An 82,655-nucleotide genomic window follows, 5' to 3' on the forward strand; every position below is an offset into this window, starting at 1 on the left:
CAAGGACGTCCCAATCGGCGCCGTCGCCCTTGCGTCCAGACATGACGTGCACGCTGCCGGCGCCGATGTCCCGGCCATAGGCGAAGGCCTGGGCAATGGCCGCACGCGCCTCCTTCTCCCGACCGGCCAGTGCACTCAATCCGTTCTCTCCGGAGGAGACGTCGCCCCGGATGGTGTTCAGGGCGAGAACCGGCAGGCCCGTGCGGTCGAGCGCGGCGCGCACGTCCCGTGCGGGCGTGTCATAGGGCCAGTGCAGCTCGACGGCGGAGAAGCCCAGCTCCGCGGCCGCCAGGATGCGCTCGGGCAGGGGCCGGTCCGTGAAAAGGAAACCCAGGTTGGCGGAAATCTTCATGTCAATACTGAACGTCGAAATGGGTGACGAGATCGGCAACCTGCTCTTTGGAGAGCGTTTTGGGGGACTTGCCGAAGGTGAGAAGCATCAGGCGCGCCGTTTCCTCGAACTCTTCCATGGCATTGACGGCGTCATCCAGCGTCTTGCCGGCGACCACGGGGCCATGGTGGGCGAGCAGGAAGGCGCTACGCGTGCCCGCGTGCTCGCGAACCGCGTCGGCCATCGCCGGATCCCCCGGCCGGAAATAGGGGAGCATGGCGACCCGGCCGAGCCGCATGACCGAATAGGCCGTCAGCGGGGGAAAGACGCAGTCCGGGTCTACTCCGGGCAGGATGGAAACGCCCACGGAATGTGTCGAGTGGAGGTGAACGACCGCGCCCGAAAGCTCTCCGCGCGTTTCATAGATGGCCGCATGCAGCGGCAGTTCCTTGGTGGGCCTGTCGCCGGAAACGTATCGTCCCGCTGCATCGAGCAGGGTCAGCCGTGCGGGGTCCAGCGTGCCCAGCGACGAGCCTGTCGGGGTGACGAGGAAACCTCCATCGGAGAGACGCAGCGAAATATTGCCTGAGCTGCCGCTGGTCAGGCCGCGCGCGAAGATCGAAGCGGCGAACCGGCAAATGGCGTCCCGCGATGCGGTTTGCTCGCTCACGCGCCTTCTCCCCTCAAAGCGGCGGCAGCCTTGGCAAAAAAGTCGATGTCGCCAAAGTTCCCTGATTTGAGCGCCAGCGCCCGCTCTTCGCCAAGAACCTTGACGACGGGCACGCCGGGCGCGATCTCCGGACCGATTTCAAAGCCCCTGATGCCAAGTTCCGTGACTATGGCCCCGCTGGTTTCGCCGCCCGCCGTGATCAGTCGCGTCACGCCCCGTTCGACCAGGGCCCTTGCGGTTCCGGCAAGGAGGTTCTCGAAGGCGGCGGCGATGCGCTCGCCGCCATGCTGCCGTTGGAGCGCGCGGACGGTGTCGGGATCGGCCGACGAATAGATCAGGGGGACGCGGTCGGTGTCCCGCGCCTGTTCGAGGGCCCAGTCCGCCAGGCCCTCGGCGGTGACGTCTCCCGCCAGCACCTCATCCGCCCCGAGATGCCTGGCCGGGTGCTGCGCCATGTGGGCGTCGATCTGTTCGCGGGTGCGCACAGAGCAGGACCCGGCGAGCGCCACGACCGTCCTGTTGGCCCAGCCGAGGTCCAGCGCCGATGCTTTCTGCCCCGACAGCGGAAAATTCTGCGCCAGCCCCATGCCGAGACCCGACGCGCCGCTGATCAGGATTTCGCCCCTGGCCGCCTGCGCCAGGGTCATCAGGTCGGCGTCGTCGAGCGTGTCGACGACGATGTGCCGGACCTCGTCCCGGGTGAGGCGATCAAACGCCGCCCGAACCGGTTCGACGCCGTCCCGGATGGTCCGGATCCCCACATGGCCGACCTTGCGGGCGGTCTGGCGGGAGAGCCAGCGGCGGATGTCCGGGTCCGTCATCGGGGTGAGCGGGTGGTTCTGCATGCCCGATTCGCTCAGCAGCCGGTCATTCACGAACAGGTGCCCTTGGTAGACGGTGCGTCCGGTGGCCGGGAATGCCGGGCACACCAGCGCCCGCGGCGCGTGCAATGCATCCATCATCGCGTCGAGCACCGGCCCGATATTGCCCTGCGGCGTGGAATCGAAGGTCGAGCAATACTTGAAATAGAACTGGCTGCACCCCTGGAGACGCAGCCATTCGAGCGCCTCCAGGCTTGCCGCGACCGCCTCTTGGACCGGCAGGGTGCGGGTCTTGAGAGCGACGACCGCCGCCTCCACGCCCGGCTGCGCGTCATGGCGGGGAACGCCGTTGTACTGGACGGTGTTGAACCCGGCCTTGGTCAAGGTGTTCGCAAGATCGCTGGAACCGGTAAAATCGTCTCCGATGCAGCCTAGGTACATGTCATGAAGCCCCTGGTCGTTGCCGGCAATCCTGGATGCGCGATCCCTGTTGTCGACCGCTAGAACAGCCGGATGTCAAGCTCGAACGGCCGGGTCCACGCGATCTGTATTGTCGAGGCCGCCGGATGGCGATGGTTGATGATCGCGTTCTCGTCCGGGCTTTCCGGCAGGGCCACGATCGCCGACGGCACGAAAAGCACCGCGGCGTCCTGGCCGGAGAGCCATGTATCGCCGATCTGCTGCGTTTCGGCTTCGCGACGACGCCAGTCGCCTGGGAGATCGGAGAGGGTCAGCCGCGCGACCGGCACGCCGTCCGGGACGTCGTAGGCAACCATGTCGAGCGCAGGCAGCAGCGTCGGGTCCTCGACATGCACCAGTTTCTCGAGGACGCAGAGCGAAGGCGAGGTGGAGACGTAGGTCGTCGCGTGGCCGGCCGTGTTCCACCGTCCGTCGAACCTCAGACCGTAACCGCCGTCGAAAACGCTTGCGAACTCATGGCCCGAAAGCCGCCAGAGCCGCATCAAGCGGCAGCGCCCCAGGCGATCTTGCCGAGGATCGTCTCGATGACGCGCGCGCCGGCTTCGGTCTGCGCGACGTTGAGCGGCATCTCGCCCCCGAGTTCCGCAAGCTGCTTGCGCAGCCACCGATTGGCCTTGCCGGGGTCGGCAAAGGTCTCTTCGGCAAGCGACTGGATGCGGGCAAGGCGCACGACGCGGTCGGATTCCTCCACCGTCAGCGGCTGGTTTCTTTCGGCGCGATGACGCCTGGTACGCTGCGGGATGACGAAGCGTTCGATTTCCTGCTCGCTGAGCCCCGCCAGGGACAGTCCCTTCAGCGACGCCAGCGGCAACCGCCGCTGCACCGCCATGGCGAGATCGGCCTGGGAGCGCACGTCCACGCCGAGAACCGGTGTCCCGCCCAGCTTGCGAACGACGTTTTCGATTACTGCGGTGGACGTGGCCATCTTCGATCTCCGGCAATCTGCCTATCATATTTAAGGCAAGTTGCCGCATATGCAAGAGTGCATCACGGCAACCTTGATAGCAGAGTGTCTTCGCCGCGCGGTTTGCGGGGCTTAGCCCGATCGGCGGCGTCGTCATAAGGTCGCGAGAAACGAACGGGTTCACGCCTTTCTCAGCCTGACCCGTCAGGCTGGCCGATCGCCTCTCATCACGACCCGAAAGCCGATGTTGCTGGTGCTGGTGCGGCGGTCGTTTCCCGTCCGGGCTGCGCAGCGATAGCGGTCGCAATAGCTCGCATGGCAGAGGTGCGAGCCGCCGCGCATCGACCTTTCGCCGCCGTCGTCGTGGAGCGGGTCGAGGGCAGGGGTCGTGCGATGATAGTCGGACGAGAACGTGTCCGCACACCACTGCCAGACATTGCCGACCGCGTTGTGAAGGCCAAATCCATTGGGCCTGTAGGCTGAGGCCGGTGCGGTCCCGATATGGCCGTCCTCGGCGGAATTCTGCGTCGGGAATCGTCCCTGCCAGATGTTGCAGCGATGTTCGCCAGCCGGCGTGAGTTCGTCGCCCCAGGGATAGAGCGCGCCCTCCAGACCGCCGCGCGCGGCATATTCCCATTGCGCCTCGCTCGGCAGCGATACGCCCGCCCAGCGGCAATAGGCTTGGGCGTCGTCCCAGCTCACATGGACGACCGGATGCCCGCCGCGGCCGCCGAGCGACGATTGCGGCCCCTCGGGCCTGCTCCAGCAAGCGCCTTCGACGGGATACCACCAGGGCGTCTCGCGCGGCACCTGCCGCACCTTGCGCTTCTCGAGCGGTGACAGGAGCATGTGGAAAACGCTCGACCAGCCTTCGCGTTCGGCCTGCGTGAGGTAGCCGGTGTCGGCGACGAAGGCGGCGAACTGGTCGTTGGTGACGGTCAGCGCGGCGATGGCGAAGGGCGACACCGTGACCCTGCGCTGCGGGCCTTCGCCGTCGTCGGCAAAACGGCCCGCCTCACTGTTACCCATCAGGAAGGCGCCGCCGTCCAGGCGACGCCAGTCGAATGCGGGCGCCGACCCGCTACGGCCAAGGGGAGCGGCCGAAGCCGGTCCCTCGCGCCGATCGTGCGTCGGCGTGCAGCATCCCTTGGTCATCGCGCTCACGCGCGGATCAAGCCTCTTCCTTCTCCCAGAAGGCGGTGCCCTGCTGGCTCGCCAGATAGGCCAGGATCGTCTCGCGGTCGATGACGCCGCAGCGATCGGCCCATGCCTGGTAGAGCGCCTTCAGTTCCTCGACCCGGTCCGGATTGCCGGCGGCCAGATCGTTCATCTCGGTCCGGTCGGCCTCCATGTCGTAGAGCTCCCATGGCCCGGGATACTTGCGCACGAGCTTCCAATTGCCGACGCGTACGGCGGCATTGCCCTCATGCTCCCAGAACAGCGGGCCGCGCTCGACGCCGTCGCCTTCGAAAGAGGGTACGAGGCTCGAGCCTTCGCAGGGCTGGATCGCGTTGCCCTTGTATTCTGCCGGATAGGCCGCGCCGGTGACGTCGAGAACGGTCGCCATCAGGTCCGGCAGTTGCCCCGGCGTGTGGCGCAGGCCGCCTTCCTCGATGCCCTGCGGCCAGTGGATGATCAGCGGCGTCGAGATGCCGCCTTCGTGGATCCAGTGCTTGTAGAGCCGGAACGGCGTGTTGGAGAGGTTGGCCCAGGCCGTCTCGTAGCTCTGGTACGTGTCCTCGGCGCCGGGCATGATCGAGCGATCGTTGCCGAAGCGGACAGGACGTCCGTCGCGCGTCTTCTCCTGCGCGATCATCAGATTGTCGACGAGTTCGCGCACGGGCACGCCTTCGGGGATATCCTCCGCGCAGGCGCCGTTGTCGGAGAGGAACACGATCATCGTGTTGTCCATCTGGCCGGTCTCCTCGAGCGCGTCGAGAATGCGGCCGATGCCCTGGTCCATCCTGTCGATCTGGGCGGCATAGACCTCCATGCAGCGCAGGAGCCATTCCTTCTCCTTGGCGTCGCGCCACGCCGGCTGGGTAGGGTCGCGGTCGGTCAGCATCCAGGAGGCGTCGATGATCCCGGCGCGCACCAGCCGTGCAAGCCGCTCCTCGCGCAAATTATCCCAACCCGCATCGAACCGGCCCTTGTAGCGCGCGATGTCCTCGTCATGCGCATGAAGCGGCCAGTGCGGCGCGGTGTAGGCGACATATTGGAAGAAGGGACGGTCGGCGTGGTCGCGCGCATGGTCGCGGATGAAGTCGGCGGCCTGATCGCTGATCGCGTCGGTGTAGAAGAATTCCGGATCGTTCACCGCCTCGTGCTCGACATTCTCGTTGCCGCGGGTGAGCGTGTTGGGGTGATAGAAGCTGCCGGCGCCGATGATGGTGCCATAGAATTCGTCGAAGCCGCGCTGCAGCGGCCAGGCGGGCGAGGGCTCGGTCAGGCTCTTGGCGACGTGCCACTTCCCACTGAGATAGGTCCGGTACCCGGCCTCGCGCAGAACTTCGGCCATGGTCACGCAGTTTGTGCCGAGATCGCCGGTGTAGCCTTCCGGCCCGGTGTCGTAGGTCAGGATGCCGATGCCGGTCTGGTGCGGGTGGAGGCCGGTCAGCAGCGAAGCGCGCGACGGGCTGCAGCGGGCCGTGTTGTAGAACTGCGAATAGCGCAGGCCGGCAAAGGCGAGGCGGTCGAGATTGGGCGTCTCGACCTCGCCGCCATAGCAGCCGATGTCGGAGAAGCCCATGTCGTCGTTGAGGATGATGACGACATTGGGCCGGACGCCCTTTTGGTCGGCAGTGCTCATTGCAGATACTCCGGATTGGACGTTCAGTTGCCCGCGCGGCGGGCGAGCTTGATGGCGAAGCGGAAATACTCGGGGACGTAGACGGAGCGCAGCAATTCAAGCGCTCGCCCGCTGGTCGACACGGTGAGGCGCTCCATCGACAGGAGTGCGCGTCCCGGCTCTATACCGAGCAGCCGGGCCGTCGCCTCGTCGGCGACGACGGCGCCGATCGTCTGGTCAGCTTCGTGGATGGTCAGGCCAAGGTCGTCCTCGAAGACGCGGTACATCATGATCGATTCCAGATCGCGATGCTCGAGTTCGAGGCCGATGTCCGGCGGGTAGAAGGCGTGCTCGATGGCGACGGGGATGTCGTCGGCGGTGCGCAGGCGGTGAAGGTGCCAGACGGCGCGCTCGGCAAGCTTCTCGCTCACCTCCGCGTCCTGCCGGTTGATCATGCCCTTGTCGAGAATGCGCGCCCCGGCCGCATAGCCGGCCTCGCGCATCGTCTCGCTGAAGCCCATCAGCCGTCCGACCCAGTTCTCGACTGCCGCCGAGCGAAGGAAGGTGCCGCGTCCGCGCTCGCGCGAAAACATTCCCTCGTCGACCAGCGGCTTCAGCGCCGTGCGGATGGTGACGCGGCTGACGCCGAAATGCGCGCCGAGCTCGGCTTCGGTCATAAGGCGGCCTTCCGGATCGACAAGCGAGCCGGCGAGCGCATCGCGCCGGATCGCATCGCGGATCTGGATGTGCAGCGGCACCTTGCTCGACGCATCGATGCGCGGCGTTTCCGGTGAAAGAGCCTGCCGGCTCATGCGTCGATCCTCTTGCGCGTTCCGGCATCGAAGAGATGCACGTCCTGCGGCGCCACCGTGATCGCGACCTTGTCGCCTTCGACGAAGGGCCGACCGTCGGAAATTCGCGCGCGGATCGGCGCATCGTCAAGCCTCAGCTCAAGGATCGCCGTGTCGCCGAGATTCTCGACGAATTCGACCGTCGCCGCGCGGCCCGATGCGCCGACATGGACGGCTCCCGGGCGAACGCCCACGACAACATCGCGCGCGGCCATCCAGCCGGGGGCGGCGACGAGCGGCTGTCCCGCCACGACGACCTGCCCGTCCTCGACGCGGCCGGGAAGCAGGTTCATCGGCGGGCTGCCGATGAAGGCGGCGACGTCGACGCTGTTGGGGCGGGCGAAGACATCGGCCGGCCGCCCGATCTGCTGGATCTCGCCCTCCATGAAGACCGCCATGCGGTCAGCGAGCGTCATCGCTTCTTCCTGGTCGTGGGTGACGTAGACGGCCGTGACGCCGAGGTCGCGCTGCAGCCGCTTCAGTTCGGCCCGCGTCTCCAGACGCAGCTTGGCGTCGAGGTTCGACAGCGGCTCGTCGAGCAGGAACAGCTTGGATCGGCGCACGATGGCGCGCGCCAGCGCGCAGCGCTGCTGCTGGCCGCCCGAAAGCTGTCCGGGACGGCGATCAAGCAGTTGGTCGATGCGAACCTTGCGCGCCGCCTCGCGGACCAGCGGCTCGATCTCGGCCCTGGACTTCTTCTCCATCTCGAGCGGGAAGGCGATGTTCTGGGCGACCGTCATGTGCGGGTAGAGCGCGTAGGACTGGAACACCATCGCCACGTCGCGCTCACGCGCGTCCTGTGCGGTCACGTCCTGGTCGTCGAGCAGCACGCGGCCGCGCGTCGGCATGTCGAGACCGGCAAGGATGCGCAGTGTCGTGCTCTTGCCCGAGCCCGATGGGCCCAGAAGCGCGAAGAATTCGCCCGGCTCGATCTCGAAGTCGACGCCCTTCAGCGCGGCGAAGGTGCCGTGCATCTTGACCACGTCCTCGAAGCGGACTTTTCCCTGGCCACTCATCGGCGCCCTCCACCCTTGACTGCGCCTACGGTGAGGCCCTTGACGATATGCTTTTGTGCGATGATGCCGAGGATGACGACCGGCAGCATGGCGAGGACGGAGACCGCCGCAAGCTGTGTCCAGAGGGTCTGCTCGACAGAGACGAAGTTGAACATCGCGATCGTGACCGGGCGCACGGTATTGCCCGAAAGCACGACTGCGAAAAGGAACTCGTTCCAGGCATTCAGGAAGACGAAGACGACGGTGACGGCGATGCCGCCCTGGACCTGCGGAAGGATGATCCTGCGCAATGTCGTCAGGCGGCTCGCGCCGTCGACGGCAGCGGCCTCCTCCATCTCGAACGGGATGTCCTCGAAATAGGAGACCATCAGCCAGATCGCGAAGGGCAGCGAGAACGACAGGTAGATCAGGATGATGCCCTGATAGGTGTCCATCCAGCCGATGTTCCGCAGGATCAGGAAGTAGGGGATGATGATGCCGACGGGCGGCAGCATCTGGGTCGCCAGCACGTAGAAGCCGGCCCATCGGCTTCCCGGCACGCGCAGCCGCGCCAGCGCATAGGCGGCGGGGATGGCGATCAGCATGGTCAAGACCGTCGTTCCGGCCGAGATGACGAAGCTGCTCCACAGGTTGGGCAGGATCGATTGCGGCCCGAAGATCACGTCGCGATAGGCCGCGAACGTCGGCTCGAAGAAGAACTTCGGAGGATAGGCCAGCACGTCTCGTTCGTTCTTCAGCGAGTTGAGAACCGACCACAGGATGGGGAAGGCCCAGGCAATCACGAAGAGGCCGGTGACGACCAGGAGGCCGATGGCGCGAAGATGCTTCGTCTTCACTTCGCCCTCCGGATCAGGAACAGGACAGCCGAGATCAGTATGGTGACGATCAGGAGCGCGACGGCGAGCGCCGAGCCGTAGCCCATCGACAGCTCCGTGAACGACTTGCGGTAGGCGTAAAGATTGAGGATCTCGGTGGCCGTGCCCGGGCCGCCGCCCGTCACCGTGAAGATGGCGGCAAACGCCGTCAGCGCCACCATGGTGCGCATGATGACGACCATGACGATCGCCGGGCGCAGAAGCGGAAGCGTGATGCGCCAGAACCTCTGCCAGGGGCCGGCGCGATCGATGCGCGCTGCTTCGTAGATGTCGTCGGGCAACGAGGCGAGGCTTGCCAGCAGCACCATGAAGGCGAACGGCGTCCATTGCCAGGTGTGGATGACGATGACCGAAACCAGGGCCAGGAAAGGATCGCCGAGCCAGTTCTGGCTGCCGAGACCGGCCGAAATCGACAGATAGTCGATGACGCCGAATTCGGGCGTCAGCATGAAGCTGCGCCAGACCATGCCGACGACGGCCGGCGAAAGGACGACGGGAAGGATGGCGATGAAGCGGAACAGGCCCTGGCCGCGCTTCATGTTCATGACGAGCAGCGCGAGCGCGAGGCCAAGTGCGACCTGCGCGATGACGGTGGTCACAGTATAGATCATGCTGACCGACAGCGTCTGCCAGAAGCGCGGATCGGCGAGGAGCTGAGTGTAATTCTCGAAGCCGACGAACCCGTCCATGAACGGCATGGCGAGGTCCATGCGGAACGTGCTCGTCCAGATCAGGTAAAGCAGCGGAAAGGTGGTCGTTGCGCCGAGCGCGACGAAGGCCGGCGCGAGCAGGGCGACCGCGAAGCGCCGCTCGCGTTTCGCCATGACGTCGACATGGCCGGTGGCGGGCGGGGAAAACGCCGCCCCGGATTGGGCGGCGTCGGAATAGGCGAGCGTCATCGGGTCAGCGCATCATCGGAGCGATGCGCGCCTGCGCATCGTCGAGCGCGGCCTTGACCGTCGCCTGCCCGGCAAGCGCTGCCTGGATCGCGGTGGCGAGCGTGTCGCCGATCGCGGGCCATTGCGGGGCGCGCGGACGCCAGTTGACGTCGGTGTCGTTCTCGAGCGAGGCGAGCGTCGCCTCGACGAAATTGTCGCCGAAGGCGCTGACGGTCTTCACATATTCCGGATCGCGCCACAGCGAGAGCCGGTTGACGCCCGAACGCTTGGCCGGGCCGTCGAAGCGGTAGGACGTGCGCGCCTGCGTCTCTGCCGACGCCGCCCACTGGATGAAGAGCCAGGTTGCGGTCTTGGCTTCGTCGCTGAGCTTCGCGTTGATCGGCATACCCCAGTTCCAGATCGACGAAACCCGCTTGCCCGACGGGCCCTCCGGCCAGCGCTCGTAGGCGATCTTGCCGACGACGGTAGATTTCTCCGGATTGTTGATGACCGAGGCCGAGGAATGGGCGTCGACATAGGTCGCGATGGTGCCCTGCGAGAAGGCGTCGGCGATGTCCGGCCAGTTCCAGTTCTGGGCCGCCGCCGGCGCGTAGCTGCGCATGGTGTCGACATACCAGGTCAGCGCCTGCTCGGCTTCCGGGCCATTGACCACGAGCTTGCCGTCCTGGAACCACTCGCCGCCGAAGGCGCGGAAGAGCGAGGAGTAGATGTAGACGTTCTGGCCGGCGCCAGCGACGCCGCGCAGCGCCGCGCCCCAGACGCGGTTGTTCGGATCGTGCAGCGCGGCCGCATTGGAGGCGAACTCGTCCAGCGTGGCGGCCGGCTTCAGGCCCTTCGCCTCGTAGAGGTCCTTGCGCATGACCTGCAGCGTGACCTCGCCGTCGTAGGGCAGGCCGAGCAGCGAGCCGTCGACCGAGTTCGCCTCGCGCCAGGCGGGGACGACGTCGTCGAGCGCGAACCATTTCGCATCGGTCTTCGCCGGGTCTTCGACGAAGCGATCGAGCGCCTCGACCCACCCGTTTGAGTGATACAAATTATAATACATTGGGTCGGCGGCGTGGGTCGCATAGGTGCCGGTGCCTGACGTGAAGTCGAGGACGCACTTCTGGCGGATCTGCGCCGGCGGAATCTTCTCGTAGCGCACGGAGATACCCGTCAGCGCCTCGAATTGCGGGGTGATGGCGGCCAGATTGTCGAAATAGGCGGCCGGAATGACGGCGACCGTGATCTGCTGGCCGGATGCCTGCTTCCAATCGATATTCGCCGATTGGTATGGCGCCAGATCGGCAGCCTGCGCGCCGGCGCGGCGGATGTAGGCCGGCATGGCAAGCGCGGTCGCGCCTGCAGCGGCGCCGGCGAGAAAGCGCCGACGATCAGTGATGAAGTTCATGATTTCCCTCCCGAGCGCAGCAGCCTCTCGCTGCAATTTCGATCGGTAATTGGAATGTAGTAACAAGTCAACATTGTCATACCTTGCAGTTGAGGTTCTGCGCAGCCGCCCGGAGCGGCCGTGGCGTTACTGCTGTCACGAGCAGGTCACCGTTTCCGGGACACCGCCTCTCCGGGACAAAGGCGCAGGGCTTCATGGCGGTGGAAAGATGGCCCTCCAGGCCGGTTTCGGCCCAGGCTCGCCTGACGATTGGCGCGGACCCGACCGGTGAAAAATCCGATCGGGACGCCTGCACACAATTTGGTGAATTGAACTTCTGTTGCACTGCACCTATAATAAACAACCGGTTGGAAATTAATGAACAGAACAGGTGCGAAGACATGGCCCGTCCGAGGGTGATCGAGCAGAGCGACATTCTCGACGCGGCAGAGCGCGTGGTCATCCGCGATGGCGCAGCGCAGTTGACGCTCGATGCCGTCGCGGCGGAGGCCGGCATCAGCAAGGCCAGCGTCATCTACGACTACAAATCCAAGAAGCAGCTCGTCAACGCGGCCATCAAACGGCGCCTGGATGCGGAAGCGCAGCGGATAGCGGCAAGCACGGCCAGCCTGGGCTCGGCGCCAAGCGCGGCCATCAATGGCCTCATTGCGGCGGCCGCCGAGCCGATCCGCGACGAGGTGAGGGCCGTCGCCGTAAACCTGGTCGCTGCCCTGGCCGAGGATGCCGAGGCGCGCGGCTACGTAGAGGATGTTTACGTCCGGATGATCGCATCGGTCACGGAGACGGCGGCAAACCCGCGCGGCGCCATACTCGCGTTCCTGGCTCTGGAGGGGCTCAAGAGACTTGAACTGCACAACCTTCATTCCTGGTCGGATGAACAGCGCGCGGACATACTGCGTGACATCCGATGGCTGGTCGACGCGGAACACCTCCATTCGCGTTCGGCCAGCGAGCCGGCCGACGGCTGACCGCCCGTCGCCGGCTCCATCTTCTCAGCGCAACAGAGCAAGTGCCGTCCCGGCAAATCGTCAACTCTCCTGGAATCTCCCATGTCCATTTCTTCATTGCCGCTGAAGCTGGCGGCAGCGATCGGCCTTCTTGTCCTCGTTTCCGGTTGCACCGACGCCGAGAGCGCATCAGAGACGCCTGCAGCCGCGCCGCCGCCACCGGCGGTGAGCGTGATCGAGGTGGTCCCCGAAACCCTTCCCATCCTGAACGAGCTGCCGGGCCGAATTGCCCCCACCCGCATCGCCGAGGTGCGCTCGCGCGTATCTGGCATCGTGCTGGAGCGCGTGTTCGAGCAGGGCAGCGTGGTGAAGGAAGGCGACGTTCTCTATCGCATCGATCCGGCGCTGTTCCAGGCGCAGGTGGCGAGCGCTGAGGCGACGCTCCAGCGGGCAAAGGCCGTCCAGCTCCAGGCGCGGCAGCAGGCCGACCGCCAGAGCGAACTGCGCCAGCGCAACGTTTCCAGCGGCCAGCAACATGACAACGCGGTCGCAGCGCTCGCGCAGGCGGATGCCGACGTGGCGATTGCGACGGCCGGCCTCGCGACGGCGCAGCTCAATCTGGACTATGCCGAGATCAAGGCCCCCATCACCGGCCGCATCGGCCGCGCCATGGTCACCGAGGGCGCCCTGGTCAGCGCCAATGGTCCCGAAAGCCTCGCCACCATCCAGCAGATCGATCCGGTGTATGCCGACTTCACCCAGTCGGCGAACGAGATTCTGCGGCTTCGGCGCGCGTTCGACAACGGCGCACTGTCGAACGCCGAGGCCGAGGCCGCCCGGGTGACGCTGCGTCTGGACGACGGCAGCGAGTATGCGCACCCCGGCAAGTTGCTGTTCCTCGAGGCGGCCGTCGACGCCACCACCGGCCAGGTGACGCTTCGCGGCGAGTTCCCCAATCCCGAGGGTGACCTGCTGCCCGGGATGTACGTTCGCGTGCTCATCGAGCAGGGCGTCCAGCAGAACGCCATCGCGGTGCCGCAGCAGGCGATCCAGCGCGATGCAGGCGGGCGATCGCAGGTCTATGTGGTGACCGACAGCGATGCGGCCGAACTCCGCACGGTCCAGCTCGGACGCGTGGTCGGCGATCGCTGGATCGTGGAGAAAGGCCTCGAGCAAGGCGACAAGGTCATCGTCGAAGGCTTCCAGAAGGTCAGGCCGGGTGGTGCGGTCTCCGCCCAGTCGTGGAAGGCCGAGGCTGGCCCGACGGCGGCTGGCGGCGCCGGCTCGGTCGCGCCCGGCAGCAAGCCCACGGCCGGATAAGGATAACCTAGATGCCCCAGTTCTTCATCGACCGGCCCATTTTCGCGTGGGTCGTGGCGATCTTCATCATGCTCGCCGGCGTCATCGCCATTCCGTTCCTGCCGATTGCGCAATATCCCAACGTCGCGCCGCCGCAGGTTTCCATCAACGCGACCTATGCCGGCGCGTCCCCTGAAGACATCTATCAGAGCGTCACCCGACCTATCGAGGAAGAGCTGAACGGCGTCGCCGGGCTGCTCTATTTCGAGTCGACGTCCGATTCCTCCGGCATGGCCAGCATCACGGCGACCTTTGCCCCGGGAACCGACAGCGGCCAGGCTTCGATCGACGTGCAGAACGCGGTCCGCCGCGTCGAGCCACGCTTGCCGCAGGTCGTCAAGCAGGTCGGCATCCGGGTCGAGGAAGCCGGCACCGGCTTCCTGATGATGGTGGCGCTTACCTCGACGGACGGCTCGCTCGATGTCGTCGGCCTCGGCGACTACCTGAACCGCAACGTGCTCAGCGAAATCCGGCGCATCGACGGTGTCGGCCGCGCACAGCTGTTCGCAACGCCTCGCGCCATGCGGATCTGGGTCGATCCCGACAAGATGGTTGGCCTCAATCTCACGTCGGACGACATCACCAACGCGATCCGGTCGCAGAACGCGCAGGTTGCAGCCGGCCGCATCGGGGCGGATCCCAACCCGATCACCCAGCAGATCTCCGCCACCGTACTGGTGAAGGGGCAGCTTACCTCCGCCGAGGAATTCGGATCGATCGTGCTGCGCGCCAATCCGGACGGCTCGTCGGTTCGATTGTCGGACGTGGCGCGCATCGAGGTCGGCGCGGAAAACTACAACTTTTCCACCAGGCTGAACGGCAAGCCGAGCGCGGCGATTGCCGTGCAGCTGTCGCCCACCGGCAACGCGCTGGCGACATCCGAAGCTGTCCGGGCGCAGATGGAAGAGCTGTCGCGCTTCTTCCCCGAAGGACTGGAATACGCCATCCCTTACGACACCTCGCCATTCGTGAAGGTGTCGATCGAAAAGGTCATCCATACGCTTCTTGAAGCCATGGTGCTCGTTTTCGCGGTGATGTTCCTGTTCCTGCAGAACTTCCGTTACACCGTCATCCCGACGCTGGTCGTCCCGGTGGCGCTGCTCGGCACCTGCGCCGTCATGCTGGCCACCGGCTTCTCGATCAACGTCCTGACGATGTTTGCGATGGTGCTGGCGATCGGCATCCTGGTCGACGACGCCATCGTCGTGGTCGAGAACGTCGAGCGCATCATGGCCGAAGAAGGCCTGTCGCCGAGGGAGGCGACGCGCAAGGCGATGACGCAGATCTCCGGCGCGATCGTCGGCATCACGCTGGTTCTGACCGCAGTCTTCGTGCCGATGGCGTTCTTCCCCGGGGCCGTCGGCGTCATCTACCGGCAGTTCAGCCTGACCATGGTCGTGTCGATCATGTTCTCCGGATTCCTTGCACTGTCGCTGACGCCAGCGCTCTGCGCCAGCTTCCTGAAGCCGATCGGCAAGGGACACCACAAGAAGAAGGGATTCTTCGGCTGGTTCAATCGCGGCTTCGACCGGGCGACGCAGAACTATACGTCGAGTGTCGGCTGGATCGTCAGGCGGACGGGCCGTTTCATGGTCATCTACCTTGCGCTGCTGGTCGGTCTGGGTTGGTCCTTCATGCAGCTCCCCACCTCCTTCCTGCCCAACGAAGACCAGGGCTTCCTGATCGTCGACATCCAGGGACCGCCGGAATCGAGCAGCAACCGCACGCGCGCCATCGCCGAGAATGTCGAGACGATCTTCATGGGCGAGGAAGCGGTCGACCGCATGATCGTCATCAACGGGTTCAGCTTCTCGGGCGCGGGCCAGAACGCCGGCCTGGCCTTCGTCACGCTCGACGATTGGAGCGAACGCGACGACGAGAACTCTGCCGCAGCCATCGCCGGCCGGGCCAACCGCGCCCTGTTCCAGATGAAGGATGCGATTTCGTTCGCGCTCTCGCCGCCGCCGATCCAGGGCCTGGGCACGTCCAACGGTTTTAGTTTCCGTCTCCAGGACCGGTCGGGCCGTGGACAGGCAGCCCTTGCCGCCGCGCGTGACGAGCTCATGGCGGCTGCGGCAAAGAGCTCGGTCGTCGCCGGCCTGCGCGTCGAAGGCATGCCCGACGCCGCCCAGGTGAATCTCCTGATCGACCGCGAGAAGGCGGACACCTTCGGCGTCACCTTCGCCGACATCAATTCGACCATCTCGGCCAATCTGGGCTCAGCCTACGTCAACGACTTCCCGAACGCGGGAAGGATGCAGCGCGTGACCGTGCAGTCCGATGCTGACCGTCGCATGCAGACAGAGGATCTCTTGAACCTCAATGTGCGCAACGCCCATGGCGGCATGGTCCCGTTGTCCTCCTTCGCCAGCGTCGAGTGGCAGAAGGGCGCCGCGCAGGTCGTCGGCTACAACGGCTATCCGGCCGTGCGCATCAGCGGCCAGTCGGCGCCCGGCCACTCGTCGGGAGCCGCGATCGAGGAGATGGAGCGCCTGGCGAATGAACTGCCGCCCGGTTTCGGCTACGAGTGGACGGGCCAGTCGCTCCAGGAAATCCAGTCCGGCTCGCAAGCGCCGGCCTTGATCGTGCTCAGCATCCTGTTCGTCTTCCTGCTGCTCGCGGCGCTCTACGAGAGCTGGTCGATCCCGGTGTCGGTAATCCTCGTCGTGCCGCTGGGCGTGCTGGGCTCGGTGCTCGCCGTGATGCTCATGGGCATGTCGAACGACGTCTATTTCAAGGTAGGGCTCATCGCCATCATCGGCTTGTCGGCCAAGAACGCGATCCTGATCATCGAGTTCGCCAAGGACCTGCGCAAGGAGGGGATGTCCCTGCTCGATGCCACCGTCGAGGCAGCCAAGCTCCGCTTCCGTCCGATCATCATGACGTCGCTTGCCTTCAGCCTGGGTGTCGTGCCGCTGGCGATCGCCACCGGCGCGAGCGCCGCCAGCCAGAACGCAATCGGCACCGGCGTGCTGGGCGGGATGATCTCGGCAACCGTGCTCGCGGTATTCTTCGTGCCGGTCTTCTTCGTCTTCATCATGAAGATGTTCAGGCGTGGAAAGACCGAGACGCCCGCCGGTGCGGAAACGTCCGGGGCGGTGCAGGCGCCGGCGGAATGATGGATCCCGGCCTGCCGGGTGTCGGACGGACCTCGTCCGCCCGCCGCACCGACATGAAGGAGCGCCTATTCGACGCGGCCATCTGCGTTGCGCTGGAAAATGGCTTCGGCAAGGTCACGCTGGATGCCGTTGCCCGGCAGGCCGGCGTCAGCAAGGGCGGGCTGCTACACCACTTCGCGACCAAGAAGGACCTGATCCGGGCGATGCTGGAGCACTATGCCGACAGCGCTCCCGACCGGCACGCGTTTGGCATCGAGGTCGATCCCCTCGCCGTCGCCGCACTTGTTGCGGCGGCGGAGGACATTCTTCTGCTCGAGACGATCAGTGCAACGTTCCAACTTCGCCGGTCCGACCTGGCAGGCGCAGGGCAGCGGACGACGCAGCTTGCCTTGGCGAGCCGCTTTGCCAGCCGGCTCAGCCTGCGCGAACTTTGAGCGCAGGCTGACCGGCCTGTCGTTCACGGCAGGCGAGGGCCGGCGTGACCGCCGCCTGAACGATCACCCGCCACGGGCGGGTAGGATCAAACCTGACCGTGAAGATGCGCCGCGCCGCCTGTCGTTGACCGTCCACGCCGGCTCGCTGCGCAGAAGCGCGGCCATCTTGCGCCAGCCTTAGCGGCCCCGAGAACGGGGCGATGTCGGGGTCGTCCCGGTCCGCCTCGAAGGGTTGCAATGAGCCCCAGATCGGCGCGCCTCGATTTTTGTCTCAATGCTGCTGACGCCAGCCAACGGGCTTCTTGCCAAAGCGCGTCTTCTATGCTTTATGCCGTTAGCCAAACAATCGTTCGTTTTTATATGACCCATATGGCGGCCCGGAAATCCACGCAGAACTGCTCCGCCGAGGTGGCGGCATGGCGGGTGGAGTCGGCATGAAAAAGCCTGCTGGTGAAGATGCGGCTTCGCTTGCCCGCGGCAAGGACAAGGTCACGCGCCGCTCGCACAATCGCTTGCCGCAGCTGCTCGATCAGGCCGCCCAGGTGTTTGCCAAGAACGGATATGCGGGCGCATCTGTCCGCGATATCGTGCGCCCCATCGGCATGCTGCCGGGCTCGCTCTATTACCATTTCCAGACCAAGGAAGAGCTGCTGGCGGCCGTCTACCGCGTCGGTGTTCAGCGCATTTCGGCCAATGTGGACGCCGCCATCGCGGCTGCCGACGATCCTTGGAGTCGTCTCGAGGCGGCCTGCGTGGCGCATCTGTCCGCGGTGCTCGATCGCACGGATTATTCCAGCGTCGTCATCCGCATACGACCCAGCGACGCGCCGGCTGCCGAAGAGGAGCTGTCGGCGCTGCGAAATGCCTACGAGGCGCGGTTTGGCGAGCTCGTCGCGGAGCTTCCGCTCGATGCGTCGGTCAATCGCCGCGACCTGCGCTTGCTTCTGATGGGCGCCCTGAACTGGAGCCAGACCTGGTACCGCGAGGGCGGTGAACTGAAGCCCGAGGAAATCGCGCGCCGGTTTGTGGGTCTGCTCAAACTCGAGTCTGCAAACAAAATGGGTGGCTTATGACCGCAAAGGATTTTCGCCCTAGGGTGCTGGTGACAAAGATCGGGCTGGACGGCCATGATCGCGGCAGCCGCATCGTCGCAGCCGCCTGTCGGGATGCCGGCATGGAGGTCGTGTACACGCCGCCGTGGCAAAGCATCCCGGCCGTGGTCAAGCTGGCGCTGGAGGAGGACGTCGACGTCATCGGCATCTCCTCCCTGGCGACCGATCATCTGATCGTGCCCAAGCTCATGGCGGCGCTGCATGAGGCCGGCCTGAACCGGGTGCGCGTGGTGGTTGGCGGGATCGTGCCCGACAACGAGCAGGCGCAGCTCATCGAAAGCGGCGTGCGCCAGATATTCCACCCCGGCACGACGCTCGACGACATCACCACGCAGATTTCCACCTATGCGACCGAGGCGCGGCTGGCTGCCGCCGAGACAGGAGTTTGACATGAACAAATCCCTATCCCCCTCGATCGAGCAGGATGCTGTCGAACTGACGCCGCAGCTTGCCTGGGAACAGGAGTACCGGGAGTCCATGGGCGAAGAGCGCCCGGTCGAGAACGTCTCGGGCATTCCCATCAAGCCGCTCTACGGCCCGCAGGACTGGCAGCGCTACGGCGACCACAATCCGCTCAGCTATCCCGGCCAGGCCGACTATACGCGCGGCATCTACGCCACCATGCACCGCGGCCGGACCTGGACTCAGCGCCAGCTGATCGGCCTTGGCACGCCGGCCGACTACAATGCGCGCCTGCGCTCGCTGATGGACGATGGCGCAACCGCTGTCTCGCTCATTCCCTGCAACTCGGTTTTCCGCGGCTACGACATGGATACGGTCGATGCCGAACTGCTGGGGACGTGCGGCGTCGTCGCCAACAATGTCGACCACATGGAGCGCAGCCTCGAGGGTGTCGATGTCGGCAAGATCTCCTGTGCGATGAACGATCCTTCGCCGTTCACCTTGCTGGCGTTCCTGCTGATCGCGGCGGAGCGGCGCGGCACCGACTGGCGGACCATCACCGGCACCTCGAACCAGAGCGACTACATTTCCCACTTCGTCGCAAACCACATGTTCTACCGGCTGTCGCTGCCGGGCGCGCGCCGCGTCCTGCTCGACCACATCGCCTATTGCAAGCAGTTCGTGCCGCGCTGGAACCCGATGTCGGTGGTCGGCCAGCACATGCAGCAGGCCGGCGCCACGCCAGCCGAAGCGATGGCCTTCACCCTGTCGACCGCTATCCAGAACGCCGAGGATTGCATTGCTCGGGGTATGCAGCCGGATGATTTCCTGCCGCGCTTCACCTTCTTCTTCGACATATCGCTCAATTTCTTCGAGGAGATCGCCAAGTTCCGCGCGGGGCGACGCATCTGGTCGCGCATCACCAAGGATCGGTTGGGCGCCAAGGATCCCCGCTCGCGCCGGTTCAAGTTCCACGGGCAGACCTCCGGCGTCGACCTGACGCGGCAGCAGCCCCTCAACAACATCTCGCGTGTCACCGTACAGGCGATGGCGGGCATCTTCGGCGGCCTGCAGTCGCTGCATACAGATGCCTATGACGAGGCGCTCGCCTGCCCGAGCGAGTTCGGCGCCCGCATCGCGGTGGCGACGCAGAATATCCTGCGTGAGGAATCGCACCTGACCGACGTGATCGATCCGCTCGGCGGATCCTTCTATGTCGAGGCGCTCACCGACCAGATGGAAGAGAAGATCCTGTCCATCATGAAAATCGTCGACGACGCCGGCGGCATGTACAAGGCCGTCGAGAGCGGGCTGGTGCAGCGCATGCTGGGCGCCTCCGCGCAGCGCTTCCAGAACCGGGTCGATTCCGGCGAGCAGATCGTGGTCGGCGTCAACGCCTACAAGGTGGATGAAGACGCCAGCGCCCACACCATCGTCGAGCGCCCCGATCCCGCTGCCATGCAGGCGCATATGGATGGCTTTACGGCATGGAAGCGCGAGCGTTCCGCCGTCGAGGTGGACAAGGCGCTCGATCACCTGACCCGTACGGCAGAAGACCCGTCCGGCAACCTGTTCGGGGCCATCGTCGATGGCGCGCGGGCCAACCTGACCCATGGCGAGATCTGCGAGCGCCTGCGCCGCGATCTCGGCTTCGGCCAGCCGCTGACGATCGTCTGATGGAGGTCCTGGATTTGAGCGGAGCAGGCCTGGTCGCAGCTGTGCTCGATGGCGATCGTCGCGCCATCGCACGCATGCTGACGGTGTTCGATGATGCCGGCCCCGGCAGCGCAGAGGCAGCCAGCAAGCTGGCTGCCCATGCCGGGCGCGCCCTGGTGGTCGGTATTACCGGCGTGCCTGGCGCGGGCAAGTCGACATTGGTCAACGCCTTGCTGGGGGCGTGGCTGGAGCGCGGGCACAAGGTCGCCGTCCTGGCGATAGACCCGTCCAGCCCGATCACCGGCGGGGCGGTTCTGGGAGACCGGATCCGCATGGGCGAGCATGGCGCGCATCCGGATGCGTTCATCCGCTCGTTCTCGGCGCGTGGCGAACTGGGCGGCTTGTCGCGCGCCACCCGGGCGGCGGTCGACTGCCTGGATGCCGCCGGCTTCGACCGGGTGATCGTGGAAACGGTTGGCGCCGGACAATCCGAGACGGCGATCACGGCAATGGCCGATACGCGTGTCGTCCTGTGCCCCCCGGGTCTCGGCGACGGCATCCAGGCGATCAAGGCGGGCATCCTGGAAATCGCCGACGTCCTGGCGATCAGCAAAGGCGATCTGCCGTTCGCCGAGGAGACGGCGCGAGAGATGCGCGAAATGCTGACGCTGCGGCGCACCGCTCCTGAACAGGCCTGGAAAACCAGGGTCATGCTGGTCAGCGCGCCGCAGAAGAAAGGCATCGCCGAGTTGATCGAGGCGGTGGAAGAGCACGCCAGGATCAGCGGCCATGGGCAGCGGCTGAAGACCCCGGCTCTCGGCGCCAGTCTCGCTGTTCCGGCGGACCCGAATGACGCCGAGGCCTGGCGCGCGCGCCTGGCGGCGTTGGCGGAGCGTGACGGCTTGTGCTCGACCCTCGGCATATCGGTCATAGCTGGCGGACCGGGCCGGGCGGAAGTGACCATGACCGTCGATGCGCGCCACCTCAATTTCAATGGCGGCTGTCACGGCGGCGCGATCTTCGCACTGGCGGACGCGGCCTTCGGTCTGGCCTCGAACTCCCACGGCGTGCTGGCGTCCGGGATCAATGCGCACGCGACTTTTCAGGTCGGTGTTCGCCCCGGCGAAAAGTTGATTGCTCGGGCGCACGAATACAGCAGAAGCAAGCGCATCGGCGTCTATCGCGCCGAAGTAGTGCGACAAGATAGTGAAAATAAAGAGACGCCGGTATCTGCCTTTACAGGGACTGTGTCTATTAAGCAGTAGCTGGAAGATACTGCGAATTGGACTGAAACAAAAATAATCAACGAAGGACGGAATATTTATCCGTCTTGATATAGGGGATACAATGCAGTCCACGTTCCCGCGCCTCTTGCTCGAGCATGCAGCCCGGCGTCCAGCCGCGCCGGCCATGCGCGAGAAGGCCTACGGCATCTGGCAGACGACCACATGGGCCGAGATGGCTCGCATGGTGGAACAGCTCGCCCATGGGCTGCATGAGGCGGGCCTCACCCGTGGCGAGCATGTCGTGGTGATCGGCGACAACCGGCCCCGGCTCTACGCCGCCATGCTGGCGGTCCAGGCGCTCGGCGGCGTTCCCGTGCCCCTCTATCAGGACGCGGTGGCGGACGAGTGGGTCTTCCCCATCAACAACGCCGACGTGCGTTTCGCCATTGTCGAGGACCAGGAGCAGGTCGACAAGATCTTCGAGATCTCCGACCGCTGCCCGCAACTGCGCCACCTCTACTATGACGAGCCGCGTGGCTTGCGCAATTATTCGAGCCCCGGGCTCGCCTCGCTGGCCAGCCTGATGGAGGCCGGGCTTTCCCGCGCCCGGGCCCATCCCGAGTTTTTCAACGCCGAAGTCGAGAAGGGCCAGCCGTCCGACGTCGCCGCCATGTTCTTCACCTCCGGCACCACCGGCGTGCCGAAAGGCGTGGTCCACACCTATCACGCCCTGATCGACCGCGCCGCGGTGGTGACGAAATTCGACAAGCTGAACGAAAACGACGAGGTTCTCGCCTATCTGCCTCCGGCGTGGATCGGCCAGAACATCTTCTCCTATGCGCAATGGCTTGTCGCCGGATACATCGTCAATTGCCCGGAAGACGCGTCCACGATCGGCATCGACTTCAAGGAAGTCGGCACCACCTATTACTTCGCGCCGCCGCGCGTGTTCGAAGGCATGCTGACCAGCGTCATGATCCGCATGGAGGACGCGGGCCGGATCAAGCGCGGCCTCTTCAGCTACTTCATGGATGTTGCGCGCCGCGTCGGCCCAAAGAAGCTCGACGGCGCTGCCATCGGCCTCGCCGACCGCCTGCTCTACGGCATCGGCAACGTGCTGGTGTACGGCCCGCTGCGCAACATGCTCGGCATGTCGCGCATGCGCGTCGCCTATACGGCCGGTGAGGCCATAGGGCCGGATCTGTTCAGCTTCTATCGCTCGATCGGCATCAACCTCAAGCAGATCTACGGCTCGACCGAGACGGCGGTGTTCGTCTGCCTGCAGCCGGATCACGAGGTGAAGCTGGATACGGTCGGCGTGCCTTGCGAAGGCGTGTCGATCAGGCTGGCCGACAATGGCGAGGTCCTGGTCAAGTCGCCGGGCATGTTCAAGGAGTACTACAAGAACCCGGAGGCGACGGCCGACGTGCTGACCGCCGATGGTTGGTATCACACCAGCGACGCCGGCCTCCTCGACGGCGCCGGCCACCTCAAGATCATCGACCGCGTCAAGGATGTCGGCCGCCTGAAGGGCGGGCCGCATGACGGCACGATGTTCGCGCCCAAGTATGTCGAGAACAAACTCAAGTTCTTCTCCTACATCAAGGAGGCCGTGGCCTTCGGCGACCAGCGCGACCGGGTCTGCGTGATGCTTAACATCGACCTGGAGGCTGTCGGCAACTGGGCCGAGCGCCGCAACATTCCCTACACCGGCTACTCCGACCTCGCCCAGAAGCGGGAGGTCTATGACCTCGCCCGCGAGTGCATCGAAAAGGTCAACCGGGATCTGAGCCGGGACGAGTTGCTCGCCGGCAACCAGATCAGCCGGTTTCTGGTGCTGACCAAGGAACTGGATGCCGACGACGGCGAACTCACGCGCACCAACAAGGTCCGGCGCGGCTTCATCGGGGAGCGCTACCACGAGCTGGTGGACGCGCTCTATGCGGGAAAGTCGGAGCAGTACATTTCGATGCAGATCAAGTTTGAAGACGGCCGCACCGGCAACATCAGCGCCAACATCAGGATCGACGATGTCGCCACCTATGCCCCGGCAAAGGTGGCCGCATGAGCTACATCAGCCCGGTCAACCGAGCCGACCAGCCCGCCGGCGCCTTCCTGGCGCCGCGGGAGACCGGCCTCGGCAAGAGAATTGGCGACGTCATCCTGGACGTCAGGAACATCAGCCTGCGGTTCGGCGGGGTGAAGGCCCTGACCGACATCTCCTTTGACGTGCGCGAGCACGAGGTGCGCGCCATCATCGGGCCGAACGGCGCCGGCAAGAGCTCGATGCTCAATTGCATCAATGGCGTCTACGCCCCGCAGGAAGGGACGATCACCTTTCGCGGCCAGACCTTCAAGCACATGAACAGCCGTGCAGTCGCCGAGATGGGCATCGCGCGGACCTTCCAGAATCTCGCTCTGTTCAAGGGAATGAGCGTGATCGAGAACATCATGACCGGCCGCAACCTGTTCATGAAGAGCAACCTGCTTCTCCAGGCGCTGCGCCTGGGGCCGGCAGGGCGCGAAGAGGTTCGCCACCGCGCCTTTGTCGAACACATCATCGACTTCCTTGAAATCCAGCAGCATCGCAACACGCCGGTCGGTCAGTTGCCCTACGGCCTGCAGAAGCGGGTCGATCTCGGCCGCGCCCTGGCCATGGAGCCCAGGATGCTGCTCCTGGACGAGCCGATGGCCGGCATGAATGTCGAAGAGAAGCAGGACATGTGCCGCTTCATCCTCGACGTCAATGACGAGTTCGGAACCACCGTGGTGCTGATCGAACACGACATGGGGGTGGTGATGGACATCTCCGACCGGGTGGTCGTGCTCGACTACGGCAAGAAGATCGGTGACGGAACCCCCGATGAAATCCGCAACAATGAAGATGTGATCGCCGCCTACCTGGGAAACAGTCACTGACGGTGAGGGAGTAGACGTGGGTTTTTTTCTCGAAGCGCTGTTTGCCGGCCTGATGTCGGGCGTGCTCTATTCCCTGGTCGCGCTCGGCTTCGTGCTGATCCTCAAGACCTCGGGAGTCTTCAACTTCGCGCAAGGCGCCATGGTGCTGTTTGCGGCGCTTGCGATGGCGCGCGTTGCCGAGTGGCTGCCCCAATGGCTGGGCTTTGAAAGCCTGCTTCTGGCCAACATCGTCGCCTTCGCCATTGCCGGCGCCATCATGTGCGTGGTGGCGTGGCTGGTGGAGCGGCTCGTCCTTCGCCATCTGGTCAACCAGAGCGACGCCACGCTGCTGATGGCGACGCTCGGCATTGCCTATTTCCTCGATGGGCTGGGGCAGACCGCTTTCGGCAGCGGCATCTATTCGATCGATGTCGGCATGCCCAAGGACCCGATCTTCGTGCTGGAATCCGTCTTTCCGGGCGGCATACTGCTCAACAAGGAAGACCTGATCGCTACCGTCATCGCTTCGGCCCTGGTGGGCCTGCTCACCCTGTTCTTCATGAAGACGTCGACCGGCCGGGCGCTGCGCGCGGTGGCCGACGACCACCAGGCGGCACAGTCGATCGGCATTCCGCTCAATCGCATCTGGGTCATCGTCTGGTGCGTAGCCGGCGTGGTCGCACTCGTCGCCGGCGTGATCTGGGGCTCCAAGCTCGGCGTGCAGTTCTCGCTGTCGACGGTCGCGCTGCGGGCGCTGCCGGTGATCATCCTCGGCGGGCTGACCTCCATCCCCGGCGCCATCGTCGGCGGACTGATCATCGGGGTAGGAGAAAAGCTCTCCGAACTCTACCTCGGCCCGATGATCGGCGGCGGCATCGAGATCTGGTTCGCCTATGTGCTGGCCTTGGTCTTCCTGCTGTTTCGTCCGCAGGGGCTCTTCGGCGAAAAGATCATCGACCGCGTCTGAACTCTACTGCTGCATCCGCGGCGAGCCCGTGCCCGCCACAAGGACAGGGAAATCGAATGTTCTACAGAGAAAACGGTCAGCTCAAGACCTCCTATGAGGCCGACCAGCAGATTTTCCCGATTGCGCAGGACCGGTGGGCGATCGTCGGTCTGGTCGCCTTCGCCATCGTCGGCGTGCCGCTGCTGGCCGATGAATACACCTTCAGCGCCATTCTCATCCCGTTCCTGATCCTGTCCCTGGCGGCGCTCGGCGTGAACATACTGGTGGGCTATTGCGGGCAGATCTCCATGGGATCGGGCGCCTTCATGGCCGTCGGCGCCTACGCAGCCTACAACACGCTGGTGCGGGTCGACGGCATGCCGTTGCTGCTGGCGCTGCTCTCGGGCGGCTTCTTCGCCACGGTCGTCGGCATGTTCTTCGGCATTCCCAGCCTGCGGGTCAAAGGCCTCTACCTAGCCGTGGCGACGCTTGCCGCGCAGTTCCTGTCCGACTGGGCGTTCCTGCGGATTCCATGGTTCACCAACTATTCGACGTCCGGCTCGGTGATGGTGTCGGAGCTGCAGATGTTCGGCTGGCGCATCGACACCGCCGTGGAGAAGTATCTCTTCTGCCTCGGCTTTCTCATCGTGTTCGCCGTCCTGGCCAAGAACCTCGTGCGCAGCGCGATCGGGCGCGAGTGGATGGCCGTGCGCGACATGGATGTCGCCGCCGCCGTCATCGGCATTCGCATCACCTACGCCAAGCTCAGCGCATTCGCCGTCAGTTCCTTCATCATCGGCGTGGCCGGGGCGCTGTGGGGTTTCGTGCATCTGGGCGCATGGGAACCGGCGGCCTTCGGCCTGGACCGCTCTTTCCAGCTGCTCTTCATCGTCATCATCGGCGGCATGGGCTCGATCATGGGCAGCTTCTTCGGCGCCGCCTTCATCGTGGTGTTGCCGATCGCCTTGAGCCAGGCGCTTCCCGCACTGGGCAGCCTTGCCGGCATCGCGGTCTCGACGGCTGCCGTCTCGCATGCCGAGTTCATGATCTTCGGCGCGCTCATCGTGTGGTTCCTGATCGTGGAGCCGCATGGCCTCGCCAGGCTTTGGAGCACAGGCAAGCAGAAGCTGCGCCTATGGCCGTTTCCACACTGATCCGGGCCGTCCGGCCCGAACGCCAATTCATGACGCGTGAGGCTTCGCAATCACCGGATGGATAGAGCCGGCAAACTACTAACGGGAGGAAAGTTTATGAGACTTGGAACTACCCTACTGGCCGCAGCCGTGATGGCCGCGGGCCTGTCGACGTCGCTGACGCCACCGGCATTCGCGCAGGAGCAGACGCAGTTCTTTCCGCTGCTGGTGTTCCGCACCGGGCCCTATGCGCCGAGCGGCGTGCCATGGGCGAACGGCTTCGTCGACTACTACAAGCTGGTCAACGCCAGGGGCGGCATCAATGGCGTCAAGGTGGTCTGGGAGGAGTGTGAAACCAGCTACGCGACCGACCGCGGCGTGGAGTGCTACGAGCGCCTGAAGGGCAAGAACGGCGGCGCCACGCTCTTCCAGACCATGTCCACCGGCATCACCTTCGCGCTGACCGAAAAGGCCCCCGGCGACGGGATCCCGATCCTGACGCCCGGCTACGGCCGCAGCGACAGCGCCGACGGCAGCGTCTTCAAGTGGAACTTCCCGCTGACCGGCACGCATGCCGCCTCGGCCGATACGCAGCTGCAATATGTCGCCAGCCTGGTCGGCGGCCTCGACAAGCTGCAGGGCAAGAAGATCACGCTGCTCTACCACGACAGCCCCTATGGCAAGGAGGCCATTCCGATCCTGCAGAAGCGTGCGGAGATGCACGGCTTCGAGCTGACCATGATCCCGGTCACCCATCCGGGCGTGGAGCAGAAATCCGCATGGCTGCAGATCCGCCAGGGCCGCCCGGACTACGTGCTGCTGTGGGGCTGGGGCGTCATGAACAGCACCGCCCTGAAGGAGGCGCAGGCGACCGGCTACCCGCGCGACAAGATCGTCGGCGTCTGGCCGTCGGGCTCGGAGGCGGACGCCAAGGGCGTCAACGGCGCCGAAGGCTACAGCGCGGTCCTGCTGCAGCCCGGCTCGAGCAGCGACTCGCAGGTCGTCAAGGACATCCTTGAACTCGTCCATGCCAAGGGCGAGGGCAGCGGCCCGCAGGAAGAAGTGGGCGAGGCCGTCTACATGCGCGGCGTCGTCAACGCCATGCTGTCCGTCGAAGGGGTGCGCGCGGCTCAGGAAAAGTTCGGCGTCGGCAAGACGGCGACGCCCGAACAGGCCCGCTGGGGGTATGAGAACCTCGACCTGACCCAGGAGAAGCTCGACGCGCTTGGCTTCCACGACGTGATGCGCGAGGTCAAAACCTCCTGCACCGACCATATGGGGTCTTCCTGGGCGCGCGCGTATGTCTGGGACGGAGCCAAGTGGAAGCTTGGTTCGGACACGTGGTTCCAGGCGGACATGAGCATCCTCGATCCGCTCGTCAAGGCGTCGGGCGACGCTTACGCCGCCGAGAAGAAGCTGGAGCGGCGGGGAGCAGACGACTGCCAGTCGTGACCCGGACTAGGCCGACATCTGCCTGAGGCGCCAGCCTTGGGACGATCCGGTCGCCGGGGCGGTGCAAGCCGCCCCGGCCGGGACAGCTTCGTTGCCTTCGGGCATCGCCGACAGCCGCAAGCGAATTGAGAAAAGACATGAGCAATCCAGACATCGTTCTCGACGTCAACGGGATCGAGGTGATCTACAATCACGTGATCCTCGTGCTCAAGGGAGTCTCGCTGACCGTGCCGGCCGGCAAGGTGGTGGCGCTGCTGGGCGGCAATGGCGCGGGCAAGACCACGACCCTGCGCGCCGTTTCAAGTCTCCTCAAGGCCGAACGCGGCGCGGTTACCAAGGGCAGCATCGAACTGCGCGGCGAGCGCATCGAGAACATGACGCCGTCCGATCTGGTCCAGCGCGGTGTGGTGCAGGTCATGGAAGGCCGGCATTGCTTCGGTCACCTGACCATCGAAGAGAACCTTCTCGCCGGCGCCTATACAAGGACGGACAAGGGAGAAATCTCGGCCAACCTGGACAAGGTCTACGCCTATTTTCCCCGCTTGAAGACGCGCCGCACGTCGCAGTCCGCCTATACGTCGGGCGGCGAACAGCAGATGTGCGCGATCGGCCGCGCCTTGATGACCAACCCGAGCGTGGTGCTGCTGGACGAACCCTCCATGGGGCTGGCGCCGCAGATCGTGGAAGAAGTCTTCGAGATCGTCAGGGACCTCAACGCCAAGGAAAAGGTCACCTTCCTGCTGGCCGAGCAGAACACCAACATGGCGCTCAAATATGCCGACTACGGCTACATCATGGAGTCGGGACGCATCGTGATGGATGGCGAGGCCGCCGAACTGCGCAACAACGAGGACGTCAAGGAGTTCTACCTCGGCATGTATGGCGAGCAGCGCAAGTCCTACAAGAACTTCAAGAGCTACAAGCGCCGCAAGCGCTGGTTGACGTAGGGCGGTCTGGCCCGAATTCAGGCGCGCAATCCCTGACGGTTGGTCCTGGGCGCCGCAGCATGACGGTCGCCCCGGCTGGCGATCTCGGTTTGGGACCGATCGACCGCGCCGGCGCGGGGGATGAGGCGACGCGTTGGCGCGGCGTTGCAGGTCTCCCTGCCGGCAAGGCGGCGCCGGCGCCAAGCGCCGGGCGTCCGCTCGCCCGGGCGACGGCTCAGTTCGGCGAGAACGCGGCCGGGTTCATGAAAACGCTTTCCTGGTGGACCAGGTAGGGGAGCATTTTTGGAATGAAGATCTTCCACTCGTCATCCTGCCCAAGCTTGGCGCGCTGCTGGGTGCGATGGCCGAAATCCTCGTAGGCCCAGATGAAGACAACCGAGTTCAGAACGCCGCTTTCCTTCACCCAGCAGCCGATCAGCTTCGCGTACTTGCTGATGATGCCCAGCCCCTCAGCTTCGTAGAACGCAAGAAATTCCGCCGCCCTTCCCGGCGCGACCTGATAGGTCCTCATCTCGTAGATCATGTGCTGCTCCAATCGCTCTCGCCATTCGGGGGCCAATGGGGGATAACCCTCTCCGATTCCTAGCTAGAACATTCGCAGCGATATATCGTCAAGGGACGATTTAAATGGGCCTCAGGTGAGAGTATGTCGGACAAGCGCAAGGATCCCACTCCGAGGACCTCGACAGCGAAGAAGGCGAAGCCTCCGGTGCCGCGGTTGCGGCCGGCCGAGCGCCGCGCGCAGATCCTGACGAATGCGACCACCTATTTTGCCGAGCACGGGCTGACGGCGCAGACACGGGCGATTGCCGAGGCCTGCGGCGTCACGCAGCGCCTCCTCTACAGATATTTTCCGTCCAAGGCGGCTCTCATGTCCGCTGTATATGATGAGCAGATACTCGCGCCGTTCAAGGCCGCGTGGATCCTCCAGCTGAGGGACCGATCGATAAGCATCGAAGAGCGTATTGAAAAGTTCTACGACGACTATTTCTATTCTGTCCTTACGCGAAAGTGGCTCAGACTGTTCATGCATGCGTCGTTGAGCGATCTCGGGATGGCGCCGAACTATATCAACTCGATTATAAAGCAGCTTCTTGTGGTGATCGCCGAAGAGGTTGCTGCGGCTCAGGAGGTCGCGCTCCCCCAGAGCCAGGCCCGGGTCCTTGAGATCGCCTGGGTCCTGCACGGCGCCGTGTCCCACTTCGCGATCCGCCGCCACCTCTACAATGCAGACGAACCCGTGGCCGACACGGAAGTGCTGAAATTGCACGTGAGCGGATTTCTCGGCGGCTTCGCCGCAGCATGCGCGACAGCGCGCGCAGTGGAGGCAAGGTAAGCGGCCGGGCGATACGCACTTTCCTTAAATCGTCAGTTTACGACTTAGGAGAAAGCCGCTACAAATCGATCAGGCCTGGAAAGGCCGACCGACATGCGAGGTGTGTCGGAGGAGCACGCCGTGGAGGGGTCAATCGTGTCCAAGTTGCCATTCGTCAGTCGTCGCCAATTCCTGAAGTCGTCCTCCGCCGCCATGCTTGCGGGCGGCGCCGGCCTTTCGCTCCCCATGAGCGCAAGGGCGGCCGAGACGATTCACTTTTCCACCTGGTCCGCGGCCGTGGATCTCGTGCAAAGCCACATTTCCGCATTCGAGGCCGCCAACCCGGATGTGAAGATTTCCTATTCGAACGCGCCCTGGGCGCAGTATCGCGAAAGCTCCATCACCAAGTTCGTGGGCGGCGCGCCGATGGACATGCTGTGGGTGTCCGACACCTGGCTGCCGGAGTGGGCTGAGGCGGGCTGGCTGGCGCCGATCGACCAGTACGACGCGCTCACCAAGTACAATGCAGACACCGACGACTTCAGCCTCCAGTCGATGATGTACGGCGGCAAGCAGTATGGCCTGACCTACTACAACGACTACATCGCCTTCCTCTATAATGCGGAGATCCTGGAGAAGGCCGGCATCCAGGCGCCGCCCGCCACCTGGGAAGAGGTGATCGAGCAGTCGAAGATCATCAAGGAGAAGGGGCTTTCGGACGCGCCGCTGATGATCGGCATGGCGCAGGAAAGCTGGCTGGTCGAGTTCCTGTCGACGCTGGTGTTCTCGCATGGCGGCCGTCTGGTCGACGACGAGGGCAACGCCGTCATGGCCGACCCGCAAGGCGGCGCCGTGGCGGCCGCAACCTGGCTGAAGAGCGCGGTCGATGCCGGCGTCCTGCCTGCATCCTGCGTCGAGACCGGCGAGCTTGCCTGTCTCAAGTCGTTCGGCGCCGGCCAGAACGCCTTTACCATGGTGGCGAAGTACCGCCTGCGCATGCTCAACGACCCGGCGCAGTCGCCGGCTGCGGGCAAGATCAAGCAGGCGCTCATGCCGAAGGGCGGCGCCAACGGCACCAACGAGACCGTCGGCTACATCCGCTTCTATGGCATGACGCCGGGTGCGCAGGAGACCGAGGAGCGCGCTGCCGCCGTCGTCAAGCTGATGGAATGGTTCGGCGGCAAGGCCAACGGCGAATACGTGCTGCAGAAGCTGCTGTTCAAGGATCTCGGCCTCGGCTTTGCGACCAAGTCGCTGTTCGACGACCCGGAAATCAGAGACGGCTACTCCGCCTTCGCAGACGTCGATCTGGTCAGCAAGCAGCAGAGCCTTGCACGCAAGAAGGACGTGATCGCGCCGTGGTTCGGCGAGTGGAATGACGTGAACGGAACTGCATGGCAGCGCGTCATCCTCGGGCAGGCAACGCCGGAAGAAGCCCTCAAGGCGTCGGGCGAGACCTGGGACAAGCTCAAGAAGAGCGCCTAAGGCATCCAGCCGGACCGCGGTTCGGCCAGCCCGCCTCGCGACCATGCGCGGGCGGGCGACGCCCCCGCGTGCCGAAGGCAATTCCATCCTTTCAACTGCGAAAGACATTCTCTTGCACGCAGCCACCCTTCCACAATCCGGCAGGCGAAAGCCCTGGCTGTCGCATGACGACAGCAGCGCTTTCATCCTGTTGCTGCCCGTTGCCGCGGTTCTGTTTGCGGTGGCGGTCTTCCCGATCATCTATTCGTTCTACATCAGCCTGTTCGACCTGAAGCTGACGCGTCCGCATCGCGTGCCGTTCGTCGGGCTGGACAACTACTTCACCGTCCTGACCGACCAGCATTTCTGGGATGCGGTCAGCCGCACCGTGATGTTCTCGGTCACGTCGGTTCTGGCGATTTCCGTCATCGCCCTCTTGGTCGCCCTGCTCCTCAACGAGGACTTTCCGGGCCGCAAGCTGCTGAGCGCAGTGCTTCTCATCCCGTGGGCGATTCCCTATGTCGCCAATGCGCTGATGTGGAAGTGGATCTACGATTCCAACTACGGCGCGCTGAACGGCATCCTCTATCAGCTGGATTTCATCGATCGCTACATGGTCTGGCTGGGCGATTCCGACAAGACGTTGATGCTGATCGCCAATGCGTTCGTCTGGAAGGAAGTGCCGCTCGCCGCGATCCTCCTTCTGGTGACGATGAAGAGCATCCCCGCCGATCTCTATTCGGCCGCGAAGGTCGACGGCGCCAACGGGCTGCGCCGCTTCTTCCATGTGACGCTGCCGGCGCTGAAGCCGGGCTTCATGCTGGTCATCCTCTACGAGAGCATGATGGCGATCCGGCATTTCGACCTGTTCTTCATCCTGACCGAGGGTGGTCCGGCAGACGCCAGCCATGTCGTGGCGTGGCGGATCTACGTCGAGACGTTCCGCAACCTCTCCTTCGGGACGGGTGCAGCCATGTCCTACATCCTCGCCATTGCGACGCTGGCCTTGTCCTATGTCGTGATCCGTTCGCTCGGAAAGAGGGTCTGACCATGGCGACCAGTTCCTCGACGGCGCGCCGTAAACGCGCCCTCATGCAGAACCTGAGGGTGCTCGGTCTGGCGATCGCCTCGTTGGTTTTCCTGCTCTACGTGCTGGCTCCGGTGGCATGGCTGGTGTCCTCCTCGCTGCAGCAGGAGGCCGCGCTCACCTCGGTGCCCCCGCAGTGGATCCCAAAAGATCCACACCTCGACAATTTCCGGGTCATCTTCTCGGCGGACGACCAGGAGCGGGTAACGTATGAAACTCGCCGCGCGGCCGATCCGGCGAGCGGCGGCTTCATTCCATCGACGGCCAAGAACCTGCTTCCCGCGATGGGCAACAGCTTCATCGTGTCGGTCGCCGTGGTGATCCTCAACCTGCTGGTGGCGGTTCCGGCCGCGTATGCGCTGGCCAAGATCCGTTTCCGCGGCCGCAATGCGTCCGTCTACGGCATCCTGATCACGCGCGTTATCCCCGATATCGCGCTGGTGGTGCCGTTCTTCCTGTTCATCCGCAATCTCGGCCTGCTCGACACGCTGTCGTCGCTGGTGATCACCTATCTGGCGGTCACGGTGCCGTTCTCGGTGTTCATCCTCGTCAGCTATTTCGAACAATTGCCGGACGAACTGGACAAGGCCGCCCGCGTCGACGGCTGCTCGCGCCTTCAGACGATGACCAGGGTGTTCCTGCCGCTAGCGGCGCCCTCGCTGGTCGCGCTGTCGCTGTTCGCGTTCCTCACGAGCTGGAACGAGTTCCTGCTGGCGCTGATGTTCACGCAGACCGCCGCGTCGCAGACGCTGCCAATCATCGTGGCGTCGTTCACGTCCGACTTCACCATCTCCTTCTCCTTCATCAATGCCGCAGGCGTGCTCGCCATCATCCCCCCTGTGATCCTGGCGATCATCTTCCAGCGCTACATTGTCTCCGGTCTGACGGCCGGAGCGGTCAAAGGATAGTTCCTCCAATGGCACGCATTCAATTCAAGGGCATAACCAAGAACTATGCCGGCGGCGTCATTGCCGTGGATACACTGGACCTCGAGATCCGCGACCGCGAGTTCCTGGTCCTGCTCGGACCGTCGGGCTGCGGGAAGTCGACCACTCTCAACATGATCGCCGGTCTCGAGGATCCGACGTCGGGTGAGCTCTGGTTCGACGACCTCGACGTCACCTTCCTGCCGCCGCACAAGCGCGACGTTGCGATGGTGTTCCAAAGCTATGCGCTCTATCCGCACAAGAACGTCTACGAGAACATCGCGTTCGGCCTGCGCATGCGCAAGGTGGCGAATGACGAGATCGAGCGCCGCGTGCGCGACGCCGCCCGCAAGCTCGAGATCGAGCATCTGCTCGAGCGTCGGCCCGGCCAGCTTTCCGGCGGCCAGCGCCAGCGCGTCGCGCTGGGGCGCGCCATGGTCCGCGAACCGTCCGTGTTCCTGATGGACGAACCGCTTTCCAATCTCGACGCCGCACTGCGCATCTCGATGCGCGCGGAGATCAAGCATCTCCATGCCGCGATGGGCACGACATTCGTCTATGTGACGCACGACCAGGCCGAGGCGCTCACCCTTGCAGACCGTATCGTGGTGATGCAGCACGGCGTCGTCCAGCAGATCGGAACGCCTGACGAGATCTACGAGAAGCCGGCTAACATGTTCGTCGCCTCCTTCCTCGGCTCGCCGCCGATCAACTACCTGCGCGGCACGCTTCAGCAGCAGGGCGACGCGGTCAGCTTCGTCAACGGCGAGGTCCGCCTCGACCTCGACGCCGCGACGACGGCGCGCATCAAAGGGCGGCCCGACGAGGTTGTCATCGGCATCCGGCCGGAGGATGTCGAGCCGAACGGCGCCAGCGGACCTGTGCTGGACGGCCTTGTGGACAGCGTGCTGCCGGTCGGTTCGGATCGCTTCCTCGGCCTCAAGCTGAACGAGACCGATCTTTTCATCCGCGTCGGCAAGGAAGCGCGACAGCAGGAAGGAGACCGCATCAGCTTCGCCCTCGTGCCGGAGCGCATCCATGTCTTCGACGGCGCAAGCGGAAAGAACATCGCAGCCGCATCATGAAGCCTGCCCGATTCTCCTACGCAGCGCCGACATCGATGTCGGAGGCGCTGGCGCTTCTCGCCGAGTCGGAAGACGCCCGCGTCATTGCCGGCGGCCAGAGCCTCGCGCCGATGATGAACATGCGGCTTGCCCAGCCTGAATTGCTGGTCGACATCAACCGGATCGACGGGCTCTCAGGCGTGGGTCTCGACGCGGGTTCGCTGGTGATCGGAGCGATGACGCGTCATGCCGACCTGGCGGGCAACGCTCTGGTGAAGGCCCATGCTCCGGTGCTGGCCTACGCGGCTGGCACCATCGGGCACTATGCGATCCGGCAACGGGGCACCATCGGCGGCAGCCTCGCTCATGCGGATCCCGCGGCGCAACTGCCTCTGGTCTGCATGCTTCTCGATGCGCGGATCGACGCAACCTCGTCGGAGGGTGTGCGGACGATCGAAGCCGCGGATCTCTTCGAGACGCTTTTCACCACGACGCTCGAGCCGTCGGAGATGATCACGTCGATCTGCGTTCCGCTGCTCGAGCCGGGACACGGGTGGGGTTTTCGCCTGTTCAACCGTCGCGCCGGCGACTTCGCGGAGGTCAGCGCGGCGGCGATTGTGTTCAACCGGGAAGGCGAGGCGGCTGTGCGGCTGGCGCTCGGCGCCATCGCGTCCGCGCCATTCCGCGCCGACGATCTGCTGCCCGAATTCGACCCGCAGGATGCAGGCTGGCCGACAAGGGCCGCAGCGATCGTTGCCGAAGCGGCTCCGATTGAGGACAACGCGCGGATGCCGGCCGATTACCGCCGTGAGGTGCTGCAGGCGCTGCTGGAAGACGTGTTGCGTGATGCGATGAGGCGGGCATGATTGTTGAAGCATACGAAAGGCTGCCCATCGCGCTGACGGTCAATGGTCGCAGCTACGATGTCACGGTCGAACCCCGGCGTCTCCTTTCCGACGTGCTTCGGGAGGATTGCGGGCTGACCGGAACCCATGTCGGCTGCGAGCATGGCGTGTGCGGGGCATGCACGGTTCTCATCGACGGCCGCCCCGCGCGCTCCTGCCTCACCTACGCCGTGCAGATGCAGGGCGCTTCGATCACCACGATCGAGCACCACGGCGCTTCGGGTGAACTGTCGGCGCTTCAGCAGGCGCTGCATGAGCGCCACGGGCTGCAGTGCGGGTTCTGCACGCCGGGCATCGTGATGACGATGCAGGCCTGGCTGGACGAGAATCCCGAGCCGACCGAGGAAGGCGTCCGTGAAGCGCTTTCCGGCAACATCTGCCGCTGCACCGGATACCAGAACATCGTCGACGCCGTACTCGTCGCAGCCGGCAGGCAGGCGGACATGCGGAAGGCCGGGAAATGAGCAGTGCCGAGATCATTGGAAAGCCGTTGCTGCGGCGCGAGGATCGCCGGTTGCTTGTTGGGCAGGGGCGTTACCTTGACGATCTGGCCGTTCCCGGGGCGCTGCATGTCTGCTTTGTCCGCTCGCCCTACGCTCATGCAAGGATCGTTTCGATCGACGCAAGCGCGGCGGTGGAGATTGAAGGCGTCGTTGGCGTCTTCACCGGCGTCGAACTCGCTGAGTGGACGACGCCGCTGCGCATGGCTCCGGCGATCGAGGGCCTGCTGCCCGTCGAGTCCACCGCACTGCCGCTCGACAAGGTGCTCTTCATTGGCGATCCCGTTGCCTGCGTCGTGGCCCGCGACCGGTACATCGCAGAGGATGCGGCGGCGCTGGTCGAGGTGGACTACGAGGCGCTCGAAGCCGCAGCCAGCTTCGATGCGGCGGTCGCCGACGGCGCTCCGCTGCTTTATGACGACGTTCCCGGCAATCTCGTGTCCCACCAGGCGTTCTCCAGCGGCGCTCCGGAGAACATCCTCGACACGGCGGAGATCGTCGTTGAAGCGGCGTTTCACCAGCACCGCGTCACCCATGCGCCGATGGAGACGCGTGGCTGCATAGCCGAGTGGGACGAGGGCCAGCAGCGCCTGACCTTCCGGCTGGGCAGTCAGGCTCCGCATCCGCTGCGGTCCCAGCTCGCCAGGCGGCTGATGCTGGAGGAATCCCAGGTTCGCATCATCTGCCCGGACATTGGCGGCGCCTTCGGCCAGAAGATCGCATTGCTGCGGGAAGAGCTGGTGGTGGCGGCGCTCTCGCGCCACCTGCGACGGCCGGTCCGCTGGCTCGAGGACCGCATGGAGAACCTGCTCGCTGCAGTTCACGCGCGGCAGGAGAGTTGCCGGACGCGCGCAGCCGTCTCCCCGGATGGCCGTATCCTGGCCCTCACGCTCAGCATGGACGTCGATTTCGGGGCCTACTGCTTCTATCCCGCCAACTACATGGCGCGCGTCGTCGCGATGATCCTCACCGGGCCGTACCGCATTTCGAGCTACGGCTACGACGTCAAGGTTGCGCTGACCAACAAGTGCGGCAGCGGACCCATGCGGGCGCCGATGGCGATCGCGTCATGGGTGATGGAGGGCACGATCGAGGCTATCGCCCGGCGTCTCGGACTGGATCCGGTGGCGGTGCGGCGGGTCAATCTGCTGCGGGATGCCGACTTGCCCTACGCCATGCAGACCGGCGAGGTGGCTGGGGACATCACGCCGGCCCAGTGCCTCGATCGGCTGCTTGCGGATGCCGAGTACGACGCGTTCCGCAAGCGTCAGGCCGAGGATCGCGAGCGGGGCGTCTACCGCGGCCTTGGCCTGTGCTCCGTGGTCGAGCCGTCCACCTATGGTTCCGCCTTCTACAAGGCTGCGGCTATCCCCGGCTCCGGCCATGAAGCCGGCTGGGTGAAGGTCGAGCCGAGCGGCGCGGTCAACGCATCCGTCGGCCTGATGGGATCAGGCCACGGCTACGAGACCGTCTTCGCCCAGGTCGTCGCGGAAGGGCTCGGGGTCGACGCGGAGACTGTCCGCATCCACATGGGCGATACGGATGTTGCGCCCTATGGCATGGGCACGCGCGGGGCGAGGGGCGCCACCGCCGGCGGCAGCGTCCTGCTTCTGGCGGCCCAGGCGGTGCGGCGTAAGGCGTTGACCATCGCCGCGTCGATGCTGAACCTGAACACGGCGGATGAGCTGCAACTGCAAGCGGGACGCGTGCAACGCCGCCTCGCCGACCAGTGGAGCGACACGGGCGTCACCCTCGCGTCGATTGCGCATGTCGCCTATCTCGATCCGTTGCGGTTGCCGGAAGGACTCGAACCCGGCCTGGAAGCGCACCGCGCCTACGATCCGCCGCCGATGACCTACTCGAACGCGGCCCACGCTTGCGAGGTGCTGGTCGATGTCCGCACCGGAAAGGTGACCGTCGAGCGCCACACCGTCGTCGAGGATTGCGGCCGCGTTCTCAATCCGATGATCGTCGAAGGTCAGCAGCATGGCGCCATCGCCATGGGCCTCAGCGGCGCGCTGCTTGAAGAGGTCGTCTACGACGAGGACGGCCAGAACCTTACCGGCAGCTTCGCGGACTACTCGATCGCGACGGCGGTCGAGATCCCGCCGATGCGCGTGATCAATCTCGGCAAGCCGAGCAGTTCCACGCCGATCGGCAGCAAGGGCATGTCGGAAGGCGGCGTGATGGGCGCCATCGGCGCCGTCACCAACGCCGTCAACGACGCCCTTGCTCCATTCGGCGTCGTCGCGGAAAGACTGCCTCTCAGCCCGCAATATCTTCGTTCTCTCCTCAGAGGAAAAACATGAGCTCGACCACGTCCGCTGAGAAGCAGACCATTGCATTCATCGGCCTCGGCATCATGGGAGCGGCGATGGCCGCGAACCTGCTCAAGGCAGGCTTTCCGCTGCATGTCAGCACGCGCAGCCCCGAGAAGGCGGCGCTGCTGGTTGCCGCGGGCGCGGTTCTTCACGACACGGCCGGCGCCGCCGCGGCCGAGGCCGACGTGGTGATCACCATCGTCGGCCTGCCGAGCGACGTCGAAGACGTCTATTTCTCGCAAGGCGGCATCATCGAGCGCGCCAGGCCAGGCGCGCTGCTCATCGACATGACGACGTCCAGCCCCTCGCTCGCGACGCGTATCGCAGAGGCGGCGGCGCAGCGCGGACTCGACGCGCTCGATGCTCCGGTCTCCGGTGGCGACATCGGCGCGCGCGAAGGCCGCCTTTCGATCATGGTCGGTGGCGATGTCGAGGCGTTCGAGCGGGCAATGCCGGTCTTTGCCGCCATGGGCACGAACATCGCGCATCAGGGTCCGGCGGGCGCCGGCCAGCACACCAAGATGTGCAACCAGATCGTCATAGCCTCGACGATGCTGGGCGTGGCGGAGAGCGTGGCCTACGCGCGTGCGGCGGGCCTCGATGCGGCGAAAGTCCTCGGCTCGATCGGCACCGGCGCGGCAGGCGGCTTCCTGCTCAACGCATTGGGACCCAGGATGGTCGACGCCGACTATGCGCCCGGCTTCATGATCGAGCACTTCGCCAAGGACATGTCGATCGCGATCGCCGAGGCCGAAGCCTACGGCCTCGACCTCGTAGGGCTCAAGGCGTCCATACAGCAATATGGCCGACGGCTCGACGCGGGCGACGCCCGCGAGGGCACCCAGGCGGTCATCAAGTCCTACGACGCTCCAGGCCAATGAGTCCCACCTGTCGGCGCAGCGGAGCCGCCATGTCTGTCACCGATGACATCGTCGAACTGGCCAGGCGCTGGAGGCAGGATCTCCACCGCCATCCCGAACTCGCATTCGAGGAGCACCGCACGAGCGCCTTCATAGCTTCGGTGCTCGGTGAATGCGGGATCGAATTGCGTCGCGGCTATGGGAAGACCGGCATCGTCGGCACACTGTCCAGGGGCCACTCGTCACGGGCCATTGCGATCCGCGCCGACATGGACGCGCTTGCGATCATGGAGCAGACCGGGGCCGCACATGCCTCGACGGTTCCCGGCGTCATGCATGCCTGCGGGCACGACGGCCACGTCTCGATGCTGCTTGCCGCAGCGAAGGCGGCCGCCGCGCGCACAGATCTCGACGGGACGGTTCACTTCATCTTCCAGCCTGCCGAAGAGGTGTATGGCGGCGCCCGGGTGATGATGGATGACGGCCTTTTCCGCGACATCTCGCCGGCATCGATCTATGCGCTGCACAACTGGCCGGGGCTGGAGCCGGGCCGGGTCGTCGCGCGCGACGGCGCCATGATGGCGGCTTTCGCGACCTTCCAGATCGATGTCGTCGGTCGTGGCGCGCATGGCGCGATGCCGCATGAAGGCGCCGACCCGGTGACGGCCGCCGGACAGCTGATCAGCGCGCTGCAGGCCATCACGGCGCGAAATGTCTCCCCGCTCCGTTCATCCGTGGTTTCGGTCACCCAGATGACCGGCGGCGACACCTACAACGTCATTCCCGAAAAAGTCTGCCTGCGCGGCACCACCCGCTGGTTCGACGCTCAGGTCGGCGATCTGATCGAGAGGCGGCTGGCCCACATCGCGACGCATGTCTGCGCCGCCCATGAGTGCGTGGCGCAGGTCCAGTACGACCGGCGCTATCCGGCGACGATCAACCACGCGGGCAGCGCGGAGGTGCTTCGGGCCGCAGCGACGGCGGCCGGCCTCGACGTGGTCGACGCCGATCCGAGCATGGCGTCCGAGGACTTCGCCTTCATGCTGGAGGAACGCAGCGGAGCCTATCTCTGGCTCGGCTCGCAACGCGACGGTGAAAACCCCGGCCTTCACTCTCCGAGGTTCGATTTCAACGATGCGGTTCTGGCCGACGGCATCGCACTCTGGGATGGCCTCCTCACAATGGAACTGGGACAGGCCTAGAGGGTCTCTCCCGCATTTCCCACAGGACAAGGGACACCGCCATGGAGCTCAAAGGCGAACAACTCATTGCTGCCCCCCGGCACGTCGTCTGGGCGGCCATCAACGACCCGGACGTCCTGCGGGCGAGCATCCCGGGCTGCGAGGACCTCGAGGGCAGCGTCGACGACGGCTTCACCGCCAGGGTCGTCATCAAGATCGGACCGATCAAGGCCAGGTTCAGCGGGGCGGTCACCATCAGCGGCGTGAACGCGCCTGAAAGCTACCGGCTCTCGGGAGAAGGCAATGGCGGCATTGCGGGCTTTGCCAAGGGCGGAGCGGACGTCACCCTGGCCGAAGACGGCGACATGACGCGGCTGTCCTATCTGTGCACCGCGCAGATCGGAGGGAAGCTGGCGCAACTGGGTTCGCGGCTGATCGATTCGACGGCAAAGAAGCTCGCCGACACGTTTTTCCAGAATCTTGCGGCCGAGATCTCGGCGAACCCCGTCAAAATCGCAGCGGCGCAAGGCTGATCGGGCGGCCAACCGATGACGATCGTCCTCTTTTGAGGGCTTTGACGCCCGTGCGGCGTAGAGCGCCGCCCATGCGACGCAGCGAACAGCCACTGAAACTTGCGGCCAGCCCGGCCGGCCGGTAAACGACCGTCCTCAGGCCATCGCCTCCGGCGATGGCGCGGGAACATTCGTCAAACCTCGTTCCGGAGGCCCTCGTTGAAAAAGTTCGTTCTCACCGTCACCTGCGCACGCACGCGGGGCATCGTGGCGGCCATTGCAACCTTCCTTGCGAACAATGGCTGCAACATCACCGACGCCTCGCAGTTCGACGACGTGCAGACCGGCCGCTTCTTCATGCGGGTGAGCTTCGCGTCGGAGCAGGGCGTCGGGCTGGAGGCGCTTCTCGAGGGCTTTGCGGACGTCGCGCAGCCCTTCGGGATGGAGTGGGCCATCCATGACGAGGCGCAGCGCATGAAGGCGGTCGTGATGGTCTCGCGCTTCGGCCACTGCCTCAACGATCTGCTCTATCGCTGGCGGATCGGAGCGCTGCCCATCGACATCGTGGCCGTCATCTCCAATCACCTCGACTACCAGAAGGTGGTGGTCAACCACGACATCCCCTTCCACTACATCCGGGTGACGAAGGACAACAAGCCGGAGGCGGAGGCGCAGCAGATGCGCATCGTGGAGGACACCGGCGCCGAGCTCATCGTCCTCGCCCGCTACATGCAGGTGCTTTCCGACGAGATGTGCCGGAAGATGTCGGGACGCATCATCAACATCCACCACTCCTTCCTGCCGTCCTTCAAGGGCGCCAACCCGTACAAGCAGGCCTTCGAGCGCGGGGTCAAGCTGATCGGCGCCACGTCGCACTACGTGACGGCCGACCTCGACGAGGGGCCGATCATCGAGCAGGACGCGATCCGGGTCACCCACGCGCAGAGCGCGGACGACTATGTGAGCCTCGGCCGCGACGTGGAGAGCCAGGTTCTGGCGCGCGCCATCCACGCCCACATCCACCGGCGCGTGTTTCTCAACGGCGACAAGACGGTCGTGTTTCCCGCGTCGCCCGGCTCCTACGGTTCCGAGCGGATGGGATGATGTCGCGGCCTGCGCGGCATTCGCCCCAGGCTGCTCGGATGTTCCTCACCCGCGCGCGCCGGTTCACATCGAACCGGAAGTAGAGCCGCGCGGCGCGGCCAAGCAATGCGTCTTGCAGGCCGGCGTGATGCTGTTCATGCGGCGAAGCCCGCAAGTCCTTTGACCGGGGATCGATGTTGCAGCATCGGCGAATGCTGTCGAGCAGCGCGCCGGTCAGGGTTTGGCGTGTCCGGGCAACAGGTCCTGCTACGAGCTCATCTTCGAGAAATGGCAGCCCCGCACCGCAAACCACCCTAACCGCAGCAATCACAAGCAGGCGTTCGTACAACGTTCAGGGCGATCGCTCATACGGACTGCCAATAAGGCTGTATGACAGCTTGACACCTTTTTTGTGTCTCCGTATTGGAGTCGCCAGTTTCGTCGCGCAGATACGGACGGCGAACCCACTGCCGAGAGGTTTGCCTTGCTCGTGAGTGCGAGTGGAGAAGCCTCCAGGTGGCCTAACGGAGGAATATATGAACAGGCTACTCTACACCGCCTCGATCCTTGCCGCGCTCTCGAGTGCTTCCGGGCCCGTCCTGGCGCAGGAAAGATCTGACGGTGTGCTGACCGTCGCGACCATTGGCGAGCCGCCGTCGCTCGACATCATGCAGACCACCATCGATCTCGTCCTGGTGATCGGCAACCACATCTTCGAGACGCTCTACACCTACGACGCACAGTGGAAGCCGGCGCCGCTCCTGGCTGCCGCGCTGCCCGAGATTTCCGAGGACGGCCTGACCTATCGTATTCCGCTGCGCGAGGGCCTCAAATTCCACGACGGCAGCGATTTCGACTCCAAGGACGTCGTCGCTTCGCTGAACCGCTGGATGTCGGTCCACGCCAAGGGCAAGCAGGTCGCGGCCATGGTCGACGGCATTGCGGAGGACGGAGCCAACGCCGTCGTCATCAAGCTGAAGTCACGCTACGCCCCGCTGGTCGCAACATTGTCCCAGGCTTCGGTGATCATTCCGTCCGAGACGGTCGCCGATACGCTGACCCAGTTCATCGGCACCGGTCCCTATGCGCTGAAGGAGCGCAAGCCCGACCAGTACACCCAGCTCGTCCGCTTCGAGGACTACAAGTCGCCGGAAGGCGAAACGAGCAACTATGCCGGAAAGCGCGTGCCGATCGCCAAGGAAGTGCGGTTCGTGCCGGTTCCCGACGCCAACACGCGCGTCGAGGGCATCATCTCCGGGCAGTTCGACTTTGCCGACGCCTTGCCGGTCAGCGCCTTCGAGCGGCTGGAGTCCAGCGGCACGGTCAAGCCGATCATCTATCAGAACGCCGGCTGGCTGTCGCTCAACATGAACATGAAGGAAGGCCTGCTCACCAACAAGGCGCTCCGTCAGGCGGTGCAGGCGGCGCTCAACCCGTCCGACATGATGCTGGCCGCCTTCTCCGACGAGCGCTTCTTCAACATCGATGGCTCGATCTTCCCGAAGGAATTCTTCTGGCATGCCGAAGACGGCGTCGCACGCTACGGCGAGGGCGACCAGGAAGCGGCAGGGGCCTTGCTCAAGGAGGCTGGCTACGACGGTACGCCGTTGCGTATCCTGACCAGCCGCCAGTACGAGTTCCACTACAAGGCAGGCGAAGTGGCCAAGGCCTATCTCGAGGCCGCCGGCTTCAAGGTCGACATGCAGGTGGTGGACTGGGCGACGCTGACCACCCGCCGCGCCGATCCGGCGCAGTGGGACATCTTCATCACCCACTCCAACTTCCCGGCTGATCCGACGACGATCAACACCATCACGGATACCTATCCGGGCTGGTACGTGTCGGATGCGAAGGCCAAGGCGGTGGCCGCCTACATGGACGCCACCACCGACGACGCCAAGCTCGAAGCCTGGAAGGGCATCCAGACGGTCATCTACGACGACGCGCCGCTCTACAAGGTCGGCAACTTCAATGCGCTCTCGGGCCTGTCCGCGGCGGTCACCGGCTACACGCCGACCTACTGGCCGCATTTCTGGAACGTGACGCCGAAGCAGTGAGGCGCTGAACAATGTCGAGGGTCGCTCGGGCGCTGTTGGAACGACTGGTGGGCATGTTGATCGTGCTCGCCCTCGTGGTGACGGTCGTCTTCATCATCGTGCGGGTGACCCCCGGCGATCCGGCCGCCGTGATGCTCGGCTCGGACGCCACGCCGGAAGACATCGCTGATCTGCGCACCAGGCTGGGCCTCGATGCGCCGCTGCTCGTCCAGTACGGCCAGTTCGTGCTGGGCATCCTCAAGGGCGACCTCGGCCAGTCGATCTTCCTCGGCCAGCCGGTCACCCAGGCGCTGGCGAGCCGCGCCGAGCCGACCTTCTTCCTGACGCTGTTCTCGATCCTCATTGCGGTGACCATCGCGCTGCCGGTCGGCATCCTGTCGGCGGTGCGGCGCGGCACGCTGTTCGACCAGATCGTCGTCACCCTGACCATGGTGGCGGCCAGCATCCCGAGTTTTTGGCTGGGGCTGATCCTGATCCAGGTCTTCGCCGTCGGCCAGGGCTGGTTCCCGGCCTCCGGCTATGGCGGCCCCGACACCGGCTTCCTCGAGCGGCTGCACCACCTGGTGCTGCCGGCGATCGCGCTCGGCGTCGTCAACTCGGCGCTGATCACCCGCTTCACCCGCGCCGCCATGCTCGACGTGCTCAGCGACGACTATGTGCGCACGGCGCGCGCCAAGGGCGCCGGCGAGATGCGGGTCATCCTCAAGCATGCGCTGAAGAACGCGCTGGTGCCGATCATCACCGTGATCGGCCTGTCGATCGCCATGCTGGTCGCCGGCGCGGTGGTCACCGAGACGGTGTTCGGGCTGCCCGGCATCGGCAACCTGGTGGTGTCGGCGGTGCTGCGGCGCGACTATCCCGTCATCCAGGGGGCGCTGCTGGTCGTCGCCGCCATCTACGTGCTGATCAATTTCGGCGTCGACATGCTCTATATCCTCGTCGATCCCAGGGTGCGGCTGTGACGGTCGGCTCCCTCACCCTGCCGCTCGCGTCGGGCCTGCGCCAGCTGTTCCGCAACCGCGCCATCGCCTTTGGCGCGGCGATCCTGCTCATCGTCGTGCTCGCCGCCCTGCTGGCGCCATGGATCGCGCCCTATGCGCCCAACAAGCTGTCGATCGTCAACAAGCTCAAGGCGCCGTCGCTGACCCACCTGTTCGGCACCGACGAGTTCGGCCGCGACATCTTCTCGCGCGCCATCTATGCCGGCCGCATCTCGCTGCTGGTCAGCCTCGGCGTCGTCTGCATCTCGACCCTGCTCGGCGTCTTCCTCGGCGTCGCCGCCGGCTTCTTCCGCAAGCTCGACGCGCCGATCTCGCGGCTGCTCGACGCCATGATGTCGTTCCCCGACATCCTGCTCGCCATCGCCCTGGTGGCCGCGCTCGGGCCGTCGCTGACGACGGTGATCCTGGCGCTCGGCATCACCTATGCGCCGCGCCTCGCCCGCATCGTGCGCGGCTCGACGCTGGTGCTGCGCGAACTGCCCTATATCGAGGCGGCGGTGGCGCTCGGGCTGCCCACCTGGCAGGTGCTGCTGCGCCACGTGCTGCTCAACCTCGCCTCGCCGATCCTCGTCCAGGCGACCTTCGTCTTCGCCTCGGCGATGCTGGCGGAGGCGAGCCTGTCGTTCCTCGGCGTCGGCGTCTCCACCGACATGCCGACCTGGGGCACGATGCTGGCCTCGGGCCGCGAGTTCATGAACAACGCGCCCTGGCTGATGGTGTTTCCGGGGCTGGCCATCGTCTTCTCGGTGCTGTCGCTGCAGCTCCTGGGCGACGGCCTGCGCGACCTCGTCGACCCGCGCCTGTCGAAAGAGCGCTGACAAGATGACGCTATCCAGCCCCAAAACCCCGCCGGTGCTGTCGGTGGAGAAGCTGACCACCTCGTTCCGCACGGCCGAGGGCTGGCGGGCGGTGATCCGCGACATCAGCTTCGAGGTCGCGGCCGGCGAGACGGTGGCCATCGTCGGCGAATCCGGCTCCGGCAAGAGCGTCACGGCGCTGTCGGCGATGCGCCTGCTGCCGCCGGGCAAGTCGCGCTGCGAAGGCCGCATCCTGCTCGACGGCCGCGACCTGCTGAAGGCGTCGGAGGCGGAGATGCGCGCCGTGCGCGGCGGCGCGATCGGCATGATCTTCCAGGAGCCGATGACCTCGCTCAACCCGGTCTTCACCATCGGCAACCAGCTGGCCGAGGCGCTGGTGCTGCACCAGGCCATGGGCTGGACGGCGGCCGAGGCGGAAGCCGTCAGGCTGATGGAGCGCGTCCGCATCCCGGCGGCGAGAACCCGGCTGCACGAATATCCGCACAAATTCTCCGGCGGCATGCGCCAGCGCGTGATGATCGCCATGGCGCTCGCCTGCCGGCCAAAGCTGCTCATCGCCGACGAGCCGACGACGGCGCTCGACGTCACCATCCAGGCCGAGATCCTGCACCTCATCCGCGAGCTGCAGGCCGAGGAGAACATGGCCGTGCTGTTCATCACGCACGACATGGGCGTGGTGGCCGAGGTGGCCGACCGCACCGTCGTCATGCTGCGCGGCGACCTCGTCGAGACCGGCCCCACCCAGGCGATCTTCGACGCGCCGCAGCAGGTCTACACCAAGGCGCTGCTCGCCTCGATCCCGCGGCTCGGCGCAATGAGCGGCAGCGAGGTCCCGCGGCGCTTTCCCGAGGTCGACCCAGCCACCGGCGAGGCGGTCGACGGCCGCGCCATGGACGCCGCGGCCAAGGACGCCGCTCCCATCCTGACGGTCTCCGACCTGGCGGTGCGCTTCGACCTGCCCAACGGCCGCATCCACGCGGTCGAGGACGTCTCCTTCGACCTGCGGCCCGGCGAGACGCTGGCGCTGGTCGGCGAATCCGGCTGCGGCAAGTCGACCACCGGCCGCGCCATCCTCAGGCTGGTGCAGCCGACGGCCGGCGCGATCGTCGTCGACGGCCACGACATGAAGACGGCCGGGGCGCGCGAGCTGCGCGCCATGCGGCGCACCTCGCAGATGATCTTCCAGGACCCGTTCGCCTCGCTCAATCCGCGCATCACCGTCGGCTCGGCCATCGCCGAACCGATCCTGGCGCACGGCCTGATGGGCAAGGCGGCGGCCAAGGCGCGCGTCGCCGAGCTGCTCGAGCAGGTCGGCCTGGCGGCGGCGATGGCGGAGCGCTATCCGCACGAATTCTCCGGCGGCCAGCGTCAGCGCATCTCGATCGCCCGCGCCCTGGCGCTCGACCCGAAGCTGATCGTCGCCGACGAGGCGGTGTCGGCGCTCGACGTCTCGGTCAAGGCGCAGGTCTCCAACCTGCTGCTCGACATCCAGCAGCAGCGCGGCCTGGCCTACCTGTTCATCTCGCACGACATGGCCGTCGTCGAGCGCATCAGCCACCGCGTCGCCGTCATGTATCTCGGCGAGATCGTCGAGATCGGGCCGCGCGCCGCGATCTTCGACAATCCGCAGCATCCCTACACCCGGCGCCTCATCGCCGCAGTGCCCGTCCCCGACCCGTCGCGCCGCGGCGCGCTCACCCGCCCGGCCCTCGGCGAGGAGATCAAGAGCCCGCTCCGCCCCTACGACTACACCCCGCCCAAGCGCACCTACCGCGAGGTCTCGCCAGGACACTTCGTGCAGGACCAAGACGGCTGAATACAATGGGACGGCCGGGTGGATCGCTTCGCCCGCATTTCGAATTCTTGAGGATTATATCTCTGTGTAAGCCTGTCTTACAGGTTGACATGCCGATTGGTCCATCGCCATGGTGGACCTCAGGATGGTTGCAATGTTCGATCTGCTGATAACGAATGCGCGAGTGATAGACGGAACCGGTGCGCCGTGGTTCCGCGCCCATGTGGGCGTGCGGGACGGCCGGATCGCGGACGTGTTCTGCGGCGCGCCTGCCGATGCCGAAACGGTCATCGATGCGGGCGATGCGTTTCTCACACCGGGCTTCATCGACGTGCACACGCATGACGACATCGCCTTCCTCCGACGTGGCGGACGCGGGGAGAAGATCGTCCAGGGCGTCACCACGATTGTCACCGGCAACTGCAGCTTCTCGGCATACCCGTTCGTTGGCGACGACGACGCACCGCTTCGCGAACACATAGGCTCCCTGCTTGGGTCAATCCGCCCCGGCGAAGTGTTCTGCGACTACGCCGGCTACCGCGCCGCCCTCCAGGGCGGAGGGATCGGTCCCAACCTGGTTTCGCTGGTCGGCCATGGTCCGATCCGGCTGGCGGTTCTCGGAAACCAGTCGAGGCCTGCGACGCCGGAAGAACGCGAGCGCATGGAACGGCTCCTCGACGTTCAGTTGGAGCAGGGGGCCGCAGGGCTTTCGCTCGGACTGATCTATACGCCGAGCAGTTGGGCCGATGATGCCGAGTTGCGCGGCCTGGCCGACGTGGTGGCCAAGCGCGGGCGTATCCTGGCCGCCCACATTCGCAACTACGACGCGGGGATCGACGAGTCGATCGAAGAGTTTCTCGCCCTCCTGAAGCATAGCGGCTGCAAGGGCCTGCTCTCCCATCTGCAGGTCTGCGGCAGCGAGAACTGGGGACGGATGCCGGAACTGCTCGACAGGCTGGAGGAGGCAAGGCGCGAAGGCATCGACGTGTCGTGCGACATGTATCCCTACACGGCGGGCTCCAGCACCATACTCCAGCTGTTGCCGCCGTCGGCGCAGGAAGGCGGCATCGACGCAATTGTCGATCGTCTTTCCGAACCTGAATCGCGCGAGATCATCCGGCAGGCGGTGGTCGAGGATATTACCGCCGACCTGAACTGGAGGTCCAAGGCAACGCAGATCGGATGGGACAACATCCGTATCGGCGGCGTCGAAGCGGAGAGCCACAAACGCTACGAGGGGCGGTTCATCGCCGAGGCGGCCGAGAGCGAAAGCCGTGACCCCTTCGATCTGGCCGCCGACCTGATCGTCTGCGATTGCGGGCGCAGCAACATGATCATGTTCCAGCAGGACGAGGGCGACCTGCGAAAGGTGCTCGGTCACCGTCTGTACATGTCCGGTTCGGACAGCATCCCGCGTGAGAGCGGGAAGCCGCATCCGCGAGGCGCCGGCACCTTCCCGCGACTGCTGGGGGAGTATGCGCTCAAGGACAACCTGCAGAGCCTTGAGGAAGCCGTGCGCCACATGACGTCATTGCCGGCGCAGCGGTTCAGCCTCTGGGATCGCGGCGTCGTCCGCCCGGGTGCGGTCGCCGATCTGGTGCTGTTCGGCGCAACCGTGATCGACGGAGCGACCTATGACGAGCCGACATTGCCTCCGAAGGGCATCGGCACCGTGATCGTCGGCGGCAAGCTTGTGGTTGTGGACGGAACACCGCAGTCCGAAATGCCGGGCAAGGTGCTCGACGCGGGAAAACGCATGAGCCTTGCTTGATCGGCTGAGTTGAGGGACGACATGCAGACAAAACCCCTTCGGCAGATTCGCCTGACGGATCAGATCGTCGACCATATCCGTACCCATATCGCGACGACCGACCTCAAGCCGGGGGACAGGCTGCCCAGCGAGTCGGAGCTGGCGCGAGAGCTGGGCGTGGGGCGGCCCACTGTTCGGGAGGCGATCAACGCGCTCGCGGGCAGCGGATTGGTGCGCGTCACCACCGGCAAGGCGCCTGTCGTCGGCACGGTGACCGGCGAGCCGGTCAGCAAGCTCGTGTCCCATGGCATGGCGATCGGCCAGATATCGCCGCTTCACACACTGGAGTTCCGACGTTTCCTCGAAGAACGCGCCGCCAGATTGGCCGCGCAGCATCGTACGGACGCCCATGCCGCAGCCCTGGAAACCATTCTCGCCGAGCTCGCGGCCGGAATGGGCGATCTCGAGCGTTTTTCGACCGCCGATGTCGAGTTTCACAAGGTGCTGGCCAGCGCCAGCGGCAACCCGCTCGTCGAGATCGTCATCGACGGCATTGCAGACGCGACGCTCCAGTCGAGCCGGACCGGCCTGCGTTACGTGCTGGATGAGGCCGAATGGACCGAGACCTACAAGGTTCACGAGCGCGTCGCGCTGGCGGTCATCGCGATGAGGCCGGAAGCTGCGGAAAAGGCCATGCGCGATCATTTCGATGAGGCGTCCGAACGGATAAGGCGCGGCGCCGCCCTCTGAGGTCGGAATACTTTCGCGTCAAGCGTTCAGAACGTCCCGTCGGCCAGGGCTCCCGCTTCCAGCGTCGCGGACTGACGCTGCGCCGTTCTCTTGAACAAGTCAGGCCAGACCTAGCCGCAAGCTGGTCATCCGCGGGAGAGGACACAGATTTGCCGCCGCGACGCGTGCCCTCCTGCTTGATTTCATCCTGTAAAGCTGTAAGACAGGCATACAGATTCGTGTCGGCCTGCCAAACGGTCGTCTGAGGCGATCGTCACGCGGAGCCGCGGCCATGACGAGGAGAGCGCGATGAAACTTATCGAGTATTTTGGCGGCGAGGGCGTTGGCGCCGCAAGGAGCGCCATGCCCCTGACGCCGGCCGTTCGCGCGGGCGATTTCGTATTCATCTCGGGCCAGGTGCCGATGGATCCGAACGGCGAGATTCTGGTCGGCAGCGTCGAGGCTCAGACGCGCCTCGTCATGGATCGCATTGCCGTCGCGCTGGAACAGGCGGGCAGCTCCATGAAGGAGATCGTCAAGTCCACGGTGTTCCTCAAGGACGCGCGCGACTTCACGGCCTTCAACAAAATCTATTCGTCCTACTTCGAGCCGGGCAAGCGCCCGGCACGGACATGTGTCCAGAACGACATGATCGTCGACATCAAGGTCGAGATCGAAGTCATCGCTTACAGCCCACGCTGACAGGAAACGCAGGAACTGAACTATGGAAAAGATCTATCGGGACGACTCCGAACTCTTCGCCTTGATGAAGGCGGAGCTCACCACCTGCGTCGTCGGCGACGTGATGGACAAGATGGGCCTGCGCCGGCAATTCCTGCCGCCGGAGGTAAGGCCGCTGAGCCCCGACATGGTTCTGGCCGGGCGGGCGCTGCCGGTGCTCGAGGCCGACTATTATTCCGACTCCAGCGACAGCCGGGGGCCGCTTGCGAAGCGCGGCTTCGGCCTGATGTTCGAGGCGTTGGACGACCTGAAGCCCAATGAAGTCTACATCGCCTCGGGGACAACCGGCGCATACGCGATGTGGGGCGAGCTCATGGCGACACGCGCCCGCATGCTGGGCGCGGCCGGCGCCATCATCAACGGCTTCTCGCGGGACACCAAGGGCGTTCTGGAAATGGGGTTCCCGACCTTCTCCCGCGGCTCCTACGGCCAGGACCAGGGCGTGCGCGGCAAGGTCGTCGATTTCAGGCTCCCCATCGAAGTCGGCGCGGCGCGCGTCGAACCCGGCGCGATTCTGTTCGGCGACATCGACGGCGTGCTGGTCATCCCGCGTGAGGCAGAAGCCGACGTCATTGCCGGCGCGATCGAGAAAGTGCGTGGTGAGAAAAAGGTTGCGGAGGCCATCCGCGCCGGCATGAGCACCGTCGAGGCGTATGCGAAATTCGGGATCATGTGAGGGGCGATGAGACCGCAAACCGTCCATGACGTCGATACGCCCGCGGTCCTGATCGACGTCGATGTCGCGGCCCGCAACATCGCGCGGGCCCAGGCGCATGCCGACGCCATCGGGATCAAGCTGAGGCCCCACATCAAGACGCACAAGCTGCCATTCTTTGCGCGTCAGCAGGTGGCGGCCGGCGCGGTCGGCATCACTTGCCAGAAGGTCGGCGAAGCGGAGGTGATGGCGAATGCCGGGCTGACCGACATCTTCATTCCCTACAACATCCTGGGCCGCTCCAAGCTCGACCGGCTGCACGCCTTGCACATGCGCATGTCGCTCAGTGTGAGCGCCGACAGCGAGACGACGGTCAGGGGCTATGCTGCGGCGTTCACCGATCCGGATCGCCGCCTGAAGGTGCTGGTCGAATGCGATACTGGCGGCGGGCGTGTCGGCGTGCAGTCGCCGGAAGACGCCCTTCGTTTGGCGCAGGTGATTGCGGGCGCGCCGGGCCTGCGGTTCGGGGGACTGATGACGTTTCCCGCGGCGGGCGGCCACGAGGTCGCGGAGGCCTGGCTGCGAAGCGCGCGCGACCTGCTGCTGGCCAATGGCCTCGATTGCGAGACGGTGACGACGGGCGGCACGCCCGACATGTGGCGGCCGGTCGATGCTTCGGTCGTCAGCGAGTATCGTCCGGGCACCTATGTCTACATGGACCGCTACCAGGTCGAGAAGGGCGCCGGGAAGCTGGAGGACTGCGCGGCTTTCGTGCTCGCGACGGTCGTCAGTCGTCCCACCGCGACCCGCGCCATACTGGACGCCGGCTCAAAATCTCTCACCAGCGACTTGCTCGGCCTGCAGGACCACGGCGAGCTGATCGGCGTGCCCGGCGCGCGCATTGTCGGGCTGTCCGAGGAGCATGGCGTCGTTTCGCTTCCCGCCGACAGCCAGCTCGAGGTCGGCGACAAGGTGCGCGTGCTGGTCAACCATATCTGCCCGGTCATCAACCTGTTCGACGAAGTGCATCTGATCTCCGGCGAGGCAGTGGTCGACGTGTTGCCGGTGGCCGCCCGCGGCAAGCTCAGGTAGCGAGGAATTTGCGGCGAAAGGACGAGGCGGCAGCGCACATCGCTCGTGCATCGCCGCTGACGCGCTAAGGTTCCTCCCGAGCCGCAACGCCCTCGTTTTCACTCACAATAGCGACGCAAAAAAAGAAAGCGCCGTGCGTCGGATTGGACGCACGGCGCTTTCACAGTTTGATCGCGCAAGGTGACGATCTTGGAGACCGTCACCTCACCTTATTGGCCTGTTCAGGCGTCCTGCGCGGTGACCTGGGTCTGCTCGCCGAGGCCTTCGATCCCCAGGCGCATGGTCTGGCCCGCGCGCAGATAGAGCGGCGGCTTCTGGCCCATGCCGACGCCGGGAGGCGTGCCGGTGGAGATCACGTCGCCCGGTTGCAGGCTCATGAAGCGGCTGACATAGCTGACGACGTGCGCGACGTCGAAGATCATCGTCTTGGTCGAGCCGTCCTGGTAGCGCTTGCCGTCGACGTCCAGCCACATCTTGAGGTTCTGGGGGTCGGCGACCTCGTCGGCCGTCACCAGCCAGGGGCCGATCGGGCCGAAGGTGTCGGAGCCCTTGCCCTTGTCCCAGGTGCCGCCGCGCTCGATCTGGAACTCGCGTTCCGAGACGTCGTTGACGACGCAATATCCGGCGACATGCGACAGCGCGTCAGCCTCTTCGATGTACTTGCCGCCCTTGCCGATGACCACGCCGAGCTCGACTTCCCAATCGGTCTTGGTGGAGTCGCGCGGGATGAGGACGGTGTCGTTCGGGCCGCAGATGGCGCTGGTCGCCTTCATGAAGACGACCGGCTCGCTCGGGATGGGCATGCCGGATTCGGCGGCGTGGTCGGCGTAGTTCAGGCCGATGCAGATGAACTTGCCAACCTGTCCCACGCAGGGACCGTAGCGGACCTCGCCTTCGACGCGGGGCAGGGAAGCGACGTCCACCGACTTCAGCTTGTCGAGCCCTGCGGGCGTCAGCGCCTCACCGGCAATGTCGCCGACGATGCCGGAGAGATCGCGGATGCTGCCTTCCGCATCCAGAATGCCGGGCTTCTCCTGTCCCGCAACGCCATATCGAACCAGTTTCATCTTACTTCCTATCCTCGTTGGTCAGTAGGTTGTGCGGCCGCCAAAAATCGAAGGCCGCTCCGGTGGTGAAGGTGTTCTCCTCGCTCACGAGCCGGGCGACGATCGCCGCCCGGTTCGAGGAAGCGGCCACGCGGGAAGGCGCGGCCGCACGGATCGACCCTCAGGGTCGATCGGGGTTCATTCCGATGTGTGGCTCAAGCCGCGGTTGCAGAAAGGCCGACGGCCTCGCGCAGCGCAGGGTCGCGAAGATCGACCTCCTTGCCGGCGTAGCTGCGGCCGGCTTCGCTGCACAGGAAGGCGATCACGAGGCCTGGCTCCTTCGGATCGGTGAGGTTTTCGCGCGGGATCTGGCTCACGGGATTGATCCCGGAGGCGCGGATCTGGCCCTGCATGCCGGTGTCAACGACACCAGGCGAAAGACCGATGGAGACAACGCCCGCGGCGCCATATTCCAGATCGATCGACCGGGTGAACATGGCAAGTCCCGCCTTGGTCGAGCAGTAAGCCGACCATCCTTCCATCGGACGGAACGCTGCGCCGCTCGACAGATTCACGATGGTGCCGCCGCCGGCTTCGATCATGGCCGGAATGACAGCGCGCGCGGCGAGATAGGACCCGACGAGATTGATCTCGACGGCGCGCATCCACGCCGCTGGATCGGTGTCGACGATGCGCCCGACCGGATCGATGACTCCGGCATTGTTGACCAGCGCGTCGATACGTCCGAACTTTGCGCGCGTCGCGGCCACCATGGCGTCCACCGAGCTCGCGTCGGCGACGTCGCAGGCAAGCGCCAGAGCCTCGCCTCCCGACGCAACGATGTCATCGGCAAGCGCCTTGGCCGCATCGAGCGAGCGAGCGGTGACGACCACGCGCGCGCCCTGTCGCGCCAGTTCCTGGGATGCGGCGGCGCCGATTCCACGCGCCGCTCCCGTCACCACCACCACCTTGCCGGATAGATCTGGCATCTGAAATCTCCTTTAACCGTCAAGCTTGCCGCTGGACGCCAGTTGCATCATCGCGGCGCGCGTCGTCCGATCGACATTGCGCATATGTTCTTCCATCGCGGCGCCGGTCATGTCCGGGTCGCGTGCCGACAGACCGTCCACGATGGCGGCGTGATCGCGCACGCTCTGGGCGATTACGCCGGGCGTCTCCGACGCGACGCGGCGATATTCCATGCCGAGCGTGTAAAGCGAGTTGGCGATGCGATCGAGGAACGGGTTCCCGCATGCATCCAGGATGATCTGGTGGAACTCCAGGTCCGAAACCCGAAAGCCGGCGGGATTGTTCGCGAGACCTTCCTGGATCGTGACGAGTTCCCGCAGGCGCTTGATCGCCCCGTCGGAGATCAGCCGCGCCGCCATCCGGCCAATCCCGCCGTCGATCAGCACCCGCGCCTGATAGAGGGTCTCGACATTGTTCTCGTTCAGGGGGACGAGGAACTGCAGGGGCGCCAGCATGCCCGACAGTTCGAGCGACGACACATAGCACGTGCCGCTGCGTGTCCACCGGATGGCGCCGAGGATTTGCAGTCCGCGCAAGGCCTCGCGCACGGTCGGTTGGCTAACGGCCAGCATGGCGGCGAGTTCACGCTCGGACGGCAATTGCTCGCCGGGACGGAGATTTCCGGACTGGATCAGTTCCAGAAGGCGGCGGGCGACCTGTTCGGCGACCGACAGACGCTCGTCCGGTTCCTGCTCGACTGAGGTGAAGGCATCCGCTGCCCTGCCCGGGTGTCTCATGTTCGCGCCAATACCAACGGCTGCTGCTTCCCTTTTCCTAGCCGACCGAAAGGTCGCTGACGACCTTTTCATCGACCTCGATGCCAAGCCCGGGACGTGTCGGGGGTCTGGCAAGCCCCTCCTGCATCATGATCGGCTGATCCACCAGCTCCTGCTGGACGACGACCGGGTGCGGTTTGAACTCGAACAGGCGCGCGGCGGGCGAGGCTATCGAAAGATGCAGGCTCGCTGCCGTGGTGATGGCTGTCGACCAGGCATGCGCATTGATCGTCTTGCCATGCTGGCGCAGCAGATCGTCGACACGGCGAAACCCGGTGATGCCCTCGGCGCGCGCGGGATCGACGCCGAAGACATCGACGGCTCCAGTCTCCAGCAGCGTGCGATAGCCGGTGAGGGTGAACTCTCGCTCTCCGCTGGCGATCGGAACGGAAACGGCCGATTTGAGCGCCTGATAGTCCTCGTGGCGCGTCGGATGGAAGGGCTCCTCGATCCAGCCGGCTCCGAGCGCCTCAAGCCGCTTTGCGACGGAAATTCCGGTGTCGAGGTCCCAGTCGATGCCGTTGCCTATGTCGACGAGGATCTCGGCGTCCGCGCCAAGGGTGTCGCGCAGCATGCCGACGAAGCGGACCACCTGCTCAGGGTCTTGCCCGATGGGCGAAAGCCCCTTCTTGCCAAGCCCGAGCTTGACGCTTCGGAAGCCTCTGGCGAAGTAGGATTGCACCTCCTCCACGCATGCGTCCAGCGTCGCCTTGTTGACATGGCAGGACGCGTTGGCGGGCAGGGCGTCATGCGCGGCCCCGCCGAAGAGTTCGAAGAGCGGCTTGCCCGCTTCCTTGCCCTTGATGTCCCAGAGCGACATGTCGACGGCGCTCAGCGCGATGCTGGCGATGCCGCCCTCGCCATACCACCAGGAGTGGGCGCGCATGAGTTCCCATGCACGGGCCACGTCGATATCGCCTGCATCCTTGAGCAGGGGAGCGAAGCCTTCCTCCATGATCGTCCTGGTCGCCTTGCAGGCTTCCGGCCACATGGCGATGCCTTCGCCCCAGCCGACGATGCCGTCCTGCGTTTCGGTGCGCACGAGGATGGTCATGCGGAACGTGCCGAAATCGTTCGCATCCTGGTAGCGCAGTATGTGGCTGGTGATCTTGGCGATGCGCATGGACGACACTTGTGTGCGCCGAGGATTGGCGCCGACCTTTCCGGCCGCATTGGCTGGTTGATCGTTGACTAGCCTGAGGCCCGCTGCTAAGTCAACAAGAGGTCAGACCAATTCAGTGGTAAAGTGATTGCCGCGCCGGGAGGGAGCAGAAGCGCCACGATGACATCGGGGAAGCTGGAAATTGAGCCGCTCGTACGCGAGGGCGCGTCCGAGCGACTGGTCCATCGCCTCCTCGGCATGGTCAAGGCCGGAAACCTGAAGCCCGGGGACAGGCTGCCGGGCGAGCGGGAGCTTGCAGGCCTTTTCAATGTGAGCCGTCCGACGATCCGCGAGGCGGTCAAGGCGCTCATCGTGCTGGGTGTACTCAAGTCGCGGCATGGCGACGGCATCTTCGTGTCTCCGCTCGAGGCAGCGGACTTGCTCGGTCCGATATCCTTCTTTCTGTCGCTGCGCGATGTGGAGATCGAGAGGCTCTATGATGCGCGCGCCCTGATTGAAGGGGAAATCGCTGCGCGGGCGGCCGAGCGCGCGACGGAGGCCGATGCGGATGAACTCGACCAGTTCATCGCGCAGCAGGAAAACGTCTTGGCGGATCCGGTGGCCTATCGCGAGGTCGACACGCGTCTTCACCGCCGGCTGGCCGAGATCGCGGACAATCCTTTCCTGGCGCGTGCGGCGGAGAGCATGAACGTGCTCGGCCTCGAATTCCGCAAGATCGCATCCGAGACCGCCGAGGTCATCGCCGGTTCGGTGAACGACCACAAACGTATCGTAGCCGGGCTGCGTGCTCGCGACGCCAATGCCGCGCGCACGGCGATGCGCGAGCATATGGAGCGCGTGCTGACCACCACCAAGCGGGCCGAGCGCCACCAGGAGACATCATGACGAGGCAGTCGCGCGGCGGGCTCACTCGCCCAGGCATTGACGACATTGTGGCGGGTGGGTTCTCCACCCCATGGGACGCGCCGACCATTCCGCCGTTTCCGTTTCGCTTCCGAAACGTCGAGATGATGACGCTGTTCTACCGCAGCGATCGCAAGGCCATGGAGTTTCTGCTCCCAGAGCCGCTTCAGTGCACCGGCGACATCGTCGCCATACACATCTACCGGATGAACGATACGGACTGGATCGGCCCGTTCGGCGAATCGAACATCATGTTCGGGGCTTCGTTGCCCGGCGGTCCTTCCGGCTCCTATTCTCCCTACTTCTTCCTCAGCACCGAGATCGGCGTCTCTCACGGCCGTGAAATGCATGGTCAGCCCAAGAAGCTGGCCAATGTGTCGCTCGAGTTCCGCGGCGACCTGATCGTCGGAAGCGTCGAGCGCAACGGCATCGATATCATCACGGCGACCTTGCCCTACAAGCAGGTGGCCTGCGATCCGAAAGAGATCGCGGCGCATTTCGACTTCTCGACGAACATCAACCTCAAGGTCATCGACCATATCGATGGCCGGCCGGCGATCCGCCAGCTGACCTCGCGCAAGCTTGCCGACATGACCGTGCACGAATGCTGGACCGGGCCGTGCTCGGTCGAGCTTCGCGCCAACGTTCAGGCCCCGATCTTCCGTCTTCCGGTGCTGGAGCCGCTGCGCGGCTTCTACTGGCGCGCGGACTTCTCCCTCATTCCGGGCCAGATCATCCACGACTACCTCGCCGAAGACGGCAAGGCAGTCTAGCAGAAAGCAGAGTATCCATGTCTGAAGGGGCCGCACGACGCGTCGTCGTGACCGACTATACATTTCCCAATCTCGACCGGGAGCGCTTGGCCGCGGAGAAGCTTGGCGCCTCGTTCGAGGCACATCAATGCCGCACGGCGGCCGAGGTCGCCAGCGCCATAGCGGGCGCCGATGTCGCGGTGGTCCAGTTCGCGCCCTGCGGCGCCGAGGCCATCGCAGGTCTTGCGCCGGGCGCGACCCTGCTGCGCTACGGTATCGGCTACGACAACATTGACGTCGCCGCCGCGGCCGCCAGGTCGATGCCGGTCGGCTACGTGCCTGACTACTGCATCGACGAGGTGGCCGACCACACAGTCGCCCTGATGCTCTCTTCGCTGCGCAAGCTCCCCGGCCTCGATGCGTCCCTTCGCGCGGGTCGCTGGGAAGCGGTCGCGGCCGCGAGGCCGCTCAAGCCCTTCGCCGAAACGGTTGTGGGCTTCCTCGGCTTCGGACAGATCGGCCGGGAGATCTGCCGGCGGCTGAAGCCTTTCGGCTTCCAGTTCATCGTTGCGGATCCGATGCTCGACGACGCCAAGGCGGCGGAGCTGGGCGTTCGTCGCGTGGACGTCGGGACGCTGTTCCGCGAGGCGGACGCGCTGTCGCTCAACGCTCCCGCAACGCCGGAGACGACGGGCATCGTCAATGCCGGAACGCTCAAGACCATGAAGTCCAACGCCGTGATCGTGAACACGGCGAGAGGCAAGCTGGTCAACGAGCCTGACTTGGCTGCGGCGCTGACAGATGGCGTGATTGCCGGAGCGGGGCTCGATGTCTTCGAGACCGAGCCGCTGCCGGCAGACTCGCCGCTCCGCCAGGCTCCCAATCTCATCCTGACGCCGCATGCGGCCTGGTATTCGGAAGCCGCGATCGGCCGCCTGCAGCAGCTCATCGCCGACGATATCGGCGCTGCGCTTTCAGGGGCTCGTCCGCGGCGGCCCGTGCCGGGAAGCGCATAGGAAAAACGCGCCTGTGCAAAGGCAGGCGACGAATTGACAGGCTGGTGGTCAGTCGATAATGGTCTGACCACTTAAGTTGGCTGACAAATAAGAAAGTCGGTTTCAGTGATGCGTTCGGATCGTTTCAAGATCGTAGATGTGCGCGCTTTCGTCGTCGCCGGCGATGATACGGGCGGCGACTACCATCGCCGGGCCGGCGGTCACTGGATCACCGACACGCTGATCTCCAATCCGATGTCCGTCTATCCGGAATATCGCGATAGCCGCACCAAGTGGGGCATCGGCACCCTTGGTTCGGTCGTGGTCGAGATCGAGGCTGCAGACGGCACGGTCGGCGTCGCTACCGGCATGGGTGGCGAGCCGGCCTGCTACCTCATCGAGAAGCATTTCCGTCGCTTCCTGATTGGCGCCGATCCGCGCGACACGGCGCTGCTCTGGGACCAGATGTTCCGCGCCTCGATGTTCTATGGGCGCAAGGGTCTCACCCTGACGGCCATCAGCGCGGTCGATCTGGCGTTGTGGGATCTGCTCGGTCTGCTGCGTGGCGAGCCTGTCTACAAGATGATCGGCGGCGCCGTTCGCCCCGATATGCCGCTCTACTGCACGGGCCCGGAGCCGGCCGTCTATCAGGAGCAGGGTTTCCTCGGCGGAAAGTTCCCGCTGCCCGAAGGACCGGCTGACGGCCCCGCGGGCCTGCGCCGCAACGTCGAGCGCGTGGCGGCGGTGCGCGAAAGCGTCGGGCCCGACTTCCCGATCATGATCGACTGCTACATGTCGCTCGACGTTCCCTATGCGATCGATCTCGCCAACGCGGTTCGTCCCTTCAATGTCTATTGGCTGGAAGAGGTCCTGCACCCCGACGACTTCGACGGGCACAAGGCGCTCAAGGCGGCCTGCCCGTGGGTGCGCTGGACGACCGGCGAGCACGAGTACACGCGCTATGGCTTCCGCAACCTGATCCAGGCGCGCGCCATCGACATCGTTCAGCCGGACGTCATGTGGGCTGGCGGCCTGACTGAGCTGATCAAGATCAGCGCGCTTGCCAATGCCTACGATATTCCCGTGGTGCCGCATGGGTCGGGCGCATACAGCTATCACTTCTGCATCACGCAGCCCCAGGCGCTTTTCTCCGAGTACATCAACATTAGCCCCGACGGGCGCTCGATGCAGCCGGTGTTTGGCGACATGTTCGAAAACGAACGTCTGCCCAGCAGCGGACGTATCGCACTCGATGACGCGCCGGGTTTCGGCCTCGTGCTCAACAGGGACAAGCTGAAACTGGCGCGTCCCTATCCATCAAGCTGAATCTCAACCTATAAAGGGAGGAATCAATGAACTCATCGCTCAATCGTCGCGCGTTCGCGGCGGCCATGCTGGGCACGGTGGCGCTCGCCGCCGGCTTCGGCGTGACCCAGGCCGACGCGCAGTCGCGCACGCTGCGTCTGTCGCACCATCTCGCGCCGGGCCATCTCGTCGACGTCGCCTCGCACCGCTTCGCCGAGCTCGTCGCCGAGCAGAGCAAGGGCGCGATCAAAGTTGAGGTGTTCCCTTCGGGCCAGATCGCGGGCCTGCGCCAGGGCGCTGAAGCCGTGCAGTTCGGCACCGTCGACTTCGTGTGGACCGATTTCGGCACGCTCGCCAACTGGCGTCCGGAGTACGGCTTCGTAAGCCTGCCGTTCCTCTTCCAGGGCGACGATCACTTCGACGCCGTCTTCAACGGCGACGTCGGCCGCGAGCTGCGCGACGACGTGTCCAAGAACCTCAACATCGAGGCACTCGGCTACGGCAATGCGGGTTTTCGCGTGATCGCCACGAGCGGCAAGGCGGTCAAGGAGCCGGCCGACCTGAAGGGCGTGCGCATCCGCGTTCCGGAAGTGCCGATCTTAGTCTCGGCCTTCAAGTCGGTCGGGGCGAACCCGACGCCGATGGCCTGGGGTGAAGTGTACACCGCGCTCCAGACCGGCGTCATCGACGCCGTCGAGAACCCGGCCGAAGGCCTTGCCGTCGGCGGCATGCAGGAGGTCACCAAGTATCTCTCGCGCACCTATCACATCATGACCGACGTCAACCTGTTCGTCAGCAATGACGTGATGTCGAGCTTCACGCCGGAGCTGCAGGAGGCCATCCGCGCTTCCGCCAAGACCGCAGTGGACGAGTTCAACGCCAAGACCCGCGAGGCGGCGGCCGGCTACTGGAAGCAGCTCTCGGAAAAGCTCGAGACGGTGGAAGAGCCGAACCGCGCCGCCTTCCAGGAGGCGATGGCGCCGGTGTGGAAAGAGTTCACGGCGGCCGCCGGTGAGGCGGGCCAGGGCTGGATCGACCGCATCCAGGCCGTGCCGGCAAAGTAGTTGGATGCGCCGGGCCGCGACATGACGCGGCCCGGCGTTTCAATTTCCTACGTCTCATTCTGCTATCTTGGAGTGAACCAGTGACCAATCTTGGCCTGGCAGGCAGGGTGGTGCTCGTCACGGGCGCTGCCAGCGGCATTGGTCGCGCGGTCGCCCAGTGTTTCGCGGAAGCGGGAAGCCGTGTCGCGCTGGCTGACATCAATGCGGCCGGCGTCAGGGAGGCGGCTTCCGCGCTGTCCCCCGATGCGCTGCCGCTTTCGCTAGATCTTGGTAATGAAGCGGACTGCAACGCGGCCGTCGCGCAAACGGTCGCGCGGTTCGGCCGGCTCGACGTGCTGGTCAATGCTGGCGCAATCATCATGCGGCAGCCCCTGGACGCCGTGAGCCCCGACGATATCCAGCGCACGGCTATGGTCAACATGGCCGGTCCGCTCTTCATTGCGCGGGCGGCAGCCGCTGCGATGAAGGCCAACGGCTTTGGCCGCATCGTGCTCTTCTCCAGCCAGGGCGCCCATACCGGCGGCTATGTCGGCTCGACGGTCTATGCGATGTCGAAGGCCGGCGTGCTTGCCCTGACCAAATCCCTGGCCCGCGAATTCGCCCGCGACGGCATCACCGTCAACGCGGTCGCGCCGGGCTTGGTCGACACGCCGATGATCCGTAACGACGTATCGGAAGAGGCGCTGGCGCGGTTCATGGACATGATCCCCATGGGCCGGGTAGCCGCCCCCGAGGAACTCGCCAGGTGTTGCATGTTCCTGGCCAGCGACTGGTCGTCCTACGTGACGGGACACACGCTGGACGTGAACGGCGGCCAATTGATGCGGTGAACCAGACATGCCCACCCTGACCCATCATCCAGAGCTCGGGCGCGCCATCCGCGCCGACGACTGGGAAGGCCTTGCCGTCGGCACCTATACGCGCCTTGTCGACGCGATCGAGAGCAACGACGACACTGCACGCAGCGAACTGGCCGAGTTCTTCCTCGTCGAAGCCAAGGTCATCCACGACATCTACTCCCAGTGGCTGGTCGATACGCGCCGCTATCTCGTCGACAAGGGGATCCCGGCCGATGAGGTCGCCGACGAGGAAGCGCGGATCGTGGCGCTCGCCTATGCGGGCCGTCCGCCCATGATGACTGATTGTGATGCAGCCTGGGACGCGGTCGTGGCCCTGTCGCAGAAGGTGGCGGCTGGCGGCACCGTCGGCGATGCCGAAAACATGAAGGAGCTGTGGCGGCACCTGCACGACGGGCAGGTGGACCACATCTCCGGTCTGTTCGATATCGTGATCCGCCGCTTCGGCGAGGCTGCACTCGGGGAGATGTACGAAGGCTGGGTGATCGGCGACTGGTTCGCCAAAAGGTATCAGCGCTTCGACGTCAGCAAGTTCTCCTGGCAGGACGCTTTCCCGCTGATCGTCTATCTGACGTTCGAATCCATGCATGGTCACCTGGCCGGCCCGGGTCGGTTGGGAGACGTCTCGTTCGAGAGCTTCGACGACCGCGTGGTCTTCACCTTCGCGCCCTGCGGCTCGGGCGGGCGCACCGTCGTCGGCGAACCGCTCGACGGTACGCCGCCCCGGATGGAGGCTCCCTATCGGTTCAAGGTGCTGGAGGAGCCGCATGTGTTCGGCTGGAACACGCCCGGCGTCTGCACCTACTGCGCGCATTGCTGCGTGCTGACCGAAAAACTGCCGATGGAGCATTTTGGCTATCCGATCCGGGTCGTCGATCCGCCGCTCTATCCCAACAACGGCGATGCGGTCTGCCGCTGGACCGTCTACCGCGCCCCGGAACTCGTGCCGGAATCCGTCTACCAGCGTCTCGGCTTCCAGAAACCCGGGCCGGGCATGCCGCTTGGCAGCAAGGGGCGAGTCGAGCGGGAGGCTGCGCTTTCGGGAGAAGGCGCGTGACGGCGTCCAGACCTCGCATCGCCGTCGCAGCCGGCTACATGCCGTTCTTCGACGAGATCATGCCGGCGGGCTATCGGGCCGACCGCGACGCATATGGGCGTAGCGTCGCCGATGTCGCGGACGCGGTCGGCGACGTGACCTATCTCGGTCTCATGCATGACGAGGCGTCGGGGCGGGCAGCCGGCGAGGCCCTGGCCGCCCTCGGCGCGCACGCCATTTTGCTGGCGCCGACGATGGCGACGCCGGCAAACTATCTATGGAGCGTGGTCGAATCCAATCCCGGCGTGCCGGTCGTCATATGGGCAGCCTACGAGACCGGAACGATCGCGCCGACCTACGACATGGTCGAGCTCTGCCGGCACAGCCAGAATGTCGGCGCGCTGATGGTGGGCAACATGCTGGCGCGAGCCGGCAGGCCCTTCGCAGTCGTGGCAGGCGAGCGCGACGACGCGGCGACACGGACCGACCTGCGCGACACGCTGGCTGTCGCGGCGCTGGCCGGACGGCTGAAGCGCAGCAGGATAGGTCGTCTCGGCCGCCCGCTCGACGGCTATGCCAATGTCGACGTTGACGCGGCCGCACTGAAGGCTGCGACGGGCATCGAACTCGTCGAGATCGAGCTCGACGAGTGGAACGAGACGCTGGCTTCCACATCGCCGCACGCGGCAGAAGCGTTGGTTGACAAGCTGCGGCAACACGCGGAGCTTGACGACAGGGGACAGCCGCAGGCCATGCTTGCCGCCGCCCGCATGGCAGCCGCGCTGGAGGAAACGGCGCAGCGTCACGGCCTGTGCGCCGGCGCGATGAACTGCCGGGGCGCGTTCGGCGTGACGAATTCCATCTGTCCGTCGCTCGGTTGTCTTGCCACAACCCATGCCACGAGCATCGGGATTCCGTTCGCTTGCACGGGCGACGTCATCACGGCGATCGCCATGGCGATCGGCAGGACCCTGGGCGGCGCGTCGCTCTATTGCGAACTTGACGCGATCGACACCGGCCGCGATGCATTCCTCTGCGCCAACACGGGCGAGGGCGACTTCGGCTGGTCGAAGGATCGCACGGCTTCGTGCCGGATCTTCACCTCCGGCATGGATTCGGGGCGCTATGCGCCCGGATGCTCCGTGCGCCAGGGCTTGCGGGCCGGACCCGCGACCATGGTCGGCTTTACCCCGCGTGCGGACGCGACGGGCGGATTTGCCTTGATCGCCATGGAGGGCGAGGTGCAAGAGCAGCCCGAGATCGAGCTGTCGGTGTCGTCGGCCTGGTTCCGCGCCGACACCCAGCCGATGCGCAGGGCTTTCGCGCGCTGGGCGGAAGCCGGCGCCACGCATCACGGCTCGCTGTCGCCGGGCCGTCAGGCGAGTCGGCTGGAGCTGCTGGCGCGCTTCCTTGGAATAGGTTTCGAACAGGTTTGACCAGAACGGACAGGGAGGGCATCGACTTGCCGTACGAACATGAAAACCGCTGGATGCTGTCGCAGTCGCTGCCGGTGCGGATGGTCCGCCGGGCTCTCGAAGCCACGGTAGCCATCATCGTATTCAGCTACGCGATGATCATCTGCACGCAGGTGTTCTACCGCTATGCGCTGAATTCGTCTCTCATCTGGTCGGAGGAGCTGGTGCGCTTCGGCCTCTTGTGGGGCGTGATGCTGGGCGGGGCCATTGCAAGCGACCGCTTCGCCCATGTCGCGCTCGACCCGCTGCGCGGCGCGATTTCGGACAACGCCTACCGGATCGTGGCATGGTGCGCAGGCATTCTCGTCATCGTCTTTTGCGCAATCACGGCCTGGTACGGATCGCAATATGCGTTCCGCATCCGGTTCATGTCGTCGCCGGCGTCGCAGATCCCCATGATCTATGTGTATGCGGCCATCCCTGTCGGATGCGTGCTGATGGCATTCTTCACCATCGTCCAGCTGTTTTCGGGCAACTTCGGCGCCAACTCGTCCGACGAGGAACTTCTCGTATGATGATCTTCATTCTCTTTGCGACCTTCGCTGCCTTCCTGGTCGTCGGGCTTCCACTGGCCTTCGCCATGGGACTGTCCGCGATCGCGGCGATCTCCCTGGGCAGCGGCCAGTCGCTGTTCATCGTCCCACAACGCATCTATGCCTCGCTCGACAGCTTCGCATTGCTGGCGGTGCCCCTCTTCATCCTCGCCGGCGAGCTGATGAATTCGGGCGGCATCACCGAGCGCATCGTCCGCTTCTCGCGCTCCGCCATGGGCCACTTCAAGGGTGGATTGGCGCAGGCGAACATTCTGTCGAACATGTTCATGGCGGCGCTTTCGGGCTCGTCGCTCGCCGACCTGTCGGCCATCGGCTCCATGATGATCCCGGCCATGGTCCGGGAAGGCTACAAGAAGGCCTTCGCCGTCGCGGTCACGTCGTGCGCGGCGCTGATGGCGCCGATCATACCGCCCAGCGTGATCGCGGTCATCTACGGCTCGATCACCGGCATCTCGATCGGATCGCTGTTCCTCGCCGGCGCCATCCCCGGCATCATGGCCGGCATCGGCATCATGATCCTGTCCCGCGTCATGGCGGGCAAGAGCGGCGCCAAGGCGATGCCGCGCGAAAGCTGGTCGCAGTTCGGCAAGGCCGGGCTTTCCGCCATGCCGGCCATGGCCGTTCCCGTCATCATCGTGGGCGGCATCCTTTCGGGCATCTTCACGCCGACCGAGGCCGGCGCGGTGGCGGTCGCCTATGCGCTCGTCTTCGGCATAGTGACCCGCAGGCACAACGCCGGCGGCGTCTATTCCCTGCTGATCAGCGCCGGCGTGACGACGTCCAGCGCGCTGCTGACGCTGGCCGGCGCATCGCTCTTCAGCTATGTGCTGGTGGCCAGCGGCTTTGCCCAGGCGACGCTCGATCTGCTTGTTGCGGCCACCGACAATCCATCGATGGCGCTGCTGCTCATCTTCTTCGTGCTGCTCGTGCTCGGCATGTTCGTGGAAACGGTTTCGGCGCTGATCCTGGTCACGCCGATCCTGATCCCGATCGTGGCGCACTACGGCTTCAACGACATCCAGTTCGGCATCTTCACCCTGATGACGCTGGTGCTGGGCGGACTGACGCCTCCGGTCGGCATTCTCGCGATGGTGGCGTGCCGGATCGCCGGGATCGAGTATGGCAAGACCTTCGGCATGCTGACGCCCTTCATCCTGTGGTGGGCCGCCGCGACGCTGCTAGTCGGCTATGTGCCGTTCCTCACGACATGGCTGCCGTCGATGGTGCTCAACTGATGGCGGCGCTGAACGGAACCGTCTCGGTCGTCTTCGGCGCTTCGCAAGGCATCGGCGCCGAGATCGCCAGGGCGTTGGCCCGTGACGGCTCCGCCATCGTCGCGGCCTCACGACGGCTGGATGCGGTGACGGCCGTGGCGGACGCGATCCGCCGCGACGGCGGTCGTGCTGAGGCCGTCGCCTGCGATGTCGCCGATCCACATGCGGTGGACCGGACGATCGAGACCTCGCTCGCGACGTTCGGCCGGCTCGACCATGTCGTCAACAATGCCGGCGTCATCGATCCGATCGCGCCGATCACCGAAACCGAACCGGCGAAATGGGCCCTCGCAGCCCGTGTCAACATCGCCGGGACGTATCACGGCTCCCGCGCCGCGCTGCGCGCCTTTGGCGCGGGCGGACGCGGCGTGATCGTCAATCTTTCCTCCGGCGCTGCGCACAAGCCCCTCGAAGGGTGGTCGGCCTATTGCGCGGCCAAGGCGGCGGCGCTGGCGCTGCTTCGGTGCCTCGCGCTCGAAACCGAGGGCACGGCAGTCCGCGTCTACGGCTTCCAGCCGGGTGCGGTCGATACCGGCATGCTCGACCGCATCAGGGATGCCGGAATGGGCTATGTCGCCGGCTTGTCGCGCGACGACCTGCTGCCGCCGGAACTGCCGGCCCGTGTCGTCGCCTGGCTGATGCGGCCGGAGGCCGCCGATCTCGCCGGCGGCGAACTCTCGATCCGCGACGCCGCGCTGCGCGCCCGCGTCGGCCTGCCCGAACGCCACTATGCGTGAGGGCATCGTGAAGGACGTCGCATCCGGCATCCGACCGATCTGTGCCGTCTTCGACGATCCCAACCTGCCCGATCGGAATGCCGCATGTCGGCGGGCCGACCGGCACGCCGCCTCGCTCCCACCCTTCAACTGACTGGATCAACGTCATGCGCATAACTGATGTCCGGACCCGTGTGCTCGAATGGAACGGTCCGGTCGCCTCGATGCCGCCGAACTTCTGCACGACCGCCAGCGATATCGTCGCCCGCAAGTCGGTCGGCATCGGCGCCTATTCCTTCCTCGGCTGGCTCGTGGTCGAGATCGAGACGGACAGCGGCGTGGTCGGCCTCGGCAACGCGGCATTGTCCCCCCATGTCACCAAGGCGGTCATCGACCATCACCTGAAGCCGATCCTCATGGGCGAGAACGCCTTCGACATCGCCTGGCTCTGGGAGCGCATGTATCGCCAGACGCTGCCTTTCGGCCGCAAGGGTTCGGGCATGGCCGCGATCTCGGCGATCGACCTTGCGCTGTGGGATGCCGTCGGCAAGGCGCTCGGCCAACCTCTCTTCCGGCTGCTCGGCGGCCGTCTGAAGGATCGTATCGAGGTCTATGCCAGCCGCCTCTACGCACAGCCGCTCGATGCGCTCGCCGCCGAAGCGGCCCGCTACAAGGATGCCGGCTTCCGCGCCATGAAGCTGCGCTTCGGCTGGGGGCCGCGCGACGGAGCAGCCGGCATGCGGCGCAACGTCGAGCTCGTGCGCACCGTCCGGGAAACGGTGGGCGATGACGTCGAGGTGATGGCCGACTGCTTCATGGGCTGGACGCTGGAATATGCCAGGCGCATGCTGCCGCTGCTGGCGCCCTACAACCTGAAGTGGATCGAGGAAACGCTCGGCGCCGACGAGATCGACGGCTATGCCGAACTGCGTGCGATGAACATCGTCCCCATCGCCGGCGGCGAGCATGAATTCACGCTGCGCGGCTTCCGCGAGATCGCCGAGCGCCGCGCCATGGATTTCATCCAGTTCGACACGAACCGTGTCGGAGGTCCTACCCAGGCGCAGAAGATCTGTGCGCTTGCCGAGGCGTTCGGGCTATCGGTCGTTCCGCATGCGGGCCAGATGCACAACTACCATGTGGTGATGGCGAACGTCGCGGCGCCCATTGCGGAGTTTTTCCCCAAGGTGCCGGTCGAAGTCGGCAACGAGCTTTTCTGGTACATCTTCGACGGAGAACCCGTCGCCAAGGATGGCTGGATCCAGCTGGACGACGACAAACCGGGCCTTGGTCTGAGCCTGAAGGCGGATCTGCAGGAAAGCTTCGTGATCCACGAATGACGTCCGGCTGCATGCCGCCGGCATGCGCCAGGCAGCGGGGTTGCGGCGCATCGCATCGCCCGCTGATGGTCTTGCGAACCTTCGATGAGGATGCGGCGCGAGCATTGCCGCCGCATCCACTGCTCGATCAGGGTTTTGACGAGTGCGTCAGAAGTTGGTCTGGAACCGCACGATGCCGGCGACTTCGGAGTCGGAGCCCTTGTCGAGATAGGCGATCTCCGGCTTGATATACAGCTTGCTGACCGGCTCGTACTGAAGCCCTGCCAGAACCGAGAAGCGGTCGTCGACATCGGCGCCCATGCCGTCCGCGGCGAACTGCAGGAGGCCCTTGACCTTGGGCGTGAACTGGTAGGTCGAGCCGACCCAGACGCCGTAGTTGCCGATGAACGGTGTGTAGAAGTTTCGGCCCGACGGATCGGATGAATAGACGCCCATGGCGTAGAGCGAAAGATCGTCCGTGGCGTTCAGCTCCAGCTTCAGCTTTGCGGCCCACTCCTCAAGCACGCTGTTGTAGACGACGGCGCTTCTCAGCGCTCCCCAGCTGTCGCTGTATGCAGCCGCCGCCACCACGTGCGGCATGTAGCTGTCGATCGATTGCCTGCCGGCCCCGGTCTCCAGGCCGAGCGCGCCGGAGAAGTTCCCCTTGCCGTAGCTGACGACCATCTGCCCGGTCGTGGTGGGCGCATGGGTAAAGCCGCCGGCATAGATGTGCAGGGCAGTCAGACCCGCGGCCGTTCGAAACAACGTGTCGTTGACGCCGAGCCGGAACTGCAGCCCCGTGCTCGTGGTGGAACCGAGCGTCATATATCCGAATGGAAGCGACGCGGAATTGGGTGATCCGGTGGCCCGCTGGAGCGCATTGTCGAACGCGAAGGTGACCTGGGCAAAGCTCCGCAGCGTTCCCAGTTCGGTTTCCGTGCGGGCGTCCCAGTTGAGGGCGAGCTCGGAGCGCGAATGGTAGGTGCCGGGAACCGCCAGGCCATAGGTCGGGACCTTTCCCGCCGCAATGTCGTACCGGATGTGACCGCCGGCCTTCACGCATGTTTCCGTGCCGGGGATGTAATAGAAACCTGCCCCCCACACATCGCACGCGCGGACGTAGCTCAGCGGTTCCGCATCCAGCGCCGCATCGTCCGCGGCGTGCGCGACCGACGCCAGGACAATGGCCGGCACGGCATGCAGGATCAGGTCTCTAAAATTCATGATCGTCCTCCCAAGCGATGAGTTCTGCAAAGCAAGCGGCGTCGCTTCCGAAAGCCGCTCGGATTCTACTGTTGGATGAATGGTGTTCGGATATAGCGGATTAAAATGCCTTCGCCTGAAAAGGCCAGAAGCATCACAAATCAGGCGTGTCGGCAGGATGAATCAAATGCCCTCCCATGCATTTTCATCATAAATGGGGGAGTTATCCGAATAAGATTCATATTACAATCTCTTTTTGAGGTGGTCGGGCATGGTGTGCGCGGAGCGCCGGGATGCTGCCTCGCGAGTGGAGTTGGACGTCAATCAAGGCGCGGGCAGGCTCAAGGAGCTGGTATCGCCGGGCATTAGGACGAGGGCGATCGCGTTGCGGTGCTTGCCGTTGGGCTGGCGCCTCGGTCCTTTCGCGCGCGGATGCGTTTTGAGGCTGCGAATGGCCGCCCGCGCAGTTCGCGCCGCCCGCGCGGGTCTGTAAGCCCTGCGGATCGCTCTGCTCCGTCTGCCTCCTAGGCAGCGCGGGGCGTCACGCTGTCGGGGTAAAATGCGAAAAACCCCTTGCTATGTGAATGAAGTTCGAATAAGCCTTGATCAGGAAGAGGTTGAACGTCGCCGGATGGCGGCTGCGCCGGGGAGGGCAACGTGGCTCGCATGTAGCCGCATCAATGGTCGAATTCGCTCCTTCGATGGAGAATTCTCGCACTCGCGACGCGCTCGGATGAGCTCTGACGCAGTCCTGAGGCGCGACTGTGCGCCGACCGGAAATTTTTCTGAAAATGAATACAATTCGATAATCGAGAGGATTATCGGTTATTTAGTGTGGGAGGAGCAATGCTGGCGCTATTATCCGACGAGCAGCGGATGTTCGAGGACACGGCCGTTCGGATCGCAAACGATGTGCGCATCACCAACATGGTGGAGTTGCGGGCAGCCGATTCCGACAGCTTCTATGGCAAGCTCGGCGACAACGGTCTGCTGGGGCTTCGCATGCGGTCCGACGGGGCGCCGCTGGGGTCCGGTGTCGAGGTCGCCATTGCGGCGCAGGCGCTTGGGGCCGCGCTGGCCCCGGTTCCCTTCACCGCCTCCGGCGTGCTGGCGCCGGAACTCCTGGTCCTGGCCGGTGCGGACGACGCCCTGATCGAGCAATTGTCGACCGGGGAGCGTCGCTGCGGTCTGCTGCTCGATCGGTCGCTGGTCGATATTGCCGGGCCCGATGCGGCTGACAGCATCGCCTTCGACGTGCAGGGGGCGAGCCATGCCGTCGCCATCGATCGCAGCAAGGGGACGAGACAGGTCGTTCTGGTCGACCTGGCGTCCGGCTTCGAACCGACATCATGCGCGGACCTGACACGCCAGATGCTGCGCCGGACCAGCGGCGAGCTGCGTGTCGAGCCGATCGGCCGACCGGTTTCCGACGAGGATTTCGACCGCTGGCTTGCCCTGGCGCTGGTCACTGTCGCCGCCGACATCGCCGGCGTGCTGCATGGCGCGCACCAGGGCGTCGTCGCCTACACGAAGGAGCGCGTCCAGTACGGCGCCCTGATCGGCTCGTTCCAGGCGGTCCAGCACATCTGCGCGGAAATGCTCGTCGAGGTCGAGGCGATCCGCGACCTCGTATCCCGCGCCGCCTGGTGCGTGGACGCGCTGCCGGCCGCCGAGGCACTTGCCAATGCGCGCACCGCCAAGGCGCTGGCGTCGGCGGCCGCGCGGCCGACGGCTGAAGCGGTGATGCAGGTCTATGGCGGCATCGGCCAGACATGGGAGCATGTCGCCCATATCTGCGCCCGCCGCGTCATGGTCGACGCCGAGCTGTTCGGCGGCGCGGACCATCAACTCGACGCCATCGCAGACCAGCGGCTGGGAGCAAATTGAGATGGACTATCGCGATACGCCGGAAGAAGCGGAGTTCCGCCTGAGCCTCCGCGCCTGGCTCAAGGACAATACGATCGAGGGCTGGCGTGACCTCACCGAGGTGGCGGACGTTCGCAAGCTGCGCAAGGAATGGCATCGCAAGCTCTATGCGGCGGGCTACATGGGGCTGAACTGGCCGGTGGAGTATGGCGGACAGGGCCTGTCGCCCATCTATGACGCCATCCTCAACGACGAAGCCGGCAAGGCCGATACGCCGCCGCTGCCGGGCATGGTGAACTATCTCGGGCGCGCCATCTTCACCTACGGCAGCGAGGAGCAGAAGAAGCGTTTCCTGCCCACCTTGCTCAATGGCGAGATCCAGTGGTGCCAGGGGTTCAGCGAGCCGAGTGCGGGCTCCGATCTGGCCTCGCTGCGCACCCGCGCGGTTCGTGAGGGCGACGAGTACGTCGTCAACGGCCAGAAGATGTGGACGAGCGGTGCGATCCATGCCGACTGGTGCCTGTTGCTGGTGCGCACGGATACGAGCGTGGCCAAGCACAAGGGGATTTCCTGCCTGCTGACGCCGCTCGAGGTTCCGGGCGTCACCGTGCGTCCCATCGTGCTGCACAGCGGCGAGCCGGAGACGGCGGAAGTCTTCTTCGACGACGTCAGGATCCCCGCGGAAAACCGCATCGGCGAAGAAGGCGCCGGCTGGAAGATCGCAATGACGACCGTTTCCTACGAGCGGGGCGCGGCCGACGTCGGGTTCATCTCCAAGCTGCGTCGCACGATCACCGAGCTCGAGGACGCCGCGCGTGAGCGCAATCTCCTTGGCGACCAGGGCATCCGCAGGAAGCTCGCGCGGGCCTATGTGGACTGCGAGGCGCTGAACTGGAACGTCGCGCGCCAGCTGTCGATGCGCATCAGCGGCCGCGCGCCGGGTCCTGAAGGGTCGGTCGGCAAGCTCCTGTGGTCGCGCGCCGCCCAGGGCACCATGCATGCGGCGCTCGACATCTTCGGTGCGGACGCCCTGACCGGCGCGCGGGAAGAGTGGCTGTCCGACTACTTCACCTCGCGTCCGGTGAGCGTCTACGGGGGATCGTCGCAGATCCAGAAGAACATCCTCGCGCGCATGCTGGACATGCCGAAAGGCTGATCCGCCAGCCCAACCATGAAGACACAGGCCGGAAGGCATGACGACGGGCCGCGCGCTGCGCGCGCCCGAACAGAAAGGAACTGCAGAATGCTTCTGAAGGACAGAGTGGCGGTCATCACCGGGGCCGGCATGGGCATCGGCCGCGCGGTTGCGGAAGCCTACGCCCGGGAGGGCGCGAAGGTGGCGATCGTGGAGCGTGACGAAAGCAGCGGCGCTGCGGCGGCCGAGCAACTGAAGGCGGCCGGCCACGAGGCGGCATTCGTCGCGTGCGACGTCGCGGACCGGGAATCGGTCCTTGCGGCCGCACAGACGGTGCGCTCCACGCTGGGTCCGATCGAAATTCTCGTGAACAATGCCGGTATCACGCGGCCGGCGATGCTGCACAAGATGACGGTCGAGCAGTGGAATCAGGTGATCGACGTGCATCTGCACGGCAGCTTCCACTGGCTGCAGGCGGTCGTGGAAGAGATGATCGCCGCGCAGTGGGGCCGCATCATCTTCACCTCGTCGTCCACGGCGCAGAACGGCTCGGTCGGCCAGATCAACTACTCTGCCGCCAAGAGCGCGGTGCTGGGGATGACGCGCACGGCGGCGCGCGAACTCGGCAAGCACAACATCCTGGTCAACGCCGTCGCGCCGTCGGCCCCGACCGACATGACCAAGACGGTCATGGAGGACCCGAAGTTCGCCGAGATGCGCGCCGTGCAGAAGAAGCTGCATCCGCTGCGCCGCAGCCCGGAACTGGAGGAGGTGGCGCGCCCCTACGTGTTCCTCGCCAGCGAAATGTCTTCGTACGTCACCGGCCAGATCGTCTCGATCGACGGCGGCAGCATGCTGGTGCGCTGACGCGTCGGCATCACCGCCAGGACATCAAATCACGGGAGGAATTCGTGTTGGACATCAACAAAACGCACGCGGCCGATATTGCGTCCAATGAGAGGGCTGCCTGCGCTGCCGACAACATGGCGCGCCTGCTGTCGCCGCGGTCGATCGCCATGGTCGGCGCGTCCAACAATATGGTCGGCATCGGCGGCCGCGTATTCGCGAACCTGTCGCGTGCCTTCAAGGGGCCGCTCTATCCGATCAATCCGCGCGATCCGGAGATCCAGGGCCACAAGGCGTACAAGCAAGTGGGCGACCTTCCCGAAGTCCCCGACATGGTGGTGATCGCCGTGGCCGCCGAACATGCGGTTGGGGCGTTCGAGGCATGTGCCGAAGCCGGGATCGGCGGCGCCGTCATCCTGACGTCGGGCTTTGCCGAAGCGGGCGACGAAGGCAAGGAGATGCAGGCCGAGATCTCGCGCATCATTGCGCGGACCGGCATTCGGGCCATCGGGCCGAATTGCATCGGCTACCTCAACGTGGCCGGCGGCGTGATGGCCAACTTCGCCCTGTCGCCGACGGAACCCATCCCCGATTTCGGCCGGGTGGCGCTCGTCTCGCAGAGCGGCGGCTTTGGCTCGTATCTGGTGACCAAGGCGCTGGTCGCCGGGCTTGGCGTCGGCTGGTATGTCAGCACGGGCAACGAGGTCGACGTGAACGTGACGGGGGCGCTTCGCTACCTCGTCGATCGCGACGACGTCGGCGTTCTGCTCGCCTTCTGCGAAACCCTGCGCGATCCGGACGTGTTCGTCGAGACTGCCCGACGTGCCGCCGAACTCGACAAGCCGATGATCCTGCTCAAGGCCGGTCGTTCGGAAGAGGCCGCCCGCGCCGCAGTCAGTCACACGGCGTCGGTGGTCGGCTCTGCCGAAGTCTTTGATGCTGTCTGCCGTCAGTACGGGGTCATCGTCGCGGAAACGATGGAGGAAATGCTGGACCTGGCGCTGATGTTCCAGGACGGCAGGAGGCTGAAGAATGGCCGCACCGTGATCATGACGTCGTCGGGCGGCGCCGGTGTGCTGCTGGCGGACGAGGGTGCGCGCGCCGGGCTCTCCATTCCCGAGCTTCCGGCCGAAGAGCAGGAGCTGATCGCCTCGAAGATGCCGCAGCCATTCTTCGGCAGCGCCGCAAACCCGATCGACACGACGGCGCAGATCAGCGCGCGGCCGACAGCCTTGGCGGAGGTGCTCGATATCCTGCGCACGTCGCCCTCGATCGATGTCGTCACGGGCGTCGTGTGGGCGCAGGCGACCAGCCAGGTCGAGACCTTCATCCACGTTCACAGGAACACCGACAAGGTCTGCGCGGTCCTCTCGAACGGCCATAGCGACCTGCTCAATCAGGCGAAGGTGCCCTACTATACCGATCCCCGCCGGCTGATGCATGCCGTCGGCACGCTCCACCGCTATTCCACGCGTCCCGCCCTCAGCCAAACGGATTTCAGCGTCGACACGGCGCGGCAGGAGCGGGTTCGCAAGCTGCTCGCCGACGTGCCGCAAGGCGAAAACGCGCTGATGGAGCATCAGGGCAAGCGCATCCTCGCCGAATATGGCGTCCATGTGACCCGTGAGGAGTTCGTATCCACGCCGCAGCAGGCCGCAGCCGCCGCCGAAAGGATCGGCGGAAAGGTGGTCATCAAGGCGATGTCGTACGACATCCCCCACAAGTCGGAGATGGGCGCGGTCAGGCTGGGTCTGCATGGCGGCGCCGAAGTCGGCCAGGCGACGTCCGAGATGCTCTCCGAGGTGTCTGCGAAGGCCCCGGATGCGACCGTTGCCGGTGTGCTCGTCCAGGAGATGGTGCCGGCTCGCTTCGAGCTCTCCTGCGGCATGCAGCGCGACCCGATCTTCGGGCCCATGGTCGCGATCACGCTCGGTGGCATCCTGATCGAGATCCTCGCTGAGGCGACGCTGCTGCGCGCTCCATTCGACAGGGCGACAGCGATGGAGGCCATTGGCCGGCTCTGCGAAGGCAGGCTGATGGGCGGCACGCGCGGCCTGACCGCATCGGAGGCAGCGCAAGTGGCCGATATCGCGGTGGGCCTCGGGCAACTGGCGATGGAACAGCCGACGATCGTCGAGGTGGATGTCAATCCGGTGCGGGTGGACAAGGGTGCGGCCATTGCTGCGGATGCCCTGATCGTTCTTGGGGAGACGGACAATGGTTGACCGCTCCGCCCTCGGGCACGAGTTCCCGCCCTACCGGCTGCATGTCGAGCGCGGCAAGATCGCGGAGTTCGCCCGTTCCATCCTCAGCGAGGAGCAGATCTACTACTCGACTGAAGGTGCGCGTGCGGCTGGCTTCGAAGACGTTCCGGTCCCGCCAACCTTCAGCGCCGTCGAGTCGCACTGGAACCGCAACCGGCAGGATGTCCTGAAGCTCGACCTGCGGCGCGTGCTCGCCGGCGGGTGCGAGTGGGAATACCTGAAGCCGGTGGTCGCCGGCGAGGTCCTGACGGTGCGCAGCCGGATCGCCGACATCCACACCAAGATGAGCAAACGCGGGCCGATGACGGTGGTCGTGCGCGAGACGCGCTTCGACAACGAGGCGGGCGACACCGCCTTCATCGCGCGGAGCACGGTTCTCGAGATGCCGCCGCGAGACCAGGGGAATGACGCCGCATGACCATGGCAGCGACCAACGAACAGCCGAGGCTTGCGGGGCGCGTCCTCGAGGAGGGCCGTGTCGGCCCGCTCACGCGGACGCATTTCGTGCGCTATGCCGGAGCCGGCGGCGATTTCAATCCGATCCACCACGATGACGAGTTTGCCCGCTCGGCGGGTTACCCGAGCGTCTTCGGCCACGGCATGCTCACGGCGGGCCTGCTTTCCGATTTCGTCGTGCAGCGTTTCGGTCTGCACAACCTTCGGCGCTTCTCGGTCCGCTATGTCGGGCAGGTCTGGCCGGGCGACGTGCTCGTGTTCTCCGGGCATTCGATCGCTGCGGCGGAAGGGGAGGACCCGCGCCGCGCGGCCTATGAGCTGAAGGTTGAACGGATCGGCCCGGACGGCCAGCGGAACACAGTGCTGACCGGCGGCGCGACCGTCGCGGGGGAGGATGCCTGATGACCAACTTTCGTGAACTGGCGCCATATCGGGGGTATCTCGACGGTTTGGCCAGGGGCGTGCTGCGCTTCATGCGCTGCAACGCCTGTGAATCGTCCTTCTTCCCGCCGCGCATCGCCTGCACGAAATGCGGCTCTCCCGACGTCGCCTGGAGCGACAGCGAGGGCAGGGGAACCGTCTATTCGGCGACGCAGATCGGCGAACCAGGCTCCGCCTACAACGTGGTCCTCATCGACGTCGACGAGGGCTTCCGGCTGATGAGCACGGTGCCCGGAGTTCCGGACGCGCCCCCGATCGGGCTGCGTGTGCGTGCGAGCGTCGAGGCGGGAACTGCGGACAAGGCGCCCCGTCTCGTTTTCCATCCCGAGGGAGACCCCACATGAGCGGGCTTGATCTTCGCGGCGCGACCGCCATCGTCGGCGTGGCCGAATCCGATCTGGGCAGCGTCGGTCCCGACCGCTTCGCCGTCGACCTCGCGGCGCAGGCCGCGGTGGCTGCGCTGGACGACGCCGGTCTCAGCACCCGGGACGTGGATGCGCTCTACAGCATCGTGCCGAGCTTCGGGCCCAATCTCAATCTGGGCGAATATCTGGGCATCCGCCCGCGGGTGACCGGCGGGGCGAACATCGGCGGCAGCGCCTTCGTCTCGCACCTCTATCATGCCACCATGGCGCTGGCGGCGGGACAGTGCGACGTCGCGCTGATCGCCTATGGCAGCACGCCCCGCGCCGACAGGCAGCGTCCTGCGCGCGCTGCAGGCATTCCCGAAACGCCGAACTATCAGGAGGCCTACAAGCCGCGCGATCCCGTCTCGGGATACGCTCTCGTCGCCGCCCGCCACATGCATGAGTTCGGCACCACTCGCGAGCAGCTTGCCGACGTGGCGATCGCCGCGCGGGAATGGGCGAAACTGAACCCGGTCGCCTACAGCCATGGCGAGCCGTCCCTGACGCGCGGCGATGTGCTCGGCAGCCGCATGGTCTCAACGCCGCTCACGGTTCGCGACTGCTGCCTCGTCACGGATGGCGGCGGCGCGCTGGTGGTGACGCGGGCGGATCGGGCCAAGAACACCCGCAAGGCGCCGGCCTACTTCCTCGGTGCGGGAGAGGCGCATTATCACCGCCATATCTCCAGCATGCCCGATCTCACGGCAAGCGCAGCGGTCGACTCGTCCGCCCGCGCCTACAAGATGGCCGGTCTCGGCCCTGCCGACATCGACGTGGTGCAGCTCTACGACGCCTTCACGATCAACACGATCATGTTCCTCGAGGACCTTGGTTTCTGCGCCAAGGGAGAGGGCGGCGCCTTCGTGGAGGGCGGGCGCATCGCGCCCGGCGGCTCGCTTCCGGTCAACACGAATGGAGGCGGGCTCTCGTATTGCCACCCGGGCATGTACGGTATCTTCACGCTGATCGAAGCCGTGCGACAGCTTCGCGGAGAGGCGGGCGCGCGGCAGGTCAAGGGCGCCGAAATCGCCCTGGCCCACGGCAATGGCGGACAGTTCTCCAGCCAGGTCACGGCAATTCTCGGCACGGGAGCAGCCCTGTGAGCGAGACGGCGGACTGCATCAGGCTCGAACGCTCCGGATCGGTGCTGCTCGTCGTGCTCAACCGGCCCGACGCATTCAACGCGATCAACGCGGACATGCATCGCGCCCTCTCGCAGGCCTGGCACGAGGCGTCCGACGACGCGGTGCGCGCCGTGGTCGTCACCGGTGAGGGGCGGGGTTTCTGCGCCGGCGCCGACCTGAAATCCTCGGGCAGCGGGTCGCCGGCGACGAGCGGCCTGCGCCATACGTTCAACCCCCACATGCTCGCCTACGCCGCGCTGCGCAAGCCGGTCATCGCCGCGATCAACGGCGCGGCCGCGGGCGCCGGACTGGCGCTCGCCTTCGGCGCGGACATCCGCATCGGTTCGCCGCAGGCGAAGTTCGTCCCCGCCTTCGTCGATATCGGCCTCGCTCCCGACGCCGGCAGCTCATACTTCGTGACCAGGGTGCTCGGCTATTCGCGAGCTTTCGACTGGCTGACGTCCGGCCGGCGGCTCGACGCCCAGATCGCTCTCGAGATGGGCATCCTGCGCGAGATCGTGGAGCCCGACCAACTCCGCGACAGGGCGCTGGCCGTGGCCGAGGATCTGGCGTCAAAGCCCGGTCAGGCAGTCAACCTGACCAAGGAGCTTCTGGCCCAGGCGAGCGCCAGGGGTCTTGCCGCACAACTCGAGGCGGAGGCCGCCGCCCAGCGGCTCGCCATCGCCGATCCCGACCGCGCGGCGGCGCGCGCACGCGTCGTCACCCGCATCTCCAGCAAATGATCAGGAGGCACCAAGTGTCCGACTACGACCGGTTCGAAACGATCCTGGCCTCGCAAGCCGACGGTGTCCTCACGCTGACGCTCAACCGCCCCGACAGCCTGAACGCGGTGGGAGGCGACATGCATGTGGGGCTCGAGCATATCTTCCGCGAAGTTGCCGGTGACAAGAGCGTCCGCGCCGTTCTGCTGACCGGGGCCGGCCGGGCCTTCTGCGTCGGCGGCGACGTGAAGGGGTTCGCCGCCAAGCCGGAGCCCCAGGCCACGCCTTCGCCTGGACAGCGCGTCTTCGATTTTCCGACCAGCCCGCTCAGCCTGGTCAACGCGATGCTGGATGTGCCGCAGCCGACGGTCTGCGCCCTCCAGGGCTACGCGATGGGCCTCGGCGCGACGATCGCGCTGTTGTGCGACGTGGTGCTTGCCGCGGACGACGCCCAGATCGCGGATACGCATGTGCCAGTCGGGCTCGTCGCCGGCGATGGCGGCGCCCTTCTCTGGCCGCTCAACATGTCCTTCGCCTCGGCCAAGTACTATCTCATGACCGGTGAGCGCATCTCCGGGCAGGAAGCGGCAAGGGTCGGCCTGGTCCACCGCAGCGTCGCTGCGGACAGGCTTCGCGAAGAGGCGGAGCTGGTCGCGCGCAAGCTCGCGAGCCTGCCGCCCCTGGCCGTGCAGGGCACCAAGAAGACCTTGAACCGCATCGCCAAGGCGCGGAGCGCCGAAGTGATGGAGACGGGCCTGCTCTACGAGGCCGCGACCTTCCTCAGCGAGGATCACCGCGAAGCCATCGCCGCATTCGCCGAAAAGCGCCCCGGCGCCTACTCGGGCCGGTAGCGCCAAGACCCCACGAATGAGCCAGAGCCCCGATCCCGGCGCGCATCAACCGCGCGATGAGGCGCCCGGCGCGCGCGCGCAGGAGGGCCCTCCTTTGCAAAAAGCTTCGTGGCTGTTGCCCGAAGTGAAGGTGCTCGCCGGCGTGAACTTCGTCACGGCCGTGGGCTTTGGCATCCAGTCGCCCGCGATCCCGGTGCTCGCGCTGCAACTGGGCGTCGGGGCAGGGATGGTCGGGCTGATCATTTCGGCCTTCGCGCTCGGCAGGCTCTTGGCGAACGTTCCGGGCAGTCATGCCGCGGGCCGGTGGGGCGGCCGGCGCGTGCTGACCTTCGGCCTGATCGTCCTGGCGGTCACCAGCGTGCTCGCCGGCCTGTCCCAGACGGGATGGCAGTTTGCCCTTTTCCGCGGGATATGCGGCGTCGGCTCGGCGCTCTACAGCGTCGCCGGACTGGCGGTCATCCTTCGGGCCACGCCTGCCAGCAGCCGGGGAAAGGTCGTCGGCCTCTACATGGGCGCGTTCTATGTCGGCGCGGTCAGCGGCCCTGCGATCGGGGCGCTGATGGTCGGATTGTCGCCTCGCGTCCCCTTCTTCGTCTACGCCGCCGCCGTCGGGATCTCGGCGCTCGTCGCCTTTGTGGCGCTACGCCGCTCGAAGATCTTTTCCATGCCTCCCAAGGCAGCGGAGGGCGACGTGTTCGGCGTGGCGGTCGCCGTGCGGACCGGCGCCTTCCGGGCGGCGTTCTTCTGCAATTTCGTGGTCGGCTGGTGCGTCTACGGCGTGCGCGTGTCGGTGCTGCCGGTGTTTCTCCTGACCGTCCTGAACCAGGATGCACGGTGGATCGGCATCAGCCTGGCGGGCGCCGCCGCCTTGCAGGCGCTGGCCAATCCGCTCAGCGGCGCATTGGCGGACCGGTTCGGCCGCAAGCCCGTGCTGGCGCTCGGACAGATCTGCGTCCTCGCCGGAACGGGTCTGATCGTGCTGATGCCGTCGCTGCATGCGTATCTCGCATGCTTCGCGCTCTTTTCGCTGGGGGCGGCGCTGACATCGACGTCGGCCACCGCCTTCGTCGGCGACCTGAGCCGCGGTCGCCCGGGAGGGGCGATCGGCTTTTTCCAGACCTCGTCCGACTTCGGAATGCTGGCGGGGCCTGCGGTCACCGGCCTGATCGCCCAGCAAGCAGGGTTCCAGATCGCGTTCCTGCTGATGGGGCTAGTTGCGCTCGCCGGCGTGGCGTCGGCAATCGCGATGAGGTCGAAAGTCTAACAGTAGCACCTGTATCGATGCATGGGAGGAATTATGTCTTCGACTGGGTACACGCAAGAGTTAACAGATAAGCCGGACGTATCGGCAAAATACTCATATTTTGTCCTTGCGATTCTTATGCTGACCTATACCGGGCATTCGATCGACCGTGCGATCATCTCGACGGTCATGCCCGCGATCCAGCAGGAATTCTCGCTCAGCGACAGCCAGCTCGGGCTGATCGCCGGAACGATCTACGCGATCGCCAACGCGCTCTGCACCATTCCGATCGGCTATCTTGCAGACCGCACCAACCGCAAAAACCTGCTGTCCTTCTGCGCCTTCATCTGGAGCGGCATGACGGTGCTCGGCGGCGTTGCCGGAAGCTATGTCGGGATCGTGCTGACGCGCGCCGGCGTGGGCGGGGCGGAGGCGGCGGGCACGCCCGTCGGCACCTCGCTGATCTCGGACTATTTCCCGCCCGAGAAGCGGGCCTCGGCCATCTCGATGTTCTATGTGTCGGCTTCGCTCGGCGCCTTCCTGGCGCTTGCGGTCGGCGGCTGGATCGTCGCCGAATATGGCTGGAGAGCCGCGATGATCGCGGCCGGAATACCGGGCATGATCCTGGCCGTCATCAGCTTCTTCGTCATCCGGGAGCCGCGGCGGACCGGTCTGCCGGCCAATGCCAAGGATGCGCCGACGCTCCTCGAGACGATGAAGTTCATCTTCACGCAGAAGAGCCTGATGCCGCTGATGTTCGGCGGCATCGCTGTGAACTTCGTGTCCTCGGCGACCGGCGGCTGGATGCCGACATACTATGTCCGCTCCTTCGGGCTCTCGATGGCGGAAATCGGGCCGTTGCTGGGAACGGTGAAGCTCTTCATCGGTGGCGCCGGCGGCGTGCTTGCGGGCTTCCTGTGCGACCGACTGGTGCGTCGCGACCGCAGGTGGCCGGTCTGGATCCTCGCCATCACGCAGTTCACCTGCGTTCCGCTGCTGCTGTGCAGCCTGCTGGTTTCCGACCACATGCTGTCGGTCTTCCTCTACGGCCTCTCCTACGGCCTCGGCATGACCTTTACGGGACCGCTCTACAGCTCGGTGCAGTCGCTCGTCGGGACGCGCATGCGCGCGACCGCCGTGGCTCTCCTGGTCATGGGCATCAGCCTGCTGGGCTTCGGCTTCGGCGCGCAGGCGACCGGCCTGGTCAGCGACATGCTCAAGGACAACTACGGCACCGAATCGCTGCGCTACGCGATCATGGTGCTCTCGCTGGTCAACGTGCTGACGGCGACGCTGTTCATCATCTCGTCGCGCAAGTTCATGCAGGCGCAGGATCGCGTCGCCGCCATGGCTGCCCGCGC

Annotated in this window: 77 protein-coding genes (1 of these 77 only partly in view); 59 read left to right on the top strand and 18 right to left on the bottom strand. The window is 65.4% G+C overall.

Annotated elements, in window-relative coordinates; translation table 11 throughout:
- The 12 genes from PD284_RS25095 to PD284_RS25150 all read right to left on the bottom strand — a co-directional run.
- Positions 1 to 352: the 5' end (the start) of a hydroxypyruvate isomerase family protein gene (locus PD284_RS25095; protein WP_274631071.1), read on the bottom strand. 416 nt of this gene lie to the left of the window's left edge; 352 of the gene's 768 nt are visible here — the first part of the coding sequence; the start codon lies at positions 350 to 352; its stop codon lies off the left edge, out of view.
- Position 353: 1 nt separating this feature from the next.
- On the bottom strand, positions 354 to 1,001 hold the full coding sequence (gene otnC / locus PD284_RS25100) for a 3-oxo-tetronate 4-phosphate decarboxylase (RefSeq protein WP_274631072.1): 648 nt from the start codon (positions 999 to 1,001) through the stop codon (positions 354 to 356).
- The gene (gene otnK, locus PD284_RS25105; protein WP_274631073.1) at positions 998 to 2,263 is read right to left on the bottom strand and encodes a 3-oxo-tetronate kinase; all 1,266 of its coding nucleotides are present in this window, start codon (positions 2,261 to 2,263) and stop codon (positions 998 to 1,000) included. Before otnK ends, otnC begins: the two co-directional genes overlap by 4 nt.
- A 59-nt stretch (positions 2,264 to 2,322) precedes the next feature.
- A complete protein-coding gene (locus PD284_RS25110) occupies positions 2,323 to 2,784 on the bottom strand; it encodes an RES family NAD+ phosphorylase (RefSeq protein WP_274631074.1) in 462 nt (153 codons plus the stop codon).
- Positions 2,784 to 3,227 carry an antitoxin Xre/MbcA/ParS toxin-binding domain-containing protein gene (locus PD284_RS25115; protein ID WP_274631075.1) on the bottom strand — a complete coding sequence of 148 codons (444 nt, stop codon included), beginning with the start codon at positions 3,225 to 3,227 and terminating at the stop codon, positions 2,784 to 2,786. The genes PD284_RS25110 and PD284_RS25115 overlap by 1 nt, the downstream gene beginning before the upstream one ends.
- Positions 3,228 to 3,410: 183 nt before the next feature.
- Positions 3,411 to 4,361: a formylglycine-generating enzyme family protein gene (locus tag PD284_RS25120; protein ID WP_274631149.1), complete on the bottom strand. Its 951-nt coding sequence runs from the start codon at positions 4,359 to 4,361 to the stop codon at positions 3,411 to 3,413.
- A gap of 16 nt (positions 4,362 to 4,377) precedes the next feature.
- Positions 4,378 to 6,015, bottom strand: a complete 1,638-nt coding sequence (locus tag PD284_RS25125; protein ID WP_274631076.1) for an arylsulfatase — start codon at positions 6,013 to 6,015, stop codon at positions 4,378 to 4,380.
- 23 nt (positions 6,016 to 6,038) lie between these two features.
- Positions 6,039 to 6,806 carry a GntR family transcriptional regulator gene (locus tag PD284_RS25130; RefSeq protein WP_274631077.1) on the bottom strand — a complete coding sequence of 256 codons (768 nt, stop codon included), beginning with the start codon at positions 6,804 to 6,806 and terminating at the stop codon, positions 6,039 to 6,041.
- Positions 6,803 to 7,861 carry an ABC transporter ATP-binding protein gene (locus tag PD284_RS25135; protein WP_274631078.1) on the bottom strand — a complete coding sequence of 353 codons (1,059 nt, stop codon included), beginning with the start codon at positions 7,859 to 7,861 and terminating at the stop codon, positions 6,803 to 6,805. Before PD284_RS25135 ends, PD284_RS25130 begins: the two co-directional genes overlap by 4 nt.
- Positions 7,858 to 8,697, bottom strand: coding sequence for a carbohydrate ABC transporter permease (locus PD284_RS25140; RefSeq protein WP_274631079.1), 840 nt, complete (start codon positions 8,695 to 8,697; stop codon positions 7,858 to 7,860). The genes PD284_RS25135 and PD284_RS25140 overlap by 4 nt, the downstream gene beginning before the upstream one ends.
- Entirely contained in the window at positions 8,694 to 9,635 is a 942-nt protein-coding gene (locus tag PD284_RS25145; protein ID WP_274631080.1) for a carbohydrate ABC transporter permease, read from the bottom strand. The genes PD284_RS25140 and PD284_RS25145 overlap by 4 nt, the downstream gene beginning before the upstream one ends.
- A 4-nt stretch (positions 9,636 to 9,639) precedes the next feature.
- The gene (locus PD284_RS25150; RefSeq protein WP_274631081.1) at positions 9,640 to 11,025 is read right to left on the bottom strand and encodes an ABC transporter substrate-binding protein; all 1,386 of its coding nucleotides are present in this window, start codon (positions 11,023 to 11,025) and stop codon (positions 9,640 to 9,642) included.
- Positions 11,026 to 11,219: 194 nt separating this feature from the next.
- On the opposite strand from PD284_RS25150, the gene PD284_RS25155 reads away from it, so the two are divergent.
- The 14 genes from PD284_RS25155 to PD284_RS25220 all read left to right on the top strand — a co-directional run bounded on the left by PD284_RS25155 (position 11,220) and on the right by PD284_RS25220 (position 28,656).
- Positions 11,220 to 11,993, top strand: a complete 774-nt coding sequence (locus PD284_RS25155; protein WP_274631082.1) for a TetR/AcrR family transcriptional regulator — start codon at positions 11,220 to 11,222, stop codon at positions 11,991 to 11,993.
- An 81-nt stretch (positions 11,994 to 12,074) separates the two neighbouring features.
- Positions 12,075 to 13,292, top strand: coding sequence for an efflux RND transporter periplasmic adaptor subunit (locus tag PD284_RS25160; RefSeq protein WP_274631083.1), 1,218 nt, complete (start codon positions 12,075 to 12,077; stop codon positions 13,290 to 13,292).
- Between the two features lie 11 nt (positions 13,293 to 13,303).
- The gene (locus PD284_RS25165; RefSeq protein ID WP_274631084.1) at positions 13,304 to 16,450 is read left to right on the top strand and encodes an efflux RND transporter permease subunit; all 3,147 of its coding nucleotides are present in this window, start codon (positions 13,304 to 13,306) and stop codon (positions 16,448 to 16,450) included.
- Positions 16,447 to 16,884, top strand: coding sequence for a TetR/AcrR family transcriptional regulator (locus PD284_RS25170; protein WP_274631085.1), 438 nt, complete (start codon positions 16,447 to 16,449; stop codon positions 16,882 to 16,884). Before PD284_RS25165 ends, PD284_RS25170 begins: the two co-directional genes overlap by 4 nt.
- A 434-nt stretch (positions 16,885 to 17,318) precedes the next feature.
- Positions 17,319 to 17,957, top strand: a complete 639-nt coding sequence (locus PD284_RS25175; RefSeq protein ID WP_274631086.1) for a TetR/AcrR family transcriptional regulator — start codon at positions 17,319 to 17,321, stop codon at positions 17,955 to 17,957.
- A complete protein-coding gene (locus PD284_RS25180; RefSeq protein WP_274631087.1) occupies positions 17,954 to 18,385 on the top strand; it encodes a cobalamin B12-binding domain-containing protein in 432 nt (143 codons plus the stop codon). The genes PD284_RS25175 and PD284_RS25180 overlap by 4 nt, the downstream gene beginning before the upstream one ends.
- Position 18,386: 1 nt before the next feature.
- Positions 18,387 to 20,075: an acyl-CoA mutase large subunit family protein gene (locus PD284_RS25185; protein ID WP_274631088.1), complete on the top strand. Its 1,689-nt coding sequence runs from the start codon at positions 18,387 to 18,389 to the stop codon at positions 20,073 to 20,075.
- The gene (meaB, locus tag PD284_RS25190) at positions 20,075 to 21,319 is read left to right on the top strand and encodes a methylmalonyl Co-A mutase-associated GTPase MeaB (protein WP_274631089.1); all 1,245 of its coding nucleotides are present in this window, start codon (positions 20,075 to 20,077) and stop codon (positions 21,317 to 21,319) included. The genes PD284_RS25185 and meaB overlap by 1 nt, the downstream gene beginning before the upstream one ends.
- Before the next feature lie 82 nt (positions 21,320 to 21,401).
- Positions 21,402 to 23,348, top strand: a complete 1,947-nt coding sequence (locus PD284_RS25195; protein WP_274631090.1) for an AMP-binding protein — start codon at positions 21,402 to 21,404, stop codon at positions 23,346 to 23,348.
- Positions 23,345 to 24,199 (top strand): ABC transporter ATP-binding protein, encoded by an 855-nt coding sequence (locus PD284_RS25200; protein ID WP_274631091.1) that lies wholly within the window; start codon positions 23,345 to 23,347, stop codon positions 24,197 to 24,199. Before PD284_RS25195 ends, PD284_RS25200 begins: the two co-directional genes overlap by 4 nt.
- A 52-nt stretch (positions 24,200 to 24,251) precedes the next feature.
- The gene (locus PD284_RS25205) at positions 24,252 to 25,145 is read left to right on the top strand and encodes a branched-chain amino acid ABC transporter permease (protein ID WP_411956295.1); all 894 of its coding nucleotides are present in this window, start codon (positions 24,252 to 24,254) and stop codon (positions 25,143 to 25,145) included.
- Between the two features lie 56 nt (positions 25,146 to 25,201).
- Positions 25,202 to 26,278, top strand: a complete 1,077-nt coding sequence (locus PD284_RS25210; RefSeq protein ID WP_274631093.1) for a branched-chain amino acid ABC transporter permease — start codon at positions 25,202 to 25,204, stop codon at positions 26,276 to 26,278.
- A gap of 96 nt (positions 26,279 to 26,374) precedes the next feature.
- Positions 26,375 to 27,709, top strand: a complete 1,335-nt coding sequence (locus PD284_RS25215; RefSeq protein WP_274631094.1) for an ABC transporter substrate-binding protein — start codon at positions 26,375 to 26,377, stop codon at positions 27,707 to 27,709.
- A gap of 137 nt (positions 27,710 to 27,846) precedes the next feature.
- A complete protein-coding gene (locus PD284_RS25220) occupies positions 27,847 to 28,656 on the top strand; it encodes an ABC transporter ATP-binding protein (RefSeq protein ID WP_274631095.1) in 810 nt (269 codons plus the stop codon).
- Positions 28,657 to 28,870: 214 nt separating this feature from the next.
- Here the strand turns inward: PD284_RS25220 and PD284_RS25225 are convergent, their stop codons facing one another.
- On the bottom strand, positions 28,871 to 29,179 hold the full coding sequence (locus tag PD284_RS25225) for an NIPSNAP family protein (RefSeq protein WP_274631096.1): 309 nt from the start codon (positions 29,177 to 29,179) through the stop codon (positions 28,871 to 28,873).
- A gap of 123 nt (positions 29,180 to 29,302) precedes the next feature.
- On the opposite strand from PD284_RS25225, the gene PD284_RS25230 reads away from it, so the two are divergent.
- The 21 genes from PD284_RS25230 to PD284_RS25330 all read left to right on the top strand — a co-directional run bounded on the left by PD284_RS25230 (position 29,303) and on the right by PD284_RS25330 (position 52,512).
- On the top strand, positions 29,303 to 29,992 hold the full coding sequence (locus PD284_RS25230; protein ID WP_274631097.1) for a TetR/AcrR family transcriptional regulator: 690 nt from the start codon (positions 29,303 to 29,305) through the stop codon (positions 29,990 to 29,992).
- A 135-nt stretch (positions 29,993 to 30,127) separates the two neighbouring features.
- The gene (locus tag PD284_RS25235; protein ID WP_274631098.1) at positions 30,128 to 31,456 is read left to right on the top strand and encodes an ABC transporter substrate-binding protein; all 1,329 of its coding nucleotides are present in this window, start codon (positions 30,128 to 30,130) and stop codon (positions 31,454 to 31,456) included.
- Between the two features lie 112 nt (positions 31,457 to 31,568).
- Entirely contained in the window at positions 31,569 to 32,483 is a 915-nt protein-coding gene (locus tag PD284_RS25240) for a carbohydrate ABC transporter permease (protein ID WP_274631099.1), read from the top strand.
- 2 nt (positions 32,484 to 32,485) lie between these two features.
- Positions 32,486 to 33,430 (top strand): carbohydrate ABC transporter permease, encoded by a 945-nt coding sequence (locus tag PD284_RS25245; RefSeq protein ID WP_274631100.1) that lies wholly within the window; start codon positions 32,486 to 32,488, stop codon positions 33,428 to 33,430.
- A gap of 8 nt (positions 33,431 to 33,438) precedes the next feature.
- Complete coding sequence (locus PD284_RS25250; protein ID WP_274631101.1) at positions 33,439 to 34,533, top strand: ABC transporter ATP-binding protein; 1,095 nt, start codon at positions 33,439 to 33,441, stop codon at positions 34,531 to 34,533.
- Positions 34,530 to 35,378 (top strand): FAD binding domain-containing protein, encoded by an 849-nt coding sequence (locus tag PD284_RS25255; RefSeq protein ID WP_274631102.1) that lies wholly within the window; start codon positions 34,530 to 34,532, stop codon positions 35,376 to 35,378. Before PD284_RS25250 ends, PD284_RS25255 begins: the two co-directional genes overlap by 4 nt.
- Positions 35,375 to 35,881 carry a (2Fe-2S)-binding protein gene (locus tag PD284_RS25260; RefSeq protein ID WP_274631103.1) on the top strand — a complete coding sequence of 169 codons (507 nt, stop codon included), beginning with the start codon at positions 35,375 to 35,377 and terminating at the stop codon, positions 35,879 to 35,881. Before PD284_RS25255 ends, PD284_RS25260 begins: the two co-directional genes overlap by 4 nt.
- Complete coding sequence (locus PD284_RS25265) at positions 35,878 to 38,226, top strand: xanthine dehydrogenase family protein molybdopterin-binding subunit (protein ID WP_274631104.1); 2,349 nt, start codon at positions 35,878 to 35,880, stop codon at positions 38,224 to 38,226. The genes PD284_RS25260 and PD284_RS25265 overlap by 4 nt, the downstream gene beginning before the upstream one ends.
- Positions 38,223 to 39,119: an NAD(P)-dependent oxidoreductase gene (locus PD284_RS25270; RefSeq protein WP_274631105.1), complete on the top strand. Its 897-nt coding sequence runs from the start codon at positions 38,223 to 38,225 to the stop codon at positions 39,117 to 39,119. Before PD284_RS25265 ends, PD284_RS25270 begins: the two co-directional genes overlap by 4 nt.
- A 29-nt stretch (positions 39,120 to 39,148) precedes the next feature.
- Complete coding sequence (locus tag PD284_RS25275) at positions 39,149 to 40,300, top strand: amidohydrolase (protein WP_274631106.1); 1,152 nt, start codon at positions 39,149 to 39,151, stop codon at positions 40,298 to 40,300.
- A gap of 41 nt (positions 40,301 to 40,341) precedes the next feature.
- Positions 40,342 to 40,812, top strand: a complete 471-nt coding sequence (locus tag PD284_RS25280) for an SRPBCC family protein (RefSeq protein ID WP_274631107.1) — start codon at positions 40,342 to 40,344, stop codon at positions 40,810 to 40,812.
- Between the two features lie 198 nt (positions 40,813 to 41,010).
- Positions 41,011 to 41,895: a formyltetrahydrofolate deformylase gene (gene purU / locus PD284_RS25285; protein ID WP_274631108.1), complete on the top strand. Its 885-nt coding sequence runs from the start codon at positions 41,011 to 41,013 to the stop codon at positions 41,893 to 41,895.
- A gap of 515 nt (positions 41,896 to 42,410) precedes the next feature.
- Complete coding sequence (locus PD284_RS25290) at positions 42,411 to 43,931, top strand: ABC transporter substrate-binding protein (protein ID WP_274631109.1); 1,521 nt, start codon at positions 42,411 to 42,413, stop codon at positions 43,929 to 43,931.
- A gap of 11 nt (positions 43,932 to 43,942) precedes the next feature.
- Positions 43,943 to 44,893 carry an ABC transporter permease gene (locus PD284_RS25295; protein ID WP_274631110.1) on the top strand — a complete coding sequence of 317 codons (951 nt, stop codon included), beginning with the start codon at positions 43,943 to 43,945 and terminating at the stop codon, positions 44,891 to 44,893.
- A complete protein-coding gene (locus PD284_RS25300; protein ID WP_274631111.1) occupies positions 44,890 to 45,750 on the top strand; it encodes an ABC transporter permease in 861 nt (286 codons plus the stop codon). Before PD284_RS25295 ends, PD284_RS25300 begins: the two co-directional genes overlap by 4 nt.
- A gap of 4 nt (positions 45,751 to 45,754) precedes the next feature.
- Positions 45,755 to 47,566, top strand: a complete 1,812-nt coding sequence (locus tag PD284_RS25305; RefSeq protein WP_274626541.1) for an ABC transporter ATP-binding protein — start codon at positions 45,755 to 45,757, stop codon at positions 47,564 to 47,566.
- A 133-nt stretch (positions 47,567 to 47,699) separates the two neighbouring features.
- Positions 47,700 to 49,316: an N-acyl-D-amino-acid deacylase family protein gene (locus PD284_RS25310; protein WP_274631112.1), complete on the top strand. Its 1,617-nt coding sequence runs from the start codon at positions 47,700 to 47,702 to the stop codon at positions 49,314 to 49,316.
- Positions 49,317 to 49,337: 21 nt separating this feature from the next.
- Positions 49,338 to 50,045, top strand: a complete 708-nt coding sequence (locus PD284_RS25315; RefSeq protein ID WP_274631113.1) for a FadR/GntR family transcriptional regulator — start codon at positions 49,338 to 49,340, stop codon at positions 50,043 to 50,045.
- Between the two features lie 288 nt (positions 50,046 to 50,333).
- A complete protein-coding gene (locus PD284_RS25320; protein WP_274631114.1) occupies positions 50,334 to 50,726 on the top strand; it encodes a RidA family protein in 393 nt (130 codons plus the stop codon).
- Between the two features lie 22 nt (positions 50,727 to 50,748).
- Positions 50,749 to 51,441 carry an RraA family protein gene (locus PD284_RS25325; RefSeq protein ID WP_274631115.1) on the top strand — a complete coding sequence of 231 codons (693 nt, stop codon included), beginning with the start codon at positions 50,749 to 50,751 and terminating at the stop codon, positions 51,439 to 51,441.
- Positions 51,442 to 51,447: 6 nt separating this feature from the next.
- Positions 51,448 to 52,512 (top strand): D-TA family PLP-dependent enzyme, encoded by a 1,065-nt coding sequence (locus tag PD284_RS25330; RefSeq protein WP_274631116.1) that lies wholly within the window; start codon positions 51,448 to 51,450, stop codon positions 52,510 to 52,512.
- Positions 52,513 to 52,733: 221 nt separating this feature from the next.
- Here the strand turns inward: PD284_RS25330 and PD284_RS25335 are convergent, their stop codons facing one another.
- From PD284_RS25335 to PD284_RS25350, 4 genes are all read right to left on the bottom strand, one after another.
- The gene (locus tag PD284_RS25335) at positions 52,734 to 53,579 is read right to left on the bottom strand and encodes a fumarylacetoacetate hydrolase family protein (protein WP_274631117.1); all 846 of its coding nucleotides are present in this window, start codon (positions 53,577 to 53,579) and stop codon (positions 52,734 to 52,736) included.
- A 194-nt stretch (positions 53,580 to 53,773) separates the two neighbouring features.
- Positions 53,774 to 54,547, bottom strand: coding sequence for an SDR family NAD(P)-dependent oxidoreductase (locus PD284_RS25340; protein WP_274631118.1), 774 nt, complete (start codon positions 54,545 to 54,547; stop codon positions 53,774 to 53,776).
- 12 nt (positions 54,548 to 54,559) lie between these two features.
- On the bottom strand, positions 54,560 to 55,324 hold the full coding sequence (locus tag PD284_RS25345) for a FadR/GntR family transcriptional regulator (protein WP_274631119.1): 765 nt from the start codon (positions 55,322 to 55,324) through the stop codon (positions 54,560 to 54,562).
- 37 nt (positions 55,325 to 55,361) lie between these two features.
- Entirely contained in the window at positions 55,362 to 56,486 is a 1,125-nt protein-coding gene (locus tag PD284_RS25350) for a mandelate racemase/muconate lactonizing enzyme family protein (protein WP_274631120.1), read from the bottom strand.
- Between the two features lie 159 nt (positions 56,487 to 56,645).
- Here PD284_RS25350 and PD284_RS25355 point away from each other — a divergent pair, with 159 nt between their 5' ends.
- The 12 genes from PD284_RS25355 to PD284_RS25410 all read left to right on the top strand — a co-directional run bounded on the left by PD284_RS25355 (position 56,646) and on the right by PD284_RS25410 (position 68,757).
- Positions 56,646 to 57,371 (top strand): FadR/GntR family transcriptional regulator, encoded by a 726-nt coding sequence (locus tag PD284_RS25355; RefSeq protein WP_274631121.1) that lies wholly within the window; start codon positions 56,646 to 56,648, stop codon positions 57,369 to 57,371.
- Positions 57,368 to 58,162, top strand: a complete 795-nt coding sequence (locus tag PD284_RS25360) for an acetoacetate decarboxylase family protein (RefSeq protein ID WP_274631122.1) — start codon at positions 57,368 to 57,370, stop codon at positions 58,160 to 58,162. The genes PD284_RS25355 and PD284_RS25360 overlap by 4 nt, the downstream gene beginning before the upstream one ends.
- 17 nt (positions 58,163 to 58,179) lie before the next feature.
- Entirely contained in the window at positions 58,180 to 59,157 is a 978-nt protein-coding gene (locus tag PD284_RS25365; protein ID WP_274631123.1) for a C-terminal binding protein, read from the top strand.
- A gap of 108 nt (positions 59,158 to 59,265) precedes the next feature.
- Positions 59,266 to 60,462: an L-rhamnonate dehydratase gene (gene rhmD / locus PD284_RS25370; protein ID WP_274631124.1), complete on the top strand. Its 1,197-nt coding sequence runs from the start codon at positions 59,266 to 59,268 to the stop codon at positions 60,460 to 60,462.
- A 26-nt stretch (positions 60,463 to 60,488) separates the two neighbouring features.
- The gene (locus PD284_RS25375) at positions 60,489 to 61,505 is read left to right on the top strand and encodes a TRAP transporter substrate-binding protein (protein ID WP_274631125.1); all 1,017 of its coding nucleotides are present in this window, start codon (positions 60,489 to 60,491) and stop codon (positions 61,503 to 61,505) included.
- An 80-nt stretch (positions 61,506 to 61,585) separates the two neighbouring features.
- Positions 61,586 to 62,335 (top strand): SDR family NAD(P)-dependent oxidoreductase, encoded by a 750-nt coding sequence (locus PD284_RS25380; RefSeq protein ID WP_274631126.1) that lies wholly within the window; start codon positions 61,586 to 61,588, stop codon positions 62,333 to 62,335.
- Positions 62,336 to 62,342: 7 nt separating this feature from the next.
- Positions 62,343 to 63,419, top strand: a complete 1,077-nt coding sequence (locus PD284_RS25385; protein ID WP_274631127.1) for a hypothetical protein — start codon at positions 62,343 to 62,345, stop codon at positions 63,417 to 63,419.
- Complete coding sequence (locus PD284_RS25390; protein ID WP_274631128.1) at positions 63,416 to 64,834, top strand: hypothetical protein; 1,419 nt, start codon at positions 63,416 to 63,418, stop codon at positions 64,832 to 64,834. Before PD284_RS25385 ends, PD284_RS25390 begins: the two co-directional genes overlap by 4 nt.
- A 26-nt stretch (positions 64,835 to 64,860) precedes the next feature.
- Complete coding sequence (locus PD284_RS25395; RefSeq protein WP_274631129.1) at positions 64,861 to 65,388, top strand: TRAP transporter small permease; 528 nt, start codon at positions 64,861 to 64,863, stop codon at positions 65,386 to 65,388.
- Positions 65,385 to 66,662: a TRAP transporter large permease gene (locus PD284_RS25400; protein WP_274631130.1), complete on the top strand. Its 1,278-nt coding sequence runs from the start codon at positions 65,385 to 65,387 to the stop codon at positions 66,660 to 66,662. Before PD284_RS25395 ends, PD284_RS25400 begins: the two co-directional genes overlap by 4 nt.
- On the top strand, positions 66,662 to 67,438 hold the full coding sequence (locus PD284_RS25405) for an SDR family NAD(P)-dependent oxidoreductase (protein WP_274631131.1): 777 nt from the start codon (positions 66,662 to 66,664) through the stop codon (positions 67,436 to 67,438). The genes PD284_RS25400 and PD284_RS25405 overlap by 1 nt, the downstream gene beginning before the upstream one ends.
- 146 nt (positions 67,439 to 67,584) lie before the next feature.
- Positions 67,585 to 68,757 carry an L-rhamnonate dehydratase gene (locus tag PD284_RS25410; protein ID WP_274631132.1) on the top strand — a complete coding sequence of 391 codons (1,173 nt, stop codon included), beginning with the start codon at positions 67,585 to 67,587 and terminating at the stop codon, positions 68,755 to 68,757.
- A 147-nt stretch (positions 68,758 to 68,904) separates the two neighbouring features.
- On the opposite strand, the gene PD284_RS25415 is transcribed toward PD284_RS25410, so the two are convergent.
- On the bottom strand, positions 68,905 to 69,960 hold the full coding sequence (locus tag PD284_RS25415; RefSeq protein WP_274631133.1) for a porin: 1,056 nt from the start codon (positions 69,958 to 69,960) through the stop codon (positions 68,905 to 68,907).
- A gap of 825 nt (positions 69,961 to 70,785) precedes the next feature.
- Here PD284_RS25415 and PD284_RS25420 point away from each other — a divergent pair.
- The 12 genes from PD284_RS25420 to PD284_RS25475 form a co-directional block, all read left to right on the top strand.
- Positions 70,786 to 71,826, top strand: a complete 1,041-nt coding sequence (locus tag PD284_RS25420) for an acyl-CoA dehydrogenase family protein (protein ID WP_274631134.1) — start codon at positions 70,786 to 70,788, stop codon at positions 71,824 to 71,826.
- Position 71,827: 1 nt separating this feature from the next.
- The gene (locus PD284_RS25425; RefSeq protein ID WP_274631135.1) at positions 71,828 to 72,961 is read left to right on the top strand and encodes an acyl-CoA dehydrogenase family protein; all 1,134 of its coding nucleotides are present in this window, start codon (positions 71,828 to 71,830) and stop codon (positions 72,959 to 72,961) included.
- A gap of 87 nt (positions 72,962 to 73,048) precedes the next feature.
- On the top strand, positions 73,049 to 73,807 hold the full coding sequence (locus PD284_RS25430; protein WP_274631136.1) for an SDR family NAD(P)-dependent oxidoreductase: 759 nt from the start codon (positions 73,049 to 73,051) through the stop codon (positions 73,805 to 73,807).
- A gap of 47 nt (positions 73,808 to 73,854) precedes the next feature.
- Positions 73,855 to 76,011 (top strand): acetate--CoA ligase family protein, encoded by a 2,157-nt coding sequence (locus PD284_RS25435; RefSeq protein WP_274631137.1) that lies wholly within the window; start codon positions 73,855 to 73,857, stop codon positions 76,009 to 76,011.
- Positions 76,004 to 76,468: an FAS1-like dehydratase domain-containing protein gene (locus PD284_RS25440; protein WP_274631138.1), complete on the top strand. Its 465-nt coding sequence runs from the start codon at positions 76,004 to 76,006 to the stop codon at positions 76,466 to 76,468. The genes PD284_RS25435 and PD284_RS25440 overlap by 8 nt, the downstream gene beginning before the upstream one ends.
- On the top strand, positions 76,465 to 76,908 hold the full coding sequence (locus PD284_RS25445) for a MaoC/PaaZ C-terminal domain-containing protein (RefSeq protein WP_274631139.1): 444 nt from the start codon (positions 76,465 to 76,467) through the stop codon (positions 76,906 to 76,908). Before PD284_RS25440 ends, PD284_RS25445 begins: the two co-directional genes overlap by 4 nt.
- The gene (locus PD284_RS25450) at positions 76,908 to 77,291 is read left to right on the top strand and encodes a Zn-ribbon domain-containing OB-fold protein (protein ID WP_274631140.1); all 384 of its coding nucleotides are present in this window, start codon (positions 76,908 to 76,910) and stop codon (positions 77,289 to 77,291) included. Before PD284_RS25445 ends, PD284_RS25450 begins: the two co-directional genes overlap by 1 nt.
- Positions 77,288 to 78,457, top strand: a complete 1,170-nt coding sequence (locus PD284_RS25455; RefSeq protein WP_274631141.1) for an acetyl-CoA acetyltransferase — start codon at positions 77,288 to 77,290, stop codon at positions 78,455 to 78,457. Before PD284_RS25450 ends, PD284_RS25455 begins: the two co-directional genes overlap by 4 nt.
- Positions 78,454 to 79,221: an enoyl-CoA hydratase/isomerase family protein gene (locus PD284_RS25460; protein ID WP_274631142.1), complete on the top strand. Its 768-nt coding sequence runs from the start codon at positions 78,454 to 78,456 to the stop codon at positions 79,219 to 79,221. The genes PD284_RS25455 and PD284_RS25460 overlap by 4 nt, the downstream gene beginning before the upstream one ends.
- A gap of 14 nt (positions 79,222 to 79,235) precedes the next feature.
- Complete coding sequence (locus PD284_RS25465; protein ID WP_274631143.1) at positions 79,236 to 80,051, top strand: enoyl-CoA hydratase/isomerase family protein; 816 nt, start codon at positions 79,236 to 79,238, stop codon at positions 80,049 to 80,051.
- Positions 80,052 to 80,145: 94 nt separating this feature from the next.
- On the top strand, positions 80,146 to 81,315 hold the full coding sequence (locus PD284_RS25470) for an MFS transporter (RefSeq protein WP_274631144.1): 1,170 nt from the start codon (positions 80,146 to 80,148) through the stop codon (positions 81,313 to 81,315).
- A 117-nt stretch (positions 81,316 to 81,432) separates the two neighbouring features.
- On the top strand, positions 81,433 to 82,655 hold a 1,223-nt coding region (locus PD284_RS25475; protein ID WP_274631145.1), incomplete at its 3' end, for a spinster family MFS transporter.

The organism is Mesorhizobium shangrilense (genome assembly GCF_028826155.1).
Lineage (GTDB): Bacteria > Pseudomonadota > Alphaproteobacteria > Rhizobiales > Rhizobiaceae > Arvimicrobium > Arvimicrobium flavum.

Bases quoted from the DNA above. Each gene is read 5' to 3' on its own strand.
- otnK (WP_274631073.1), bottom strand. From the start codon at position 2,263: ATGTACCTAGGCTGCATCGGAGACGATTTTACCGGTTCCAGCGATCTT.
- PD284_RS25110 (WP_274631074.1), bottom strand. From the start codon at position 2,784: ATGCGGCTCTGGCGGCTTTCGGGCCATGAGTTCGCAAGCGTTTTCGAC.
- PD284_RS25115 (WP_274631075.1), bottom strand. From the start codon at position 3,227: ATGGCCACGTCCACCGCAGTAATCGAAAACGTCGTTCGCAAGCTGGGC.
- PD284_RS25120 (WP_274631149.1), bottom strand. From the start codon at position 4,361: ATGACCAAGGGATGCTGCACGCCGACGCACGATCGGCGCGAGGGACCG.
- PD284_RS25125 (WP_274631076.1), bottom strand. From the start codon at position 6,015: ATGAGCACTGCCGACCAAAAGGGCGTCCGGCCCAATGTCGTCATCATC.
- PD284_RS25130 (WP_274631077.1), bottom strand. From the start codon at position 6,806: ATGAGCCGGCAGGCTCTTTCACCGGAAACGCCGCGCATCGATGCGTCG.
- PD284_RS25135 (WP_274631078.1), bottom strand. From the start codon at position 7,861: ATGAGTGGCCAGGGAAAAGTCCGCTTCGAGGACGTGGTCAAGATGCAC.
- PD284_RS25145 (WP_274631080.1), bottom strand. From the start codon at position 9,635: ATGACGCTCGCCTATTCCGACGCCGCCCAATCCGGGGCGGCGTTTTCC.
- PD284_RS25150 (WP_274631081.1), bottom strand. From the start codon at position 11,025: ATGAACTTCATCACTGATCGTCGGCGCTTTCTCGCCGGCGCCGCTGCA.
- PD284_RS25155 (WP_274631082.1), top strand. From the start codon at position 11,220: ATGGCGGTGGAAAGATGGCCCTCCAGGCCGGTTTCGGCCCAGGCTCGC.
- PD284_RS25160 (WP_274631083.1), top strand. From the start codon at position 12,075: ATGTCCATTTCTTCATTGCCGCTGAAGCTGGCGGCAGCGATCGGCCTT.
- PD284_RS25165 (WP_274631084.1), top strand. From the start codon at position 13,304: ATGCCCCAGTTCTTCATCGACCGGCCCATTTTCGCGTGGGTCGTGGCG.
- PD284_RS25170 (WP_274631085.1), top strand. From the start codon at position 16,447: ATGATGGATCCCGGCCTGCCGGGTGTCGGACGGACCTCGTCCGCCCGC.
- PD284_RS25175 (WP_274631086.1), top strand. From the start codon at position 17,319: ATGAAAAAGCCTGCTGGTGAAGATGCGGCTTCGCTTGCCCGCGGCAAG.
- PD284_RS25180 (WP_274631087.1), top strand. From the start codon at position 17,954: ATGACCGCAAAGGATTTTCGCCCTAGGGTGCTGGTGACAAAGATCGGG.
- PD284_RS25185 (WP_274631088.1), top strand. From the start codon at position 18,387: ATGAACAAATCCCTATCCCCCTCGATCGAGCAGGATGCTGTCGAACTG.
- meaB (WP_274631089.1), top strand. From the start codon at position 20,075: ATGGAGGTCCTGGATTTGAGCGGAGCAGGCCTGGTCGCAGCTGTGCTC.
- PD284_RS25195 (WP_274631090.1), top strand. From the start codon at position 21,402: ATGCAGTCCACGTTCCCGCGCCTCTTGCTCGAGCATGCAGCCCGGCGT.
- PD284_RS25200 (WP_274631091.1), top strand. From the start codon at position 23,345: ATGAGCTACATCAGCCCGGTCAACCGAGCCGACCAGCCCGCCGGCGCC.
- PD284_RS25205 (WP_411956295.1), top strand. From the start codon at position 24,252: ATGTCGGGCGTGCTCTATTCCCTGGTCGCGCTCGGCTTCGTGCTGATC.
- PD284_RS25210 (WP_274631093.1), top strand. From the start codon at position 25,202: ATGTTCTACAGAGAAAACGGTCAGCTCAAGACCTCCTATGAGGCCGAC.
- PD284_RS25215 (WP_274631094.1), top strand. From the start codon at position 26,375: ATGAGACTTGGAACTACCCTACTGGCCGCAGCCGTGATGGCCGCGGGC.
- PD284_RS25220 (WP_274631095.1), top strand. From the start codon at position 27,847: ATGAGCAATCCAGACATCGTTCTCGACGTCAACGGGATCGAGGTGATC.
- PD284_RS25225 (WP_274631096.1), bottom strand. From the start codon at position 29,179: ATGATCTACGAGATGAGGACCTATCAGGTCGCGCCGGGAAGGGCGGCG.
- PD284_RS25230 (WP_274631097.1), top strand. From the start codon at position 29,303: ATGTCGGACAAGCGCAAGGATCCCACTCCGAGGACCTCGACAGCGAAG.
- PD284_RS25245 (WP_274631100.1), top strand. From the start codon at position 32,486: ATGGCGACCAGTTCCTCGACGGCGCGCCGTAAACGCGCCCTCATGCAG.
- PD284_RS25250 (WP_274631101.1), top strand. From the start codon at position 33,439: ATGGCACGCATTCAATTCAAGGGCATAACCAAGAACTATGCCGGCGGC.
- PD284_RS25255 (WP_274631102.1), top strand. From the start codon at position 34,530: ATGAAGCCTGCCCGATTCTCCTACGCAGCGCCGACATCGATGTCGGAG.
- PD284_RS25260 (WP_274631103.1), top strand. From the start codon at position 35,375: ATGATTGTTGAAGCATACGAAAGGCTGCCCATCGCGCTGACGGTCAAT.
- PD284_RS25265 (WP_274631104.1), top strand. From the start codon at position 35,878: ATGAGCAGTGCCGAGATCATTGGAAAGCCGTTGCTGCGGCGCGAGGAT.
- PD284_RS25270 (WP_274631105.1), top strand. From the start codon at position 38,223: ATGAGCTCGACCACGTCCGCTGAGAAGCAGACCATTGCATTCATCGGC.
- PD284_RS25275 (WP_274631106.1), top strand. From the start codon at position 39,149: ATGTCTGTCACCGATGACATCGTCGAACTGGCCAGGCGCTGGAGGCAG.
- PD284_RS25280 (WP_274631107.1), top strand. From the start codon at position 40,342: ATGGAGCTCAAAGGCGAACAACTCATTGCTGCCCCCCGGCACGTCGTC.
- PD284_RS25290 (WP_274631109.1), top strand. From the start codon at position 42,411: ATGAACAGGCTACTCTACACCGCCTCGATCCTTGCCGCGCTCTCGAGT.
- PD284_RS25295 (WP_274631110.1), top strand. From the start codon at position 43,943: ATGTCGAGGGTCGCTCGGGCGCTGTTGGAACGACTGGTGGGCATGTTG.
- PD284_RS25305 (WP_274626541.1), top strand. From the start codon at position 45,755: ATGACGCTATCCAGCCCCAAAACCCCGCCGGTGCTGTCGGTGGAGAAG.
- PD284_RS25310 (WP_274631112.1), top strand. From the start codon at position 47,700: ATGTTCGATCTGCTGATAACGAATGCGCGAGTGATAGACGGAACCGGT.
- PD284_RS25315 (WP_274631113.1), top strand. From the start codon at position 49,338: ATGCAGACAAAACCCCTTCGGCAGATTCGCCTGACGGATCAGATCGTC.
- PD284_RS25320 (WP_274631114.1), top strand. From the start codon at position 50,334: ATGAAACTTATCGAGTATTTTGGCGGCGAGGGCGTTGGCGCCGCAAGG.
- PD284_RS25325 (WP_274631115.1), top strand. From the start codon at position 50,749: ATGGAAAAGATCTATCGGGACGACTCCGAACTCTTCGCCTTGATGAAG.
- PD284_RS25330 (WP_274631116.1), top strand. From the start codon at position 51,448: ATGAGACCGCAAACCGTCCATGACGTCGATACGCCCGCGGTCCTGATC.
- PD284_RS25335 (WP_274631117.1), bottom strand. From the start codon at position 53,579: ATGAAACTGGTTCGATATGGCGTTGCGGGACAGGAGAAGCCCGGCATT.
- PD284_RS25340 (WP_274631118.1), bottom strand. From the start codon at position 54,547: ATGCCAGATCTATCCGGCAAGGTGGTGGTGGTGACGGGAGCGGCGCGT.
- PD284_RS25345 (WP_274631119.1), bottom strand. From the start codon at position 55,324: ATGAGACACCCGGGCAGGGCAGCGGATGCCTTCACCTCAGTCGAGCAG.
- PD284_RS25350 (WP_274631120.1), bottom strand. From the start codon at position 56,486: ATGCGCATCGCCAAGATCACCAGCCACATACTGCGCTACCAGGATGCG.
- PD284_RS25355 (WP_274631121.1), top strand. From the start codon at position 56,646: ATGACATCGGGGAAGCTGGAAATTGAGCCGCTCGTACGCGAGGGCGCG.
- PD284_RS25360 (WP_274631122.1), top strand. From the start codon at position 57,368: ATGACGAGGCAGTCGCGCGGCGGGCTCACTCGCCCAGGCATTGACGAC.
- PD284_RS25365 (WP_274631123.1), top strand. From the start codon at position 58,180: ATGTCTGAAGGGGCCGCACGACGCGTCGTCGTGACCGACTATACATTT.
- rhmD (WP_274631124.1), top strand. From the start codon at position 59,266: ATGCGTTCGGATCGTTTCAAGATCGTAGATGTGCGCGCTTTCGTCGTC.
- PD284_RS25375 (WP_274631125.1), top strand. From the start codon at position 60,489: ATGAACTCATCGCTCAATCGTCGCGCGTTCGCGGCGGCCATGCTGGGC.
- PD284_RS25385 (WP_274631127.1), top strand. From the start codon at position 62,343: ATGCCCACCCTGACCCATCATCCAGAGCTCGGGCGCGCCATCCGCGCC.
- PD284_RS25400 (WP_274631130.1), top strand. From the start codon at position 65,385: ATGATGATCTTCATTCTCTTTGCGACCTTCGCTGCCTTCCTGGTCGTC.
- PD284_RS25405 (WP_274631131.1), top strand. From the start codon at position 66,662: ATGGCGGCGCTGAACGGAACCGTCTCGGTCGTCTTCGGCGCTTCGCAA.
- PD284_RS25410 (WP_274631132.1), top strand. From the start codon at position 67,585: ATGCGCATAACTGATGTCCGGACCCGTGTGCTCGAATGGAACGGTCCG.
- PD284_RS25415 (WP_274631133.1), bottom strand. From the start codon at position 69,960: ATGAATTTTAGAGACCTGATCCTGCATGCCGTGCCGGCCATTGTCCTG.
- PD284_RS25420 (WP_274631134.1), top strand. From the start codon at position 70,786: ATGCTGGCGCTATTATCCGACGAGCAGCGGATGTTCGAGGACACGGCC.
- PD284_RS25425 (WP_274631135.1), top strand. From the start codon at position 71,828: ATGGACTATCGCGATACGCCGGAAGAAGCGGAGTTCCGCCTGAGCCTC.
- PD284_RS25430 (WP_274631136.1), top strand. From the start codon at position 73,049: ATGCTTCTGAAGGACAGAGTGGCGGTCATCACCGGGGCCGGCATGGGC.
- PD284_RS25440 (WP_274631138.1), top strand. From the start codon at position 76,004: ATGGTTGACCGCTCCGCCCTCGGGCACGAGTTCCCGCCCTACCGGCTG.
- PD284_RS25445 (WP_274631139.1), top strand. From the start codon at position 76,465: ATGACCATGGCAGCGACCAACGAACAGCCGAGGCTTGCGGGGCGCGTC.
- PD284_RS25450 (WP_274631140.1), top strand. From the start codon at position 76,908: ATGACCAACTTTCGTGAACTGGCGCCATATCGGGGGTATCTCGACGGT.
- PD284_RS25455 (WP_274631141.1), top strand. From the start codon at position 77,288: ATGAGCGGGCTTGATCTTCGCGGCGCGACCGCCATCGTCGGCGTGGCC.